The 112,500-nt window shown below is 55.1% G+C and carries 107 protein-coding genes, 4 tRNA genes and 5 pseudogenes (1 of these 116 only partly in view); 51 read left to right on the top strand and 65 right to left on the bottom strand.

Features of this window, described 5'->3' with window-relative positions; genetic code table 11:
• The 3 genes from D9K61_RS02140 to D9K61_RS02130 form a co-directional block, all read left to right on the top strand.
• A protein-coding gene (locus D9K61_RS02140) for a biotin-dependent carboxyltransferase family protein (protein WP_120631616.1) crosses the window boundary here: on the top strand, nt 1-133 show its final stretch. The gene continues 866 nt to the left of window position 1, outside the view; 133 of the gene's 999 nt are visible here — the last part of the coding sequence; its start codon lies beyond the left edge, outside the window; the stop codon is at nt 131-133.
• A gap of 12 nt (nt 134-145) precedes the next feature.
• Nucleotides 146-907, top strand: coding sequence for a LamB/YcsF family protein (locus D9K61_RS02135; protein ID WP_120631615.1), 762 nt, complete (start codon nt 146-148; stop codon nt 905-907).
• 170 nt (nt 908-1,077) lie between these two features.
• A complete protein-coding gene (locus D9K61_RS02130; RefSeq protein ID WP_120631796.1) occupies nt 1,078-2,325 on the top strand; it encodes a hypothetical protein in 1,248 nt (415 codons plus the stop codon).
• Between the two features lie 149 nt (nt 2,326-2,474).
• On the opposite strand, the gene D9K61_RS02125 is transcribed toward D9K61_RS02130, so the two are convergent.
• Both D9K61_RS02125 and D9K61_RS02120 read right to left on the bottom strand, forming a co-directional pair.
• On the bottom strand, nt 2,475-3,869 hold the full coding sequence (locus tag D9K61_RS02125; protein WP_120631614.1) for a D-alanyl-D-alanine carboxypeptidase family protein: 1,395 nt from the start codon (nt 3,867-3,869) through the stop codon (nt 2,475-2,477).
• 279 nt (nt 3,870-4,148) lie between these two features.
• Entirely contained in the window at nt 4,149-4,850 is a 702-nt protein-coding gene (locus D9K61_RS02120) for an HAD family hydrolase (RefSeq protein WP_120631613.1), read from the bottom strand.
• A 93-nt stretch (nt 4,851-4,943) separates the two neighbouring features.
• Here D9K61_RS02120 and clpS point away from each other — a divergent pair, with 93 nt between their 5' ends.
• The 4 genes from clpS to hemF are packed head-to-tail and all read left to right on the top strand — an operon-like array spanning nt 4,944 to nt 8,028.
• The gene (clpS, locus tag D9K61_RS02115) at nt 4,944-5,285 is read left to right on the top strand and encodes an ATP-dependent Clp protease adapter ClpS (RefSeq protein ID WP_120631612.1); all 342 of its coding nucleotides are present in this window, start codon (nt 4,944-4,946) and stop codon (nt 5,283-5,285) included.
• 49 nt (nt 5,286-5,334) lie between these two features.
• Nucleotides 5,335-6,300, top strand: a complete 966-nt coding sequence (locus D9K61_RS02110) for a class I SAM-dependent methyltransferase (RefSeq protein WP_120631611.1) — start codon at nt 5,335-5,337, stop codon at nt 6,298-6,300.
• 37 nt (nt 6,301-6,337) lie between these two features.
• Nucleotides 6,338-7,138, top strand: a complete 801-nt coding sequence (locus D9K61_RS02105) for an SDR family NAD(P)-dependent oxidoreductase (RefSeq protein ID WP_120631610.1) — start codon at nt 6,338-6,340, stop codon at nt 7,136-7,138.
• Nucleotides 7,139-7,143: 5 nt separating this feature from the next.
• The gene (gene hemF / locus D9K61_RS02100) at nt 7,144-8,028 is read left to right on the top strand and encodes an oxygen-dependent coproporphyrinogen oxidase (protein WP_120631609.1); all 885 of its coding nucleotides are present in this window, start codon (nt 7,144-7,146) and stop codon (nt 8,026-8,028) included.
• A gap of 3 nt (nt 8,029-8,031) precedes the next feature.
• Here the strand turns inward: hemF and D9K61_RS02095 are convergent, their stop codons facing one another.
• The 4 genes from D9K61_RS02095 to modA form a co-directional block, all read right to left on the bottom strand.
• Nucleotides 8,032-8,439, bottom strand: coding sequence for a hypothetical protein (locus D9K61_RS02095; protein WP_120631608.1), 408 nt, complete (start codon nt 8,437-8,439; stop codon nt 8,032-8,034).
• A 110-nt stretch (nt 8,440-8,549) separates the two neighbouring features.
• Entirely contained in the window at nt 8,550-9,650 is a 1,101-nt protein-coding gene (gene modC, locus D9K61_RS02090; RefSeq protein WP_120631607.1) for a molybdenum ABC transporter ATP-binding protein, read from the bottom strand.
• The gene (gene modB / locus D9K61_RS02085) at nt 9,647-10,339 is read right to left on the bottom strand and encodes a molybdate ABC transporter permease subunit (protein WP_120631795.1); all 693 of its coding nucleotides are present in this window, start codon (nt 10,337-10,339) and stop codon (nt 9,647-9,649) included. The genes modC and modB overlap by 4 nt, the downstream gene beginning before the upstream one ends.
• A gap of 5 nt (nt 10,340-10,344) precedes the next feature.
• Nucleotides 10,345-11,124: a molybdate ABC transporter substrate-binding protein gene (gene modA / locus D9K61_RS02080; protein WP_120631606.1), complete on the bottom strand. Its 780-nt coding sequence runs from the start codon at nt 11,122-11,124 to the stop codon at nt 10,345-10,347.
• 253 nt (nt 11,125-11,377) lie between these two features.
• On the opposite strand from modA, the gene D9K61_RS02075 reads away from it, so the two are divergent.
• From D9K61_RS02075 to D9K61_RS02065, 3 genes are all read left to right on the top strand, one after another.
• Nucleotides 11,378-12,631, top strand: a complete 1,254-nt coding sequence (locus D9K61_RS02075) for an aminotransferase class V-fold PLP-dependent enzyme (protein WP_120631605.1) — start codon at nt 11,378-11,380, stop codon at nt 12,629-12,631.
• Nucleotides 12,632-12,713: 82 nt separating this feature from the next.
• Nucleotides 12,714-12,789 (top strand) — tRNA-Val (locus D9K61_RS02070).
• Between the two features lie 148 nt (nt 12,790-12,937).
• Complete coding sequence (locus D9K61_RS02065; protein WP_120631604.1) at nt 12,938-13,936, top strand: LacI family DNA-binding transcriptional regulator; 999 nt, start codon at nt 12,938-12,940, stop codon at nt 13,934-13,936.
• Here D9K61_RS02065 and D9K61_RS02060 read toward each other — a convergent pair whose 3' ends face one another.
• Nucleotides 13,937-15,070, bottom strand: coding sequence for a Gfo/Idh/MocA family protein (locus tag D9K61_RS02060; protein ID WP_120631603.1), 1,134 nt, complete (start codon nt 15,068-15,070; stop codon nt 13,937-13,939).
• A gap of 38 nt (nt 15,071-15,108) precedes the next feature.
• Nucleotides 15,109-16,212, bottom strand: a complete 1,104-nt coding sequence (locus tag D9K61_RS02055) for a Gfo/Idh/MocA family protein (protein ID WP_120631794.1) — start codon at nt 16,210-16,212, stop codon at nt 15,109-15,111.
• 114 nt (nt 16,213-16,326) lie between these two features.
• Here D9K61_RS02055 and iolC point away from each other — a divergent pair, with 114 nt between their 5' ends.
• The 3 genes from iolC to D9K61_RS02040 are packed head-to-tail and all read left to right on the top strand — an operon-like array spanning nt 16,327 to nt 18,989.
• Nucleotides 16,327-17,307: a 5-dehydro-2-deoxygluconokinase gene (iolC, locus tag D9K61_RS02050; RefSeq protein ID WP_120631793.1), complete on the top strand. Its 981-nt coding sequence runs from the start codon at nt 16,327-16,329 to the stop codon at nt 17,305-17,307.
• Between the two features lie 9 nt (nt 17,308-17,316).
• The gene (locus D9K61_RS02045; RefSeq protein ID WP_120631602.1) at nt 17,317-18,153 is read left to right on the top strand and encodes a 5-deoxy-glucuronate isomerase; all 837 of its coding nucleotides are present in this window, start codon (nt 17,317-17,319) and stop codon (nt 18,151-18,153) included.
• On the top strand, nt 18,150-18,989 hold the full coding sequence (locus tag D9K61_RS02040) for a class II fructose-bisphosphate aldolase (RefSeq protein ID WP_120631601.1): 840 nt from the start codon (nt 18,150-18,152) through the stop codon (nt 18,987-18,989). Before D9K61_RS02045 ends, D9K61_RS02040 begins: the two co-directional genes overlap by 4 nt.
• Nucleotides 18,990-19,007: 18 nt before the next feature.
• Here the strand turns inward: D9K61_RS02040 and D9K61_RS02035 are convergent, their stop codons facing one another.
• From D9K61_RS02035 to D9K61_RS26785, 10 genes are all read right to left on the bottom strand, one after another.
• Complete coding sequence (locus D9K61_RS02035) at nt 19,008-19,766, bottom strand: SDR family NAD(P)-dependent oxidoreductase (protein ID WP_305794193.1); 759 nt, start codon at nt 19,764-19,766, stop codon at nt 19,008-19,010.
• Complete coding sequence (gene iolB, locus D9K61_RS02030; protein WP_120631599.1) at nt 19,763-20,569, bottom strand: 5-deoxy-glucuronate isomerase; 807 nt, start codon at nt 20,567-20,569, stop codon at nt 19,763-19,765. Before iolB ends, D9K61_RS02035 begins: the two co-directional genes overlap by 4 nt.
• A 48-nt stretch (nt 20,570-20,617) precedes the next feature.
• Nucleotides 20,618-21,799, bottom strand: a complete 1,182-nt coding sequence (locus D9K61_RS02025) for a phytanoyl-CoA dioxygenase family protein (protein WP_120631598.1) — start codon at nt 21,797-21,799, stop codon at nt 20,618-20,620.
• 48 nt (nt 21,800-21,847) lie between these two features.
• Entirely contained in the window at nt 21,848-22,747 is a 900-nt protein-coding gene (iolE, locus tag D9K61_RS02020) for a myo-inosose-2 dehydratase (protein WP_120631597.1), read from the bottom strand.
• Complete coding sequence (gene iolD, locus D9K61_RS02015; protein WP_120631596.1) at nt 22,744-24,576, bottom strand: 3D-(3,5/4)-trihydroxycyclohexane-1,2-dione acylhydrolase (decyclizing); 1,833 nt, start codon at nt 24,574-24,576, stop codon at nt 22,744-22,746. Before iolD ends, iolE begins: the two co-directional genes overlap by 4 nt.
• Nucleotides 24,577-24,736: 160 nt before the next feature.
• Nucleotides 24,737-25,558: an ATP-binding cassette domain-containing protein gene (locus D9K61_RS02010; RefSeq protein WP_120631595.1), complete on the bottom strand. Its 822-nt coding sequence runs from the start codon at nt 25,556-25,558 to the stop codon at nt 24,737-24,739.
• A gap of 1 nt (nt 25,559) precedes the next feature.
• Nucleotides 25,560-26,666, bottom strand: coding sequence for an ABC transporter permease (locus D9K61_RS02005; protein ID WP_120631594.1), 1,107 nt, complete (start codon nt 26,664-26,666; stop codon nt 25,560-25,562).
• A 67-nt stretch (nt 26,667-26,733) separates the two neighbouring features.
• A complete protein-coding gene (locus tag D9K61_RS02000) occupies nt 26,734-27,654 on the bottom strand; it encodes a sugar ABC transporter substrate-binding protein (protein ID WP_120631593.1) in 921 nt (306 codons plus the stop codon).
• A gap of 122 nt (nt 27,655-27,776) precedes the next feature.
• Entirely contained in the window at nt 27,777-28,790 is a 1,014-nt protein-coding gene (iolG, locus tag D9K61_RS01995; RefSeq protein ID WP_120631592.1) for an inositol 2-dehydrogenase, read from the bottom strand.
• Nucleotides 28,791-29,219: 429 nt separating this feature from the next.
• Nucleotides 29,220-29,293 (bottom strand) — tRNA-Arg (locus D9K61_RS26785).
• A 1,259-nt stretch (nt 29,294-30,552) separates the two neighbouring features.
• On the opposite strand from D9K61_RS26785, the gene D9K61_RS01990 reads away from it, so the two are divergent.
• The 3 genes from D9K61_RS01990 (at nt 30,553) to D9K61_RS01980 (ending at nt 35,379) form a co-directional block, all read left to right on the top strand.
• Nucleotides 30,553-31,377 carry a site-specific integrase gene (locus D9K61_RS01990; RefSeq protein WP_162946708.1) on the top strand — a complete coding sequence of 275 codons (825 nt, stop codon included), beginning with the start codon at nt 30,553-30,555 and terminating at the stop codon, nt 31,375-31,377.
• A 41-nt stretch (nt 31,378-31,418) separates the two neighbouring features.
• Complete coding sequence (locus D9K61_RS01985; protein ID WP_120631590.1) at nt 31,419-34,355, top strand: VPA1269 family protein; 2,937 nt, start codon at nt 31,419-31,421, stop codon at nt 34,353-34,355.
• Between the two features lie 241 nt (nt 34,356-34,596).
• Nucleotides 34,597-35,379, top strand: a complete 783-nt coding sequence (locus D9K61_RS01980; protein WP_120631589.1) for a hypothetical protein — start codon at nt 34,597-34,599, stop codon at nt 35,377-35,379.
• A gap of 177 nt (nt 35,380-35,556) precedes the next feature.
• Here the strand turns inward: D9K61_RS01980 and D9K61_RS01975 are convergent, their stop codons facing one another.
• A complete protein-coding gene (locus D9K61_RS01975) occupies nt 35,557-39,855 on the bottom strand; it encodes a hypothetical protein (RefSeq protein ID WP_120631588.1) in 4,299 nt (1,432 codons plus the stop codon).
• 508 nt (nt 39,856-40,363) lie between these two features.
• On the opposite strand from D9K61_RS01975, the gene D9K61_RS01970 reads away from it, so the two are divergent.
• The 3 genes from D9K61_RS01970 (at nt 40,364) to D9K61_RS01960 (ending at nt 42,679) form a co-directional block, all read left to right on the top strand.
• Nucleotides 40,364-40,744 (top strand): transposase, encoded by a 381-nt coding sequence (locus D9K61_RS01970; RefSeq protein WP_120631587.1) that lies wholly within the window; start codon nt 40,364-40,366, stop codon nt 40,742-40,744.
• A complete protein-coding gene (gene tnpB / locus D9K61_RS01965; protein WP_120631586.1) occupies nt 40,741-41,088 on the top strand; it encodes an IS66 family insertion sequence element accessory protein TnpB in 348 nt (115 codons plus the stop codon). Before D9K61_RS01970 ends, tnpB begins: the two co-directional genes overlap by 4 nt.
• A 70-nt stretch (nt 41,089-41,158) precedes the next feature.
• Complete coding sequence (locus D9K61_RS01960) at nt 41,159-42,679, top strand: IS66 family transposase (RefSeq protein WP_120631585.1); 1,521 nt, start codon at nt 41,159-41,161, stop codon at nt 42,677-42,679.
• Between the two features lie 235 nt (nt 42,680-42,914).
• Here D9K61_RS01960 and D9K61_RS01955 read toward each other — a convergent pair whose 3' ends face one another.
• Nucleotides 42,915-43,676 (bottom strand): P-loop ATPase, Sll1717 family, encoded by a 762-nt coding sequence (locus D9K61_RS01955; protein WP_120631584.1) that lies wholly within the window; start codon nt 43,674-43,676, stop codon nt 42,915-42,917.
• 62 nt (nt 43,677-43,738) lie between these two features.
• Complete coding sequence (locus D9K61_RS01950; RefSeq protein WP_120631583.1) at nt 43,739-44,671, bottom strand: IS5 family transposase; 933 nt, start codon at nt 44,669-44,671, stop codon at nt 43,739-43,741.
• A gap of 85 nt (nt 44,672-44,756) precedes the next feature.
• Between D9K61_RS01950 and D9K61_RS01945 the strand changes: the two genes are divergently transcribed.
• Nucleotides 44,757-45,629, top strand: coding sequence for a class I SAM-dependent methyltransferase (locus D9K61_RS01945; RefSeq protein WP_216825737.1), 873 nt, complete (start codon nt 44,757-44,759; stop codon nt 45,627-45,629).
• A gap of 111 nt (nt 45,630-45,740) precedes the next feature.
• On the opposite strand, the gene D9K61_RS27670 is transcribed toward D9K61_RS01945, so the two are convergent.
• Nucleotides 45,741-46,613, bottom strand: coding sequence for a LysR family transcriptional regulator (locus D9K61_RS27670; protein ID WP_120631581.1), 873 nt, complete (start codon nt 46,611-46,613; stop codon nt 45,741-45,743).
• An 89-nt stretch (nt 46,614-46,702) separates the two neighbouring features.
• Between D9K61_RS27670 and D9K61_RS01935 the strand changes: the two genes are divergently transcribed.
• The 8 genes from D9K61_RS01935 (at nt 46,703) to D9K61_RS01905 (ending at nt 51,609) form a co-directional block, all read left to right on the top strand.
• Entirely contained in the window at nt 46,703-47,008 is a 306-nt protein-coding gene (locus tag D9K61_RS01935) for a YciI family protein (RefSeq protein WP_120631580.1), read from the top strand.
• A gap of 617 nt (nt 47,009-47,625) precedes the next feature.
• Nucleotides 47,626-47,856 carry a DUF1192 family protein gene (locus tag D9K61_RS01930; RefSeq protein WP_120631579.1) on the top strand — a complete coding sequence of 77 codons (231 nt, stop codon included), beginning with the start codon at nt 47,626-47,628 and terminating at the stop codon, nt 47,854-47,856.
• Nucleotides 47,857-48,066: 210 nt separating this feature from the next.
• Nucleotides 48,067-48,582 carry a hypothetical protein gene (locus D9K61_RS26780; RefSeq protein WP_162946705.1) on the top strand — a complete coding sequence of 172 codons (516 nt, stop codon included), beginning with the start codon at nt 48,067-48,069 and terminating at the stop codon, nt 48,580-48,582.
• A gap of 389 nt (nt 48,583-48,971) precedes the next feature.
• Nucleotides 48,972-49,065, top strand: a tRNA-Ile gene (locus tag D9K61_RS26775).
• Nucleotides 49,066-49,082: 17 nt separating this feature from the next.
• Nucleotides 49,083-49,505 (top strand): hypothetical protein, encoded by a 423-nt coding sequence (locus D9K61_RS01920; protein WP_120631577.1) that lies wholly within the window; start codon nt 49,083-49,085, stop codon nt 49,503-49,505.
• The gene (locus D9K61_RS01915; RefSeq protein WP_120631576.1) at nt 49,498-49,995 is read left to right on the top strand and encodes a hypothetical protein; all 498 of its coding nucleotides are present in this window, start codon (nt 49,498-49,500) and stop codon (nt 49,993-49,995) included. Before D9K61_RS01920 ends, D9K61_RS01915 begins: the two co-directional genes overlap by 8 nt.
• Nucleotides 49,996-49,999: 4 nt before the next feature.
• Nucleotides 50,000-51,289 carry an AAA family ATPase gene (locus D9K61_RS01910; RefSeq protein ID WP_162946704.1) on the top strand — a complete coding sequence of 430 codons (1,290 nt, stop codon included), beginning with the start codon at nt 50,000-50,002 and terminating at the stop codon, nt 51,287-51,289.
• A 53-nt stretch (nt 51,290-51,342) separates the two neighbouring features.
• Nucleotides 51,343-51,609, top strand: coding sequence for a hypothetical protein (locus tag D9K61_RS01905; protein WP_162946703.1), 267 nt, complete (start codon nt 51,343-51,345; stop codon nt 51,607-51,609).
• 160 nt (nt 51,610-51,769) lie between these two features.
• On the opposite strand, the gene D9K61_RS01900 is transcribed toward D9K61_RS01905, so the two are convergent.
• The gene (locus tag D9K61_RS01900; protein ID WP_120631573.1) at nt 51,770-52,018 is read right to left on the bottom strand and encodes a helix-turn-helix domain-containing protein; all 249 of its coding nucleotides are present in this window, start codon (nt 52,016-52,018) and stop codon (nt 51,770-51,772) included.
• Nucleotides 52,019-52,137: 119 nt separating this feature from the next.
• Between D9K61_RS01900 and D9K61_RS26770 the strand changes: the two genes are divergently transcribed.
• Nucleotides 52,138-52,437 carry a hypothetical protein gene (locus D9K61_RS26770; RefSeq protein WP_162946702.1) on the top strand — a complete coding sequence of 100 codons (300 nt, stop codon included), beginning with the start codon at nt 52,138-52,140 and terminating at the stop codon, nt 52,435-52,437.
• A 129-nt stretch (nt 52,438-52,566) separates the two neighbouring features.
• Here D9K61_RS26770 and D9K61_RS01895 read toward each other — a convergent pair.
• From D9K61_RS01895 to D9K61_RS01885, 3 genes are all read right to left on the bottom strand, one after another.
• Nucleotides 52,567-52,643, bottom strand: a tRNA-Arg gene (locus tag D9K61_RS01895).
• Nucleotides 52,644-52,819: 176 nt separating this feature from the next.
• Complete coding sequence (locus tag D9K61_RS01890; RefSeq protein ID WP_120631572.1) at nt 52,820-53,296, bottom strand: GNAT family N-acetyltransferase; 477 nt, start codon at nt 53,294-53,296, stop codon at nt 52,820-52,822.
• A complete protein-coding gene (locus D9K61_RS01885; RefSeq protein WP_120631571.1) occupies nt 53,297-53,608 on the bottom strand; it encodes an ETC complex I subunit in 312 nt (103 codons plus the stop codon).
• A 143-nt stretch (nt 53,609-53,751) separates the two neighbouring features.
• Here D9K61_RS01885 and D9K61_RS01880 point away from each other — a divergent pair, with 143 nt between their 5' ends.
• The 4 genes from D9K61_RS01880 to D9K61_RS01865 all read left to right on the top strand — a co-directional run bounded on the left by D9K61_RS01880 (nt 53,752) and on the right by D9K61_RS01865 (nt 58,055).
• Nucleotides 53,752-54,708: a thermonuclease family protein gene (locus D9K61_RS01880; protein ID WP_120631570.1), complete on the top strand. Its 957-nt coding sequence runs from the start codon at nt 53,752-53,754 to the stop codon at nt 54,706-54,708.
• Between the two features lie 151 nt (nt 54,709-54,859).
• On the top strand, nt 54,860-55,120 hold the full coding sequence (locus D9K61_RS01875; protein WP_120631569.1) for a hypothetical protein: 261 nt from the start codon (nt 54,860-54,862) through the stop codon (nt 55,118-55,120).
• A gap of 14 nt (nt 55,121-55,134) precedes the next feature.
• Complete coding sequence (uvrB, locus tag D9K61_RS01870) at nt 55,135-57,321, top strand: excinuclease ABC subunit UvrB (protein ID WP_120631568.1); 2,187 nt, start codon at nt 55,135-55,137, stop codon at nt 57,319-57,321.
• A 56-nt stretch (nt 57,322-57,377) separates the two neighbouring features.
• Nucleotides 57,378-58,055, top strand: coding sequence for a hypothetical protein (locus tag D9K61_RS01865; protein ID WP_120631567.1), 678 nt, complete (start codon nt 57,378-57,380; stop codon nt 58,053-58,055).
• 163 nt (nt 58,056-58,218) lie between these two features.
• Here D9K61_RS01865 and D9K61_RS01860 read toward each other — a convergent pair whose 3' ends face one another.
• Nucleotides 58,219-59,151: an IS5 family transposase gene (locus tag D9K61_RS01860; protein ID WP_120631566.1), complete on the bottom strand. Its 933-nt coding sequence runs from the start codon at nt 59,149-59,151 to the stop codon at nt 58,219-58,221.
• A gap of 68 nt (nt 59,152-59,219) precedes the next feature.
• Here D9K61_RS01860 and D9K61_RS01855 point away from each other — a divergent pair.
• A pseudogene (locus D9K61_RS01855) lies at nt 59,220-59,531 on the top strand (DDE-type integrase/transposase/recombinase); the annotation flags it as partial.
• Nucleotides 59,532-59,714: 183 nt separating this feature from the next.
• Here D9K61_RS01855 and D9K61_RS01850 read toward each other — a convergent pair.
• The 3 genes from D9K61_RS01850 to D9K61_RS01835 all read right to left on the bottom strand — a co-directional run bounded on the left by D9K61_RS01850 (nt 59,715) and on the right by D9K61_RS01835 (nt 63,392).
• Nucleotides 59,715-60,089 carry a hypothetical protein gene (locus tag D9K61_RS01850; protein ID WP_254055649.1) on the bottom strand — a complete coding sequence of 125 codons (375 nt, stop codon included), beginning with the start codon at nt 60,087-60,089 and terminating at the stop codon, nt 59,715-59,717.
• Between the two features lie 445 nt (nt 60,090-60,534).
• Nucleotides 60,535-62,691: a Hint domain-containing protein gene (locus tag D9K61_RS27665; protein WP_120631563.1), complete on the bottom strand. Its 2,157-nt coding sequence runs from the start codon at nt 62,689-62,691 to the stop codon at nt 60,535-60,537.
• 110 nt (nt 62,692-62,801) lie between these two features.
• Entirely contained in the window at nt 62,802-63,392 is a 591-nt protein-coding gene (locus D9K61_RS01835) for a hypothetical protein (RefSeq protein ID WP_120631562.1), read from the bottom strand.
• Nucleotides 63,393-63,522: 130 nt separating this feature from the next.
• Between D9K61_RS01835 and D9K61_RS01830 the strand changes: the two genes are divergently transcribed.
• Both D9K61_RS01830 and D9K61_RS01825 read left to right on the top strand, forming a co-directional pair.
• Nucleotides 63,523-64,485, top strand: a complete 963-nt coding sequence (locus D9K61_RS01830; RefSeq protein ID WP_254055648.1) for a LysR family transcriptional regulator — start codon at nt 63,523-63,525, stop codon at nt 64,483-64,485.
• Between the two features lie 245 nt (nt 64,486-64,730).
• Nucleotides 64,731-64,979: pseudogene (locus tag D9K61_RS01825) on the top strand (IS6 family transposase); the annotation flags it as partial.
• 52 nt (nt 64,980-65,031) lie between these two features.
• Here D9K61_RS01825 and D9K61_RS01820 read toward each other — a convergent pair.
• The 3 genes from D9K61_RS01820 to D9K61_RS01810 form a co-directional block, all read right to left on the bottom strand.
• Nucleotides 65,032-65,742: an IS6 family transposase gene (locus D9K61_RS01820; RefSeq protein WP_120631561.1), complete on the bottom strand. Its 711-nt coding sequence runs from the start codon at nt 65,740-65,742 to the stop codon at nt 65,032-65,034.
• A gap of 111 nt (nt 65,743-65,853) precedes the next feature.
• A complete protein-coding gene (locus D9K61_RS01815; RefSeq protein WP_120631560.1) occupies nt 65,854-67,074 on the bottom strand; it encodes a pyridoxal phosphate-dependent aminotransferase in 1,221 nt (406 codons plus the stop codon).
• 25 nt (nt 67,075-67,099) lie between these two features.
• Nucleotides 67,100-68,062, bottom strand: a complete 963-nt coding sequence (locus D9K61_RS01810) for a glyoxylate/hydroxypyruvate reductase A (protein WP_120631559.1) — start codon at nt 68,060-68,062, stop codon at nt 67,100-67,102.
• A 95-nt stretch (nt 68,063-68,157) separates the two neighbouring features.
• Between D9K61_RS01810 and D9K61_RS01805 the strand changes: the two genes are divergently transcribed.
• Nucleotides 68,158-68,982, top strand: a complete 825-nt coding sequence (locus tag D9K61_RS01805; RefSeq protein ID WP_162946700.1) for a LysR family transcriptional regulator — start codon at nt 68,158-68,160, stop codon at nt 68,980-68,982.
• A 153-nt stretch (nt 68,983-69,135) separates the two neighbouring features.
• Nucleotides 69,136-69,306 (top strand): annotated as a pseudogene (locus tag D9K61_RS01800) (helix-turn-helix domain-containing protein); the annotation flags it as partial.
• On the opposite strand, the pseudogene D9K61_RS27395 reads toward D9K61_RS01800, so the two are convergent.
• From D9K61_RS27395 to D9K61_RS01780, 4 genes and pseudogenes are all read right to left on the bottom strand, one after another.
• Nucleotides 69,302-69,430 (bottom strand): annotated as a pseudogene (locus D9K61_RS27395) (IS91 family transposase); the annotation flags it as partial. The pseudogenes D9K61_RS01800 and D9K61_RS27395 overlap by 5 nt on opposite strands.
• Before the next feature lie 12 nt (nt 69,431-69,442).
• Entirely contained in the window at nt 69,443-70,330 is an 888-nt protein-coding gene (locus D9K61_RS01790) for a tyrosine-type recombinase/integrase (protein ID WP_120631557.1), read from the bottom strand.
• Between the two features lie 209 nt (nt 70,331-70,539).
• Nucleotides 70,540-70,986 (bottom strand): transposase, encoded by a 447-nt coding sequence (locus tag D9K61_RS27790; protein WP_120631556.1) that lies wholly within the window; start codon nt 70,984-70,986, stop codon nt 70,540-70,542.
• Between the two features lie 96 nt (nt 70,987-71,082).
• A complete protein-coding gene (locus D9K61_RS01780; protein ID WP_120631555.1) occupies nt 71,083-72,192 on the bottom strand; it encodes a Fic family protein in 1,110 nt (369 codons plus the stop codon).
• A 289-nt stretch (nt 72,193-72,481) separates the two neighbouring features.
• Between D9K61_RS01780 and D9K61_RS01775 the strand changes: the two genes are divergently transcribed.
• Nucleotides 72,482-73,177, top strand: coding sequence for an IS6 family transposase (locus D9K61_RS01775; protein WP_120631554.1), 696 nt, complete (start codon nt 72,482-72,484; stop codon nt 73,175-73,177).
• 195 nt (nt 73,178-73,372) lie between these two features.
• Here the strand turns inward: D9K61_RS01775 and D9K61_RS01770 are convergent, their stop codons facing one another.
• The 6 genes from D9K61_RS01770 to D9K61_RS27785 all read right to left on the bottom strand — a co-directional run bounded on the left by D9K61_RS01770 (nt 73,373) and on the right by D9K61_RS27785 (nt 78,946).
• Nucleotides 73,373-74,410 carry a sulfotransferase gene (locus D9K61_RS01770; RefSeq protein ID WP_216825736.1) on the bottom strand — a complete coding sequence of 346 codons (1,038 nt, stop codon included), beginning with the start codon at nt 74,408-74,410 and terminating at the stop codon, nt 73,373-73,375.
• Nucleotides 74,389-75,654 (bottom strand): CoF synthetase, encoded by a 1,266-nt coding sequence (locus D9K61_RS01765; RefSeq protein ID WP_120631552.1) that lies wholly within the window; start codon nt 75,652-75,654, stop codon nt 74,389-74,391. Before D9K61_RS01765 ends, D9K61_RS01770 begins: the two co-directional genes overlap by 22 nt.
• Complete coding sequence (locus D9K61_RS01760; protein ID WP_120631551.1) at nt 75,647-76,468, bottom strand: MBL fold metallo-hydrolase; 822 nt, start codon at nt 76,466-76,468, stop codon at nt 75,647-75,649. Before D9K61_RS01760 ends, D9K61_RS01765 begins: the two co-directional genes overlap by 8 nt.
• Complete coding sequence (locus D9K61_RS01755; protein ID WP_120631790.1) at nt 76,465-77,439, bottom strand: NAD(P)-dependent oxidoreductase; 975 nt, start codon at nt 77,437-77,439, stop codon at nt 76,465-76,467. Before D9K61_RS01755 ends, D9K61_RS01760 begins: the two co-directional genes overlap by 4 nt.
• A 5-nt stretch (nt 77,440-77,444) precedes the next feature.
• Entirely contained in the window at nt 77,445-78,446 is a 1,002-nt protein-coding gene (locus D9K61_RS01750) for a 3-oxoacyl-ACP synthase III family protein (RefSeq protein ID WP_216825735.1), read from the bottom strand.
• Between the two features lie 212 nt (nt 78,447-78,658).
• Complete coding sequence (locus tag D9K61_RS27785; RefSeq protein WP_174235070.1) at nt 78,659-78,946, bottom strand: hypothetical protein; 288 nt, start codon at nt 78,944-78,946, stop codon at nt 78,659-78,661.
• A gap of 78 nt (nt 78,947-79,024) precedes the next feature.
• Here D9K61_RS27785 and D9K61_RS01740 point away from each other — a divergent pair, with 78 nt between their 5' ends.
• Nucleotides 79,025-79,513, top strand: coding sequence for a hypothetical protein (locus tag D9K61_RS01740; protein WP_120631549.1), 489 nt, complete (start codon nt 79,025-79,027; stop codon nt 79,511-79,513).
• Nucleotides 79,514-79,888: 375 nt separating this feature from the next.
• On the opposite strand, the gene D9K61_RS01730 is transcribed toward D9K61_RS01740, so the two are convergent.
• Nucleotides 79,889-80,848, bottom strand: a complete 960-nt coding sequence (locus D9K61_RS01730; protein ID WP_120631547.1) for an IS5 family transposase — start codon at nt 80,846-80,848, stop codon at nt 79,889-79,891.
• A 214-nt stretch (nt 80,849-81,062) separates the two neighbouring features.
• Here D9K61_RS01730 and D9K61_RS01725 point away from each other — a divergent pair, with 214 nt between their 5' ends.
• Genes D9K61_RS01725 through D9K61_RS01720 form a run of 3 tightly spaced genes read left to right on the top strand, consistent with a single transcriptional unit; the run spans nt 81,063 to nt 82,925 of the window.
• Complete coding sequence (locus D9K61_RS01725) at nt 81,063-81,290, top strand: DUF6429 family protein (RefSeq protein WP_120631546.1); 228 nt, start codon at nt 81,063-81,065, stop codon at nt 81,288-81,290.
• Between the two features lie 52 nt (nt 81,291-81,342).
• Entirely contained in the window at nt 81,343-81,534 is a 192-nt protein-coding gene (locus tag D9K61_RS27205) for a hypothetical protein (RefSeq protein ID WP_216825734.1), read from the top strand.
• The gene (locus D9K61_RS01720; protein ID WP_120631545.1) at nt 81,513-82,925 is read left to right on the top strand and encodes a DUF6880 family protein; all 1,413 of its coding nucleotides are present in this window, start codon (nt 81,513-81,515) and stop codon (nt 82,923-82,925) included. Before D9K61_RS27205 ends, D9K61_RS01720 begins: the two co-directional genes overlap by 22 nt.
• Nucleotides 82,926-83,113: 188 nt before the next feature.
• Here D9K61_RS01720 and D9K61_RS01715 read toward each other — a convergent pair whose 3' ends face one another.
• The gene (locus D9K61_RS01715; RefSeq protein ID WP_162946699.1) at nt 83,114-83,614 is read right to left on the bottom strand and encodes an isoprenylcysteine carboxylmethyltransferase family protein; all 501 of its coding nucleotides are present in this window, start codon (nt 83,612-83,614) and stop codon (nt 83,114-83,116) included.
• A gap of 252 nt (nt 83,615-83,866) precedes the next feature.
• Between D9K61_RS01715 and D9K61_RS01710 the strand changes: the two genes are divergently transcribed.
• Complete coding sequence (locus tag D9K61_RS01710; RefSeq protein ID WP_254055647.1) at nt 83,867-84,118, top strand: SH3 domain-containing protein; 252 nt, start codon at nt 83,867-83,869, stop codon at nt 84,116-84,118.
• A 235-nt stretch (nt 84,119-84,353) separates the two neighbouring features.
• Nucleotides 84,354-85,739, top strand: a pseudogene (locus D9K61_RS01705) (IS1182 family transposase).
• 308 nt (nt 85,740-86,047) lie between these two features.
• Here D9K61_RS01705 and D9K61_RS01700 read toward each other — a convergent pair.
• On the bottom strand, nt 86,048-87,736 hold the full coding sequence (locus D9K61_RS01700; protein ID WP_162946698.1) for a winged helix-turn-helix domain-containing protein: 1,689 nt from the start codon (nt 87,734-87,736) through the stop codon (nt 86,048-86,050).
• Between the two features lie 93 nt (nt 87,737-87,829).
• Between D9K61_RS01700 and D9K61_RS01695 the strand changes: the two genes are divergently transcribed.
• The gene (locus D9K61_RS01695) at nt 87,830-88,303 is read left to right on the top strand and encodes an SRPBCC family protein (RefSeq protein WP_120631541.1); all 474 of its coding nucleotides are present in this window, start codon (nt 87,830-87,832) and stop codon (nt 88,301-88,303) included.
• A 350-nt stretch (nt 88,304-88,653) separates the two neighbouring features.
• On the opposite strand, the gene D9K61_RS01690 is transcribed toward D9K61_RS01695, so the two are convergent.
• The 13 genes from D9K61_RS01690 to D9K61_RS01630 all read right to left on the bottom strand — a co-directional run bounded on the left by D9K61_RS01690 (nt 88,654) and on the right by D9K61_RS01630 (nt 102,841).
• Nucleotides 88,654-89,502, bottom strand: coding sequence for a DMT family transporter (locus tag D9K61_RS01690; RefSeq protein WP_120631540.1), 849 nt, complete (start codon nt 89,500-89,502; stop codon nt 88,654-88,656).
• 411 nt (nt 89,503-89,913) lie between these two features.
• Nucleotides 89,914-90,930 carry a proline racemase family protein gene (locus D9K61_RS01685; protein ID WP_120631539.1) on the bottom strand — a complete coding sequence of 339 codons (1,017 nt, stop codon included), beginning with the start codon at nt 90,928-90,930 and terminating at the stop codon, nt 89,914-89,916.
• A 12-nt stretch (nt 90,931-90,942) separates the two neighbouring features.
• Nucleotides 90,943-91,698: an SDR family NAD(P)-dependent oxidoreductase gene (locus D9K61_RS01680; protein ID WP_120631538.1), complete on the bottom strand. Its 756-nt coding sequence runs from the start codon at nt 91,696-91,698 to the stop codon at nt 90,943-90,945.
• A gap of 3 nt (nt 91,699-91,701) precedes the next feature.
• A complete protein-coding gene (locus D9K61_RS01675; RefSeq protein WP_120631537.1) occupies nt 91,702-92,457 on the bottom strand; it encodes an SDR family NAD(P)-dependent oxidoreductase in 756 nt (251 codons plus the stop codon).
• 3 nt (nt 92,458-92,460) lie between these two features.
• Nucleotides 92,461-93,939 carry an aldehyde dehydrogenase family protein gene (locus D9K61_RS01670; RefSeq protein WP_120631536.1) on the bottom strand — a complete coding sequence of 493 codons (1,479 nt, stop codon included), beginning with the start codon at nt 93,937-93,939 and terminating at the stop codon, nt 92,461-92,463.
• Nucleotides 93,940-93,996: 57 nt separating this feature from the next.
• Complete coding sequence (locus D9K61_RS01665) at nt 93,997-95,250, bottom strand: FAD-binding oxidoreductase (protein WP_120631535.1); 1,254 nt, start codon at nt 95,248-95,250, stop codon at nt 93,997-93,999.
• Nucleotides 95,251-95,317: 67 nt separating this feature from the next.
• Nucleotides 95,318-96,208 (bottom strand): 4-hydroxy-tetrahydrodipicolinate synthase, encoded by an 891-nt coding sequence (gene dapA / locus D9K61_RS01660; RefSeq protein WP_216825733.1) that lies wholly within the window; start codon nt 96,206-96,208, stop codon nt 95,318-95,320.
• Nucleotides 96,205-97,749, bottom strand: a complete 1,545-nt coding sequence (betC, locus tag D9K61_RS01655; RefSeq protein ID WP_120631534.1) for a choline-sulfatase — start codon at nt 97,747-97,749, stop codon at nt 96,205-96,207. Before betC ends, dapA begins: the two co-directional genes overlap by 4 nt.
• Nucleotides 97,746-98,699 carry an aminotransferase class IV gene (locus D9K61_RS01650; RefSeq protein ID WP_120631533.1) on the bottom strand — a complete coding sequence of 318 codons (954 nt, stop codon included), beginning with the start codon at nt 98,697-98,699 and terminating at the stop codon, nt 97,746-97,748. The genes betC and D9K61_RS01650 overlap by 4 nt, the downstream gene beginning before the upstream one ends.
• A 26-nt stretch (nt 98,700-98,725) precedes the next feature.
• Nucleotides 98,726-99,466, bottom strand: a complete 741-nt coding sequence (locus D9K61_RS01645; RefSeq protein WP_371688443.1) for an amino acid ABC transporter ATP-binding protein — start codon at nt 99,464-99,466, stop codon at nt 98,726-98,728.
• Between the two features lie 12 nt (nt 99,467-99,478).
• The gene (locus D9K61_RS01640; RefSeq protein WP_120631531.1) at nt 99,479-100,552 is read right to left on the bottom strand and encodes an amino acid ABC transporter permease; all 1,074 of its coding nucleotides are present in this window, start codon (nt 100,550-100,552) and stop codon (nt 99,479-99,481) included.
• A gap of 3 nt (nt 100,553-100,555) precedes the next feature.
• Complete coding sequence (locus tag D9K61_RS01635; protein ID WP_120631530.1) at nt 100,556-101,722, bottom strand: amino acid ABC transporter permease; 1,167 nt, start codon at nt 101,720-101,722, stop codon at nt 100,556-100,558.
• Between the two features lie 75 nt (nt 101,723-101,797).
• Complete coding sequence (locus tag D9K61_RS01630; RefSeq protein ID WP_120631529.1) at nt 101,798-102,841, bottom strand: transporter substrate-binding domain-containing protein; 1,044 nt, start codon at nt 102,839-102,841, stop codon at nt 101,798-101,800.
• A gap of 123 nt (nt 102,842-102,964) precedes the next feature.
• Between D9K61_RS01630 and D9K61_RS01625 the strand changes: the two genes are divergently transcribed.
• Nucleotides 102,965-103,714: a GntR family transcriptional regulator gene (locus D9K61_RS01625; RefSeq protein WP_120631528.1), complete on the top strand. Its 750-nt coding sequence runs from the start codon at nt 102,965-102,967 to the stop codon at nt 103,712-103,714.
• Between the two features lie 172 nt (nt 103,715-103,886).
• On the opposite strand, the gene D9K61_RS01620 is transcribed toward D9K61_RS01625, so the two are convergent.
• The 4 genes from D9K61_RS01620 to D9K61_RS01605 form a co-directional block, all read right to left on the bottom strand.
• Nucleotides 103,887-104,111 carry a DUF2520 domain-containing protein gene (locus D9K61_RS01620; protein WP_216825732.1) on the bottom strand — a complete coding sequence of 75 codons (225 nt, stop codon included), beginning with the start codon at nt 104,109-104,111 and terminating at the stop codon, nt 103,887-103,889.
• 152 nt (nt 104,112-104,263) lie between these two features.
• The gene (istB, locus tag D9K61_RS01615) at nt 104,264-105,016 is read right to left on the bottom strand and encodes an IS21-like element helper ATPase IstB (RefSeq protein ID WP_120631526.1); all 753 of its coding nucleotides are present in this window, start codon (nt 105,014-105,016) and stop codon (nt 104,264-104,266) included.
• On the bottom strand, nt 105,013-106,512 hold the full coding sequence (istA, locus tag D9K61_RS01610; RefSeq protein ID WP_120631525.1) for an IS21 family transposase: 1,500 nt from the start codon (nt 106,510-106,512) through the stop codon (nt 105,013-105,015). Before istA ends, istB begins: the two co-directional genes overlap by 4 nt.
• Before the next feature lie 113 nt (nt 106,513-106,625).
• Nucleotides 106,626-107,261, bottom strand: a complete 636-nt coding sequence (locus D9K61_RS01605) for a hypothetical protein (protein ID WP_120631524.1) — start codon at nt 107,259-107,261, stop codon at nt 106,626-106,628.
• Nucleotides 107,262-107,480: 219 nt separating this feature from the next.
• Between D9K61_RS01605 and D9K61_RS01600 the strand changes: the two genes are divergently transcribed.
• A complete protein-coding gene (locus D9K61_RS01600; RefSeq protein WP_120631523.1) occupies nt 107,481-107,798 on the top strand; it encodes an H-NS family nucleoid-associated regulatory protein in 318 nt (105 codons plus the stop codon).
• 122 nt (nt 107,799-107,920) lie between these two features.
• On the opposite strand, the gene D9K61_RS01595 is transcribed toward D9K61_RS01600, so the two are convergent.
• Nucleotides 107,921-108,028, bottom strand: coding sequence for a transposase (locus tag D9K61_RS01595; protein WP_216825740.1), 108 nt, complete (start codon nt 108,026-108,028; stop codon nt 107,921-107,923).
• Between the two features lie 607 nt (nt 108,029-108,635).
• Between D9K61_RS01595 and D9K61_RS01585 the strand changes: the two genes are divergently transcribed.
• From D9K61_RS01585 to D9K61_RS01575, 3 genes are all read left to right on the top strand, one after another.
• Entirely contained in the window at nt 108,636-109,568 is a 933-nt protein-coding gene (locus tag D9K61_RS01585; protein WP_120631521.1) for an IS5 family transposase, read from the top strand.
• 58 nt (nt 109,569-109,626) lie between these two features.
• Entirely contained in the window at nt 109,627-110,679 is a 1,053-nt protein-coding gene (locus D9K61_RS01580) for a tyrosine-type recombinase/integrase (protein WP_120631520.1), read from the top strand.
• 644 nt (nt 110,680-111,323) lie between these two features.
• Nucleotides 111,324-112,127: a hypothetical protein gene (locus D9K61_RS01575; RefSeq protein WP_162946696.1), complete on the top strand. Its 804-nt coding sequence runs from the start codon at nt 111,324-111,326 to the stop codon at nt 112,125-112,127.
• Nucleotides 112,128-112,254: 127 nt separating this feature from the next.
• Here D9K61_RS01575 and D9K61_RS01570 read toward each other — a convergent pair.
• Nucleotides 112,255-112,500 (bottom strand): ATP-binding protein (locus D9K61_RS01570; RefSeq protein ID WP_162946695.1); only part of this gene is annotated, 246 nt, incomplete at its 5' end.

Here is a 112,500-nt window from a genome sequence, read left to right as displayed (position 1 = left end):
GCTTCAATCCGCCTTCGACGCTGAGCTCGCGCGGCTACCCGGTAAGGTCGAACCGCTGTTGCGCGACCCGCATGACATCCCGGACCTGTTGTCTTACCAATTGATCGGCGGAGTGATCTCTGCCACCGACTAAGGAGAGTTGCCGATGCCCCGCGTCGATCTGAATGCCGATATGGGCGAAAGCTTTGGTCCGTGGACCATGGGTGATGATGACAGCCTGCTGAAGATCATAACCTCGGCCAATATCGCCTGCGGCTTTCATGCCGGAGATTGGGATGTGATGGCTAAAACGATGGCACTGGCCGCCGAAAACGATGTGGGTATTGGCGCGCATCCCGGCTTTCCGGATCTGCAGGGATTTGGCCGCCGCAACATGAAAGTGCCACATGATAGCCTGCGCAACCTGGTGCGCTATCAGTTGGGCGCGGCACAAGGAATGGCGACTGCTATCGGCATTAAGGTGCGGCACCTAAAATTGCACGGCGCATTGGCCAACATGTGTTCCGTCGATATCGAGATGGCACGCGCATGTTATCGGGGCGCATTGGATGTGAATCCCGACATCATCATCATGGTGCTGGCCGCCACCAAACAAGAAGACGCGGTGCGAGAGCTGGGGTGCAAATGGGTCGGCGAGATCTTCGCTGATCGCGCCTATAACGACGATGGAACTCTGGTTGATCGCAGCCTGCACGGCGCCGTTATTCATGATCCCACGATTGCCGGACCCCGCATCCTGAACATGGTCAGTGAAGGCGCAATCATCACCGAAAGCGGTAAACGGCTGGAAACGTCTATCGATACGATCTGCCTGCACGGCGACGGGCCAACTGCGGTTCAAATCGCCCGCTCGGTCCGCGAAAACCTGATCGAAGGCGGCGTCGATGTGACGAAATTCACCCGATAGCCATCTGTCCGCCTTCAACCCTGACCATTTTCTTTCTGTTGCCCGGACGGAGTTCAGCCCCTAGCATACCTGCAAGTGCATGTTCTCAATACCGTAATTTTAGCAACCCAGCGTGTGGACAGATGGCGCGGCCATCTCAATCCCAGCCAGTTTTGCGCAAGGAGACAAATATGTCTTTCAATCTGATGTCCTACGAACCGCGAGGCGACAAGAAGAACTCGGACTTCTTCGGTGAGTACCTCCCGAAAATTTACGAAAGGCGCAACAGTTCGGGCATTGCAGAACTGGTTGGTCCAATGCGGGCAATTGTCATGCAGGTTGAATCCAGTGCGCTGTTCGACACCATGGTCGAGCTTTATGTCATGACGCCCTATCGCCATTCAGCCAGCTATCTGGGGCAGACGCACAAGTTTTCGGTGATGCACTCGCACGCCGACTACCCGGCGTTGATCCTAATGGCGCCTCTCAGCGATACGTTCGAAGACTTCATTCCCCGTATCAATCGCATGTACCCGCTGGCGCGCAAGACGCCACAGACCAGATATGTAGGCGAGATCTTTGCCGCAACCGATTTGAACACTCTCAGCAAAACGCTCGAGGATCAGAACATCCGGTTTGAATACAGCGGCGATACCGAAAACCCGTTCTACACTCTGGATGGCTTCCGCTTTACGACGCCTTCTGATTTCACCTGCAACCGGGTTGGGTATTCGACGCTTGATTTCAATGACACCGACAGTTTGGGGCTGGGCGACCGGGTTTTGCTGAGCAATACAGAACAAGCGCGATTGGATCAGGCTGCTGCCTTCAGTACTGACAGCAAGATCGCCCCGCTGATGCTGGGCATCGACCACCTCGCCACACGGGTTCTGGCCGGAGAGCGTGAAGATGCGATCCTCGAATTTCTTACAATGGTGCCGTATTACTTTTGGGGGGCTTACAACATATTTGACATGAACTCGTCGACCAATGTGAACCGCAACCCCAATGTGGATGATGACAAGAAATCCCCTGCCAAGGTGTTCACGGCCAATAATACACCGTCCTTTGTGAATTCATTCGCAAAACTGCCGATGCCAACCGAGGATTTCGTGCGCAATTTCGGACGCCGCCTGCATCACATGGCGGTCGAGATTCTGGATGGCGATCACGGAACTGGCGAAAAGAACGTCGATTTCGTGGTCAATACGCTCAAAGACGAAGGGGTGCCGTTCCTGGCTCATGTGGTTGGTGAATGCAAAGACGATCCGAACCTGAAACAGATCTTCTCAAAGCACTCAAAAAACACATTACTGATCACCGAGTATATTGAACGCTGCCACAAGTATGACGGGTTCTTCACCAAGGACAATGTCGCTGCTCTGACGGCCGCTGCGGGTCAGGATGAGCAATATCAGCATGGCCACGTGTTCGACTGAGGCAACAAGCGAAACTAGCAGGTCAACCGTAACAAGCTATGCGGAGTGTGCTCTTTGAAGGGTGCAAGCGTCCTTCGGGGTTCTCACGCAAAAAAATGGCTGCGAAATCGCTTCCGCAGCCCAGATCCAGTCAGGAGAGTCGTCGGGCCTTATGATGGCCCGATCATGAAACACGTGACATTTCGAGCGCTCAGGCGGCGGCAAGCCAGATCAGCCTGTTCGCGTGTCATGCCCTGAAAAGTTGCATCAAACCCGCGCGAGCTTTGGTTCACTTTCCGCAGTGTGCCTTCCAGCGTCGTCATTTCCGACAGCGCTGTTTTCAACAAAACCTTTTCGGCCTCATACCGCGTGGTGTAGCGACCAACATTGACGCCCCAAAGATGCCCGCCCGAGGATGACAACCGGGTGACAACTTCCTGCTCGGGCGCGGGCTGCTTAGCTGTTTCAACCGCGGCCAAAACCAGATTTTCGGGCCGCAAAGCCGGACGTGTGTCCGAGTTTTCGACCGGAGGTGCGGTTGGTGCAGTATCGGCTTCTGCCATCGCGGCCGCGATACCGCTTTGGATCCGGTCGCGATCTTGGTCCGCCGTGTCGACAACCGCGCTTGCAACCTGGGTCGCGGCGCTGGGACGGACAAGCGGACGTAAGCTCTTCTTAGGCGCACCGATCAGACCCGCAACCTGCGTTGTTCCGCCCAAGCCGGTGTTTCCGGCATAAACCGGACGCGCGGGTTTACGGATGGGCGCGCGGGACGGTGCCCGGCGAAAACCCAGATCCAACAGCTCTGCCACTTTGGCGTTACGAGACGCACCCGACTTGCCGCCAAACACAGTCGCAATGATACGTTCATTCTTACGCTTGGCAGACGCCACAAGGTTGAACCCGGCAGCGCGTGTATAGCCGGTTTTGATTCCGTCTGCGCCCCTGTACGCTGCCAACAAACGGCGGTTGGTATTGGGAACCGTCTTGATCCCTGCATGGGTCGATTGGCGTGAAAACAGGTTGTAATACTGCGGATAATCATAAAGCAGATGACGTCCCAGCGTTGTCATATCGCGTGCCGTCGACAGATGTCCTGACTCGGTAAGACCATGCGCGTTTTTGAAGGTTGTTCGGCTCATCCCCATTGCTTTGGCAGTGCGCGTCATGCGGCGCGCAAAGGCAGCCTCGGACCCGCTGATCGCGATACCGATAGCGGTGGCCGCATCATTGGCTGACTTCACTGCAGCCGCGCGAATCAAGTAACGAAACGCAATTGTCTGACCAGACCGCAGGCCCAGTTTCGATGGCGGCTCTGCCGCTGCTTTCTTGGTAATGCGTACCTGCGTGTCCAACGCGACTTCACCGTTTCGCACCGCCTCGAATGCGATGTACAGCGTCATCATCTTGGTCAAGGATGCGGGATGCAGCCGCGTGTCCGCATTGCGAGAATGAAGCACCTCGCCTGTCCTCGCGTCGATCACAACCGCCGCATACGGTGCTGCAAAGCCTTTGAGTGGCACAAAAAATAGCAGCCACAACAATGCTATAAGGAATAAGCCCATTCGGGCCGGAACTGTCCGCCGAACCTGCACGATATTTGCCTCTGTCTGCCTCGCGCCGCCGGGTTTTCCCGGTCAGCAAATTTTATTTTATTGCTGGTAAGGCTAACACACAGACCCAATGAAATAAACCGAAAGCTAGGGTTTTTGCAGTTTCATCGAACTGCTTTTCGCACACTATATCTGGACGATATCCGCCCGCCCAACACCAAATGGGCTATGTTCGCGGTAGTGAGGCTTTTTCGAGAATGGAATTTTTGGAACTGCGGCGGAATAGCCACATCATTCTAGCGCGCAAACAAGACCCGCCAATTCGCCCAAATCCTGCAACGCTCGGAATCGCGGATTGTCCTCTGGTGCTTCGGCATGCTCAACCTCCCAAACCAGGCCATGTGGCACATAAACACCCCAGCACCCCGCCTGAATTGGTGCCACGACGTCCGAGCGCATTGAATTGCCAACCATCATCGATGCCGTGGGCCCATCACCGTGCTGGTCAAAGATCGTCCGGTAGACGTCCGGTGTTTTCTCGGACACGATCTCGACCCCGTCGAACAGATCGCCCAATCCCGATTGCGCCAGCTTGCGTTCCTGATCAATCAGGTCACCCTTGGTGATCAGAACGACGCGATGAGAGTTTGAAACGCCTTCGATTGCTTCACGCGCACAGGGCAACAGTTCGATCGGATGGGCCAGCATGTCCTGCCCTGCATCGATCAATTGACGAATGACCGAAGCCGGCACACGACCTTCCGTGACCTCAATCGCGGTTTCAATCATCGACAGCGTGAACCCTTTGATCCCGTATCCGTAGTGCTGGATGTTGCGTTTTTCTGCCGCCAGAAGACGTTCCATCAGATGGTCCCGTTCGGCATGGTCGGCGAGCAATTCGGCAAAATAGGCCTGAGTCAGCTTGAAGAACCTTTCATTGTGCCAAAGGGTATCATCGGCGTCGAACCCGATTGTTGTCAGCTTAGTGGTCATTCCGATTTCGTCCGCTTGCTCTTTTCACTGGCCACGCCCACGTTATATAAGCGCACAGATATTCCCAATGCCTGAATCGGACAGTTGCAGAAGATGCTGGAAAACCAATGGATGATGTCTGACAAACCAGACGGCGAGGATGACGCCTCCGTTCTGGTACAGACGCGCCCCAAGACCAAACGTCCGCCGCTGTATAAGGTGTTGTTGCTGAACGATGATTACACACCGATGGAATTTGTGGTCCACGTGCTGGAACGGTTCTTTGGCATGACCCACGCCGAAGCGTTCGAGATCATGTTGACCGTTCACAAAAAGGGTGTGGCCGTTGTAGGCGTCTTCAGTCATGAGATTGCAGAAACCAAGGTGGGTCAGGTGATGGACTTTGCCCGCAGGCACCAGCACCCTTTGCAATGCACAATGGAACGCGAAGAATAAGGCGTTTCGGGGCATTTTCGCCCATGCTCACCCTTTGCTGGAATTGCCTATGTCCCCACGCCTAGATCTTGCCTTGCAAAGCGGCCTGACGCTGTCGCACCCGCTGACAGTGATTGGCCCGACGCCGGAGCACGACCTCTCGGCACTGCCGCGCGAGACGCAGGTGGTGCAGCCGTTTAAACCGTTTCATGATCATTTTGCGGCTTTGGGGTTTGATGCAACTTCCACGGCCGATGATCGCTGTCAGGACGCAATCGTGTTCCTTCCCCGCGCAAAAGCGCTGGCACGCGCGTTGATCCAACAGGCCTGCAGTCGCACTAGTGGTGTGATTGTCGTTGATGGTGCCAAGACCAACGGCGTCGACAGCATTATGAAAGACATCCGCAAACGGATGCCTATCGAGGGTCCAATCGCCAAAGCTCATGGCAAGATCTTCTGGTTCCAGTCTGATCCTCAAACCTTCAAGGATTGGACCGCGCCTGATATTCAAACCGTGGACGGATTTCAGACCGCCCCGGGCGTGTTTTCGGCAGATGGAATCGATCCGGCTTCATCCCTGCTTTTACAAATGCTGCCGACAAAACTCGGGCCCCGCGTGGCCGATTTGGGCGCGGGCTGGGGGTATCTGAGTGCAAAGTTGCAAGATAGCGAAAGCATCAAGGCATTGCATCTTGTCGAAGCGGATCATGCCGCGCTTGCATGCGCTCGGGCTAATGTGGCGGACCTTCGGGCGCAGTTTCATTGGGCCGATGCAGTAACCTGGAACAGCCCCGAGCCCATCGACACAGTGGTGATGAACCCGCCGTTTCATACGACGCGCAGCGCTGATCCCGCCTTGGGCCAGGGCTTTATCACGGCAGCCGCCCGTAATCTGACCCGCAACGGCGATCTGTGGATGGTCGCCAACCGTCACCTGCCCTATGAGGCCACCTTGAATGATGTATTCGCACAAGTGGCAGAAGTTGCCGGTGACAATCGCTTCAAGGTGTTTCACACCTCTCGCCCTCGGCGTTAAGGCCCGCTAACCTGCCCCTCAACTCAGGAGGATTCGGATGTCCTTTTCCATCACAGGCAAAACAGCAATCGTGACCGGCGGGGCCAATGGTATCGGTTTGGCCATCGGGCGTCATTTCGCGGATGCCGGGGCAAACGTCATGTTTGCAGACATGGACGAAAAACGTCTGGTCAACGAATTGGGAGAGCAGGCGGACGATAGCAATATCCGCTATTTTGCGGGCGACCTGCGGGAAAAGCTGACCATAGCCAACTTGCTTTCAGCCACCTTGGACGCATTCGATCAGGTGGACATCCTCATCAATGGCTCGCGGCAAGTGATCCCTTCCGATCCGCTGGACACCGACGACGACTCGGTGCGCACGTTGTTGAACCAAAACCTGATGCCCGCTTTAAGGCTTAGCCAGTTGGTCGCCAAACGCATGATCAAACAGTCTGATGAAGAAGACGAAGGCCCGGCGGGGTCGATCATCAACCTGTCCTCGATTGCCGCCAGACGGACGCATCCTGACCTCATGGCATATTCGGTTTCGACCGCCGCGCTGGATCAGATGACCCGATCCCTGGCGGTGGCATTTGCGCCAAGCCGCATCCGGGTGAACTCGATCGCGTTGGGATCGGTCATGAGCGCATCCTTGCAGTCCACACTGAAAGAGAACCGCGATTTTCGTGACGACATCGAAAAGCACACGCCGCTGGCCCGCATCGCATCCCCAAACGAATTGACCGAAACGGCTCAATTCCTGGCCTCAGACGCCGCCGGGTTTATCACCGGTCAAATCCTGACAATCGACGGCGGCCGCACCCTGCTGGACCCTGTCGCAGCCCCCGCACATTGAGCCCTATGTTCGACACTGAAAAATCCGCCGCTTCCGCCTGGTTTCGTCAACTGCGTGATGACATCGTCGCAGCTTTTGAAGCCTTGGAAGACAGCCATGACACCGGCCCGTTCGCGGATGCCGAACCCGGCCGTTTCGAGGTTAAGGAAACCAAACGCCAATCCGAGGACGGATCTGATGCGGGCGGTGGCCTTATGTCCGTCATGCGTGGCGGGCGCGTCTTTGAAAAGGTCGGCGTCAACATCTCAACCGTATATGGCACGCTGGGTGAACGGGCCCAGCACGCCATGGCCGCGCGTAAGGGCATTCCCGGCATGACCGAAGATCCTCGGTTCTGGGCTTCGGGCATCAGCCTTGTTGCCCATATGCAAAACCCCCATGTGCCAGCCGTTCACATGAACACACGCATGTTCTGGACCCCGCACGCCTGGTGGTTCGGTGGCGGATCAGACCTGAACCCCTGCATCGAATACGATGACGACACGGCGCATTTCCACGCCACGCAAAAGGCACATCTGGATCCGCATGGGCCGGGACATTATCCGCGCCTGAAAGATTGGGCTGACGAGTACTTCTATATCCCGCACCGCAAACGCGCCCGTGGCGTGGGCGGCATCTTCATGGACGACTACTGTACCGGGGATTGGCAGCGCGATTTTTCTCTGACACAGGATATTGGCCGGGCATTCCTGCCAGCCTACCTGCCATTGGTGGAGAAGCGCCGGGTGCACGCGTTCTCTGACGCTGACAAGACCACCCAACTGGTACATCGCGGCCTTTATGCCGAGTACAACCTTGTCTACGACCGGGGTACTAAATTTGGCCTGGAAACCGGCCATGATCCGGATGCCGTCTTGATGAGCCTTCCGCCGATGGCCAAATGGATCTGAGCCTCAGAAGTCAAAATCCATAAAGTTGTCATAGCAATAGTTTTGCGCCGAGATTGCCGACATGTTTTCACCTACCCGTTTGACGGTGATGGAATAGCCGGGGTTGGTGTCGGCGCCCTGTGGCGGGGTCAGTGAGAACTGAACTGTCCTGACCCCAGGCTCGTAGGCTCTCGAGATATAGATGCGCTGAGAATTCGGAACGCGCAGCGTGCGGATCGCATAATCCCCAATCCCGCACCAATAGTTGACCGCCGCAGACGACCCCACAGCTTTGACTTCATAAATTCCGTTTTGCAGTGGCGTAATTTCGGTTTTGAACTGTGGCCTAACACTCAGACCAAAACCCACAGCCTGTGCCAAACCGGGCGCTGTCAACAAAGCGGACAGGGCAACAATCTTGAAAAATCGCATCGCTAAAAATCCCAAAAAATACTCTCCAACCCCTTACAACATAGGCGTTACGAGGTCTGAGTAAAGCCGCTTACCCGGCCGATGTACCAGACCAGAAGAACAATGGGCGTTCACGCGTTGGTTGTTATCCGGCCACCTACATCTTGCGGCGCAAGCGCGACAGTCTTGATGACCGCATGGCACGTGGCCCCTGCCTCAAGGCCCAAAGCATTGACGGATCGGCGCGTCACACGCGCCAGGACAATTCCCGCAGGTGTTTTTAGGGACACAATGGCGCCCGGACCGTCGCCAGATCGGATGGAGTCGACAGTGCCACTCAGAACATTAAGCGCTGACAAACCCTCGGGCGGTTTCTTGGACAGGATCACCTCCTGAGCAGGAATACGAATGCGCAGATCCTCCCCCACCTCATGCGAGATCTGCGGAAGGAACAGCCGCGCGCCATTCGCGTCCAACTCGGTCAACCCATCGTCATGGTGCGTCAGCACCCGGACTTTCAACACCGCGCCAATTGCGCGCACTCCGGCAGGTGCAACCGATGGATCTGCCAGCACGTCAGAGGCTGGGCCCTGTCGCACAACCTTGCCGTCCTGCAATGCCACGACCGATGTCGCCAACCGCGCCACCTCGGCCGCCGAATGGGTAACGTACAGAATTGGCACCGACACCTCGTCCCGCAGACGCTCGAAATACGGGAGGATCTCGGCCTTTCGGGCGTCATCCAATGCGGCCAGCGGCTCATCGGCAAGGATCAGGCGCGGGCTTGCCAGAAGGGCGCGGCCAATGGCAACGCGCTGTTTTTCGCCCCCCGAAAGGCGCGCTGGACGGCGATCCAGCAAATGACCAATCCCCAGCATCTCGATCACCTTGTCCGGGTTTTCACGGCGTGCGTTCTTCGGAGCGAACCAGCGCCCATAAGCGAGGTTCTGGCGGACGTTAAGGTGCGGGAACAACCGCCCTTCCTGAAAAATGTAGCCCAACCGACGTTTATGTGACGGCAGCCAGTGGCGTTGCTCTGTATCAAACAGAACCCATTCATTCACCGCAACACGCCCAGCCTCGGGTCGGAGCAATCCCGCAACAGCGTTGACGATGGTGGTCTTGCCCGAACCGGACCTGCCAAACAGAACTGTCACACCCGGCGGCGCATCGAAACTGATATCCAGATCGATCCCTGGCAGGCGGTGTTGCAATCGAACGGACAGGCTCATGTTCCGGCCACCCGTTCTGCAGCCCGACGTCCGACATATTCCGACAGAAGCAATGCGCCCATGGCGATGATAATCGAGATGATGACCAGCCGCGTGGCCGCGGACTCGCCCCCCGGCACTTGTAGAAACGCATAGACCGCCGATGGCAGGGTCTGTGTCTGGCCGGGAATGTTTGACACAAAGGTAATCGTGGCCCCAAACTCTCCCATCGCTTTGGCAAAGGCCAGAATAGCACCGGCAATCACGCCCGGCAGGATCATCGGCAAGGTTACGGTCGCAAAGACCATGGCGCGCGACGCGCCAAGCGTGGCACCCGCCTGTTCCAGTTTTGGGTCGACCGCCTCGATCGACAGGCGGATCGCCCGGACCATCAGCGGAAAAGCCATGATCCCAGCGGCAAGCGCTGCGCCCGTCCAGCGAAAGGCCACCACAATTCCGATCTCGGCCAATAGACGACCCACCGGCCCCTGAATGCCAAATGTCAGCAACAGCAGATAGCCGGTCACCACCGGAGGCAGGATCAGGGGCAAATGCACCAGACCATTCAACACGTGCCGGCCCGGAAACCGCCAGCGGGCCAACGCATAGGCGACGAAAATCCCGAATGGCAGTGTCGCCAGCGTGGCCCAGAACGACACCCGCAGGGACAGTTTGAGCGCCTCTAGCTCGGCTGGACCCAACCAATCCATCCCCATCACCCGCCCGGCAGGGCAAAGCCCTGCGCAAGGAAGACAGACGTGGCGGCCTCAGTCTGCAAATAATCCAGAAAGGACTTTGTATTCTCGCCACCGGACAAGGTGATAGCCGCCGGGTAAATAATCGGCGGATGCATATCTGCCGGGATCGAGCCAACAACACTGACCCGAGTCTCGGCGGTTGCATCTGATCGATAAACGATGCCAAGCGGTGCCGCCCCAGTTGCCACAAGGGCCAACGCGGCGCGGACGTTGTCGGACTGCGCAACTTGATCCTGCACCGCGTTCCACACTCCCAACCCCTGCAATGCCGCCTTGCCATACTGACCAGCAGGAACAGCATCGACCAACGCCATGGCCAAATACCCCCCGTCCAGCGCGGAGATCAGATCATAACCCGGCTTGATCTGACCAACCGAGGACCGATCTGCGGCACCAATCAGGACCAGCCCATTTCCAAGCAGATCCACCCGCGACAAAGTATTGATCAATTCTGCATCCTGAAGCACATCCATCCAATCAGGGTTGGCAGAAATGAACAGATCTGCTGGCGCGCCTAGCTGTATTTGTCGCGCCAGAACCGAGGATGCCGCATAGGACACTGTGATATCCTCACCCGTCTGAAGTTCATAATCCACCACAATCTGATCCAACGCCGTCTTCAGGCTGGCGGCCGCAAAAATCAAAACCCCCTCGGCCCCGGCCCGGATCGGGGCCAGCGTTGTTGCGCCAAGAACCAGTGCCGCGATCAGAAACCGGCGGGCGGTGGATAGGGTCATGTGCACTCCCGGCGGGAAAGTTGCAGTCTCACTCGGAATATCGGAGGCCAAAGGTGGCACGCAAGCACCTTTAAATGTTCATATCAGCGAAGAAATCGAAAATCACAGCAAATACAATGAAATCACGTGCGCGGCACCATTTCCGTCACACCGATTGCCAAGGGTGTCGCAATCGGTATTGATCACCCAGAATGCCCCGGACAAAGCTTAAGCAAAGCGTCACGCGTCAGCCACAGGAAACAGGACACCGAATATGCTGCAGGAAACACCCGGTTTGATTGACGCCATACGGGCCCGTTTTGCCCATGTCGAAAGCTGCCCGTTTCAAGGCAAACGCATCTTTTTCGAGAATGCTGGCGGGGCATTGACGCTGAACTCTGTCGTCGAAACCTCCGCTAAATTTGCCGCAATCCCGGACAATCAGGGGCGTGATAATACCGCCAGCCAGGCGTTGGTCGACATCATCGACAAGGCCAAATCAGATCTGTCGGTGTTCATGAATGCCTCGTCGGGGCAGTTCTTTGTGGGGGAAAGCGGAACCGAGCTGCTGTTTCGCATGATCCGAACCGCCTGTGTCAACGCGCCCAAGGGCAGCAAAGTCATTGGCAGCTCCATTGAACACCCTGCCAGCCGCAGCGCTGCGCGCCGCTGGGCGGAAGTTGCTGATCTGAACTATGTCAGCGTTCCACATTGTGACGCGACCGGTCTGGTGACCGCCGAAGATTATGGCGCGCTGATGACGCCGGATGTCTCGGTGGCAACAATCTTACATGGATCGCCTGTGACCGGGATGGGTATGGATGTCGCTGCAATTTCCCGCGCCATCCGCGATGTTGCGCCCGACTGTTTCATCATTGTGGACGGCATTCAACATGCAGCCCACGGCCAATTGGACATAGACAGCTACAATGTCGATGGCTACGTTATTTCACCCTACAAAGTGTTTTCGCGACATGGGTATGGCATCGCGTGGATTTCGGACCGGTTGACCGCCCAGCCCCACGACCAGTTGATCGACGCCCCTGCCGACGGCTGGGAATTTGGCACCCGAGACACGGGCGCATATGCGACGATGTCCGATGTGGTCACCTATTTTGACTGGCTGGGCAGCCAATTGTCCGATACCACCGACCGCCGCGCCCGGATTAAGGCAGCAGGCCACGCGATTCACGCCTATGAAACCCATCTGACGAGCGCAATGATCAAGGGAACTGGAAACCTGCCCGGTCTGCGCGATATGGACCACATCAGCATACTGGCAGGGCCGGACAACCCAGCCCGAGAGGGTCTGATCTCGATCACAGTGCGCGATCTCCCATCGGCCGAAGTGGTGACCCGGCTAAACGAACAGGGCATAAGGACCCACACACGCAAAGCTGATCACTACAGTGGCAATGTGCTGACCCCATTGGGTCTAAGCAATTGCATCCGGATTTCGCTGTGTCACTACAACACGGAGCATGAGGTCGCCCAACTGCTGGCCGCTTTGAACGATATGGCGAACTGACCCGACAATCGCCAATTGAGCGCAAGAAATTGTTCCAGACCCTCTTGCGTCCGCGCGCAGGCTTGGCTACATGCACCGTCACGGGTGATTAGCTCAGTTGGTAGAGCGCTTCGTTTACACCGAAGATGTCGGGAGTTCGAGTCTCTCATCACCCACCATCCCCTTATGGATACAAGTATCTGCGCCGGGGCAGAGCTCAGCAGCCCAAGTTGCAACCGGTTGCAACCACAGGGCTATGGTGCATAATGTTCCTGCCATGAAAATACCAACAGTCAAACTGCCCCTCAAACCAACCGTGCAACGCCCATGAGTGTCACCCTAAAAGACGTTGCAGCCCTTGCTGGGGTATCGCGATCAGCGGTTTCGCGCACCTTCACCGAAGGCGCATCGGTGTCGGCCAAAACCCGCAGCAAGGTTGAAAAGGCTGCGCACGAGCTGGGATACAGCCCGAATGCATTGGCTTCATCGCTGACGACGGGACGGACGAAGCTGATCGGGTTGATTTCCAACAACTTTCACAACCCTATTTTCCTTGAGGTCTTCGATCAGTTCACACGCGCCTTGCAAGAACGAGGCTTGCGCCCTCTGATCGTAAATCTGACCGACGAAACCGAACCGGCAAATTCGGTTCGGATGTTACGGCAGTATTCGGTCGACGCCGCAATCGTTGCATCTTCGACGTTGCCGCCAAGCTTTGCAAAGGCCTTCCACGATGCGGGCGTGCCTGTGGTTCACACGTTCGGGCGTTCGGCCACGTCGCCCGAAGTGCATGTGGTGGGGATCGACAACGTGGAATGCGGCCGTATGGCAGCGCGCGAATTGCTCGCCCGAGGATACAAGTGCGTGGGATATCTGGGCGGACCAAAGGATGCGACTTCGGCCCTCGACCGGTATCGTGGTTTCATGGAAGAATTAGCGAACCATCCTGAAATCGACGTCACCCACTGCTTTGCCGATGCCTATTCCTTTGAAGCCGGGCGCGCGGAGATGCTGCGGTTTCTTGAGGATACACCGGCCCAGGCCTACTTCTGCGGCGATGATATCCTGTCTGTTGGCGCGCTGTCAGCGCTCAAGGATCACGGGCTGAAACCGGGGCAAGAGATCGGAATCATCGGCCTGAACGATATGGAAATGTCCCGTTGGGAAAGCGTCGATCTGACGACGATCCATCAGCCGATCAAGCAGATCATCACCTCATCCGTGGATTTGATCGAGGAAATGCTGAAAGAGCCTCAGCGCTATCCCGAAGCTCGCATTTTTCCTTGTCGTGTGATCGAACGGGGCACATTACGGCCCCGCCCCTGATCAACGAAACATCGGCGGGCGTGCATCTTTCCATGCCCCATCTTCTTTGCCCGACGCTACTGCCGCATGAACTGCCGCGATTGACCGGACGCCGTCCGATGCGCCGGGCAATCCGTCGCGGGTTTCGCCCCGGATCGCATCAGCCAAATCGCAGTAGATATTGGCAACTGCCAGCGGAAACCCTTCGGGATGTGCAATAGCAACGCGGGACAGACGCTGAGTTTCATCATGCAGGCCGCCTTCGCCCTTTTCGATGACCTGCGTCCGCCCTCCGACCGGAGTGTAGATCAACTGGTTGGGCTGCTCGGATGCCCAGCGCAGTCCGCCGGTTTCACCAAAGACCTGAATGTCAAAGCCATGTTGACGCCCGATGGCCACGGATGACGTCCAGAGCCGCCCGACCGTGCCGCCCTCCATGCGGAAATTGACCATCGCATCATCTTCCAGTTCACGGCTGGAAATGGTCGAGGCCATATCGGCTGACAGCGACTTGACCTCGTCATCGCAGATGAAGCTGGCCATGTGCAGCGCGTGAATCCCGCAGTCCGCAAACTGGCCGGATACACCGGCCATTGCCGGATCATATCGCCAGCGAACGCGTGGGTTGTCAGCATCCGTGGCGTCACCGTGGTGACCATGGCTGAAGTTCGTCACCACCAGACGCACCTTGCCGATCTCACCTGCACGCACCATTGCCCGCGCTTGACGGATCATGGGATAAGCCGAATAGCAGTAGTTAACAGCACAGATTTTTCCCGAGGCTTCGGCTACGCGGACAATCTCCTCGCCCTCTTCCACGGTCATCGTCATCGGCTTTTCGCACAATACGTTAAAGCCAGCTTCAAGAAATGCCTTCGCAATCTCGAAATGGGTTGAGTTCGGTGTGGCTATGGTAACCAGATCAATCCGGTCCGGGCGGTTCTGTTCGCCTGCCAGCATCTCTTGCCAATTGCCATATGCGCGATCTTCGGCAACGCCCAGTCGCTGGGCGTATTCCCGACCGACGCCGGGGCGATGGTCCAGCGCACCTGCGGCGAGCTCGAACATCCCGTCAGCAAGGGCACCCAAGCGATGTGCAGGTCCGATCTGACTGCCTTCCCCACCCCCGATCATGCCCCATTTCAGCTTTGCCATGGTCTTCGTCTCTCTTCAGAATTTCATTAGTACCGCGATTAGAAATCGCTGATCTCTTTCCACTGTCGCTGTTCTGACGAGGCCAGTGCGGCCGCCAAAACGCGGTTCACCTCATGCCCATCGCGGAATGTCGGCCAAATCGCTTCGCCTGAGTAGATGGCCTGCAGGAAATCCTTTGCCTCGATGATGATCTGGTCCTGATACCCAGTGCCGTGCCCGGGTCCTTGGCAAAACGGCTCATAGTCAGGATGCGCAGGACCGGTCAGGATTTTGGTAAACCCACGCGACGCCTCTGGCCCCTCACGCCGATACAGCCAAAGGGCGTTCTGATCTTCCTGATCAAAGCGAATGCCCCCCTTGGTGCCCGAGATTTCATAAGCATAACCCATCTTGCGCCCGGTCGCGACGCGGCTGAAATACAGATTGCCCATAACACCATTTTCAAAGCGGCACATCATCTGGGCATGGTCATCATTTGTCACGTCTCCGCCGGGCCGGGTCCGGTGCACGGTTTCAACATCGGCCATGACCTGTGCAATCGGGCCGATCAGCGCCAGCGCGCCATTGACCATATGTGGGGCAAGATCGCCGATTGTGCCATTTGCCATTCCAGTCGTGCGCCAGGTCGCAGGCGCCTGGGGATCAGCAAAGAAATCTTCGGTATGTTCGCCCCGGAACCAGGTGACATCGCCAATCTCGCCCGTGGCAATCAGCTGACGCGCGTATTGGCTAGCCGGAGTGCGTATGTAGTTGAACCCAACCATGTTGATCGCGCCTGCCGCCTCGGCCGCAGCCGTCATCGCAAAGCTGTCATCCAGCGAAGCACCCAAGGGTTTTTCGCATAGCACGGGCTTGCCGCAAGCAAATGCCGCCTCGGCAATCTGTCGATGCGTTGATTGGGGAGAGGCGATCACGATGGCTTGGACCCCGGGGTCATCTACTAGCACACGCCAGTCGTCTGTCGCGCGCGCAAACCCATAAGCTGCCCGGTACCGCTCGGCGCTTTCGGGGGATGAGGCGCAGATCATCTCCAATCTGGGGCGCAGCGCCGTGTTGAACACCGCGCCGACCGCCGACATGGCAACGGAATGAGCCTTGCCCATATAGCCGCCACCTACAATTCCAATTCCGATTTCAGGCATCTTTAGCGGCTCCGAACATATCATTTGCAACCGGTTGCAAAATCAGTATCGTGTGAATCGATCAAACGCAAGGTCCAACCGACTTTGCCGACCCCATTTGCCGGAGGATATGAGTTGAGCGCTTTGATAGACGGTATCAAAGGAAACCGCTTCGCCGTTTTGGGGCGCGCTGGCATGGACCTTTTTGCCGATCCCATTGGCACCAAAAGCGAAGATGCCGATACGTTCCGCGCTGATCTGGGCGGCTCATCGGCCAATATCTGTGCAGGTCTGGCCAAACTGGGCAGTCAGGCCGCGCTGATCACCTCGGTTTCAGATGATGCAATCGGGCGGTTTTGCTTGAACAAGCTGAAACACTACGGGGTGGACACGTCATGCATCCGCGTCGTGGGTGGCGAATATCGTATGTCTCTGGCTGTCTACGAAAGCCGGATCGAAGACTTTCAGAACGTCATCTACCGAAACGGCGCGGTCGATTTTCAGGTGACCGAGGAAGACATGGACAAGGTCGACTATGGCGCTTTTTCAGCAGTTATCTCGGCAGGAACGGTCTTTGCCGCCGAACCATCGCGCAGCGCCACGTTCCGGGCCTTTGAAAACGCGCGCAATGCAGGGCTGCCGATCATTTTCGACATCGACTACCGCCCGTACAGCTGGCCGTCACCCGAGGTCGCCGCTGATGTCCTGTCCCGCGCGGGCGAGGCCAGCGACCTGATCGTCGGCAATGATGAAGAGTTCGGGTTTATGGCAGGTGGCATCGAAAAGGGTTTTGCCAAAGCAACAGAACTGGCGGGAAAGCCCGGCCGTATCGTTATCTACAAAATGGGTGAAAAAGGGGCCGTCACATTCGTCGATGGCCAAGAGATTCATACCGGCATCTATCCGGTCGACGCCGTCAAACCCAATGGTGCGGGCGACAGTTTCATGGCCGGTTTGCTGGCGTCAATCGCAACGGGGCATTCACTGGAAGACGCGGTCATGCGCGGGTCGGCCTGCGCATCGATTGTCGTGTCGCAACCCGGCTGCGCACCCGCCATGCCCACGACACCTGAGCTGGACGCGTTTCTCGCCTCTCACCCCGGTCCGACCCGATAGGAGTATCCCATGCATATCGCGCCCTACGACAATCAGAACAAAGCCATCGTAGATGCTGACGATCCCACGGTGCCGCTGAACTATTTCAACATCGTCAAACTAAAAAAGGACGAGGTGTTCGAATATCAGGTCCCCGGCTACGAAACCTGCATCGCACCTGCAACCGGCAGCGTCGATGTCGACGTGGAAGGCGTACAGTTCCCCCGCCTGGGCAATCGCGGCGAGGATGTTTGGGACGGTGAGCCCGAAGGAGTTTACGTACCAGTCGGGGCCAAGGTTCGGTTGGTTTGTGTCTCAGACCACACCGAAGTTTTCATCGCTGGCGCCAGATATGACAAAGTGCTCGATCCGTTTGACGTGCGCGAACATGATCTGGTTCAATATGGCAGCGACGACACCAAAACCCATCGCAAAATCAAACACATCCTAGGTCAGAAACAGCACGATAAGGTCGGGCGCCTTTTGGTCAGCGAGTTGTTCACCGTCGGTCAGGGTGGATGGTCTGGCTTTCCCAGCCACAAGCATGACACCAATCGTTTGCCGGATGAGACCCGCCATGACGAAACATACAATTTCCGGTTCAAACCCAACTGGGGCACCGGTCTGCAGATGCTGCAGCGTGAAGATAACGAACCGGGGGATGCCTATCACATCGTCGATGGGTCTACGATCTGCATCGACAAGGGCTATCACCCTTGCTGCGTGCTTCCAGGATACGAGATGTATTACTTCACGATCCTCGGTGGTCTGAGCCAGCGGTCCCTGGTGCAGTACTTCCAGCCCACACATGCCTATCAGATCGAAACGATCCCGGGCATCAAAGACATGATTGCTAAGTTCAAATGACCCTTGCCACACTCAAAGACGTTCTGACGCCCGCTTACACTCTAGGCTATGCGGTTGGTGGCCTCGTGACCCTCGGATGGGAGGATATGCGCGCCTATGTGGCCGCCGCCGAGGCCGAAAATGCGCCAGTGATATTGCAGGCAGGCCCCAGCTGCCGGGAACACACGCCACTGCCAGTGCTTGGCAAAATGTTCCGGCATCTGGCCGACAGTGCTACAGTCCCGGTGGTTGCCCATTTGGATCACGGCTACACATTCGAGGATTGCCAAATCGCCCTCGACAGCGGCTTCACATCCCTGATGTTCGACGGGTCGCGTAAAGCTCTGCAGCAAAATATCGACGAAACCGCCGCAATCGCCGAGATGGCCCATGCGGCGGGCATTTCATGTGAGGGCGAAATCGGGTTTGTTGGCTATTCCGGTGGAGAAGGATCCAATGGCACCGACCCCGCCGAGGCCGCACAGTTTGCGAAGGAAAGCGGCGTTGATGCGATGGCTATTTCGGTTGGAAACGTCCATCTTCAGGAAAACAAAGAGGGCGGGTTGGACGAAGACCGTATCCGCCAGATCGACGCCATGACAGATGTGCCATTGGTCATCCATGGCGGCTCGGGAGTGCCGGTCGAACAACGCACCCGGCTGGCCCGCGAAACGTCCATCTGCAAATTCAACATCGGGACCGAACTGCGCATGGCCTTTGGCAACGCCCTGCGCGACGCCGTTACCCGCGACCCGAGCCGGTTCGATCGCGTCACCATCCTGAAAGAAACCCATGACCCGGTTGAGGCCGCCGCACGTGCTGTCATCCGCGCATTTGGTGCACCACCACAGGGATAAAAGGCGCGTGGCCGGGTCTTAGATGGACCCGCCTTCGACCATGAAATTGCCCGCGCTGCACATAGCGGCATCATCCGAGGCCAGAAACAGCACCATCCGCGCGACGTAAATCGGGTCAATCGGGTCCGGCAGGCACTGCCGATCCACCTGTTTGGCCAAGGATTCCGGAGTGACCCAAAGGTCTTTCTGACGGTCGGTCATGATCCAGCCCGGCACAACGGTATTCACACGGATACGGTGATCGCCCAGCTCACGTGCCATGGTGCGGGTCAGGCCGTGGACGGCCGATTTGGCCGTAGCATAGGCCGGGAATCCTGCGCCCGCCTCCCACCACGAATTTGAACCGAGATTGACGATCGACCCGCCGCCGTTTTCAATCATCCCCGGCGCCACGGATTGGATAGCAAAGAACATATGGCGGATATTGGTCGCCATGCGCTCGTCCCAATAGTCCGGGCTGACCTCGCGCCAATCATGACGATCATCATGGGCGGCGTTGTTCACCAGCACCTGAGCGCACCCCAACTCCTCGGTTATCTGGGTGATTGCATTTCGCAACGCGTCGATGTCCCGCAAATCACACGGGGCAAAGACATGCTCACCGTCAAGATCAGCCAGCAGCGCATGCCCCGCATCCGCGTCGATGTCCAGAAACCCGACCTTTGCACCCTGCGCGGCAAAGCCCTGCACGGTGTCCGCTCCGATACCGCCGGCACCACCGGTGACAATGACAGTCTTGCCGCGAAGGCTTGGGTATGTCGCAAAGTCTTTGGTCAATTGTCTCGCTCCATGATCCATTCGACCTCGGGGGCCGGAACAAAACGCCATTTCCGCAGGGGCCCGGCCATGACGTTCAGATAGTACATCTCAAACCCATAGGGTGCTCCGCAAGGGTGATGTCCGCGTGGTACTGTCACAACATCGCCATCAGCTACGGCCATCGTCTCATCCAGCTGCCCATCGTCAGTATAGACCCGCTGAATGCCAAAGCCATTGGCCGGATTCAGGCGGTGATAATACGTCTCTTCCAGATAGGTAATGCGGGGAAAGTCATCTTCGTCGTGACGGTGGCTTGGGTAAGACGACCAGTGTCCGTTGGGCGTAAAGACTTCGGTCACCAACAGACTGTCGGCGTAGTCTTCGTTCTCCATCGCGATGTTGTTGATATACCTTGTGTTCACACCCTTGCCGCGCTCCGTCAGGGTGATGCCATCGGGTCCGATCCGACGCGCCTCGTGACCTCCTATTCCGGGAGCCGAACACACGGCGATAACGCAATCGGTTTCGGCCACCGCCTCCCAGCTCGTCCCATTCGGTAGGTACAAACAATGCGGAGGCGTCTTTTCAAAGACGTTCATCCGGTCACCCAGCAAACCCCAATCCTGTCCTGCACCAATTATCTGCGCCTTGCCCTCGACCATGACCAAAATGACTTCGTTGTCTCGGGTTACCTCAGTAGCGCGGTCCCCAGCTTTCAAGTGGAACAACCCAAACCCAACATACTGCCATCCAGCGCTGGCAGGGGTGATGTCATGCACCTTACCACGCGTTCCAAAGGGTTTCTTGAGCAGATCTGGCATTGGGGGTCTCCTTGATGGGCGGGCGCAATGGCCCGCCCGTTTCTTGCTTTAGGCTGCCTGCCGTGATCGCAGGGTCGAGAATGCCTCGGCCAGTTGCTCCTTGGTCCACCCCTCTGACACCGCGCAGCGCAGGATGTCGGCCTGACTTTCCGGTGCGTTACCACCTATCGGCGGATCTGTGTCCAGATTGGTGGGAAAGGAGTAACCCTCTGCAGTTGCCGCAATGGCTGCGCCCAGCTCTGTCGCACTCAAATCATCGTGCTGTTTCAAGGCAACAAGCGATGGGAAGATGGCCTCGGACATAGCGCAGCGATCCACCGCCTCCATCGCGCGACCAAAAGCCGACGAGATTTGCAGCAGGTTCGCCATTCTGTGGATATCCGAACTGCTGTTTTCGCCAGCAGCATGAAACAGCGCCGGGTTGAAGAAAACCGCATCACCCTTTGCCAATGACAATTGGATATAGCTGTCTTCGAAATGGGCCCGATGCCCGGCATCATGAAACGCCAGATACCCCGGTGGATAGAGCTGTGAAAACGGCAACAGTTTGGTCGGCCCGCTTTCCACCGGCATGTCACAATGGGCAATGGCCCCCTGCAACGTCAGCGAAGCCGTCACCAAATGCGCATGGGCCGGATATCGGGCGGCGCTGTCGGCGCTTTGGAACCCCAGATGGTAGTCCCGATGCGCCTGCTGCGCCTTGCCACCCGGACGCACCTGATTGATCTGCGCCGTGACCTGATAGTTCGGACCCAGCCAAGCCTCACACGCTGCCGCAATTGCGGTGTTGCCGAAATAGAGCGCGAAGCCTTCAGGGTCGCGCAGGCATTGCTTCTGCAGCGCATTCCAAATCCGGTCATTGGCCCCGGAGGCGGCGAAATGATCGCCCTCGCCTGCCCCACTTTTGCGTTCGTCTTCGATGATCTGGCGGAACACGTCCGTGGCCCGGTCGATCACGGATGTATCCGCATATGCCCCTTTCAGAACAATCACGCCCGAGGATTTGTCCAACACCCTGCCCCATTCCGCCAGCAACGCACGGCGCTGTTCAGCGTGCTCCAGCGCAGGGCGCAGTGCATGCATGTCGTAGATCGGCACGTTCTTTTCAATCGACGCAGCATGCGGCACGGTACCGGCCGTGAGATTCTGTGAGGTCAACACCTTGAATTCATCCAGATCACAGGATTCCCGGTCAAAATATCCGACATATCCAAGGTCTTGATTTACCATGATTATACTCCTTCTTCATGGCCAAGGTGATACCCTAAAAGGGCGGTGTTACGCTTTGATCTCCAATCCTGCCTGTCCGCAGACATCGACAATGTGGTCGTAGCCCAGTTTTGAGTATTCATAAGGTGGCGCTTTGGCCGGGTCTTGCTCGGCCTCGACCACGATCCAACCGTCATAGCCCATCGCCTTGAGTGCATTGGCGACGGCCTGAAAATCGATGCAGCCATCGCCAGGTACCGTGAAGGCACCCGCGATCACGGCGTCCAGAAAGCTACGGTTGTTTTCGCGCGTGTCCTGCACCACCGCCGGGCGGATATCCTTGAAATGCACGTGCTGAACACGATCGCCCCAACGGTTCAGCGTCGCCATGACATCACCACCGCCAAACAACAGATGGCCCGCGTCAAAGCACAGGTTCACATCGGGGCCAGACCCCTCCATCAGCCAGTTCACGTCATCTTCGCTTTCGATGATCGTGCCCATGTGATGATGATAGGCCATCGGCATACCCTGATCACCCATCCATTTGGCCAGTTCGGTGATCCTTGCGGCGTAGGCCAGCACCTCGTCTTTGGACAGTTTTGGACGATCGTTGACCGGCGTTCCGGCCTGCGTCTGAATAGTGTTCGAACACTCTGCGTAAACGATGCAGGGGCTGTTCAGCGCAACAAACTGTTCTACCTGCTCGCGCACGGCATCGCGCTCGGTCGTGAAATCATTGACCAGCGACGCGCCTGAACACCAACCACCGCAGAGGGCGATATCATTGCCCTCAAGGTAGGCGCGCAGACCTGCGGTATCGCCGGGCATCCGCTGGCCGCGCTCCACGCCTGTATACCCAATCTCGCGCGCCTCTTTTAGTGCCTGCTCCATGGTATAGGCCGCCGTCAGATCCGGCAGATCGTCATTTTGCCAGGCGATCGGCGAGATCCCGATTTTCACGCTCATTTCGTGTTTCTTTCCTTGATGGCGACTTCATATGCCGCTCGTTTTTCGTTCACTGCGGGGCGGGTGCTGACCTCGGGCACCGCCACTTCCCACCATGTACCGCCATATTCAGTCGACGGGTACGGGTCGGTGTCGATGACCACCACATACGGGCCTTTGACCTCGGAACGTTTGGTCAATGCCTCCTCCAACTCCGCAATCGAGGTGACTTTGACCGAGGTCGCGCCCATCGCCGCCGCATGGGCGGTAAAGTCGATGGCCGACGGCGTGTCATGCACGGTGTGGTCCAACAGGTTGTTAAACTCGGCCCCGCCAGTTCCCATCTGCAGGCGGTTGATGCAGCCGAAGCCACGGTTGTCGGTGATGACCACTGTGAATGACACACCCATCATCGCTGCCGACGCCATTTCCGAGTTCGCCATCATATATGTGCCGTCGCCGGTAAAGCAGATCACGTCACGCTCGGGCTGGGCCATCTTGATGCCCATGGCACCGGCGATCTCATACCCCATGCAGCTGAACCCATACTCCATGTGATAGGCCCCCGGACGCGGTGCTTTCCACAACTTGTGCAACTCGCCGGGCATGGTACCCGCAGCACACATCACAACTGTATCGTCATTTGATGCCCGCTGAACCGCGCCCACCACCTGCATATCGGTCGGCAAAGCGTTGCCCTCGCCCGGCGCATCGGTCAGCGCATCAACCTTGCCGAACCAATCTGATTTGAGCGTATCGGCCACCGGGTCGGCGCGATAACCCTGCAGCCCTTGCCCCAGTTCGTTCAGACCAACCTGCGCGTCGGACTGCAGCGGCATCGCGCCGTGCTTTTCGGCATCATAGGCGGCAGTGTTCAGACAGATCATCTCGCGTTGGGGGTTCGAGAACAGCCCCCACGAACCTGTCGTAAAATCCTGCAACCGCGTGCCAACGCCCAATACCAGATCAGCCTCGGCGCAGACTGCATTGGACGGCTCACCACCTGTCACGCCTACGGGACCAAGGTTTAACGGATGATCCCAGGCCAGGGCGGATTTGCCCGCCTGTGTTTCGGCCACAGGGATGTTGTGCGTCTCGGCAAAGCTTTGCAGCGCATCGGTGGCACCCGAATAATGCACCCCACCCCCGGCGACGATGATCGGTCGCTTGGCTGCCTTGATGGCGGCGACTGCGCGGGCCAATTCCGCCTCATCCGGACGAATACGGCGCTGATACCAAACGCGCGATTCAAAGAAACTTTCGGGATAGTCATAAGCTTCCGCCTGAACGTCCTGACAGAAGGCCAGCGTAGCGGGCCCGCAATCGGCCGGGTCCGTCATCGTCCGGAAGGCACGTGGCAGGGCAGTCAGCAGATGCTCCGGGCGGGAAATTCGGTCGAAATACCGACTGACAGGCTTGAAACAGTCATTGGCGCTGACGGTCCCGTCGCCAAAGCTTTCGATTTGCTGCAAGACCGGATCTGGGCCACGGGTCGCGAAGACATCCCCGGGCAACAGCAAAACCGGCAAGCGGTTCACATGTGCCAGCGCAGCCGCCGTGACCATGTTGGTTGCCCCCGGACCAATTGATGACGTGACCGCCATCGCGCGCGTCCGACGCATCTGCTTGGCGTAGGCAATCGCACAATGCGCCATGGTCTGTTCATTGTGCCCACGATAGGTGGGCAAACTGTCTTTCACGCCATGCAGCGCCTCGCCCAGCCCCGCCACGTTGCCATGGCCGAAAATGGCCCAAACACCTGCGATAAAAGGCTCTCCGGCCTCGTTCGTCTGCGCGCCTAAATAGCGCACCAGAGCCTGCGCTGCGGTCAGTCGGATTGTCTTGGTCATGATAATCCCTTTCAACAGGAGCCCGAAATGGGCCGTCCGTCGTGTCTCATGTTTTCAAAGGTTTCAAATCTGGTGACATGCAGTTTTGCGTATAGCAGTTCTGCGCCACTGTTTTAGAATGCTCCGCCTCATCCGGCAGAGCATCCTGAGTTTAATCGGTTCAGACGGTGCCGCCCAACGACCCTTCCAGCTGTGCCATTTCCTGCCCACCGGCCATCAGGTCCTGCAGCTCTTCCGGGGTAATCTCACCGCGTTTTGCCGTGCCGAGGGTTTTGCCCCGGTTCAGAACGGTAAAGCGGTCACCAACAGCCAGCGCATGGCGGACGTTGTGGCTGATGAAAACCACGCCGATGCCGTGGGTGCGCACCTTGTCGATGGTCGCCAGAACATTAGATGTCTGCCGTACACCAAGGGCCGAAGTCGGCTCATCCAGGATCAAGATCTTGGCGCCAAAATGCACAGCGCGGGCAATGGCAACCGTTTGACGCTCGCCGCCTGACAAGGTTCCTACCGCCTGATCTGGTCCACGAAGGTTAATGCCCATCTTGCGCATCTCTTCCATGCAGACATCATTCGCGTGATCGACATCGAACCGCTTCAGCAGCCCTTTGCCCTTGGTGGGTTCACGTCCCATGAAGAAATTCCGCGTCACGCTCATCAGCGGGATCATCGCCAGATCCTGAAACACGGTTGCAATACCGGCTTCCATCGCATCCCGAGGGGTATCGAAATGCAGCGGCTGACCCTCAAAATAGATCTCACCCTTGGTGGGTTTATGCACCCCGGACATGGTCTTGATAAAGGTCGACTTGCCCGCACCGTTGTCGCCCAGCAGGCAGTGGCATTCACCAGGCTTGACGTTAAAGCTGACGCCCGCCAATGCAATGATATTGCCAAAGTGCTTTTCGATATCTTTCATTTGCACAATGGGGGCCACGTCGCCAACCGCATCGCCGTGATGAAATTTGGTATCTTCAGTCATATCAACGCTCCCCCGTTACGCGTTTGCGGATCGCGTTGTTGAACAGAACAGCGATCAGCAGCATGGCACCCAGGAACACCTGGAACCAGTCCTGATCGAAATCTGTATAGGTCAGACCAATCACCACCATCCCGAAGATGATCGAGCCGAAGAACGCGCCAATCGCCGAGCCATATCCACCTGTCAGCAGACAACCACCGATCACAGCCGCGATGATCGCTTCGAATTCCTTCTGGAACCCGCGCCGCGCATCGGTTGAGCCCGCATCCATCACAGTGATGATTGCGACCAATGCGGCACAGCAGGCGGTCAGCATGAACAGCGATACCTTGACCCGATCGACGGGCACGCCCGAATTCGATGCCGCAACCTTGTCGCCGCCGGATGCAAAAATCCAGTTCCCGGCAGGGGTCCGCAGCAACACATAAGTCGCTGCTAGCGTAATCACGATGAACCACAGGATTTCAACCGGAATACCGGGAACTTTGGGGGCGCCGTTTTTGAACGTATCGATTATCCCAGTCTCGGCCATCCACGCGAACAAACTTCCGAATGCCTCACCGGAAAACACCGGAGCAAGCCAGTCGCTTTCAACCTGATCGCGCACACCGCGCAGCTGTGTGGACCCGCCCGTTGCCATTTTCAGGCCGACCAGAGACAGGCCCCGGAGAATGAAAAGAAACGCCAGTGTCACGATAAACGAGGGCAGACCGGATCGGATCACGATATTGCCGTTGATCGCGCCTACGATGGCCGCGAACACGAACGTCATTGGAATTGAGAGAATCAGAGGCAACTGCCAAGTCACCACGCAGACCCCAAAGAACAGGCCCGAGAAGGCAACCATCGAGCCGATAGACAGGTCAAACTCTCCTCCGATCATCAACAGCGCCGCACCGATTGCCAGAATACCCAGCTGTGCCGCAGGCGTCATAAAGTTCATGACCCCGGCAAGTGTGAACATCGCCTCGTCTGCGGTGATCGCAAAGAAGATGAAAACCAGAATGGCGCCTGCAATTGCGCCAAGTTCGGGGCGCTTCATGAGCTTGGTTAGGAAAGGTTCCTTCTTGACCCTTTCGTCGCCGGCGACCTGAGCTGACTCACTCATTGTTTCCTCCCAATTCAGTTGGAACGGCGCGAGTGCGCCGTCCCTTGTGTTTTGCTGCCCTTCCGGATCAGCGGATACCTTGCGACGACAGCTCGATCACCTGCGCCGCCTTGTCGGCTGTGATCAGGTTCGGACCCGAAGGTACATTACCGCCCGGCATCAGGCCGTACTTGGCGTGCAGGCCCATGAAGTTCACCGCTAGGTAACCCTGCAAGTACTGCTGCTGGTCGATGGCAAACGCCGCATCGCCATCTGCGATGGACTGAAGGAAGTTGGCTGACAGGTCGAATGACGCGACATTGATATCGCGGCCCGATCCTTTGACGGCAGCAACCGAAGGTTCACCGGCCGAGCTTGCACCCAGTGCCATGACGGTGTCGACGCTTTCATCAGATGCAATCGCCGCCGCCACTTTCGATTCGATCTCTGACGGATCGTTCGAAGTCGGCAGCACGGTCACGTTACCGCCAAAGCCTTCTGCGAAGCCCTCACAACGCAGGTCAAGCGCAACGTTGCCTACTTCGTGGTTCACACAGATCGCATTTGATCCGCCCATCGACGCCAGTTCTTCACCGGCAGCTTTACCTGCGTCGAACTCATCCTGACCGACGTGCAGCAAAGCGCCAAGCCCTTTAGATACACCCGATCCCGAGTTGATCGAGATGACAGGGATACCCGCAGCCACGGCGCGCTCGATTGACGGGCCAAGCGCATCCGCATCCGGGATCGAGACGATCAGACCGTCAGGCTCCTGATTCACGGCAGCGTCGATCAGCTGCGACATGGCAACCATGTCAAAAGTTTCGGGTGCGCGGTATTCGACGTTCACTCCAACGTCCTTACCGGCTTGTTCAACGCCGTTTTTGACGACGTTCCAGAACGCATCATTAGCCTGGCCATGTGATACGACCACGATTTCCTGTGCGAACGCTGGTGTCGCCAAGGCCAAGGCCCCTGCGGCCAATGCGCCCTTTACGAACTTATTCATTTGAGTTCCTCCCATTAGAACAGTCTGTTTTGTGTCGGGGTATCAGCCCCAATCATTCGGCAGCGCCGAATCTGTGTGGCTGCGACCAAAGGCCGAGCTGTGTTCAGTTTGAAGAAATCCGATCATTTTGCAACCGGTTTCAAAATTTCATCCATTCGCACCGATCCGCCAGACCAGGCTGAGCGCGTCGCTGCCTCGGCCATCGCCAGCGCTGCAACGCCATCTTCCAGCGTCACGGGCACGTCCGAGCCGGACAGGGTTGCCTCGACAAAAGCGGCCCATTCGGCCTGATAAGCGGGCATATAGCGTTCGAGGAAAAAGTAGGTCGGCTTCGCCCCGACAACGCCATCGGCCGTCGATTTGACCACAGTGTTTTCCAGCACGTTCTGCGCCTGCAGCAACCCTTTGGACCCCAACATCTCGATCCGCTGATCGTAGCCATATGCAGCCCGACGCGAATTTTTGATGACCGCGATCCGGCCATCTGCATAAGTCATTGTGACAACTGCAGTATCAACATCTCCGGCATCACCGATTTCCGGATCGACAATCGAAGATCCAACCGCAGTGATGACCGTTGGCACATCGCCCATCAGGTAATTCGCCATATCAAAATCATGGATCATCATGTCCCGAAACAAGCCGCCTGACACCTTGATATAGCTTACCGGTGGCGGTGCCGGATCAAAGGAGGTGATCGACAGCATCTCGATTTTGCCGATTTCTCCTGCATTCGCAGCAGCCTTCATTGCCGAAAAGCTGGGGTCAAATCGGCGGTTAAATCCGATCATGACCGGCTGCCCCTGACCCGCCACGTTGGCCTGACACGCCATGGCCCGCTGCAGGTCCAGATCAACAGGCTTTTCGCACAAGACCGCCTTCCCCGCCCGAGTCGCGGCTTCAATCAAATCAGAATGCGTATCCGTCGGCGTCGCGATCAGAATCGCATCAATATCGGGGTCCGCGATGATCTCATCCGAACTGCGCGCTACGGAATCATGCGCATCGGCAAGGTTAGCGGCTGCTTCGGGTAACGCGTCAGAGATCGCGCAAAGCCTGCTTTGCGGATGAGCCGAAATCGCCTGCGCATGAACGCGTCCGATGCGACCAGCACCAAGCAGTCCGACCTTGAGCATGCAATTCTCCCGAATCCCTGTTTGCCCTAACAATGAGTATCTTTGCAACCGGTTGCAAGAAATATTTCATAGAACACTCACGTTAACGTCAAAAACAACTTCAAACCCGCTGTTCGGGTCCTTTGATGCTCCGCAACCCATCGCCCCCCACGCGGGCAGGTGAAGCGGTTGCGGCCCCTAACAGCGCCCCATGAAACGGTGGCTTGAGGCACATAATTTCAGCAACTACGGGAAACCCCCAATTTATTGAATCGTTAACGTGGGCTAAATTGGGCTTACTGGAACACACTACCACTCAACGACCCCCTCATGAGGGGCTGGCCTGACCCCCTCACCCAGCCCCTCAGATCCCCCAAAACACAACAAGCCAAGCGCGCTTAAGCAATATGCCCGCGCTTGCTGCATGTACGTTGGGTCTTAATTTTGAAATGGCGATCCCTGAAGGACTCGAACCCTCAACCTGCTGATTAGAAGTCAGCTGCTCAAATTACCCCCTAAACGAAGTCACCACTTCCCACCATTACTCTGATTTTTCCTATTCCGAGCCAGAATTTTCCCGATTATTATTTTTAATCCACCCCCTCTACCAAATCACCAATTTCAGAACTTCTTTTCGAAATCATAGAACTGATGAAGCAACATTCGATTGTAGGCCTGCTGAGCGGAGCCCCGCGTAGCTCAAGCGAAGCAGGCCGGATGCGACCTGCGTGCAAAGTGAGCCTCCTCGCATTTTGCCCAGTGCGCCCAAATCTAGTTTCTTCTCTGAATACTTAGGTACGCACTTGAAAATTCGTCTTCGTAAACGACTCAAAAGGAACAGCATCGCAAGGCAATGGGGAAACCGACGGAGTCTCTTCAAACGAATCACCAACTTCATCGACCCAATTTCTTACTTGGCGGGTAGTCGCAGACACAAGGATAGTCCTTCTATCTATTCTTGGAAAACCGCAAATCGACAATATTTCCCCAAATCTATTCTTTATTATTCTTTAAAAACAATTGGTTGACAGAAATTCACGCCTATGCTCGGCTAATAGGAGAAATCCTATCGAGCTGAAAGTCAAACTGGCAGGGTAAGTGAATTGAAAAACATTGATCAGATCTCAGGCAGACACCACGCGGTGCTGATCCACAAACCAGAGAACAAATCTCACCCAATCACGCCCGTTCTTTGGCTTTTTGATGAGACAAACCCAAGAGTGTTCCGACCGCTATTAGATTACTTTGCAGACAACCAGAACAAGAGCCTCGGATGGAAGCGCCGATCTGCAAGAGCAATCGGTCTCTTCTTCGACTTTTGCTCTGTCTATGAGTTCAACGGTAGTAGTAGCGTCCGAAACGTCCACTCAGCTGCGTGCAAGCATTCATTCGGGCGGTCCAGAGAGGGACAATCCAACACGACGGTGTCGACAAGACAGGATTATTTTGGGCGCCGATGTCACCCAAGGTCGTTTGTGAACTAGCTCGGCACTTGGATCATTTTGTCGACGCAATCCTAGACAATTTACGCGACCCAGGGGATGCCCACCCCCTCAATCAATTAGCACGGTCATTTTCTTCCAAGCCTCGGAATGACGGCGAGTTGGTGCGATTTTTAGTTGGTGCTAGAAGGCGGCACGAAAAGTGCTTTTTGAGACACCTAAAAAACGATGACAAGGAGGCAGAGAAACTACGCAGATCATCACGGGAGTCATTGGGGATCGATAAACTTGCTTCTGGGCAAAGAACTGTAAAACGAATGGACTCCCAGCTAATCGCCAGAATGCTGGAAGTTGGATTTGTAAAGAACGAGTCTGCCGAAAACCTCTTCGACCGCGAAGACGTTACGGCAAAAATGATCTTTCTACTACTAATGGGTGCAGGCCTAAGGTTGTCCGAACCATTGCAACTCTGGTTCAACGACGTGGTTTATCTTACCTTTGGTGAAGAAGAGCGCTGCGTTCCTATGCTGCGCCATCCTGATCAAGCAGAAACCTTCCTTGTTGGTGAGACAGGAACTAGGCGCCAGTTCCTCGATAGGTTGGGATTACCACCGCGAAAAGAAGCTGCTGAGAAATCACTGCGAGCATATTGGAAAAATTTGGACTTGGATCCAAGCACGAACCAGACTGAAGCATTCTTTTTCCATACCTCGCTCGAAGAACTGTTTTCTTCCTATTACAACGCCTACTTGGACTATCGGCGCAGACTTGTTGCTATACGGTTTGCTAGAGGTGAATGTCAGCACCCATTTCTGTTTGTCGCCAAAGGAGAAGATCACTCTTCGGGACAGTCGTGTATTGGAAATCCCTATTCATACTCAGCTTTCGAACGAGCTTGGGAGCGTGCCCTAAGACGTATTGAAGCAAGATTTGGGGAACCCATTCCACGAGGGAAAAAATTTGGCACGACTCCCCACGCACTACGACATGCATATGCTCAAACGCTTGAGAACGCCGGTATTGTTCCACAGGCGATCAAGAAGGCAATGCACCACCGTCATATCGAAAGCCAGCGAGTTTACACCGAGCCCGAATGGGAAATGGTGAATGCAGCTCTAAGCAAAGCCAAAACTGAGTTTCAAGCACTTAGCCCAAGCCCAAATTGAAACGGCCACTAGTCAATTGCAAATTGAAGGAGCATCGGTAGATGGCGGTAATCGAAGTCAATGGATGTCTTATCAACGATTCCATCAGCAATTTTCATTGCTTGCAACATGGGAAACTCGATGGCGCTACTGTTGGCAAGATTGTCGCACTGACAAAACAATTCGAAACTACCGCTGACCCATCCCTGGTTGTAGAAATACTAAGTATCGCCGGCAATGGTAGCATCTTATTTCCTCTCAGATTTGCCTTTGACGTTGCACGTAAAAACGCACGAGCATCTAAGATTTTCGCGGATACCGTCGATGTATTTCCGGCAGACTTTGATAGAGTTAAATCCTATTTACACCAAACTGACCTTCCGAGAACTACTCACCCGTACGTACGTCGTATTTTGCATTCTCTGTTTTTCTCCACCACGCTTTCTTCCATTTCTGGCATCTCAGAAGAGTTTTGGACAAATTTTGTTCTTCAATTCAAAAACCCCGACACCCAGTGGAAGTCTACTCTCAATTTCAATGAGCAGCACAAGCGAGGGTTCTCTAAGTTAGCCGAATACCTAAACGCCAACTTTCCGACGAGCTGCGGCTACGACAAGCCTGTAAAGGTGAAACGCCGCGCGGCGGTCGGGCGCAAAACTGGAAAATCAATTGAATCAATAACTAACCCTCCGCCGAACTTAGTAAAATGGGTGGAGATTCTGACTGAATATCGTTCGGGCCCAAGACTGGCCAAGACCACTAAGTACAGTAACAACGCGTTTTTGAACTTTGCTTCTTGGTTGGATTTCTACCCTGACGAAGCGCGAAGCGATCCAGAAGTATTTTTGTCTTCCCCTCGCACCTCGCCCAGTTGGGTCGATCATGTAGTCAAATGTGGCGGTGGAACCCTTATGGGCAAAATGGTTCCAATAGTTAACTACATGACAGACATGGTGGACTGGTTCATCGAAGAAAATATGGTCGTTGTCGAAGGAGAAGATCGGATAAGTTACGGCCATGCCTTGTTGACGAACTTAGAAAAAAAGCAATTTGAAAACAGGGCGAAGGCAGTTTCTGCTGGCAAACCCACACAGACTACATCTGCTTTCCTACCCAGGCGGCTCGTCAAAATAGTTCAACAGATACTTACTGAAGACAATTGGGCGTGGCCAAAATTACAGCAAGCAGACTACGTCACAATCAACGTGAACGGCAACGCTAAGCAGGTTTGGAATCCCGTCGTCGCATACCTAATCTATACTTTGACTGAACTGCCCTGGAGAAAGATACAAGTAAAGTGCCTGGATTCCGGCGAAGGTGATGCGCTTCGTTACAACGTCAAGTCCGATACTTGGGTGAAAAACCGCTCAGCCGGCGCAAGCTACTGGGAAAACGAAATTACGGCGAAGCGGAAAGCCCGCGGGATTCTCAATTCGGAGCACAATGATTTCTGCTTCTACGTTTCAACGAACAAAACTTCAGATAGGCAGCATGGCTTTGGCGAAATGTCGGGATACTACGTCCCATGGAAATACACGCCGATGATTAAAATATTCGATGAGCTTCGGCGTTGGCAGGAAAAACACAATCCACTGCCCGTCCCAACACCCTACTCCGATGTTATGTCTTCTATGGGGGCGGATGCTCCGCCGCAAAAGGTCGTCGAACAAATTCCGGATCGGTTTTACTTGTTTCGTGACATGAATGGGGCCGAAAATCGTGTTTCCCCGCCTACCGACAACCGTATTTATAGCTTCTGGCGCCTTCTAATGGACGAGTTAGAGAAGCGTCTAAGAGATCGGGGTGACGAAACGATTATTATTAAATCCCGAAATACTTCGGGAGGGCCGGCGACTACATTTTACCCTGTACACGGGTTGAGGGTTTCTGGGCTTACCGCTTTCGCAGAAGCTGGTGTGCCTATTGAAATTCTCTCGAAGCTGGTCGCAGGTCACGCCTCGATACTGATGACGATATACTACCTGAAGTACACGAGCTCTCACGTAACTGATTTGCTGGACGAAGCACGTTTAAGAATTGAAGCCAATGCTTCTAAGGAATTTGTTCGACACCTACGGGAGATGAACTTTCAGCAGGCCAGCAAATTGGCAGTAGCGAACGAAAGTTACACTTTAGAAAAGGTGGCAGAAGGAAAAATACAGACCGAATTGTTTCATGACACAGGTCTTGGCATCTGCCCGTTTGCCGGGTCAAGGTGTGGCGATGGGATTGATTTGGGAAACGGCAGAACTGAAGCCGTTCCAGGTGGTGCAAAAAACTGTCTAAGGTGCCGACACTTCATAACTGGAGAACCATGGCTTGTACCACTTGTCCTTCACCAGCAGAAGTTATCGGCCGATTCCCAATCTTTGAGCCAAAAACACAATGACGACTCTGAGCATCTAGATTCTTTGGAAACCGAGCGTGCCAGAATTTGTAAGTCAAAAGGAATAGCCGCTGTACCTTTGGAGCTGAACAGAGCCATTTCACAGCTTGAATCTACTGTGGAAAGGGATGCAGAAAACCTGGATTTCATGCTCAATACTATGCATGCGGCTGACAGGCTAATTGAAGGCATCAAGAAGCTTCAGTCTTCAACAGACGATCAAGACCTTCCAATACTCGTGTCAGAAACTCCATTCAGGTTTGGTGAATACAGGGAGGGGACCAGGTTCGAACTCATCGACTCTGTTCTGCAAGGTAGCAGAATTTACCCAATCCTTAGAGATGAAGGTTTCGAGCTTGAAAGGGAAAGGTACATAGACGCGATATTGTATCACAACTCCCTAACTCCTTTGTCGATGATGACATTGACGAAGGAACAAAAGAAGCGCGCGGCAGATGCCGCGAGCGAGTGGCTACTGCGCAAAGTAGGAGCCTGCGAAACAGAACTTCTGATCAGCGGGGCGCAAACTCTCCAAGAACTTGGATTTGAGCACCGAGATATTCAAGTCGAAATCAAGAAGGCCACCTTAAGCATCGAGGACCATTCAGACTGAATGAGGGACGGAAAACATCAAACATCACGTGTCCAGCTCAATACCCAAGTGCGAAATTGTAGTGCCCGTGTCCCTTGATGCCTGCCTATGGCATCCGCACTAGCAAGGTCAAAATCATGAACCTTGGAAGGTCGCTCTTTGTAACGCAGCAACCGCAAGAGAAAAATCAACCAGTAAAGCCAGGTTATTCTATGCGCATTTTTTTAACAGGCGCGTCGCCTGCCTCACTCCGGAGGAAAAAATGGGAAGGCAATTGAAAAATCAAATGCTAATGCAAGCTCAGAAATTCACTGAGGCGCTTGCTAAAGACGCCCGTGCAGACCTCGCTGACAGACTTTATCTAATAGACAAGGCGTGCAATTCTTTGTTGGAAGCTGGTGGTGTCGTCACTGTAAAAAGCGTCAGAAGTTGGCTTGCTACGAATTCGGGGCTAGCAATTTCAGCGGCTAGTTTCTCAAATTCTGAGATTGATGCAACGACTGGCAAAAGAACATATCGACCTCAGCGTCGAATTGTCGAGAAATACGCTGAGGTTCAAAGGATCATAGAAGATTCTTCAGGACGAAAATCAGTTCAACCTAATGTGAGGCATCCGCCCAGCACGAGTGTGGCATTTCTGAGCGATGATGAGCTCGGGGCAATCAACGACAATCAGGTTCGATATAAGGTTCAGTTGCTCCAGCGTCGAGTGAAAAACTTGCTGAACCAAAACAACAACTTCCGCAAGATATCCAATCTGCCGTTGCTATCTGCGTCCATGTTCGGCGAACAGTTTAAACCCGCAGAGAGCCATTGTACTACCAACCTGATTGGAAAACTTAGCGATGTTTTGGTGGAAAACGAATTGAATGTCCTCATAGACTTTTTGGAGAATGGGTCTTTAAAAAGTCGGCAACTACGCTTTGATGATGTAGGCACGTTAAGGGTTACACTTCCAGCCATTTCCAGAAGAAAAGAAGTGCGTATTTCCAAACCCGGGCTGGAAGAGGTACTTAGAAAGTTGATCCGCGCCCTTTCTGGGTAGGCTGCTGCATACCACGTAGGCTACAGATCGCAGCCCAAAGCGGACATAGATTTTGTGGGCGGTTATAGCGGCTTGTCCCGCAGAGCGGGTGGAAAGTGCCCATTGGCTGCGACGACGCACGGCCTGGAACCCAACATGTAAGACGGGTCTTCGAGCTTGTCAGCTTGTTAACAAGAACTAAGAGTAATCGATGCCTTTTATCGAAAGGTGTAATTCCGGGTGTTGCGACATCAATTCATTAGCCTGTGTTTGAAGATGAATGACAACTTCTTGTAGTCCCCACATCGGTCCACCTTCAGGGTTTCGCCACTGCTTTTGGACTCGCTGGCAAATAAGGAGGCATCCTACCTTACATCTTTCGTGTTGAAGATATTGACCGACAAGCTGATCGTGAAGGGCGGTTTCAAACTCAGAAATACTCCAAGTCTCGCGCTTTAGCTCCACCGTTGCATATTCTTGCAGGGATTTTGGATGGAGCCTTAAGTCCGTACGATTTTCATCCGCGACCACTGCCTCTTGCGTAAAGTCAAACACACCCCGGTCTCGCCCTCGAAGCCAATTTGAAATGAACGAGCGCAAATCTGTTTCTTGGTCCAACAAGCGTAGCGCTTCAATCGGACGATCCTCCGCATGCAGGATGTCGTGTTCAAATGCATCGAGCCGCCCCATCATTGCTGTAAACAATGATCTGTTGTCGTAGGGAATAAATGCGTTCTCACGGTCTAGTGCTTGAAACGCAGGCAGCGGATAAGGTGTGTCATCGCAGATTTGTGCAGCGATCTCATAGGACATTTGGCGAAGACGATCAGGCATATGGGAGAATTCTGGCCTGTCGGCGAGTTCATGAAGTACCGATAGGACAGCTGGGTTTCTTACTTCGAGCAAGGTATCAAACAAGAAGGATCGCGCATCTTGAGCGTTATCGCGTATCCCAGGCGAAAAGACACCATCGTGGCTTACGTCCTCGTCGCGGCGAACGGCTTGGTATGCGCGCAATATGAGGTCACGAAGCAACGGCACCCGGCGTTCGGCAGGAACAGAGTTCAGATTTGGTATTTTCCGATCATGCCTGTCACCAAACACGGATGCAAAAATTGCCACAGCTTCGGAACGCTGAGAGCTGTCGTCTAGATCGCATGTTTCATCCAAAATTGCCTGACACCCAATTTCAGGATTCAAGGTTGCAAGTAGGGAAATCTTGAAGCCACTTGGCCAGTCTTCGTCACCGGGCAATTCGGACTGCAACGCATTCGTTACGACCTGCTTTTCTTCGTCCGAGCCATGCGTAGAAACAATACGGACAGCGTAGTCTAAGGCGTCGCGTACGCCCGAAATGTCATCCAGCGGTGTAGTGTCCAGCTGTGGAGCAACATAAGCTGCAAAGGCAGATTTCATGTTGTCCGTTCCGTGATAGTAAATGTCATGAAACATGCTCGCGCGACCTGTTTCATTCAACTGACTCAGTTGCGCCAGACACTCTTCGACGATGACTTGTGCCATCGCATCTGGATGTGTTCTGTCGAGTTCAACATAATAGCTACCAAATCCGTTGAGTTCCAAGCAAGCAATGCGCGAAGCTTGGATAGCCTCCTCGTGTGTAAGCCGGGATTCCCAACCTGAAATTTCTGCCTCTGCCTTCACAGCTGCCAGAGCTAGGAGGTATTTGTTATAAATGGTATTGCGCTCGCTGGCATCGCGTTCACTCGGCAACAAGACTTCGGTTTCGCGCCAGAACTTGGACAACTCCGCACGGTAACGTTCAAGGAACTGTTCGCTAAAGGTGTTGGCAATGAATTGGTCATCCCACAGACCCCAGTGACTGTCACGCTCGACACCCTGACTGATCACTTTATGGGCATCATAAAGAATGCCAAGCCGCCGGTCTCCACCCATCAGGAAGTCAGGATCAGCAAGGACTTCGTTCCTCCAAGCTACCCAATCATCTATACGCTTTGCTTCATGCTTCTTGCGTTCGTCAGCTCGAGCTTGCCACTCAAGGTCGTATTCATCTGGCTCGCGTGGCGGTGGGTTCAAAATATGATGCAAGGTTTCAAGCCATGAGGGCTTATCTTGAATTCTCTGCGAAACTGATTGCGCTAAATCCGCATTTGTTCTCAGATCAAAAAAGTACTTAACTGCTTCAAATGCTACGCCTCGCTGGTTTTCGGGCGCATCGTTTTCGATAGCTGGAAGAAGCCATTCTGAGTCGCTGGCATCCAATCGAATTGATCTTCTGCTTTCCGAGACTGATCGAATGAATCTCGGCCAGTCATCCTCGTGCCCCTCAAGTTCGTCCGACATTTCGAGGCATGCCCAAAATAAGCTCTCGCGAAGTTCGGGTTTCTCACCCAGAGCACCCCAGACTGCCTTTGTCTCCTCTTTTGCGATGATGCTCTCCCGTCGTTCACCGAAGTGCATTGCTATTGCAACCGCACGCGCCCAGATTTGGGAATTCTCGCCTGTAGTAGGTATTGATGCAGCGCACGTAGCAATGAGACCATCGTGATAGTGATCTTTTTCCGAATGGGCCTGATACATTCTGCAATCGGCGCGGCGTGTTTGCCAAATGGCATCGGCTAAGTGGCTACGCAATGAAATCTGATCCGAACGTGAAACCTCTGCGTTCTTTGAAATTTGATAAATCGTATAATTCAATCCATGAACTGAATTTGGTATCTCCACCATGCCCTCAATATGAGCAAAGGCTTCATCTATGCTGATTTGCTGCGGGACCAATCGTGGTAGTATGTTCCTTGTAACCCGCTCTGACAAATGGCCTTGCAGCAAAGCATTAGCTAGCACCTGCTTTTGTTCGTCCGTACCGCCATCCAGAACGCCCCAAGCTCCGTAGGTTTGGTGAACGGGCCCGATTTCTGAATCCAAAGCGGCCTCAAGTGCGAGAGCGGCGCAACCCGAAATCGGAGCCGCATAAATTAAATCCAGCAAAATCTCTCGGCTGTCGTGCCCGGTGTAGCCCTCCACCCAAAGCTCCCGCACCACCGGAGCTAGATTGCTATCTGCAATTCGTCGCAGGTTTTCTGCATCAACACCTGTGCGGCACCAGTCCTTGTTCGAATACTGTTTGACGTATGCCCTTAGAATCTCAGCCTTCAAACCAAGTGGCAAAGCACTGGGTAACCCTTGTCGAAAAAGAAGGGTTGGCTCGAGGCCCAACACCTGTTGACGAACATCGGGAAGCCACAGTGATAGCCAAGCCGTTATCGGCGCTATACTAGGCTTAACAACCTGCTCCACGCCGATGTTGCTGAATAGTAGCTCAAAAAACTCTCGGATTGGCAGGCCTTGCTCACGTAGGTAGAGCAACCTTCTGGCGGCTAAGTACTCTTGGGATGACCTATGGTGAAAGCGAACTGCCCCTACGCCGCTTGGGTCAAACAATGCCTTCCCAATCAGTTCCTCCTGCTCGTGGGGTTGCCAATCAGTGAGAACGTCGTTTACGTCCAAGGTCTCAGGATCATTGTTTTTCTCAGTCTTAAGGCTGCGACGTTTGAGGAGGAACAATGCAAGTGCGATCCGCTCGGCTCCTGCTACGGCTTTGTCTAAACTTAAGGATCGACGCTTATTTTCTTCTATCTCCCCAAGCTTTTCTTGAATGCCGAACCGAACTTGTTCTTCTAGCTGTCCCAGCGGCTGGCCCGCCTGTAACTGATCAAGAGTGTCCATAATCTCTGCTGGCAGACGGTGAAGATGCCAAAGATCATTGGTTTCAAGGTGATTGCAAAATTCCTCCGCACATTTTGGAGAGTAGAGCTTTGCAAAATCACGTACTTCGTTCTTGCTCAGCGGTAAAATGGAAACGATTTTGACTTGACTTCGATCCACACCACCGAATTCCGGTTCCGCTGGGTCTTTCTCTTCAGCATCTGCTTCCTCTCTTGAAACAACGGCAAGAAAAGCTGCTTCTGGATCTGCAATGACTTCTGGGCGGCTTTCATTCCTTGAGACGCAGAAGGCTTTTAAGGAATGTTGATCTACTGTGGTTTTCCAATCAGCGGGGCGACAAGATAAGATAACATTGACACGCCCAAAATGAGGTTCAACAGCATCCTGTAGCTTCCTGAGGGCTTTGCGTAGAGTGCCTTCACGAAGTTTCAACTCGTCCAGAGCGTCCAGAAAAAAATACCCTATGGAACTTGCCGAGCTTTTCCATGCATTGAAAAGTTCGACATCCTTCGGCTCTAGTGCTTCATCCAAGTTCTCATCATGTAAGCGCTCTAACGGCACAAAAAACGCGAACTGATCCTGCGATTTCAGTTGCTCAACTTGCGACACGAACTCGAAGGTCTTCCCTATACGTCCTTCGCCCAGCACAACGACGGGGCTCGTCATTAACAAGTCTGACCATTTTTTGACGCCGTGAGGCAGATCGCCGAAATACGAAAGATAGTCTGGGTCACTGAGCTGCTTTTCTTCTGTCGGGGCAAATCGACGTTCAATATCAATTTTGTTGGTCATTGCGGCTGCTCATACTCGGAAGAATACCTTTCAAAAATCCGCAATTCTATATGCGGCAACTTTTTTCGCGACACTAAGAGAGGTCATTGCAAGAGTAAATCTTTGGTGCACAGCACAAAACAAATTTCTGCTCAACTGAAATTGCGCTTCATCTTCAAGCGCGATGATAAAGGCCGGGTCTGGGTCACGCTCGCTATGAACTACAGGTAGACCTTGCGGATTTGCAGCGTCTGCTTGCTGCGCTAACCCGACATACACAACTCGTCACTAAACTTCTGCTATGCGGGACACAAAGCTCCAATTCGCCACCAAGCAGTATGCCGGCACTAGAACGTCAGAGATGCTCAGTAAGAGGACTTTGCAAAGTTGGGCGGCCGACACAAAGTGGTCAATTCTTCATGAGTAATAATGCAGCTCTCATGGTGTCCGTCCGGTGAAGCCGACCTAACGGGTTCGGTATAGGGGGTCTAAGTGTCCACCATTGATAGTGGACACCATGAGGCACTCTATGAGCGGGCGAAAGAAGCGGTATTGGTCGGATGAGGAGAAGCGCGAGATTTGCGGGCAGGCGTCGATGCCGGGTGTTTCTGTAGCTCAGGTTGCCCGGCGCTACGCTGTGAATGCCAATCTGATTTTCAAATGGCTTAAGGATTCTCGGTTTGCGCCGGATGTGATCGACGTCGCGGCGGAGCCTGTATTCTTGCCGGTCGAGCTTGGTTCCGAGATGCCGGGGGAGTTTGACCTGACGCCTGCCACTATAGAGCCGACGCCTGCGGCAACTCCTTCCGGCCGGATCGAGATTGAACTGTCCGGGGGGCATAAGATCAGCGCCGAGGCCGGGTTTGATCCCGAGGTTCTGGCACGGCTTCTCAAAGGGATCATCTCTTGATCCCGGTGCCGAGCAACACACGTGTTTGGTTGTCAGCAGGTGTCACGGACATGCGGCGGGGGTTCAACACGCTGGCAGCACAGGCCGAGAAGGTTCTGATAGAAGACCCTTATTCCGGCCATCTGTTTGTCTTCCGCGGCCGTCGTGGCGATCTGCTGAAGATCATCTGGTGGGATCAGCAAGGAGCGTGTCTGTTCTCCAAGCGTTTGGAGAAAGGCCGGTTCGTGTGGCCCGCTGCAAAGGATGGCAAGATCAGCGTGACGCCTGCGCAGTTGTCGATGTTATTGGAAGGGATCGACTGGCGGATGCCGCAAAAGACTTGGCGTCCACTCAGCACCGGATAAGTCAATAAACACAGGACTTTGATCTCTTTCTGGATTCACCTGGTCCCGCTGATCCTGTATAGGATCGGCGATGCTGAATGACCTCGATATCGGGTCCGATGACCCTGACGAACTGCGCCGTGCGAATGCGCTGCTGGCAGCCGAGGTCAAGTCGCAGGCGTTGCTGATCGAGAAGCTCCAGCACCAACTGGCGGGTCATAACCGGCATCGGTTCGGCTCAACATCGGAGAGCCTCGATCAGCTGAATCTGACCTTCGAAGAAGACGAGCAGATTGGAGCGTCTGCCCAAGCGCAAGCCGGCCCAACGCCTGAACCCGAACAAGACAAACAACCCCGCCAGCACAGCCGCAAACCGTTGCCTGATCACCTGGATCGGCATGAAGAGGTTCTGTCGCCGGGAGAGGAATGCGGGCACTGTGGTGGCGCCCTCAAAACTCTGGGCGAAGATGTGACCGAGGAACTGGAATACGTCCCTGGCCGGTTTGTCGTGAACCGGATCGTCCGGCCCCGTAAAGCCTGTTCAGACTGCGAAGCCATCATCCAATCCCCGCTGCCCTCACGTCCTATCGAGCGCGGGCGGCCGGGACCGGGCCTGCTGGCGCATGTGCTGGTCTCGAAGTATGCGGACCACCTGCCACTCTATCGCCAGTCTCAGATCTACGCCCGTGATGGCGTTGAGCTGGAACGCTCAACCATGGCGGATTGGGTGGGCAGATCCACGGCCCTGCTGGAGCCACTGGCAGTCGCCATCGGACGCATGGTGCGTCAGGGCGAGGCCGTTTTTGCCGATGACACGCCCGTCAAGATGCAGGCACCCGGTCAGAAGAAGACCAAAACCGCAAGGGTCTGGACCTATGTTCGGGATGAACGACCGTGGTCTGGTCAATCTCCACCTTGTTCCTGGTATCAATTTACAATCGACCGGAAGGGTGAGCACCCCACCAACCATCTGTCAGGATACAAGGGCTGGATTCATGCCGATGGCTATTCCGGCTTCAACGGGTTGTTTGGAGAGAGCAAAGCCTGCGAGATGGCCTGCATGGCGCATGTCCGCCGCAAATTCGTTGATGTCTTTTCCGCACAGGGGTCTTCAGTCGCCGAAGAAGCCATCCGCAGGATCGCGAAGCTCTATGCCGTGGAAAAAGAGGCACGGGGTAAACTCCCGGAAGAGCGTGTCGCCTTGCGACAGCACAAAGCCAAGCCCGTCTTCGACGAACTGGAGCAATGGCTGCACGATCAATTGCCCAGGATCTCCGGCAAATCGCCACTGGCGAAAGCAATCCGCTATGCATTGGGTCGCCTGCCGAAAGCACGAGGTTTTCTGGATAGTGGCTGCCTGGAACTCGACAACAACTCAGCCGAGCGCGCCGTCAAACCCGTCGCCATCGGACGCAAGAACTGGATGTTTGCCGGATCAGAAGGCGGCGGCAAAGCCATGGCCATTGCATTCACCCTGATCGAAACCGCAAAACTTAATGGCGTCGATCCGCAAGCCTGGCTGACCTGGGTATTGGCACGCATCGCCGATCACAAGATCAATCGCATCGATGAACTTATGCCCTGGAATTATGCGGCAAGCGCCGCCCAATAGCAGCTGATCGGCTTCACCGGACGGACACCTCTCATGTCCCTCTGACTAGACCTTCGCGGTGTCGGCAAAATGAAAAGCTAGGACCCTGTTGCCAAGACCCAGATCCATCGAAGCTTTAGTTAACCCGATATCCATCTATGGGGAGCATTACTGCTTTGGGCTAAGCAAGTCACAAGTTTTGCAAAGCTAGTACCTAAAGACTTAAATTTTGGAGAGCGTCATGTAAACTCAATGCTCAAATTGGAAGAGCGGCTTGTTGGTCAAACATTTGATCCTTGATTTCGAGAGCCGGAGCGAAGGCCGGGTTTAACACGAAACGAGCATCATCACCCAGGCGTTTTAGGCGGATAAGAATCTGTTTTAGATCGTATCCCACATCAAAAATGTACTGGTCCTTCTCGTCCAGAGAGAGGCCCAGTACCCCGTGATATAGCAGGAAGTCACGAATGGCTTCAAACTTGTCTTGAGGGATACCAGCTTCGAGTACAATTGAAAGTAGTTGGTCTTTGTCTAGCTTGGAATTGCTGTCCAAGAAGTAGTAAAGCAACTCCTTGGCTTCAGGAAACACGTCGCTAAGTTCACGATCCAATTCAACGAGTAGGTCCTGTGAGTATGCCTTAAGGCCTTTGAAATAATCTTCTTGATCGATCTTGTCCTTGCGGAAGTTAACAGCAAACGCCCGCGCATGACTCAGCAACTTCAGTACATTGCGAGGCCGCATCAGCGACCGATCTATCAGGAAGCTGGACGACTCCTCTCCAAAGACATGAGAGATGGAAATCGCAGCCCAAATGTCAGCAAAACTCGCATCTTCAAAATCGTCATCCAGATTAGAAACAAGCCGAAGCCGTAGTAGCTCTCGAAGAAGATCGGGGTCATTCCAGTCCAATGTGGCGCGCATTTCTTTGCCGTAGTCGGGCGAATTGGCCATCAAGTGCTGATAAACGTCATTCCGAACGAAGACTATGCACCGGAATACATGTCCGCGCTTTTGCATGTCTCTTTGGCTTTGTTGCACAAATCGGTTGAAGGGTGGACTTCCCCTTTCCCCGGGCGGACTTATCCTACGGGCTCTGTGACGGGAATGCCAAGAGCGGTGTAGCGGTTGAGCACCGCGATCCGGATCTGAAGCTCAGCGACTTGCCGCTCGAAGTCTCTCGCCATGAGGCCTTGGCCAAGCAGTTTGACGCAGTGCATTTTTGTTTCTGCGCGGCTCCGGCGGTGATATCCGGTCAACTTTCGCCAGAGTGCCCGCCCGAGATATTTGCAAGCTCTCACAGCTTCGTTTCGTGCCACGGCCCCCGCCGTGGTTGGCTTCCAAAGTTGGGCATTTTTACGCGGCGGGATGACGGCTGCGGCACCCCGAGCGGCAATCACATTGTGACATCTTCGAGTATCGTAGGCGCCATCAGCTGTGACGGTGGCAATCTCCTGATCGGACGGGATCTGCTCCAACAGGTCAGGCAGCATTGGGGCATCGCCGACATTGCTTGTGGTGACACCGATCGCACGGATCTCCAGTGTTTCCTCGTCCATACCGAGGTGGAGCTTGCGCCAAAGGCGCTTCTTTGGCCCGCCATGTTTGCGAGCGTTCCACTCTCCTTCACCTTCCGCTTTGATCCCGGTCGCGTCGATCAGCAGATGGAGCGGGCCCGACCCGCCACGGTAAGGGATGGCGACGCTCAACGTCTTCTGACGGCGGCATAGGGTGCTGAAATCCGGAACTTGCCAGTCCAGCCCTGCGAGCCGCAATAGGCTTTCAACGAACCCTGCCGTCTGTCGAAGGGGCATGCCAAAAAGCACCTTCATCGTGAGACAAACCTGGATCGCCGCGTCGCTGAACTCAGGCTGACGCCCGCGCTTGCCCGTCGGAGCCGCATGCCAGGGCATCTCAGGATCAAACCAGATCGACAGGGAACCACGCTGCTTCAACGCCGTGTTGTACGAAGGCCAGTTCCTGGTCTTGTACGTCGTAGGGGACCAACTGCTCATGCACGCCAGCTACCACGCTGGATTCAAACAGTGAATCCCTCAAACCATTTGTGCAACAAAGTCACTTGCAGGTGATTTAGCGTTTTTGAAACAATCAACTCGACGGATAGGTCAACATACAATTTCAAGAATCCAGAACCCGACATTGAAGAAAGGAGTTTTTATGCTGTCCTCAGAAGTAGGAGCCTACTGGGAGAAGAATGCGCCTGCGTGGATTGCGCTCAGTCGAGCCGGATACGATGTCTATCGAGATGCTTTAAACACGCCCGCCTTTCTTCAAATGCTTCCAGATGTGGGAGGCTTGAAGGGTATCGATTTGGGCTGTGGCGAAGGTACGAACACTCGTCAGATTGCAATACGTGGTGCGCGGATGTCGGCTATCGACATCGCACCTTCGTTCATTGAGGCCGCACGTGCCGCTGAAAGGCAAGATCCGCAGGGCGTCGAGTATTTGATCGGTAACGCGGCACATCTAGAATTCCCCGACGAGTGTTTCGATTTTGCCGTCGCGTTCATGTCCTTCATGGACATGCCGGATCAGACTAAGGCCCTGAAAGAAGCGCACCGGGTCCTGGTCAGGGGAGGATTTTTGCAATTTTCTATACTGCATCCTTGTTTTGTACCACCAAAGCGCAGGACCTTGCGCAACTCCGAGGGTGAGGTTTACGCCATCGAAGTTGCCGACTATTTCCATCGAACAAACGGGGACGTTGAAACCTGGAGTTTTGGAGCGGCACCTGAGGAAGAACGGGGCCGCTATGCGCCGTTCGAAGTTCCAAGATTTCACCGTACACTCAGCGATTGGGTGGGCATGATACACGAAGCCGGGTTTCAAATTGAGAGCCTTCATGAACCAGTCGCCGACGAGGAAACAGCAAAGAAGTATCCAGAGGTCGCAGACACACGCGTGACGCCTCTTTTTCTACTGCTCCGCGTCCGAAAGGTAAGCATCACCTAATCGAGTACCATTCGATGAACGGCTGATTGAGCCAAGTGCGAAGATTGGTTTGGAGCAGCCTCAAAAGACCCAATCTGTGCCGCAATTAGATGGCCACCTTCATATCGCATTTTAAACCCAATCCAGACTGGACAACCAAGCTTTGACTGCCTTGATTGATAGTCTTGAGGTCTGGTCAACATGCGACAACAACCAGACTTCCCTGGTTGGGTACTTTGCGTCACCTTCTTGTTCGACTTCTCGAAGTCGCGCGTCGCCAGCTGCAATTGCACGTGGCAAAAGCGCCTTCCCAATCCCTTCTGCCACGGCCTGCATCCCTGTCTCGGCATCCACGACCTTCAGATTGGCGCGCAGTCCGGAAGACTTTGCTGCGCTTTCAAGCCAACGCGCTTGCGGCAGATCCAAATGTGCTTCGTCATAGGTGATCCACCTCAACTCTGCATGTTGATCCGGTGAGATGAAGCTTGCCGCGTAGGCCGCGAATGATAGCTCCCCCAGTTTTTGCGCTTTGGTTCGCAAACCTCCCTCCGACGGACGGGCAAAGCGCACTGCAAGATCCGCCTCCCGTTTGGACAGATCCAAGTTGAATGAAGTCGGAACCAACTCAACAGTGAGGCTTGGATGCAAACGCTCCAAAGCAGCAAGGCCAGGGACAAGAAGACGATTCACAATGATTGGCACTGAGCTTATGCGAACGCTCCCCGAGGCACCATTTGCGCTCTCGCCTGACACTTCTCTAAGTGCCGCGTTACTTGCCTCGATAGTTTCCGCATGAGTTAGGATGTGCAGCGCGGCGTCAGTTGGCTCGTACCGTCCACTGGCACTACGCAAGAACAAAGTGGTTCCTAGCGATTGTTCAAGCGTCTTAATCCTACGGGCGACTGTAGTTTCGCTGACACCGAGAGTCCGGCCTGCTTGTGTGAGCTTTCCCTCGCGGTGAAGCGCCAATAGATATTTGAGATCGTTCCAATCATGGCCCTGCATTTTTGCAGAGTAGATCGCCCAAACTACTAACTCAACCTTCGTATTTGATGTGGCAGTCTTGTTTGCAGGTGACTTTAAGGAGGCGAGACATGAAATTCATTATACTGTTCGAAGACGCGCCAGACGCGGACCCTGACATCCGCAAAACGCATATGGCGAAGCACCTCGATTTCCTCGAGCGAAACGCGGATAAAATTGAGGCTGCTGGCCCACTGTCCGATACAGACCGACAAGGACGCGATGGGTTATGGATCGTTGAAGCAGGTTCCGACGTCGAAGTGGATAAACTGGTGCATGAAGATCCATTTTGGTCGACTGGCCTAAGAAAGTCGTATTCGACCATCAAATGGAAACAGGTCTTTTCGGACGGGGCGAGGCTAATCCACCCTGATTGAGACACCGGATTCTAGGTAGGGCAGAGGGGATTTTGGGGGGCGGATTTGGGAATGCCATTGGCCCTTCGTGCACATCTCAAATAGCAGCATCACCGATGCCGTGGCTCGCAATACGACTGAGCAATAGGATCAAAATTCGCTAGGCCTCTGCAAAACGAACAATAAGAGCATTCCTTGGATGAGGCGGCGATTTAGACTTTCCTTGGAGCGAGTTCTCCCCACTCTTCGGCACTCATGCTTTTGAGTGCCACCTCACGCCCTGAGATGAATCGATCCCGTTTGATACGGAGAAAGGCCGCTGTGATGTCGTCTATCTCGCGGCCAGACTTAGGTTCTTCTGTAGTCTCAATGCGTCCTTTTTCCGACACGTCTGATCCCCACTATCTCTGGAGCTTTCTGGGCTAAAGTTGCTACTAGATACTAGTTCATTGCTGGGAAAAAAGCCAGTTGATGGGCATGCGACTGCGTCTTCGGGAAAAGGTGAAATGGCGATAGCGAAAGGCAACGAAGTCGCGTTCTTTGTTGCTGACCGAACATCGTGCAGGAGTTTCTTCCCGAAGCCATAGCGACGCCAGAAGCTTCAATCTGCTAACCTTTAGCGGCAAGGGGAGATTTCGATGACAAAAACAGAGATTGAACAGTACGAGCATGTCCAGTTCCGTATTCCGAAGGCGAAACTGGATGAGTTCAATGCGTTGGTCTACGAGCGCTATGGCATGAAGCACGGCGGCAAGACCAAAATGTTTCTCGATCTGATTGCGGAACATCAGACAACGCAGAGGATCGCGCTGTTGAAAGCCGAAATAGAACGGTTGGAGCAGCAAAAGCAGGAGAAGCACGCGCTTTAGAAAAAACCTCACCGCCCGGCCGATAGTTCCTGTGGTCATGGGTGACGAGAAGCAGTTGCAATTCCAGCACAAAGAAACGCGACTTTCCTGTAGTAATAGATACTACAACTTGCAGTTGACGCCCAGAATAAGGACCCTTGTCCCGGCAAAGTGCTGTCGGGAGCCTCTCTTGGTTAAGTTACTTCCGGTGCAACTCCAGGAGGGCACGGTATGTCCGAAACCGAAGCGACCATCAATGTGGTCGACTACGACAACATTCAGAAAAGCGTTGAGCTCGAACTGGGTGAGACCCCACTGGGCTGGTTGGGGATCGTGACCGAGCTCTTTGAGCACATCAAAGTACGCAGTGACGAGCTTGGGATCGAATATCCAAAGGTACTCCAAATCAAGGAGAAATTTGGCGAACTCCGGATCTACTTCAGCAAGGTATCTGAGGATGAACGCATCCGCGGCTGGGTCGCAGCTACTATCAATCGAGCAAACCAAAGTTGCGAGCAATGCGGGAACGCAGCACGCCCTCAGAATTTAGGAAGCTGGATCATAACGTTATGCTGTTGGTGCGCGCATGAGGAAGCGGCCAGGCGGTTCAATGAGCACAAACGCCGCTGTTTCCGCCGAACGGACGCACCCGGGCACCTTACCTGTTCGGTTTGCGGTTACGTTGGACAGATTGATCGTTCCGACGACAGGCGGAGATGCCCCTGCTGCGTAAAAAAAGGCTGGTGAGACCCAGGCAGGTTCCACTTAGACCGCGATACTGATAGCCTTGTGTGGAGTGACGTACGAGCTGATAATCTGCGGCTTCGGAAAAGACACGGAAGCTTCAAGCCAGTTCGCGCCGACTAAGAAACCGGACGTTCTAGCGCTCTTTGAGAAACCAGAATCACCCCCCGATTCTCACTTTGAGCAGGAAATCTGTATTCCTGAGACGGTCGGAAGGCAGCTCTACGCACAACCCAGGATAGAAAGTTCCCGGAACTACGCGGTAAATCACGACGTTTTGCACGCTTCATGTTGACACGATGCCCCACGCTGGTTCAGCTTCGCCCCATGTCCAACACACGCATCCACTGCCAGCGAATATCGACCTGATCGATACCCCACGCGAAACACGCGGGAGGCAGCATTGGTATGCGGGCGGGGCTTATACCCCTGTGATAGCTCCAGATTAGAGTGCACGAGTCGGTTCGATTCCGACGCCTCCTACCATCCTTTGGAGGCATTCCATGTCAAAAGACCACAAAACAAATGAATATCTAAAAAGACGCCTGAAGCTCTACGCCAACGACGAGCTTCTATCGGAAGTTAAAACACGCATCGAGACTGGCGAGCTGAAAGAAACGCTTCTGTTCCATGGCGCTACAGGTCGCATGTACTCAGACGATGGGAAAGAAGACCGGCGCCGTCTTCCTCCAGACGCCATTCTGCGGTTGGTATTCCCTTTCCACGAATTCGATCCTGACAGTATCAGTCATCAAAACGTCGCTGAATGCCTGTTCGATTTACCGGACGAACACTTCTCTGCTCTCAAATCGACGGTGGCGGCAGAGACAGAAAAAGGCCTGCATCGTCTTGTTGCTTTGCTGGAGGAAATCGCTTCAGTGCAAGAATCCGAGGCCCCTAGAACCGGGGATCCGACGGATGACTGACACCTTCGACTACGAAGACATCCACGGCTCCGTTGAACGACATCTGGGGAAAGACAATCTGGGCTGGGTTCGGATTGTCACTGAGTGCTTTGAAGCGATCAAGAAGCACTGCGACCGGCGTGAGGAAAGCTATCCCTCGGTCGGCCAGATCAAGCAAAAATTCGGCTCGCTTCGGATCTACCTAGATCGCGCTCAGGAAGACACGTTCATTCAACTGCGGTTGCGGCAAGCTATGCAGGAAGCAGAGATGTCCTGTGAGCGGTGCGGTAACGCCTCCACAGTTCAGGTCATCGCTGCCTGGCATGTCAATTTATGCTGTTGGCACGCGCACGAGGCGGCCATTGAGCGGATGAAGACCTTTCCCACGGTACGTTTGAACACTCGTGCCAAGCGAGATGCGCTTCAATGCCGGAGCTGCGGCTACATCGGCCAAATTGCCTGGGGCGCATCGGGTCATCGCTGTCCTTCCTGTGTCGCGAAAGGTTGGTAGCTCGATGAGTGGAACAACCTGGGAAGAAGATGAGATTTTTGCGCTGGCTGGCTTCTGCCATGACGAGGCAGACATCCTCCGCCCTGTTTTGAGCGCAGCCAACTCCAGTGCGTCTTGGGAAATCGTGAAGCAAATGATTTTGGAAAGAGCCAGTTCTGAAGATCTTATCAAGGTGATCAATCAACGATCTGAAGAAACCGCAAGGTTTAGCGATGAGCCTGACAACTGGCGGCAGACGGAAATCAACCGTTTGAGGGAAATCGATCCGGCTCTGGCGGTCTTTGCCCAGGACACGGTGGAACAGATGACGAGTCTGAAGCGCTGGAAAGAGGTCATGGGCCTCATCTCCGAACGTCATGCTGCCGACATGAACATGGAAGCCTCTCGCGCAAAGAGTGAGAATGCCACTGCCGCACGGTATCTTCTGGACAAGGTGGACTTTGAGTACCTGCCGCGCACCCTCCGAAACGAGATGCCGGAACATATCAAGCAGCTCACAACCTGGAGCAATCAGTTCGCCCGACTGGCCTCACTTGATGCGTTGAACGAGCTTCGTACAGTTTCCCAAAGGTTCCCTCATTGCAACTTCGTCATCGAAGGGATGGTCCACGATATCGAGTGCCGATGGAGCATCGGATCTGACATCCTTCATATCCAACCCACCCTATTGGTTGGTGAGCCTGGCGTCGGCAAAACAGCTTTTGCAAAGGCGGCATGTAAAGCTCTCGGTCTTTATGTGCAGAGCGCGAACGTCGGCGGCAAATCGGAGAACCATTTGTTTGGCCTCTCTGTTGGATGGAGTTCTGCGCATGCAGGGATTGTGACGGAGGCCGTGGCAACGGCACGGGTCCTTAACCCAGTGGTCATCCTAGACGAAATCGACAAGACGCACGCGAGCCGAAACGGGGATATCACTGGCGAACTTTTGGCAATGCTCGAGCCCTCTGAGGCCAAGCGATATCGAGAGAAGTACCTGGCTGCCGACGTGGATGCCTCATATGTGAGTTGGATTCTGTCAGCAAATGATCTGACTGGCGTACCCGCCCCTCTTCTCAGCCGTTGCACAATCTATGAAATCTCGCCTCCGACACCGGAGCAACTGCCTGCAATCATTCAAAGCCTGGTGAGCGAATTTGCTGCTGAGTTTGGGTTGAGGCCCGAGTTCTTTCGGCTGGATCTGGGCGATGTTGAAGCATTGGTGGGCACCTATAGGCGGCACAGATCAGTACGAGTTTTGAGACGGCTGGTGCGGGGCCTCCTGCATCAAAAGACCAAAAACCACTCGTGGAACTAAGGCGGGCCCACGTGGGTCAAGCGTGCAGACACACCAAAATAGGAAAAACGAAAATGCTAAGAGTTGTTGTTTATGTAAACCGTACTCCAATCGCGGAAGCCCGTGCAGGGAACATGTCCGGGCTTGCGGATATCTCTGACTACAAGGTCAGAGTATTCGAAGATGAAGCCCTACATCTCGACATCCCGACCAAGGATGTCACCGGCTGGATCAAGGGTCACACGCGCCGAAGCAGCGTTTGGTTTCTGGTTCGAAAAATCGCAGAGTTGGCTGTTCGGGAAATCGGCAACGCTGGAAACGAGCTGCGGGACGGGAACTAGGTCATATCCAATGACAAGACGGTGTCTGAGTGGGCCCATTTAAATTTGATGCGCTGGTTCAAAGCATCTAGAAATTCATGATGACTCTGATCGTTGACCGCCCAGAAAGACATCAAAACCACTTTGAGTTTGGACTCGCAATGCCCATTCCGAACATCGCTCATTTGTTTGCCGCTTCATCTTCCACCTTCTTAAGAAGGCAGCTGACGCTTAGGTCGAGTGCGTCACTAAGGAGCTTCAGCGATTCTAGAGTTGGCTGATGTCGACTTGTTTCCAGCAATGATATGTACCGCACACTTTTACTGGCCTTTCTGGCGAGCTCTTGTTGGGTCAACTGCCTTGATCGCCTCTCGCGTCGCAATACTTCAGCAAACGCTATCAAGAAGGTGTTTATGCGCGATTGCTCCATAGTAGCGAGAAATCGCGCAAGATGTGCGTTTCGTCCACGAAGTATACTATGAATTTTCTACTTTTTACCATACAAGACCCAATGTTGGCGAAACGGTAGAGGAAAGGTGAGGTCAAACAATGGCGGGTGGCGAGCAATTTTCAAAAGAACAGCTAGATCAAATACTTGACGCTCTAGAAGCCCGATTTAAAGACCGACAGGATAAACGGGACCAGTCAGCACCATCGCCGCAAGTGTTTTTTGATCCGCTAAGACCTAAGGCTAACAATGGGCGGCAACGGTCACCATATACCGGTCAATTGCACTTTAAGGTGTTAGAAGAAGACCAAATTTGGTTTCAACAAACTGCGCGTTCTTGCCGAGTTCAGCAAGGTCAGTTCTTTAGTCATTTGCGCAAGCTGTTTGAAACATACCGTTGAAAAATCGGCTCAGTGTTCAAAATGCAGTCCGGAACACGACAGCAAGTAGATTGGCGTGCGCCCTCCAGTTTTTTACCCACTAACGAAACTGCGTCCACACACAACCGTTAAAACGGAGAATCAGTTAAGTGGCGCCCACGGGAGGACTCGAACCCCCAACAGCCCGATTAGAAGTCGGATATTCTATCCAGTTGAATTACGTGGGCGCAGTTTAACTGTTATTGGACAATGCCATCAGATAAGTCAACTTGGTATTCTCTTGGTGAGCACACCAAAAACTTATCTTTTTTAATCAACGGATTGCACGAATTGGTGAAATTTAGGTGGTTATTGCTGCTCTATCCAGTTGAGCTAAGGGACCGCTGGGCCCTTCTTGCTGCTTTTACGACCGGGGTTCAAGAGCCAAGCGCATGAAGGCGCTGTTCGGATCATGGTCGTATCCATAGATCGGCCCGCAATAGGAATAGCCCAGAGTCTCGTAGAGTTTGCGCGCTGCGTCATATTCCGTCAGATGCGCGGCGCCAGTTTCGAGAACTAGGGCTGAAACGCCCTCGGCCCGGGCCGTGTCGGTCAAGTGGGTCATCATCACGCGCGCCAAACCACGACCGCGCGCGGCTGCAAGAACATGAACCGATTTCACTTCGGCAGTGCCATCCGGCAATGCCTTGAGCGCACCACACCCCAAGGGCTGTCCCGCGTCGTAAAGTGCCCAAAATCGAATACCCGGCTCTCGCAGAGCATCGACGTCCATAGTGTGATTCGATGTTTGTGGTGTCGCGTCCCAGCTATGGGCAAGATGCGCCTGAATGATAGGTCGCAAATCGTTTGCGCCCGGATCAGCCTCGCGGATGTCGATCATTCAGTGTGTCCAGGGACCACGTCGGTCGGTCGCGAAATTTTCACCATAGCCGCGTGTCCGCAAGTTCGGCTTGCGCTTATGGGGTTCGCTGACCTGAACGTCGATCCCGTTGTCTTTGGCGTAATCCAACGCCTCTTCCTTGGTGTCGAACTTCAAACGCACCTGGGTTTGGGTATCGTTGGACGAAGTCCACCCCATCAGCGGATCAACCTCGCGCGAAGAAGACGGGGCATATTCCAGGACCCACTTTCGGGTCTTGGCCATACCCGAGGTCATCGCATTCCTGGCAGGCTGGTAGATCCGTGCGCGCATGTCGCCTCTCCGTACTCACTTGGCTGAGCCTGTTTATGCGTCAGAGTGCACGCCGGGACAAGATTGCAATTGTCACAGTTAACAAACTGTCGTCCCGGCATGGTAGAATGGCCGTGTTCATTTAAACCATTTGGAGGAATCCCATGTCCGGCACATCATTTACAGCCAAAGTGGACCGTGTGGTCGACGGCGACACCGTTCGCGTCTTTCTGGATGAAGGCAACGACAATAGCGAAAGCCTGCGCGTTCTGGCTTTGGACACTGAAGAGGTGTTTGCCGGCAGCAAGCCCGTCACCCCAATGGGCCAGGCCGCATCTGACCGCGCCAAGAAACTGATCACCCCGGGCGACACCATTAAGCTGATCCTGCCCGGAACCGAACCGCGCGAAGAGGCCTTGCAGAAATACCGTGGAAATTTCGGCCGTGTGCTGTGCTATCTGGAACTGGAGGACGGCACCGACTTTCAACAGGTGATGATTCAGGAAGGCTTGTCGCCCTATTTTCAGAAATATGGATATGCCGAATTCGCGCATTTGCACGATCGCTACCGTGACGCCGAACGTCGGGCACAGACTGACAAACTCGGGATCTGGGACCAGATCGCCAATAACGGCTCGGTTATGCGAAACTATGCTCCTCTGACCACATGGTGGGACCTGCGCGCCCGGATCATCGAAGGCTATCGCGATATCAAGCGTCGCAATCCACAGATCAACATGTTCAACACCCGGCTGGACTATGACCGGCTGGTCGAAATCGCCAAGGCCGGGCAGGAAACCACCGTGTTCATTGAGCTGCGCGACTTCACGCCAACCTCGGGCGATCATATTCTGTTCAATACCGGCAGCCTAACCCAGCCCTATCAACTGTTCATCCCGAACGGGAATATGGGTGGCGGTGAGGATATCATGAACCTGATCCTCACCCGCTATCGCGCCGATGGCGAAGATCAACCACGTCGGTCATACGCTTATGTCACCGGCCCGACAAAAATGTTTCCCGATACCGAAACAGGGCGGCCCGAGATTATTGTGACTGACCCGGCCCAGATCACAGACTGGCCAGACGTCGCGCTAGAGCGAGTCGGATTTACAACTTGATCTGCCCAAGCATGCCGGATCTGGGCTGCCACTGGCCCGCACTCTGTATAGTGACAATGCGGGAAATCAGGCGAAATATAGCACGCTCTAATGCCAACTTCTGTCATGAGCGCATGTGAATGTGCTGCGACCAAAGTGCGGGACAGACAACATGATTCACCACAGACGCAGCCTTGAGACCGAGGCCGCACGGGCCGTGCTCGAACAGTTCCAGCAAATCGACGAGGTTGCCTGGCTCATGACATCTGTGGCGGCGCTGACCCGGCATCGGGGCGAACCAGATTGCGGCGGCATCGACCGTGTAATAGCTTGGTGGCTGGATTCGAACCTCTTGATGATCGACGTGACAGTACGAAAGCTGTCGCATCAGATCTTGCAAACGAACAAACTGAGAAAAAACCTTCAGGTCTGACCCGGAGCCTGCCTATGCCCTACGCCCATTCCGACAAGACCCAACTGACCACCGACGACGTGCGCGCCCGCCTGAAACTGGAAGGCGGCAAGCAGTTTGTCATGCACACAGAGTTCTCCCCCGCAGGCGACCAGCCGACCGCGATCAAGGAACTGACCAGCGGTGTCTTCGAAGGCGAACGAGATCAGGTTCTGCTGGGTGCGACTGGCACCGGTAAGACCTTCACCATGGCCAAGGTGATCGAGGAAACCCAGCGCCCCGCTATCATTCTTGCGCCCAACAAGACACTGGCGGCGCAGCTATACGGAGAATTCAAGGGCTTCTTCCCCGAAAACTCGGTCGAGTACTTCGTGTCTTTCTATGACTACTACCAGCCCGAGGCCTATGTCGCGCGATCTGACACCTACATAGAAAAAGAATCCCAGATCAACGAACAGATCGACCGGATGCGCCACTCGGCGACCCGGGCGCTGCTGGAACGCGACGATGTGATCATCGTGGCCTCGGTCTCCTGCATCTACGGTATCGGATCGGTCGAAACCTACGGGGCGATGACGCAGGATCTGAAGGTCGGCGGCGAATACAACCAACGCCAGATCATGGCCGATCTGGTCGCCCAGCAATACCGCCGCAACGATCAGGCGTTTCAGCGCGGGTCCTTCCGTGTGCGCGGTGACAGCCTTGAGGTCTGGCCTGCCCACCTTGAAGACCGGGCCTGGAAGTTCTCGTTCTTCGGCGAGGAACTGGAGCAGATCACTGAATTCGACCCCCTGACCGGCGAGCGCGCGGCGACGATGGAGCAAGTCCGGATCTATGCCAACTCGCACTATGTGACGCCCAAACCGACGATGACACAGGCGATCATCAGCATCAAAAAAGAACTGCGCATCCGGCTGGATCAGCTGGTCGGCGAAGGCAAATTGCTCGAAGCGCAGCGGCTGGAACAGCGCACCAATTTCGATCTGGAAATGCTTGAGGCCACCGGCGTCTGCAACGGAATCGAGAACTACTCGCGCTATCTTACCGGCCGCGCGCCGGGCGAACCGCCCCCGACCCTGTTCGAATTCATCCCCGACAACGCCATTGTCTTCGCCGATGAATCCCACGTCAGCGTTCCGCAGATCGGCGGCATGTACCGGGGCGATTATCGGCGTAAGTTCACGCTGGCCGAGCACGGGTTCCGCCTGCCGTCCTGCATGGACAACCGCCCGCTGAAATTCGAGGAATGGGACGCCATGCGCCCGCAATCCGTCTTTGTCTCGGCCACCCCGGCAAAGTGGGAGATCGAACAAACCGGCGGCGTCTTCACCGAACAGGTGATCCGACCCACGGGCCTGCTGGACCCCGAGGTCGAAATCCGCCCCGTGTCGATGCAGGTCGACGACCTGCTGGACGAGGTGCGCAAGGTCACCGCTGATGGCTATCGCACGCTGGTCACCACGCTGACCAAACGCATGGCCGAGGATCTGACCGAATATATGCACGAACAGGGCATCAAGGTCCGCTATATGCATTCCGACATCGATACGCTGGAACGTATCGAAATCCTGCGCGACCTGCGTCTGGGGGCGTTTGACGTGTTGATCGGCATCAACCTGCTGCGCGAAGGCCTCGACATCCCCGAATGCGGGCTGGTTGCCATTCTGGACGCGGATAAAGAGGGCTTCTTGCGCTCGGAAACGTCACTGGTTCAAACCATCGGCCGCGCCGCGCGCAACGTCGATGGGCGTGTGATCATGTATGCCGACAAGGTGACTGGTTCGATGGAGCGCGCGCTGGAGGAAACCAACCGCCGCCGTGCCAAACAGATCACCTATAACGAGGACCACGGCATCACCCCCGCAACCGTGCAAAAGAACGTCGAGGACGTTCTGGCCGGTCTCTACAAGGGCGATGTGGACATGAACCGCGTCACCGCCACCATCGACAAGCCGATGCACGGCGCGAATTTGGAGGCACATCTGGACGGTCTGCGCGACAAGATGCGCAAAGCCGCCGAGAACCTGGAATTCGAAGAGGCCGCCAATGTCCGGGATGAGATCAAACGTCTGGAAGCGGTCGATCTGGCCATCGCCGACGACCCCATGGCGCGCCAATGGGCGGTCGAGAAAGCCTCGGAAGATGCGGTGAAATCGCGTGGGAGGTCAACGGCTGGCAGGCCGGGGCAGCGGGGTGGGAATGCGAAGCGGAGGAAAAGGTGATTTAGCGGATTCCCCTGTAGCGCATTCCACGATAGACAGACTACAGGAGGGCACTGATGCCGCTTGACGACGCCATTTTAGGAAAAGGTGTTTATACGCCTCGGGAGGCGGCACGTTTGGTTGGAACCAATGTGCAGCAAGTCCTGCGTTGGACTCGCGGCAGCGGACCGCACCTTCCGCTTTGGAATGCGCACTATCAATTCTTGGATGATGAAATTACCGAGATTAGTTTTCTAGACTTGATTGAAGTTCGCGTCGTTGCCGCAATGCGCAACGCAAACGTCTCGCTACAATCTATCAGATTTGCAATTTCGTTTGCCCAAGACAAGTTCAGTATTGAGAGGCCGTTGGCGTCTCAGTCGTTCAAAACTGACGGTTCAGAAATACTGATGGAAGCTATCGAGAACGACGGTGACTACGTGAGTCTTTCTAAGAAAAGGCCCGATCAAAAAGTCTTCAAGGACATCGTGTCACAATCTCTGAACGATCTCGAGTACGAAGGGGAAGTTGTGGCCAGATGGAGACCACGGAACCATGCAGATGTGGTCTTAGACCCAACTCGCCATTTTGGTGACCCAATTCTAGACGAATTCGGAATCTCTACCGGCACGATCTACAAAGAGTTTGCTGAGTTCAACGACACAAACTACCTCTCAAAAATTTATGAAGTTCCCGAAAAACTCATTCGCAAATGCGTTAGGTTTGAGCGCAGCTTAGACGAGGCACATGGTTAAGGTATTTTTTGACCATAACATGCCACCTTGCATTGCTCGGTCTCTTCATGAACTGATCAAAGTCGATAATCATGAGGCCGCTGCACTCCGAGACATTTTTCCGAAAAACGGCTCTGTTGTACAAATCGGGTGCAGGTCGGAGTTCCCCTTTCCCCGGGCGGACTTATCCTACGGCCTCGGTGATGGGTATGCCAATAGCTGTGTAGCGGTTTAGCACGGCAACGCGAATTTGGATTTCCGCGACCTGCCTGTCAAAGTCCCGAGCCATGAGGCTTTGCCCCAGCAGCTTCACGCAATGCATCTTTGTCTCGACACGGCTGCGGCGATGGTATCCGCTCCATCGTCGCCACAGGGCGCGGCCTAGGTATCGCTGAGCATTGACCGCTTCGTTGCGTGCCGTGGCACCGGCGCTCGTGGGCTTCCATGGTTTGGCGTTCTTGCGAGGTGGGATTACCGCGTGGGCATTTCGGGCGGCTATCGCCTCGTGACATTTGCGCGTGTCATACGCCCCGTCTGCTGTGACACTGCCGATGACCTGATCAGGAGGGATTTGGTCCAGAAGTTCCGGCAACACGGGAGCATCCCCGATGTTGCTGCTGGTGACCTCGACAGCCCGCACTTCCAGTGTTTCTTCGTCAATTCCAATGTGTATCTTACGCCAGGTGCGCCGTTTGGACCCGCCGTGCTTGCGGGCATTCCATTCGCCTTCACCTTCCGACTTGATGCCAGTGCTATCGATAAGAAGATTCAACGGGCCAGTACCGCCGCGATACGGCAGGCTCACGTTCAGCGTCTTCTGACGACGGCAAAGAGTGCTGAAATCAGGTGCGGCCCAGTCCAGTCCGACCAACTTTAGCAGGCTTTGTACAAAACCAGTGGTCTGCCGTAATGGCAGTCCGAACAGAACCTTCAAGGTCAGGCAAGCTTGGATCGCAGCGTCACTGAAGCTATGTTGCCGACCGCGCTTGCCACTCGGCGGTGGCACCCAGACCATTTCAGGATCAAACCAGATCGACAGCGATCCACGCTGCTTCAGACTAGCATTGTAAGAAGACCAGTTTGTGGTCTTGTACTTTGTTGGGGTCCAGCTGCTCATACCTACTAGCTATCATGCTGGATTCACGACATGAATCCCTACAACCGATTTGTGCAACAAAGCCCAACAATGGCATCCCGAAGCGGATCACCATTGATAAAAGCAGAAGCAACGCGGCCGGTATCAAAGAGGTCAACAAGATCTTCAAGCGGCTGCGGATACCTGTGAAGATCGACACCGTCAGATCAAAGTATCTCAACAACATGATTGAACAGGATCACCGTTTCATCAAAAGGCTCACGCGACCGATGTTGGGGTTCAAAAGCTTTGCCACAGCTGCAGCGACGCTTGCGGGGATCGAAGTGGCTCACATGATCCGCAGGGGGCAGCTCGGCCAGCTGGAATGTGGCTTTCGTCAGTTTGCGGCGCTCGCGGGATAACTCCGTCTAGACAGATCACTCGCTCTGATCCATGAAAGAATTTGCGACAGAGCCCTTTCCTATCAGGCCATCCGTGCAACAACGCAAATCCATTACATCTTCACCTTCAGAACCGATTGAACCCGACCCTGCCGTTTCGGCGGAGGGGGAGCAGGGCCGGGCAGCCGCAAACTGGAGGTCACGTTAACTCGCTTCTTTGCGGCGGAGTCCTTCGTTCTTACAGATGCTGTCCGCTTCAGGAATTGACATGCTCTCGGGGGCGAGAACCGCCTGATCCCAAACGACGACGCTAGGCGTGTATAGCTGACAGGTCACAACTCCTTTAGATGTCTCGATGTCAACCGGAGCAGTTTCGTAATAAGTTGGATTGTTGCAGCCGGAAAAGGCGAGTGCGCATAGAAGTGCAACGACTGGACTGATAGTTCGGATGGCTGATCCTCCCTTTGTTGAGGTGTTTGGTGCGTGAGTGGTGTGCGGTGAGATATCGGTCGGGTTATCCATTTCAGATACCCCTGCCCGATGGTCGCCATTTAAGCCGGCGAAGGCTTTTGTGTTCATGATACTCTTCTTGCTTGCGGGACGTCGCAGCTCTTTTGGGGCTGACAGTGATCGTCAACAGCCGGAATCTCCAAATCGACACGTAACACACCCAGTTCGGCCGCCACGCCATAAACGCCACTTGGCTTGCTTGCCACGAAAGGGCGGCGCGTATTTGATCTGCTCCCAAGAACAAAAACGTTGTTCAAGCTGTCATGGTACTCAAAGAACCAATTCGGTCGCGTCATCTTTGCGTCTGAACACAGGACGGCTGCCAGCTTGATGGAAGATGACCCAGTAAGCACGTCTGATCTGACGTCCGCAAAGGAAATGAATTTCGAACCGCGACCGTCGGTAGTTTCTATGGTCATGGGAATACCCCGCATTGTTAGCACTGGTCACCGGGGCATGTATCCCCAATCAAATAAAACAGGTGTATGTAGCTTTTGTAGGGCACGGCACATCCTCAATGTGTCATGAACTGGTCGGCAACGGCACCAACCGCCTGATGCCCGCCATCAAACAAGAACTTGCTGTTGCGCGCGCATCGCGCAGCGAGCTTTCGCCCCATCTTCCCCGAGACGAGCTGACGACATGGAGTGCTTTCGTATGTCGCTTCGCGGAGTTCTGGAAATATCTCGAATATCTCGTCCCGGGCTGCGGGTTGCAGGTTTTTGATCGCCTCCGGGCCGGTAAAAAGACTCTCTGCCAAGGCACCGTTGGAAAAGACGATCTCATGCTGATCGAAAAGGATATGCCAGTAGTCGACCAGAGTAACGTCTTCGGCGACATCAATCCCGTCAATCTCCAGCAACTGTTTTGCAGCAACCAGCACTTCGTATTGGCCGAACATTCGCTTGGATATCTTTGAATTGACCAGCACGCGATGTTGAGGTGACACGAGCAGGTCTTTTGACGGCAACCCTTCACCCAAAGCATTGGCACATATCCGGATGGGCATCAGGTTGGGATGACTGATCAGGGTCGCCATCGAAAGCGTGCGGCAGCCGATCCACCGTATTGGTTGGTAGCCATTGTCCAGCGTCAGGACATTGTCGCCAACACTCAGTCTGCTGATAGGCACGTCACCCTGGATCGTTGTAATTACCGTATCCCCCGCAAAACAAACGACGTTGGTGTTGTCGAACGTCAGACTGGTTGCTGGAACCGGTGCGCCACCAGTCTGCAAGGTCAGGGAATTGCCCGCGGTCCAGCCTGCCTCTGCCGCGTTCAGAACGCCATCTTCGGCAAGATCGGCTCTGAGCCATCCAAGGGGATTACTAAATTGGTTGCCAGGGTTATTGGCATTCCATACGGCAAGCGTTGTGGAGTTGTAATAGGCTGAAAGGTCGACGAAGTCATTGTTCGACTGGTTGCCATCATCTATCGCACCGGTATTCCCGGAGTTGAAATCGGTGATGACATCGGCACCGGATGATACGATGAACGTATCGTTCCCCACTCCACCGGTAAGCGTATCAGCGCCTGACCCCCCGTCGATTATGTCATTGCCCGAACCCGCATTGATAGTGTCATTTCCAGCACCACCGTCAACGGTGTCATGTCCGCCATTCGTCGTGAGGACGTTGTCAGCCGACGATCCGGTAATGATGTCGGCACCGTTCCCACTTGTGTAGTTTTCAACATTCAGGATAACTTGTGCAGTCGTCGCAGTTCCCGTGAAGCTTCCTGTACCCGCTTCCAAATCTACGACTTGTTGAAAACTGATTGCCGACGCATCAATGTGATCAATGCCAGCCCCGCCATCCATTGTATCGTTGCCAAACGATGCTTCAATGGTGTCATTTCCTGCACCGGCGTTAATAATGTCAGCTTGATTGTCGAGGTTGCCTGTTCCAATAGGACCTTGTGCCAGATTGCGTATGAGGTCATCACCGTCACCGGCATCAATTGTATCAGCGCCTGACCCCCCGTCGATTATGTCATTGCCCGTGCCGCCGACAATAGTATCGTCCCCCCCCCCCCCGTAGATCGTGTCATCGCCAGCGCCGCCATCCAGTGTGTCATTACCCTGCAACGGTACATCATTGTCTTGGGACAAAAAGGCACTGGTAAATACCAGTTGATCAGCGTCGCTCCCCACCGTGGACACACGAAACTCTATTGTCCCTCCGGCAAGTGCGGGGAATGCCGCTGGATCTATGGTTGTCGATAGTGTTTGAGTTTGACCTGAGGCTGTGAATGTGTGTTCTTCGGTACTCACCACGACGCCATTCACCAGAATCTCAAGGCGCGCTGTTGCACTTCCCCCGAGCACATTTGCAGAGCGCACGTCAACGCTGGCGTTAAAGATATCCCCGGTGAATGTACCATCTGCAGTATTCGTCAGGGATGTCGTCCCACCATTGGAGATAATGGACGCGTAGTCCGCCCCTGGGCCGGTTGCTACATTGATAGTCCCTGGTCCAGAATTGACCCAGCCCGCCGCTGAAGGCGCGCCAAAGCTGCTCGCTGTGAAGTTCGCATTGTCTATCAGATTGTAGTTGTTTTGATCGACTGAATCGCCGTAGATAACGTCGTTACCACCATTCCCATGAATAGTGTCATCAGCTTCGCCACCATTGATAACATCGCCAACGGAAGTTCCGTTAATTGTAGCCATTTAGTCCTCCCAATCTTAATGACGGCTATTGCGTTGCCTGTGTCGAATTCGTCTGAAGCGAAATTAGTTGTTCTTGTTCCTTTGCAGCGCGCATCTGTTGCAACCCCGGCTTAGAGACAACCAGAAGAAGGCAAACCGCGAATGATCGAGTAAGCAGCCGGATTGTCCGATGGATCAATTACATTGTCCTCAAGCTGCGAGACATGGATCAACCTGTATTCTCGCTCTGCGCTCAGCGAGCATGGAAGCGTGAGTGAGACGCGCTCTTGACACCCCCATTCCAGACGCACGATGTGTCCGAACATGGGCAACCCAAGTTCATCCATGAAAACAACTTCTCCGACCGCTTTAAAGGTTCTGGAGTTGCTCGTCAGGCACAGAAAGTATTGACCTTCGAACAGGCCAAATTGAGGTTCGTTGAGTGAGTTCGAGCAAAATCTGAACACGTCATCGAGTACAATATCATCAATGGTTTCCAGAGTGTTCCCTTCCATCACACCGGAGCTGACCGAAACGTCAGAAAGATCAAGCAATTGGCAGCTGCCCACTGCAATTGGATGCGTGGAAACCTCTAGAACAATCTCTTGACAACTTGGGCCGTTGTCAAAACGGCTTTCTTCGAAATCAGGATCATCCCGCCACTCGCGGTGGCATTCTTTTACAGACAAACCGACTTCGACTGCAGCCAAAACAGCCATCATCACTATTCCCCTTCACCAAAACCAACACCAGCGAAAACAACTCGCTAGATGCATTGACGTCGTGACAGTTAAACTTACTAATGAGAGCTTCGGTCACCTTATTGTCGTTAAGGTAGAGTACAGTTCTAGTATGCACTTTAAACTGGCAAAAGGTGTATTCAGAATTCGTTATTTGGATATAATTATGAACTTGGAAAATGTTCGACTTTTTGTTAAAGCGGCTGAGACACTAAACATCAGCAAGGCCGGTCACGATCTTGGTCTGGCACCTGCTGTTGCCAGTGCGAGGCTTGCGAAACTTGAAAAACAACTCGGGTGCGACCTCTTGCGTCGCTCAACACGCAGAGTCAGGCTTTCAATGGCAGGAGCAGAGTTCTTGCCATACGCAAGAGAACTGCTCGTGCAGGAGCAGGCGGCACGGGCGGCTCTCGGAGTGGATACCCCGGAGGCCAGCGGAACGATACGGTTCACAGCACCCAGTGGGTTTTCGAAGATGTACATCGCGCCCCTGTTGGCCGAGTTCCTGGAAGCACACCCCAAGGTCAAACTGGAGATACAGCTCTCTGATCGTGTCTATGAACTGATTGATGGGAGTTTCGATCTGGCGCTGCGTAATTCCACGCTGGCAGATTCCAGCCTCAAGGCACGTAAACTGGCAGATGACTCACGTATTCTCTGTGCTGCCCCCAATTATCTGGACCGCCACGGCGTTCCGCAAGAACCCGTGGATCTTAAGGAACATACACTGATCGGGTTCCAGAGTCATTTAGCACGCAGACTCAAAGCAAAGGATGGCAGAACCGGCCTGTTTGACCCACAGCTCGCAGATTGCCGTCTGATCATTAATGATGGTCAGGCTCAAAAGATTGCGACGGTCTGCGGGGCCGGAATATCCTTTAATTCGCTATGGAGCATACACAGTGAATTACGCGAAGGATCTCTCGTCAGAGTGCTGCCCGAGTTCGAAATCGACGATCAGTCCGTGCTTTGGCTGGTATATCCTAAATCAAACGTGTTAACTGCCAAAGTCCGTGTTTTCATGGACTATTTGATCGAACGCATCGGCAAGGCCCCAGCTTGGGAACAGGCATGAGGCTTGAAAGGCTGCCGGGTTCGTTGCGCTAGGCCGTGTTGACAAAAGGGATTGAACGAACCCGCTGACGCGGGAGGGGAGTAGCTATCGGCGGGAATGGCCCCCTGGTGGGAAGGTTTGGTTGCTGAGACCAACCTTTATCAGGAGACCATCCCATGGCTGATGCCACATCAGCGGTAAGCCCGCTGCGCCACCGTAGGTATTGCCAAGTTGTTCGGGCTGAGTGACTCAGCTATGCCGCGCTAATGAACATCCCAACGATCATGCCACGCCTGAAGGGTTTTCGCTTTCCTCGTGAGATCATTGCTTACGCGGTTTGGGCCTACCATCGCTTTGCGTTGAGCACAGCTGACGTCGAGGATCTTTTAGCTGCGAGGGGCGTGATCGTCAGCCGGGAAGCAGTTCGGCAGTGGGTCAATCGCTTTGGTCGACACTTTGCAGATTGCATCAGGCGCGATCGCCCACTGCCCAACGACAAGTGGCATATGGACGAAGGGTATTGCCAAGTTGTTGACCTGAGCATGTGAGGTACTGGCAAACGCAGGATCAAGCCATCATTTCAGCAGTATATTCATCCCAGAGGTTGAATGCGTCGGAACGAGCGTGGCGGTGTGAGATTGCGGTGAGTTGATATCGGCGGGGACGGAAGATCAGGTTGATTTGGTCATGCGCAGACAGAAATATCTGAGCCTGTATGTGAGACTTGAACTTGCCGAATAGCTTCTCTCTTTTGCGAGTCGGTCGGTGCGAGACTTCGATCGCGTTGTTGAGACCTTTGTGGGCACGATGGTCAGCGTCCGGCGCCAGAATTTTGATCGGTTTGACATAACTGCGCAATTTGTCAGTTATGACCATCCTCGGTTCGCCAAATTTGGCAACCAGCCCTTTGAAGAAGCGCTTTGCAGCTTTGGCGTTTCGGCGAGTCTGCACGAGAATGTCGAGCGTGTCGCCATTTGCGGCGATCGCGCGCCTCAACCAGTGCTTCTTGCCACCGATCATGATCACGACTTCGTCCATGTGCCACTTGTCATTCGGCCGTGGACGATCGCGCCTGATGCAATCTGCAAAGTGTCGACCAAAGCGATTGACCCACTGCCGAACTGCTTCCCGGCTGACGATCACGCCCCTCGCAGCTAAAAGATCCTCGACGTCAGCTGTGCTCAGCGCAAAGCGGTGGTAAGCCCAAACCGCATAAGCAATGATCTCTCGAGGAAAGCGAAAACCCTTCAGGCGCGGCATAATCGTTGGCATGTTCATAAGCGCGACTTAGCTGGATCACTCAGCACGAACAACTTGGCAATACCGTCCAGATAAGCGCCCCATGGCGAACGGCGGGGCGGTAAAGCCCCTGGGGTCGGGGATCCAACGTCATGCCGCGTACCGTTTGGCAAGAGCGACAATCCGACCGGCTGCTGCAACGGCCGCCGCATGATCCTGCGAGAAGTTTAGTCGGATCCGGTCGATGTCCGCGGCGGCGAACTCCGTCCCAGGCGTCACGATGACCGCGGCTTGAAAGCGTAGGAGGTGCGTGAAGGTTCCCAAATCAACCGAGAGCGGAGGCAGTCGGGGATAGAGGTAGCTGCCCGCCTGCGGTGGAGTGGCCTCCCACCCCGCGTCGTGAAACAGCTTAAGCAGGTCATCCCGGATCGCCCGATGATCCTCAATTCGGGCACCCATCCATCCCTCGGGTTCATCAAACCATGTTTGCAGCGCGGCTTGGCTATAGCCAGCCGCCCGGAGCGACACGATGGCCTGGAGCTTCTCCATCCGGTCGATCAGCTCTGGTGACCCGAACGCGGCACCGAGGCGAAAACCGCTGAGCGACTCAGTCTTCGACGGGCCCATCACCGTGATCACGGAGGCCGGCGCCTCCGGTAAGGCGCGCAGATGAGTGAAGGTTTCGCCCGGGTAGAGCATCCGTGCATAAAGTTGATCGACGATCACGGCCACACCGTGATGCGCGGCGAGACTGGCGATCCGGGCCGTGACCTCTGATCCGGTGACAGCCCCGGTTGGGTTATTCGGGGTCGAGTAGATCAGCACCTTTACGCCGTCCGCGAAAGCCGCTTCAAGCGCGTTCAGGTCGGGGCCGTTTTGCTGCCCGGCCTGCTCAGCTGAGGGCCCGTATAGAAAAGGGACTGGCACGACCTCTCCGCCTAGGAACACCGCCATTTTGCGATTGGCAAAGTAGTCTGGTTCTAGAACAGCCACCTTGGTCCCACGCGTGACACAGGCCCCCATGGCGAGAAAAAGCGCGCCCTGCGTGCCCGGTGTCAGGATCAGCCCCTCTCTGCCGTTGACTGGCGCGCCGGTGAATGCAGCAAGACGTCCTGCGAGGACGTTGCGCAGATCAGCGTCGCCGCGATACTCTGTGTAGGCCTGCCGTCCTCCCGCAGAAAAGCCGTTTAACCATGTCTCGCGGGCCCCTGGCGTCGGCGGATGCGCGTCCACGTCTCCATGCGAAAAGTCGACCGGGCTGCCTCGCAGCGTCTCGCCTGTGGCCTCGGGTGGCAAGCCATCGGCTGCGCGAACCTCTTGCCCCGGAGCGGCATCCGTCCGCATCGCCTCGAAAACTGTCTGAATGGTCATAGTATAGGTTGTCCTTTGATTGGTGTCAGTAGCCACGTTTGCGATCGACGAAGTTCGGCATTGCGCCCGTCTCTACGAAAGCGTGGATCGCTGCGGACGCGATGGCGGCCGCGCTGTCGCGCCCGGTTGGTGCCGAGATATGCGGCAACACCGTAATTCCAGAATGCCGCCAGAGCGGATCATCCGGCGGCAATGGCTCGGTCTCGAAGACGTCGAGCACAGCATGAGACAAGCGACCTTCATCAAGCGCAGCCACGAGCGCGTTGGTGTCCAGTACCGGACCGCGCCCGAAATTGATGCCCGCACCGCCGTTGGGCATGTGTCCCAACCGCTCAGCGTTCACTAATCCCTCCGTCTGTGGCGTCAGCGGAAGAAGGATTACGGCAATATCCGTTTGCGCCAGCATGTCGTCGAGGCCCGATGCGCCGTGAAACGTCTCCACGCCCGGGAGGTCCTTGGGGCTGCGCGCCCATCCCATCGTTCGGTAGCCATGGCGTGACAGCAGCGCAGCGCTCGCACGGCCGAGTTCGCCCAGGCCCAGCAGGCCAACACCGACCTCCTTCGGAGCTCGATAATCTCTTTGTTGCCAAAGCCCACGTGTCTGTTGGCGCGCATAGGCGGGCATGTCGCGATGCAAGTAGAGCGTCCAGGCCAGCACCGCTTCCGCCATTGTGCATGCGAGGTTGGGATCGACGAGCCTGGCGATGCCGATGTGTTCCGGCAGGGATCTTAAGAGCCCCTCAACCCCGGCCCAGAGGCTCTGCACCCAGACGAGGTTCGGCAGGGCGGCGACTTCGTCAGGCTCTGGGTTGGCAACAATTGCGAAGCGCGCCGCGCGGCGGTCGTCCGAAGACAGGTCTTCATTCGCCACGATTTTATTGGGATGCAAGTTCGGACCCAGGGCCGCGATCCAGCGCTCGCGCTCTGCTTTGTCTGCGCGCGAGAGGAAGGGGACTACGACAGGATCGGTTGATTGTTGTTGGCGCATCGGCGGTATTCCTTAGATTTTGCAAAAGAACTATCACGAGGAAAACAGATGGAATAACGTGTTCTTCGATATTCAAAGCAAAGGAAAACTTGGTTTTGGAAACACGGTTCGCTGAAAGCCTATTGATGGTTATCGAAGAGGGATCAATCGCCGCGGCCGCACGCCGTCAAGGGTTGACCGCCACAGCGCTTGCGCAGCGCGTGCAGGCCTTGGAGCGGTCGTGGGATGTTGCCTTGGTCGAAAGGGCGGGCCAGACGGTGCGCCCAACCGCGGCGTGTCAGCGCCTTGTTCCGCGCCTGCGCCGCATCGTGGAAGACGCCCGCCTGCTTTCCGCCGACCTCGATGCCGACGGGCTGAGCGGCCCCTACCGGCTCGGCGCAATCTCTACGGCGTTGACGGATCATGCTTCACGCATATTGCAACACCTGGCGTCGCACGCGCCGCGCAGCGCACTGACCATCGTGCCCGGCGGGTCGCGCGACCTCTACTCCTTGCTGAAGGCCGGGGAGCTAGACGCGGCTTTGATGGTGCGTCCGCCCGAAGGGATCCCGAAGGCTCTGAGTGTGAAAGAGATTGAGACGCAGCAATACGTCCTCGTCGGTGCGCATGGGGAAGCGGCCTCAGACAGCATCATCGTCTACGACCGCATGACTTGGGGCGGGCGTTTGGCGTGGGACTACATCCAGCGCAAGATGTCAAAAGCCGAGATCGCGTGCGAGATGGACGACCCCCAGGTGATTGCTATCCTTGCTGCGTCCGGCCTGGGCCGTGCCGTCCTGCCCCGATGGCGAGGTCTTGCGCAGGTGCCGGGCCTAAGCATTGCCGAAATCGACAGTGGACCGGAACGAAGGATCGTTCTGGCCACAAACGGACGGCAAAGCGCACTCGATCAGTTGTTGCTGAAGGTATTGGTGAATTAGCGCGCAAGAATATCGCACGGCCCAACAAAGCTGAGAACGGCGGTGAGAAAGTCGACCACGGTAGCGGCGGGATGAGCCTGCTGCGGGCGGCGTAAAAGTCGTCCATCTTTGCCCTTCTTCTAGTAACGGAGGGGGGGCGGGAGGATCTTTTCCGTGGATTTGTATCGTAAAGTTCGTCTGGCCTGTGCCGAGGGTATGAGTCAGCGAGAAGCGGCCCGGCATTTCGGGATATCTCGTGACAGCGTTCGCAAGATTTTGGCGTTTTCGGTCCCGCCCGGCTACCGGCGGTCAGCACCGATCCGGCGGCCCAAGCTGGATGGGTTCGGCAGGCCTCTATCGCCGACATCACCTTAAGTTGGCCGAGACTGACATGACCTGCATTGGCCCGTCGATATGCGGGACCAAACTTTCGAAAGATATCTGCGATCTCCAGCCGTGGGCGCGACAACCGCCCGAGCCGTTACTCCAATCCCCGCCTGACGGTGTGATCCTGCAGCTTCTCCAGCATCTCGTACGGGCTGACGGTACCGCGAATGGTTTTGGTCGCAACATGCGTGTAGCGCGCTGTCGTGCTGAGTTTGGAATGACCCAAAAGCACTTGGATCACCCGCACGTCGGTTCCAGCCTCAAGCAGATGCGTGGCGAAGCTGTGGCGCAACGTATGCAGCATGGCGGGCCTGTTGATCCCAGCCATATGTTTGGCCGAGGTGAACGCGCGGTTCAGTTGGCGCGGCGACAGAGCCATGATTTTGGGTTTGCCCGGAAACAACCATCCCTCTGGCCGCGCCTCGCGCCAATAATCGCGCAGCAGATCAAGCAAGGCGGGTGACAGCATGGCCTTGCGGTCTTTGTCGTTCTTGCCCTCATCCACATGGATCAGCATCCGGTCGCTGTCGATATCGCTGATCTTGAGATTGCAGACCTCAGATGCGCGTAAGCCAGCGCCATAGCTGATCCCCAAGGCCGCGCGATACTTCAGCCCTGGTCCGGGAACCGCCGCCAATAGGTCGCTCACCTCCTCGACGCTCAAGACAACAGGCAGCTTCTTCGCCTTGCGCCGGAACTGCATGTAACGCTTCATCTCTTCACGCCCGCAGGTCATCCCGAAGAAGAACCGAAGCGACACGATCCTGGCATTGAACACGCCGGTCGAGACGCCGCTATCGGTCATGTGAAGCTGATAAGCCCGCAACTCGTCCGGTGTCGTCGTATCGGGTGAGCGCCCGATGAACTCGACCAAATACCTGACCGCCCTGATTTGGCCTTGCTGGGTCTTCGGTGACATGCCACGAATGCGCATATCTTCCATCATCCGCGCACGCAGCGGGCTCGTCTTCTCCTCTGTCATCGGAACCTCCTGTCATCAGATTGAGAAACCCCAATCGTCAGAAAGGTCAGCAAGATCGCAAAATACGCGCCGTCAGGATCGGCTCATAACGTCAGTCACAAGCGCCATTGCCGCGATAGCGGCTTCGTCCTTCCGCCGATTCGGTTGAAAAACAAAGTGTTGCGAGTGCAGAAAGTGGTTCTTTGAACGGAGCGCAAGCGCCTTTGTGATCAGGCTTTGCGCGTTTGCTGCGGTGCGGGAAAGATCTTCGCCAATTTGCGGAGGTTTTGGGCGGTGGCGGCGAGGAGGAATTCGTCATTTGCGCCGCACGGCCCACATAATCGGAGCCGTCCAAGGCCTAGGATGCGCTTGAGGTGGGCAAAGAGCATCTCAACTTTCTTTCTGAGCTTCATCGCAATCTGGTATTCTTCGGTTTTGTGAAGCCGCCGCTCGGACCGGATGCCAAAGCAATACCCAACCAGCAGCATGCGGATCAGCAGTTCCGGATCGACAGATGGCCGGCCGGTGTGGCTGTAGAAATCCGCCAGATGAGCCCGTACGCTGGCCAGATCAACGTAACGGTCAATCGAACGCAACGGGTGATCTTGCGGGACATGATCCTCAAGCGAGAACTCGTAGAACAGCGCCGCTTGCGCCTCCTGCCTCGGTCCCATCATCGCAAATCCCTCCCTGCAGAAGGAATTGAATCAGCGACTTACGCTTCGATCAAGGGTGAGTTTTTCAACAAAATACGCCCTTCGTGCCCCAGCCCCCTACCCTTCCCGGTCCACCTTTAGCCAATAGCGTGTGTACCGGAGTTCACCCGTTCGGATCAAAGCGCCCTTCTCTACCAGGTCCTGGAGATCCCGTGTCGCCGTGGCACGCGATGTTCCCGTGATCGAAATATAGTTTTCCGCACTCAATCCCCCTTTGAACCCATCCGGCCCAGCCTTGAACAACCGGGCAATTACCTTGCCTTGGCGGGCGTTGAACTGATCGCGATGCCGGTCATAGAAGTGCGTCTTGGATATGAAGAACCCAACCCGCTCAAGAGTCACCTGCTGCGCTGTAAGGACAGTCTCTGCAAACCAGATAAGCCATGGTGTGACGTCCAGCTTTTTTTGATGGCGTTCAAGCTGATCATAATATGCCCTCCGCTCTCGCTCGATCGTGAAAGCAAGTGCAATCAGACTCGGCTGACCAATGTTTTGTGCCAGGGACTTTTCAGCCAGCGCCCTACCCAACCGGCCATTGCCGTCTTCAAAGGGGTGAATGCTCTCGAAATACAGGTGGCTCAATCCGGCCCGCATCAGTGCGCGCAATGGTCCGGGACCATCCGGTGCGGTCCGGTTGAACCAGGTCACGAACTGGTCCATTTCAGCCGGAACCTGATGTGATGGTGGCGCTTCGAAATGCACCGCTGGTCGATCCAGCCTTCCTGAGACGATTTGCATCGCATCCTCATGGCTCCGGTATGATCCAATCTTTTCCAGATGCCTGTCATGGGACAGAAGCATGTCATGCCACCGAAACAGGGTGTCGTGTGACAGAGGTTCCGAATAGTTAGAATAAACATCCACCATCATTTCAGAAACGCCCTGCTCGCGCGGTTTGGATGGATAGCTGTCGGGAGCCAATCCAAGATGTCGGCGTAAGGAAGATTGCACGCTGAGACGATCCAGCATCTCACCCTCGATCGCGCTGGTTTTCATTGCTTCTTCGCTTAGCAGGTCGATACGCAATTGATCTCGATCCGATGTGTTCACATGATGAACCGCCCCAAGAACTTCCCCTGAAGACAACAGGAACTGTTGCTCGTATGGTTCGAGTCTTGCGGCATCGTAACGAAAAGTCGGCCAGTCATGGTTCTGCCAGTTCCACATCGTGAGGTATAAACCTCCTTTCTATAGCTCACTATTTATGAATGTGTGATTTATAGAGGTCAATCCTATTGCTCACCTTTTTCAAACTCTTCGATCCGATCATCGATTGGAGGTGTAAGCTGAAAACGGTAAACCTCATCTTGTTTCCCAAATTTAGGTAGCATTGGAGGGACGCGAGAGCATTGCCTTTGGAGACAAATCGGATGTGTCGCAAACTTCGATGCCCGATTGACGGGCACGCCGGATCTGGCGTTTGTTCCCGCCGAATAGTTTTCGAACAGGTTTAAGCATGATCTCCTTGAAAGGCTGCCACTTCCCCAAAGACGCAGTTTTGTACGCTGTGTGCTTCTACCTGCGATACACAGTGTCCTATCGAGACTTGGAAGAGATCATGGCTGAACGCGGTGTGCGAGTTGACCATGCCACATTGAATAGGTGGGTTGTGAAATACTCGCCGATCGTCGCAGCTCGTGCGCAATCAAAGAACCGCCCAACGTTGAGCTCCTGGCGTATGGACGAGACCTATATTCGTGTTTGCGGCAAATGGATGTACTTCTATCGGGCTGTCGACAAGGCAGGAAATACCCTTGATTTCATGCTGTCTGAGCGCAGGAACCGTCCAGCGGCAGCCGGGTTCTTTTCCAAAGCTCTGTCGTCAAATGGAATCCCGAGTAAGATCGTCATCGACAAAAGCGGAGCCAACGCGGCGGGCATTCGAGAGGTGAACAAAATCCTTAATCGGTTTGGTTGTCTAACCAAAATCGAAACAGTCAGGTCCAAGTATTTAAACAACCTGATCGAACAGGATCATCGGTTTATCAAGCGTCGCGTAGGGCACATGTGCGGGTTCAAATCGTTTAGATCCGCTTCGGCTACTTTAGACGGCATTGAGGTCGCCAACATGATCCGAAAGCAGCAATTCCCCAGCACTGCGACATCTGGCTTTCGGCTATTTGTAGAGATCGCAGGTAGGTGTGTCCGTTAAGACGCTAACTCTGCCCGTCCCAAAAGTTTGCGACACATCCGAAATAGGCCCAGGTCTCTTAGGAAGTAACAGAGCGAGGGAAGAGGTAGCCCTTCGGATGGGACGTCGAAGCAAGGCTGATCATAGAACCGCGTTAAGCAGTTGTTGATGCGAGTTCGATTATTGAACGATGCAGTCGTCCCACTTGCAGTTCATTTAAGCAAGTTGGTCAGACACTGCTCTGGCAGCTGCCGTCAGTGTTTCGAGTTTCCGCTGTTCCTGCACTGGCAACGCCTTGTAGCGCGAGGGGACCATGCGGGGGACGTTTGCACCATATTCAAGCCATTCCTTGTCGTCCGGCAACTCCAAAAAATGTGACAGTCGGGTCAGTTCGACTTTGGGAGCGGCAACTATCGACTCATAGCGCAAAACCAGCCTGCGATGGGCAGGTAATGCCGAGAACTGCGCAATCCCGCTTTGAGTTAGAGCCGACCAGCAAGCCGCAGCATCCTGGATCGAAGGTTTTGCATTCAGAATCCGTTCAATCGGCAAAATCTGCCCAGAAAGCTGTTCGGTCAGCGCTATCCAACGGGCGCTGCCGATTGAAGCATCGGGCTTGAATACGTCGATGCCAAACCGAGACGCCAGCCTCCAGAACCAAATCACAAACCGCGCCGGTTTGTAGCTTTGCATGGACAAGGTAACATCGCGCCCATCGCGAAGGAGGACCGCGAATTTGGCGTTCGGAAACGCCTTGGCAAGCGCAGACGTGGCCATCAGAGTGCCGCCGGAGCGTTCGACCCAGAATGACTGACCCGTTTTCGTACCAAGAAACTCGATCATGGCATGCAGGTGATCTACGCGTGTCTGACGCGAGAACCGGCGCACCTGATGGGCCAACTCGTCAAACTCAGTGTCAGGCGTCGGGAAGAGATGCGGCAGGGTGACCGCAAGGATTGGCGGGCAGTTGAACGGATCGAACCGCCGGTTCTGGACTGTGTGGTACAGGAACTCATCCGGGGCGCTTGCCGGATTTGCCAGATGGCGCATCAAGGCTGTCGGCTTGGCAAGTTGCCGCCAGAACGCCTGCCCGCTGATCTGACCGGGCAGCAAGGCCCGTGTGCCTTGCGTTGCCATCAGCTCGGACAGGCTGAGCACATCCGGGTGCTGGCGCAGGATGGTCGACATCATCGTTGAGCCGCTGCGCGAGGCGTTGACCAGAAACGCCCCTTTCATCGAGTATCTGCCCGCCACTGGTTTTCCACCCGTCGCAGCTTTCGATGAGAGTCGGGGCGCAGCCGGGCGGTGCGGGCCGAAACCGTGATGCCCCAGCAGCGCGTCTGGATCAGACGTTCCAGGACTGCTTTTGATGCTTGCAGTTGCTCAGGTTTGGATCGCTCAGGCAAAACCAGTTCGACCCGGCGCTCGGCCACGCGCAAAATGCGGAAGTCATCAATGCTCCGATCCGCATCCAGCACCGCGTTGCGCAGGACATCCGGCGTGAAATAGATGGGTTTCGTATCCGCGTCGAAAACAAACACGTCATCCATTCGGCCAACAATCTCGCTGACCGCCTGTAGCGGCGACCCGCAGGGGCAAGGCTCGGGCATGAGGCGCAGCAGATCATTCATCCGATAGCGCGCCATGATCTGATATTGACGCTGAAAACACGACACGATGGGGTTCACAAGGCCATCTCCGGCCGGTTCGAATTCAAACTTCGTGGTATCTTCGGTCAGATGGATGTTGCCATGCGAACAGCTGACCCCGAAGAGGCCCTCGGTCGCCATGTAAATCTGTCCAAGCTTCAAGGCAAACCCCGCCTCGATCACCTGACGATCCACAGGATCAAGCGTCTCAGCGCTCGAATAGACGATCCGCGGGGTCAGCCCGATATCCTCTTCCGCCAAAGCCCGCAGAACGCGCGGAGGGCCAACCAGACATGTCGGATCAAACGCCGCAAGCCGATTGGACCATCGCTCCATCCCCTCTTTCAGATCGAAGAAAGCCAGTTCCAGCCGATTGGCCCGCGCTGCGGTGTCATAAAGCGATGAGGATTGCGGCAGGATCACGGCCACACGCTCGGCCTGGAACGGAAACCGGGGGAGTGCCTTGGCCAGAATGGTCCCCAGCCAGCGCAACCGTTCCTGTGGGGTGATCACATAAAGCGCGCGGTTGCCGCTGGTGCCAGTACTGGCACCGACGCTGATATCTCCGATCGTGCCGGAGGTTTCGAAATGCTGCCATCCGACGGGGGCGGAAATGCCACCCAGATTGAACGTTCCAAAATAAGCCATCATCCGGGCCTTGTCGACAATCGGCAGGGTGTCGAGCGTTGGCGCGGCAGTGGCGTAATACCGTACTTTTGGCAAATCCCGCTGCAACCAGCGCCGAACGGCGCGGTCTTGCCATTTCAGGAAATCGGCGCGCGACAGGCTTTTGCGCGTGCGATAACGCGTCGATGCAAAGGCGCGTGCGATATGCCACAGATCAGACATCAGCAGGCTGCTCAAGATCGAACGAGGTCAAGACCGGATCGTGACACAGCACGACTTGTCCGCCCGCATTCCGAAACTCAGCCACTTTCCGGCTGGAACGTACCGCAGCACCCGCGTCATGCGCGGCCATCCGTCCCAACAAAGGAAGCGCTTTGTCCAATGCGGTCTGCATCCACTGCACATCACAAGCGTAAAGCAGAACGGGGTCCAGCCATGGGAAGCAAAGCCCGAAATGCCCTGCTGCATGGCCCGGAAGATCAACTGCAATCACCGTTCCGTCGCCAAGCAGATCGCGGCCCGCACCCAGATCCAGCGGCGCATCCGAGACACGACACTCTGCAACATCCGTGACCCGATGCAGCACATCATCGGGTAGAAGCTCCGGGAAAATTCCATGACGCATATTGGCGAACCCGCTCTGGCCCAGAATGGTCGTAAGTGTTTGGCGATCCGCGATGATCTGGGCCTTTGGGAGGCTGCGCAGCGCCGATACGTGATCGGCGTGAAAATGCGTGACGACGATCTTGCGCACATCTTCAACCGAGTAGCCAAGCCGCCGCAGAACCGCCGCGATCTCGCCCTCCTGCTCAAGCACTGGGTTGAACATGGCGGCATAGGCGCGCAGGCCAAAGCTGCGGGCACCGGTGAAAAGATGGCTGCTGTATCCGGTGTCGATCAGGACCGGGCCAAATCCGGGATGCTCAAGGATGCCGTAGCGCACGCGCAACTGGCGGGTCTGAAACCAGCTGCCGTCTCGGTCGATCAAGCGTTCCGGCGCTTTGATAAAAGCGCTGTTGGCAAAGTGCAGTTTCACGATAGGCCCCCTGCGCCAAACACACTCTCGATCCCTTCATTGAACCGGACTTTTGGATGCCAGTTTAAAACCCTGGCGGCTTTGTCGATATTGAGGCTTTGTTCAAAGGCCAGCAGGGCAAGCGCATATGCCGTGACTTTGGGCTCACCCGCGCCCGGCCAGAGAGTATACACCCGCTCCACCATTCTGGCAGCAGCAAGGGTGGGCCAAAGCGGCAGAGGCCGCCACCTCGGCTGAACATCCGCGCGCTGGCATGCCATTTCAATGATCTGTTTCGTCGGCAACGCTTCGCCCCCGGAGATGTTAAAAATCTCTCCTTCTGCCTCAGCGCCCGCAGTCAGCGCGGCAAACACGGCGCGGCACACATCAGAGATATGCGTCAGATCAATGCTGGCGCGCCCGTTGCGAAACAAGGGCAAAGGATGGGATTGCGCCGCTTTCAGCAGCCGTGGCAGCAATGCGGTATCGCCGGGGCCATAAATCCCACGCGGGCGCAGGCTGAGCGGGCCAATCGAAGAGGCACCCAGTACGATCTGTTCAGCCTCTGCCTTGGTGCGCGCATAATTGTTGAACGGCGTGGGCAGCGGGCAGGTTTCCCTGACATCCAACTGGTCGCGCGGCGCAAAGTAAACTGATGGCGAAGAAATATTCACGAAGCGCCGAACCTGTGCCTGCTGGGCCAGCGCCACAACATGGCGTGTGGCGTCGACATTGGCAGACTGGAAAGCCGGGAGCGCGCCAGAAGGAGCCGACAGCGCGGCCGTATGGACGATGGCATCCAAAGCGCCAAACTGCACAGGGTCCAGCGGGCAGCTAAGATCAGCGCGGTGCACCTCAAACCCCTGATCCCGCAGATCGGCACAGCGCTGTGCCGAACGTCCTGTTGCAACGACGTCCAGCCCCTGATCGCGCAGGAACCCGCAAAGCCCGCCGCCGAGAAAACCAGTGGCCCCTGTCACAAGCACCCGCACAGAGATCACATTTGCATCGCAAGGCCCGAGAATGAAACGCCTGCCGATGTCCCCAACATCAGCAGCCGCGTTCCCGGCCCCGCCTGCCCCCGCCGGCGCGCATGATCCAGCGCTGTCGGCACCGAGGCAGCGATCTGGTTACCGATCTGCGCCACCAGATTGACGATCTTGTCGCCGCCGAAGCCCGTCTGTCGCACCATATGCGTCAGCGCGTGCGGGCTGGCCTGATGCGGGACAACCAGATCAACATCTTCCTTTTTCCAGCCCGCCTGTTCCAATAGTTCATCCACAAACCCGGGAAAGTGCTTCAGCGTCAGCTTGAACAGATCTGCACCATTCATCCGAAACAGAGTGTGCCGGGCAAACTCATCACGGTTCTTATGGTAGTCAAACCGGGTTCCTCCGGCGGCGATCTGGCAGGCCTCGTATTTCGACGGGTAGCTGCGCATCAGACTGGCCCGAATACCGCATCCTGACCTGTCATCGGGGCCAATGATAGCAGCGGCAGCCCCGTCACCAAACAGCGCAGCAACCTCGGGCTGTTCAGACCATGGCAACCCGCGCGAGGCGATTTCGGACGAAACGATCAGCGCATGACAGCAGGCCCCGGATGCGACCTGCCGGCTGGCAATCTCAAGCGCGCTGATGAAACTGGTACAGGTGCTGTTAACGTCAAAGGCCGCAGCGTTGCCGTCCCCCATACCAAGTTCCCGCATCACCAGCGGAGCGGTCGACGGCAAGGTCTGGAACGGGACGCCGTTGGCAGAAATAACCAGATCGATGTCGTCAGCGTCCAACCCGGCCTGATCCAGCGCACGCTGGGCTGCCGTCACGGCCATATCAATCTGGCTGATACCTTCGGCAAAGTGACGGGATTTGACGCCGGTCTCTTGCTCAAGGTGCCCGCGTTTCAAGCCTGCTCTTGTATCAAGAGCTTCGGACGCGACAGGATGGCCTGGCAAAAAGTGGCCCGTGCCGCGCATGGCAACCTGGATGGATTTGCTCAAGTGCTTACTCCGTCCCGTAAGATGCAGTCCGAAATAGGTAGGCGAAAACCTGCTGGCAAGTTGGGGATTCCTTACCTTTTTGTCGTCGGAACACTTATTATTTGATTTCGTTATGTTTTACGAGCTATCCAGCAGGCGGGTGTTGTCACGATAACCTTCGTTCGGTTACCCATGATATGATTTGGACGTAAGTGACATTAACGAAGTCATCGTCAGTCAGCTACAAGCGCCACCGGTTTCCTCCTCAGATCATCGCGCACGCGGTGTGGCTGTACGTTCGCTTCAACCTGATTCTGCGCGAAGTTAAAGAGATGCTTCTGCAGCGTGGGATCGATGCGTCTTACGAAACCGTCCGGCGTTGGGTCATCAAATTTGGGCCGGCGGTAGCTCGAAACCTGCGGCAGAGACAGAAACATCCAGGTGATGTCTGGCATCTGGATGAGGTTGCCGCGAGAATCTCGGATCGCAAGTATTGGCTCTGGCGCGCGGTCGATCAGCATGGCGTCGGGGACTGTTCCGAAGTTGGGGGGTTACGTTTAGGTCAGGAGAATGTGTGAATCTATTTTGGGGCAACAGTTATGGGTTGGCGGGTTTGTTTGTGTGATGATGGTGTCGAACCGGGGGACGACATAATCGACGTTTACAATTTTGGTGAAGTGTCTACTCCAGAGTTGATTGGTGATGTGGGGTTGGACCTGACGACGACCCGCGATCTTTTGGGAAATTTGCAATCTGCGATTGTTGCACTGCAAGAGGATTGTTTGCGTGCAGGGGCGCTTGCGCAAGCACGCAGTTTGCCGGGCGTTGAACTGAAAGATTATCGTCAACGGAAAATCCAGACTCTCTTCGGAGAAGTGGCCTTCTCTATTCCTCGCCTTCGGACCCGGGACGGTTCAATACTCTTCGTCGACTGGCCAAAGCATGCCCGTGCGCATCCAGAATTGGACTATATCAGAGCCCAGTTCTGTGCCTGGATGAGTTTCGGCAAAGCACAGAAGATGTTGGACCGCATGTTCCCGGTGAATGTGGGAATATCCGGCGTGACGCTCCTGTCACTGTACCCTTAATTACTGGACGCAGACACATTGCCGGACATTTTGCCCGGTTTTGTGCCCTTAATTCTCGGATATCCACAGGCTAGTGGCGACTTTTTTCGAGGGTGCGATCCGCGCATCGGAGCAACTCCGCACGGTCCGCATTCACACCGAGTTGTTCGATTGCTATTTTCGCCGCTGTCAGAAAGTCGGGTTTAGTTGTGTTGTCGGATTTCCGTGCCGGGAACCAGGCCTTCTGAATTTTGCGATCATCTGGTTCGTGACTCGACGGACTGCGTGAAAGGTGAACGAGTTGATCCAATAAATTGCGTTGACCAGGGAATGTCATGCGCAGCGACTGTGTTGCACGGATCAGAATTGGGGCGAATATCCCCCTTACCCAACCCTTCAGACGACGCGCTCATAGACCGCACGACCGAGAGATGTCATGCGGTTGAGCGCCTTTGATGCGATTTGTGCTTCGGCAATCTGATTGTCGAAATCACGTGCTTGCAGGCGATCGCCGATAACCTGTTTCCATCTGCCAATCTGGGCTTCAACCTGTGATCTCTGATTGTATCCAGTCTCAGCTTGCCAGCTTATTCTGCCATTTTGAGCGATGGCGTCGATGTGGTGGTTGCGTTGTGCATTCTCGCCATGAACCGCGTTCTTCGGAGGTAGGATAACGATCTCTATTTCAGACCCGAACTTGTCCACCAGACAGTCTACCACCCCCTGGCCGTCATAGGCACCATCCGCCAGGAACATACTCACATCAGCATCAACATCGGTGAGCAAATCTGGCAGCGCCGTTTCATCACCCACATGCTCTGTGGTCAGCTTCGACGCTACAATATCGCCAGTTTCCGTATCGAGCCCAATATGCAGCTTGCGCCATGTTTTGCGAGCTTTCCGGGTGCCGTGCTGTTCTTCATGCCAGCCGTCGCCGCCACGTATTTTCAGACCCGTGCTGTCCACTATGAGGGTAATTGGCTTACTTGCGGCTCGCCGATCTTGGGCGATCACCAGCCCTTTGCCACGTCGCGATAGCGTCGAGTAATCCGGCACTGCGAGGTTCAACCCCATCAGCTGGGCAATCGACCGCATGAAGCCCTGAGTCCGCCTGAGCGGAAGCCGAAACACGACCCGAAGAGTGAGGCAAATCTCGATTGCCAAATCGGAGTAACGCGCTTGGCCACCGCGTGTCTTGCGACGTGGCGGCGCCCAGTTCTGCACCACATCATCAGAAACCCAGATCGTCACATCACCTCGACGCCGGAGGCTTTCGTTGTAGTCCGAACAGTTCGTGACCCGGTACTTAGCTTTGGCAAACTTGTCGCGACGGGCATCATTAAATTTGTGGGGCATCGACCGTCGCTCACGTCACAGAAAACGCTGGCAATACCTTGAGCGAACGATCCGTGCAACACAGTCGCGTCAAGCAACAATTCCAAGGCAACGACGACTGCGCCGCAGAAAGTCTGTTGAAAATTCCGCACCCAAATTCTTCGCTCGCAAACCTTGTGCGGACCTTCGCGGTGACATCAAAATGATCGCAGCTCTGTCTACACGGGTGAAACCTATGGAATTGGACAACGACAAACTGGATGCGGTAGCACTGGCCATTCTGAGCCTGACGCTACATGACGGTCGGCGGGTCTGGAAAGGGATCGACTGGGCGATCACCGACCGGCTCTATGAAAAGGGCCTGATCGAGAATCCCGCCGGTCGGGCGAAGTCTCTGGTTCTGACCGATGAAGGGCTCGCGGAGGCGGAAGCAGTGCTGGCCGGGATGTTCGGCAAAACCTGAACTGCCTGCCGCACAGGGGGTGGCCGTTGAATGGCGCATCCGTCTCTGCGTCATGGACGACCTGGCCCTGACTTTGACCCGTCAGTCGCATGCGGCATCGCTGTTATCAAATTGCGGCCATTGGGTCTTCCTGCGGCATTTCATGGGCCGGACAGCTAATCCTTGCCCTCCCGATCCGGTCGAGGCACTTATTGAGGCAACAGTTAAAACCGAGACCTGCCCATGGCCCGCAAACCTGCCCTGACCACTGACAAGCTGAAAGACCTCGGTGCCGACAAGCTCGCGCAGCTGGTGCTGGAAGAAGCCGAGCGCAATGCGGGGTTCCGGCGCCAGGTCAAGGCGGCGCTCGCCGGGAAATCCGGCCCCGAGGCCATAGCAAAGCTGATCGACCGGAGGCTGTCCGGGCTGGCGCGGGCAAAGAGTTTCATCGAGTGGGACAAGGCCCGCGCCTTTGCCGACGATCTGCGCAGTCTAACCAATACCCTCACCTCCGAGCTTGGTGCCGCCGCGCCCGGACTCGCCATAGACCGGCTGTTGCGCTTCATCGCCACCCATGAACAGGTGTTCGAACGTGTCGACGATTCTTCGGGTCGCATTCAGGACGTTTATTATCAGGCAATCACCGCGACAGGTGATCTGGCGCAGAGCCTGGCTACACCCGAAGCGGATCTGCTACCCGACAAGATCATGACCGCCCTTGGCGAAAGCACTCACGGCTATCTGGTCGAGGTAACCGAGGTCGTGGCGCCGCACCTGCCGCAAAGCGGCCTGGCTCGCTGGAATGCCGATCTGAAAGATGCCATCACTGAGCGACGGGCCGAAGAAGCGGTGGGCAATCCGGATGGCTGGTTCTATTCCATGACCTCACAATGGGCAGCGATGCGCCAGACCATTGCCAAGGCGCGGGGGGATCTCGATCTGCTCATCGCGCTGGAGACGAAAAAGCAGCCGCGTATGCAGGACACGCTGGGGATCGCCGCGCAGCTTCTGGAGGCAGGCCGCAGCGCCGAGGCGCTGGATTGGGTGCGCAAACCGGGGCAGCGCGCGTTTGGCGAGACCGATAGTGACCTTTCGCCGGCACGGGTTAGCCTGGAGGCGAGTATCCTGGAAGCCACGGGCGACAAGCCTGCCGCGCAGGCCCTGCGCTGGCGTTGCTTCGAGGCGAAGCTGTCCGCCGTTATTCTCGGGGATTACCTCAGGCAGCTGTCGGATTTCGAGGATGTCGAAGCTGAAGACCGCGCCCATGCCTTCGCGTTGGAAAAGGCTGAGCCCGAGTTGGCACTGCAATTCCTCCTCGACTGGCCGCGACTCGATCTGGCAGCAAATCTGATCGCCATGCATCCGTACCGCTGGAACGGTGGTGACTGGCACATCTTGCCGAAAGTCGCGGCCCTTCTGGAGCACGATTATCCGCTGGCAGCAACGATACTCTACCGGGCACTTCTGGACGACATGCTGGATCGCGCGCGCTCCAAGGCTTATGGGCACGGCGCGAAATACCTCGAGAAACTGGCTTTGCTGGCCGAAGAGACGGATCCCACTTGCTCCGGCAAATTGGTCGACCACACAACTTATCTTGCCAGGCTTAAGAAAGCGCACCCCCGCAAATCAGGGTTCTGGACCCGGGTCGATTAGGAGCAATCTGAGTCGCCACGAGCCAGCAGGTTCCGTCTCCCTGTTTGGGTCAGAGGTGATGGGTGCGGACTTGAGTGGTCACACGATCGAGTGCCGAGATGCCACGGAGCAACGCGTCATTGCGGTCCTTCGCGAAAGCCGCAATCTGATCATGAGCGAACTCACACGTCGCGGGAAAAACCGGTAATTCAACTGCCGTTGTCACCTGCGGGCTCATACGGCCGCAACATGGCAACCCATCGTGGGACCGCCGCCTTGTACTTTCGGTAGTCTTCGCCAAAACGTCGCTCCAGCCCCGGCTCCTCTATGAATATGAAATAAAGTGTGTTGAGGAGAAAAAACACTAACGCCCAGCCGAGCAGGAGCGGGCTGTTCAACGCCACTGCTTCAGCCAATATCATTAAAATGACCGATGAAAGCATGGGATTGCGCACAAAGCGATAAGGTCCACTGACCACAAATCGTTGAGGTGGATCCCACGGTGCAGGAGTTCCATGCCCATCACGAACAAACAGCTTCATAGTGTAGGCGGCCAAAACAAGCGCTGGAACAGCCAACATCACCGCCACAGCCAGTTGGAGACGCGTGCCAACACTTGCGCCAAATGGCCAACGTTCGCTGAACCATTGGATCAAAATCGGGATGTAAATCAGCGCTGTTCCTGGAAGGATAAGCACTGTTTTAGTCATTCGCCAAAACATGGAGTAGACTTACCATATCTTGTCTATCGTCGGGAGCGCGCCGAACTTCATTTTCATTTGCGGATATCACCTGACGCGACAATCATCGCCTTGAAGCTTTGGTATTTCTCCTATTTCTGTCTTGAAGTTGTTCATATTGGTGACCTGAGTTGCTACGATTTTAGTTGAGGCAACAAGCAGGACATCGCGATGCGCAATGCAATCTTCTTACCCCTGGCGGCAATGTTCCTAGGGACCATAATGAACGTTGAAACGGCAGCCGCCGCCTCGCTCGGACGATACGAGGTATTTGGCGTCGAAGACGGTGACATGCTGAAAATGCGTGGTGGGCCTGGAACAGGCTACGTTGTGATTGTTGGTCTGCCAAATGGAACCGCCTTACGAGTTCACAGTTGCGAGCAAACCGGTGGCACCCGGTGGTGCCGCGTTTCCTTGGAGCGCGCACGTGGGCTCAAGGGGTATGTCTCTTGGGCATACTTGCGAAAAATTTGAAACAACGGTGATCAGCGTTACCAACTGAACAGCATCCATGAAGTGTCGACAGAAGAGGCCCTCTCTGTCCAACTGGCACTGCTTAACATGAACTTAGAACTGACTTGCGAGCCACAAAGGAGGCGGCCCTTCAACTGAATCTGTGAAGTCACTTGCGGCTTATTTTGTTGAAAAACTCACCCTTGATCGAAGCGTAAGTCGCTGATTCAATTCCTTCTGCAGGGAGGGATTTGCGATGATGGGACCGAGGCAGGAGGCGCAAGCGGCGCTGTTCTACGAGTTCTCGCTTGAGGATCATGTCCCGCAAGATCACCTGTTGCGTTCGATTGACCGTTTCGTTGATCTGACCAGCGTGCGGGCTCATCTGGCGGATTTCTACAGCCACACCGGCCGGCCATCTGTCGATCCGGAACTGCTGATCCGCATGCTGCTGGTTGGGTATTGCTTTGGCATCCGGTCCGAGCGGCGGCTTTGTGAAGAGGTGCATCTGAACCTGGCATATCGATGGTTCTGCCGCCTCGATCTGAATGAGCGTATCCCGGATCACTCGACGTTTTCCAAGAACCGGCATGGACGCTTCCGCGAGAGCGAACTGCTGCGCCACCTGTTCGAGACGACTGTTGCGCGGTGTATCGAAGAAGGTCTCGTCAGCGGCCAGCGCTTGGCAATCGATGCCAGCTTGATCGAAGCCGATGCAAACAAACAGAATTCAACGCCAAAAGAAGAATGGGATGCATCAACCATCGATCCTGAAGATGCGCCTCGCGCGGTCCGCGAGTATCTCAACACTCTGGATGAGGCGGCTTTCGGAGCTGCGAGCGAGGTGCAACCCAAGTTCACCTCGCATTCTGACCCTGCGAGCCAATGGACGGCAGCGCGTAAAGGGCCTGCTTTCTTCAGCTATTCTGACAACTACCTGATCGACACCGACCATGGCGTCATCGTTGATGTCGAGGCCACACGGTCCATCCGACAAGCTGAGGTGGGATCGACGTAGACCATGCTGACACGGGTGAAAGACAAGTTCGACCTCGTCCCCGACTGGATGATCGCCGATACCGCCTACGGCTCCGGCCCGATGCTCGGCTGGCTCGTGGATCGCAAGATCGATCCTTACATCCCGGTAATCGACAAGGCCGGACGCCCCGAGGGCACCTGGACACGCACAGACTTCGAATGGGACGCTGAGAATGATCAATATATCTGCCCAGAGGGTCACGCGCTTAAACAGTTCCGCAGGAACTACTCAGACCCGAACCGGGGGCCGACGGGCAAGGGCACAGCCCGCTATCGCGCCTTGAAAGAAGTCTGCCAGGTATGTCCATCCAAGCCCAAGTGCTGCCCGAATGCCGATGCACGGAAGATCACCCGCGAAGAGCACGAAGATGCGCGCCAGGTCGCCAGAGATCTGGCCAAAACCGAAGAATACCAGATTGCGATGAAGCTCAGAAAGAAAGTTGAGATGCTCTTTGCCCACCTCAAACGCATCCTCGGTCTGGGACGGCTCCGATTACGCGGACCATGTGGTGCCAATGATGAATTCCTCCTCGCCGCCACCGCCCAAAACCTCCGCAAATTGGCGAAGATCTTTCCCGCACCGCAGCAAACACAAAAAGCCTGACCAGAAAGGCGCTTGCGCTCCGTTCAGAGCACCACTTTCTGCACCCGCAACGCGTTGTTTTTCCACAAAATCGACCCATAAGAGACATTCGCCACCTAGCCTCGATGCTGTGGTCGCAGCCCGCATTCCGGCCGTTCGCTGCGTATGCAAGATTGGACCAAGTCGCCTGCACGAAGGTATGGCGAAAGTTTCGTTGCTCTGTTCTTAGTGATGGAAAAAGGAAGCAACCTCAGCAGGCCAAATCACAGCCCCTGAAGGCGTCACTTTTAGCGGCCTTCATGACAGCATGGTTCCAGCACCGGCGCTTTCTATTCTGGCAAACCGGCTCCACGCAGGTCGTTAAGAACGCGTTCCAAATCTGAGGCTAAGACATACTTTCCTTCATAGTTGTGAAGAACGTCCTGCAGGGAATACGTAGGGTCGAAATTGATAAGTTGCGCAACCGCTTTTTGCGCCTCACTCCTATCACCCCTGCACATCTGGATGATCGCCAGCACCCGATACGCCATCGGAGGTATTTCGGACATGCCGTTCATGGTCTCAAGCGCATCGTCACAGTTCCGCGTGTGCCATTGTACCCAAGCAAAGTTCCATTTAATCCAGTCTTGGTGGAGTGGGTCCAGACGGACGACGCGTAGCATCAGTTCTTCGGCCTCTTCTGCGCGCCCGCCATAGGTCAATGCCTCGGCCAGCGCGGCCATGGCGCTCGTATCGTTGGGGTTGAGTTCCAGCGCCTTTTGAAAGCGCGCTACCGACTTTTCAAGCTCGCCTTCCTGAATGTGCATGTACGCCATGGCCGTATGCGCATCATAGTACCCCGGCGCGACCTGGACGGCCTTGCGCGCATAGGTCCGTGCGGCATTCAACTCGACGGCCGGATCTTCGTCCGTCCATCCCCAGCGATACCTGTTGATATGAACAAACGTCAGCCCGACATATCCATAGGGTTGCGTCGGGTCCGCCTCGATAGCGGCCAAGTTGGCCAGACGGGCCTTTTCGTTGCCTTCCGGGGTGAAGGAAAATAGATGCTGACGCGCTTTCCAATTCAGAAGCAGGGCGGTCAATTTCGCCTCGTCGGACTTAATCGCTTTTTGGCCTTCGAAATTTATGACTCTTTGGGCGACCGTCGCGACGGTTCTCTGCACGATTTCATCCTGCATTGCAAAGACATCGCCGAGATCGCTGTTATAGACGTGTGACCAAAGGCTCTGACCTTCAACGGCATCAATTAGCTGAACGGTAACGCGCAACTGATCGCCGCTCTTTTGTTGACTGCCCTCCAGCAGGTAACGAACGCCAAGCGCGCGGGAGATTTTGCCGACTTCAGTTGTGCTATCTCGAAAACTGAAACTCGAGTTTCGCGCAATGACAAAGAGTTCAGAATATCGGGACAAATCGACGATTATGCCCTCAGCGATGGCATCGCTAAGGTAGCCGGCATCAGGACCAACGCTCAGGTCTTCGAATGCAAGGACCGCAATCGATGGCTTGGAGGGCAAAGGCAGCTCATCCGACGAGGCGAACTTGTCCTGACCCACCCACCAGATTGAACCAAGGGTCACAACGACCAACGCGATCAGGGTGACGGCAGCCAACCTTTTCCGGCCGATCCGCGCGACCTCGGATGGTGCGGCCGTTGGTTGAACCTCACCTGAAGAATTAGCGGTCGGAACCAGTCTATATCCCTTCTTGGGAAGTGTCTGGATGATCCTGTGATCGGCGTCGTTCAGCGTCCTGCGGATGTCAGCGATGCACTGGGAAAGGCTGTCGTCAGTGACAGCCGTCTTGGCCCAGACGTTCTCGAACAAATCGTCCTTTGAAACGGTCTCGCCAATCCGATCCACGAGATAGTCTAGTACTTCGGAACTTTGATGACGCAGATGAACCGGGTGCCCAAACCCATCCAGCAATTCACCTGTCTCCACAGAAAACTCAAAGTCGCCCAACCGCACTTTGCCTGATGAATTCAGATCTTTTTCAGGTCTTTCTCCGGACATTTCAACCGTCTCCATGCCCCACTGAGCCTGCGAAGACTCGCACCCAGAGGCAAGGAAATTCTCCTGCTTCTCAACCTTTCGAAAGGAAACATCATGACATCTATTGCGAAATTTTCAATCATCGCCGCCGGTTTACTTTGCGCTACAGCTGCTTGGCCAGCGGATTTTCAGGTCAAACGGTCACTTGAACTCCCGTCTTCAACGCCACAGGTTTGGCAACAGATCGGCGACTTCTGTGACATTGACGATTGGCACCCCAAGGTATCTTCGTGTGCGCTAAAAGTCATGGATGGGTCACTGGTCCGTGTGTTGACAACGGACACCGGGGAAGAAGTGACCCAAAAACGTATCGCCCGAGAGGAAGGACTATCTTACACGTACAAGACCGTCAGTTCCTCATTGCCCATTGAGAAATTCACAGCAACGTTGTCAGTGCAGCCTGGGGAAAACCTGCTCATCGAGTGGATTGCAAACTTCTCCTCTGATGATCCTGACATGGAAAGTGCTGTGGTCGGCGACATTGAGGCCGGATTGTCAGCAATAGAAGGTATCCTTGCATCACGATGACAACGGACAGGCAGCATCCAAAAAGTCAGGCGGAATGAACCCATTTTTAGCGCCTGACATTGCTACCTGGATTCTGTTCGATTGGGTGGCAACTGTGATCTGTTTCAAGCAATGGTGGGAAGATATTCCACAGTTTGAACGCGCGTTCGCTCGCAGCAGGAACTCGCAGAGCCATCTATAGCTGGCCGCTTGCTGACGGCCCATACCGGTCACTCAACAGCGCATTGCGATGCTGCGGTCGCACCCGATTAGCCGCCATTCGCTGCGATAACAAAATCTCGAAGACTGCGAATGGAGAAAGCTCGGGACGAAGGGACCGTCTGCTCACGCGAAACCAATGTCTGTTATTGTTAAACTCGTTGCTTTTCTTGTCGGTAGTCTATCGCCGCGTGCCACAAAACCGCAGACATGATCACTGTCCCGCCAATGACCGCAGCAATAGGYGGAAGCTCACTCAAAATAACCCATGCAAGCAGAGTTGCGCAGGGAATCTCGACGGTACCCAGAAGGGCCGATTGTGCGGAAGGGATTAGTCGTGTTCCCTCTGTCCAAAGTATCACCGCACCAGCGAAAGCAACACCGAACAGGATTAACAGCGCCGCGTCTTGAGATGAGACATCAAGTGGCGTCCCAATCAGCGCACCAACAACGAAGTGCTGCAAAGCCGATGCGCCACCAGCCCAGACCACCGGCACATCTGCAAACTTGCGTATCAGAACGATATAGGCGGCGTTTCCCAAGGTCATAGCAACTGCCAGAAGGTCGCCCAACAGCTTGCCGGTTCCCAAACCACCAGACACGATGATCACGACGCCAAGCAATGACAAAGCACCTGCAACCAAGGTGCGGCCCTTGGCGTTTTCACGCATGACCAGCCATGCGATCCCAGCCGCAAAAAATGGGGCTGTGGCATAGATCACGGCGACGTTCGCGACGTATGTCAGTTTGAACGCATAGATAAACGCGATACTTGCAAAGCTGCCGACACTCGCCAGTATCCAGCCTCGCAGACCCAATCGAAACGCGAGACTTCGTGGCGTACCGCCTCTGCGATATTCGACATATGCAATGACAGCTAATCCGCCTATTAGCCCGCGCCAGCAAGCAATAGTCCAACCATCCGCCTCGATTATCTTTGTCAGGACGCCAGAGACACTAAATAAAATCGCTGAAAGCGCTACGAGGACGATCCCCGTCATATGTTGTGAACGCTGCACTCTCTCAACTTTCGACTATTGTCGTTGGCTTATACCAAGACACTGTTGCCAACTACGTGTCAGCAGTCTTTGTTGGGATATTCCAATAACGGCTTTTCATCGTATCCGGAGCATTCGACGATGTGGGTTCGGCGCTGCCGCTATATCAGTCGCAGCATCCTTTCCAATCGGCCCGGATCGCGGCGTCACGGACGGCCCAAAGGAGACATTCACCGCCGTTAGCGCCGCCGCAATGCAGCTTCCCCGAAGCGGACATTGGTCGCTATCGCGGCATATTTGTCGACGCAGTGAACGGATCGCCGACATAAATCAACTTTGCAAGACCGCCTGATAGAAGCCCCTACCTTACTAGGCCGCAGCTAGACTAAGCTTGTTTACCTTGATCTACAGCGATTATCCTCCCCACGTATCGGACAGTGAAAACCCCAAAGGGAATGGGTCTGTGGGGTCTAAGCCAATTTGGCTTATGCCGTAAATCCAACACTGCCCAGAAATTTTGTTTTTTGTGGCTACGTGATCTCCAATTCTGGTTTCGGAGACAAACACAGTTGTGAATTCACTGCCAATAATCGATCTGGAAACGAGCAAATCACCAGGCTTCGCATTTCCGCTGGCATGCCAAACCGCCATGTTGGCATTCGAACCTGTGCCACAGGGCGACCGATCAACACGACCAGGCCGCAGTGTCGTGCAGGTTCGAACAGCCCCGTCTTCGTCGAAACTGCGAAACATGACATATGCCAGCCCATCAAGCGCCGAAGTTGTAGGGTGCTTGATCAGGCATTGAGATGCGATCATTTCCCGCAAAGCGACACCATCCATAGCCAATGAACGCGCGTTTTCAGGGGATATTGCAAGACCCAACTGTTCGACATCGACCAACGCATAGAAAACGCCGCCAAAGCAGATATCAAATGTTATCTGACCCCAATTCGGCGTGTCGATGACGGCGTCCTTGACCAAAACGAAAGAGGGCGGCATATCCAGTACTACCTTGGTAACCTTTCCGTTTTCGCACTGGGCCACAGCACGCACCAATCCGGCTGCGGTGTCCAAAGCGACTTCGGTCTCGGGCTCGACCATCTCCTTCATCCCTGTTTCTAGGATGGCCGTCACGGCACACATGGCATTGGACCCTGACATCGCATGTGCCTGATCGGGTTGCAGCACGATGAAACCCGTATCGGCCTCTGGAGTGGTGGATGGAACCAGAAGAACAACGGAACCCGCCGGACCGGAACGCGGTTCAGAACACAACAGGCGTCGCAGGCTGTCGTCCACTTTGTTGATATGTTCGAGCTTGTCCGCCATCGTTTCGCCAGGGATGTCCAGCACTCCACCGGTTACGACGCGGCCGATCTCACCGGCGCAATGCACATCGACCAGTTGCAACGTTCTTGTCCAACGCATCAGAACCTCCCGCTAGGCGACCGCTTGGGCGCCAGTGATCTCGACGACGGTTCCACAGAGATAACCGGCCTCGTCTGAAGCCAGAAAAGCGACAAGCGCAGCAATCTCCTCGGGTTCACCAATTCGGCCGTATGGGACCAGGGCATTGAGGTCGTCTATGCTTCGTCCACTTCGGGCAAGGTTGCTTTCCAGCATTGGGGTACGCACTTCTCCCGGCGCGATCCCATTTACCCGGATGTTGTCAGGAGCATAATCACGCCCAAGATTTTCAGTAAACGCAACAACTGCTGCCTTTGAGGTGTTATAGGCAATATGTCCTGGCGCCGGGTGGAGCCCCCATTGCGATGCCGTGTTGATGATCACGCCACCGCCCTGCGCTTGCATGACCGGAATAACGACGCGGCACATATGGAACAATGCATCGACATTGACCTTGAAGGAAAGGCTCCAGTCTTCCGGGCTTAGTTCCAGCAAGGGTCCGCGCCGCATGAGGCCGGCATTGTTGCACAGAACATCAATTTGGCCTCCGTCTTCGGTCAGGCTGGTTACGAAGCTTCCAATAGCCTTGGCATCTGTCAGGTTCACGTTTCGAAAATCTGCATTGCCACCTTCAGCGCGAATTGCGGCGGATAACTCCTCGGCAGCTTCGACGTTGGTGTCAACGACCCAGACCTTCGCCCCCTCTGCCGCAAATCGCCGACAGATTGCGGCCCCAATGTCGCCCGCCCCTCCCGTCACAACAACGGTTTTGTTTTCGAAACGATTCATGTGTTACCTCATTTGGCTGGCGCCATTAACGTCCAGGACGGCTCCGGATAGGGATGCTTGGGAAGAGCGCAAAACAAACGAAACAAGCTCGGCAATTTCGGAGGGTTCTGCCATTTGTCCGACCGGGATACCTTGCAAGGCAGCCGTTTCGCCATGTTCGGCTATATATGCATCGGACATTTCGGTCCGAACCCAACCAGGTGCCAGGGCAGTTGCAGTGACATTGTCCCGCCCGAAACCGCCTGCGATACTCTGTGTCAGATTGATCAGAGCAGCTTTGGTCGCTCCATAAGACATTGCTTCTGGTCGATAGCCACCCTGACCCGCACGCGACGCTATGTTTATTATCTTACCACCGTCATGTAGGCGAAAATGGCGGATGGTAGCCCGGCAAAGGTCCGCTGCGGCCAACAGGTTCACCTGAACGTCCGTGCTCCATGTTTCTTGCCACGCATCCAGCGGATCTTCGACGGATGAGGGCGAAAGAATGCCCGCGTTGTTTATCAACCCATGAATGCGGCCTGCGGCAGATTGCACCTCCGACCAGAGATTTGTTGGCCCTGCCATAGCAGCCAGATCAGCCTGGAAACACATCGCTCCATTGCCGATTTCTGCAGTCAATTCCTCGGCTTTTTTCCTGTTGGTCCCGTACTGCAGCACGACACGTGCCCCTTCACCCGCCAGTTCACGAGCGATCGCCGATCCAATTGATCCTGTCGCCCCCGTTAGCAAGACAGTTTGCCCACTGAGATGTGCCATACGTTAACCTTTCAGGTACCAGCCCCATGGTTTGGAGCCATCATAGGTCGTGATCTGTTTGGTCTCGAGATAATTGTTCAGCCCCCACTCGCCCAACTCACGACCGATACCAGATTGCTTGTATCCGCCCCAAGGCGCCTCGGTGAATGTCGGTTGCGAGCAATTCACCCAGACGATCCCGGCCCTAAAGGCGCGCGCAACCCGGTTGGCCCGCTCGGTATCGGTAGACATGACCGCAGCACCAAGACCAAATCGCGATGCGTTGGCAAGCGCAATGCCTTCTTCCTCGGTTTTGAACGGGCGAATGCAAACGACGGGGCCAAAAATTTCCTCGTTCCAGACCCAGCTGTCCAGCGGCGCATCAGCCAAAATAGTGGGCTGGACGTAGCAACCGTGCTCGAGCCCATTCGGGACGCCACCACCCGTTACAACCCTCGCACCTTCGGCCTTGCCACGTTCGATGGCGGCAAGGACCTTTTCGTGTTGTGACGGGCTGACCAAAGGGCCCAGCAACACGCCATCCTCCAGTCCGTGACCAATTTTGATCTTTTTTGCTTCTTCCTTCAAACGCGCCATCAGCGGTTCATAGATTTCCTCCTCGATCAGGACGCGCGACGTGGCCGAACAAACCTCGCCCTGGTTCCAGAAGATGCCGAACATGATCCATTCAACGGCCTCTTCGATGGGTGTGTCTGCAAAGACCACCATTGGGGATTTTCCACCGAGTTCTAGGGATATCGTTTTGATGTCCTTGGCAGCTGTTGCCATGATACGGCTGCCAGTCGGGATCGAGCCGGTGAAGGCCAGTTTGTCCACATCAGGATGTTCAGTCAGGGGTTGTCCGGCTTCGGGTCCAAAACCGGTAACGATATTCAGGACACCTGCAGGCAAACCGGCAGCCTCCGCAATCGACCCATATTCCAGCGCCGTTAGGGGAGTCAGTTCGGATGGCTTCAGAACCATGGTACATCCTGCGGCAAGCGCTGGTGCCACTTTCCATGCACCCATCAACATCGGGAAGTTCCAAGGAATAATCGCCCCTGCAACGCCAATGGGTTCTTTCACGGCTTTGGATGCAAACTCAGGCATTCCCAAGGCGATCTCTTGTTCCGCGCTATTGTCTAAACGCTCCGCTAAATCCGCATAAAAATGGAAGCACCCTGCCGTGTCCTCGATATCCCAAACAGCTTCTGGAAGTGGCTTTCCGTTGTCACGGACTTCCAAACGAGCCAGTTCGTCCACGCGCCGCGTGATTTTGTCGCCCATCCGGCGGAGAACCTCGGCGCGTTCCACCCCGCTCATCCTGGGCCAGGGTCCGGTGTCAAAGGCATCACGCGCGGCCCTGACAGCGGCGTCGATGTCCTGCTGCCCGCCGCGGGCAACCTGATGAAACACTTCTCGATTTGACGGATCAACAACGCCGAAAGCCTCGCCCGAGACTGCATCGGTCCATTGACCGTTTATGAAGAGTTGGTTTTTCATGAAAGCACCTCGGGCATTAATTTTCTGTAGTGGGTCTGTGGATCGGCAAGCCTGTCATCAAAAACGGCCGATACTGTAAGGGGTCATGTCTATGGGCGGCTTTTCACCACAGATAAGATCAGCCATCAGTTGGGCGTTGGTTGCCGCGTAAGTCAGACCAAGATGGCCATGGCCTGTGGAGTAATACACTCCGGGCATCTTGCCCGATGCAGACATTACCGGGATCGTGTCCGGTAAAGCCGGGCGGTGCCCCATCCATTCGGAGGTTTCTTCCAGTTTCAGGTCGGGCAATGCCTCGAGCGCGCGCTTGACGGTTACTCTGGCGCGACGATAATCAGGTGCTGCGTCCAACCCCGCCATTTCAACGGTCCCGCCCACCCGAATTCCGCTGGCGGTAGGGCTGACCATGAACGCTTTGGCTGGCCAGATGATTGAGTGGTTGATCTTAATCCCCGGCTCCATGATTTGTGTGTGGTAACCGCGCTCGGTTTCAAGAGGTATATGTTCGCCCAACATTTTGACCAAGCAGGCGGAAAAGGCCCCGGCACAGATGAGGAGTTGTTTCGCAATTATGTGCGAACCGTCGTTTAGATACACAGTTTTTTTGTCGCCGATGACCTCAAATCCGGTGACTTCCCCACGAACAATCTGTCCGTCCCGGGCAGCGATAATTTCTGTCAGCCGGGTCACGATATCAACTGGGTTTCGAACAGTTCGGTTATCCGGTAACAGAACGGCTTTATTAATGACCGGTGCGATTTCCGGCTCCAGTTCACGCAGACGATTGCCGCCGATCACTTCGTAGTCAAAACCATGCCGGTCGAGCATATCCAACCGCTCACGATCCGCCTCGAACTCGTCCTCATTGGCGTATAGGGACAAGCAACCTGTTTCACTGACATCGTCGGACAATCCGATCCCGGCCATCAAGGCCTGCATATCCGGTAGGGCGCGTTTGCACAGAGCGGCGCCTTCCGCTTCCAACAGCCGTAGTTTCGAAGGCATGCCTGCCTTGAAGAAGCGAAGAAACCACGGAACAAGCTGAGGAACATAGCCGGGGGCGACGCGAATTGGTCCTTCTGGATCCAACAGCCAGCGAGGTGTTTGCAGCCAAACGGACGGGCGCGATACCGGCATGAATTCGGTCACAGCAATTGAGGCCATGTTGCCGAAAGATGCGCCGCTGCCGGGTGCGTCCTGATCAATAAGGGCAACCTTGTGCCCGCGGTTTTGTAGTTCATGGCCGAGCGCGGCGCCAATAATACCGGCACCGACAATGGCTGTGTCAAACAGTTGGACGGTCTGAGGCATCGGGAGTCTCAAGTTCGATGGACGTCAAAGTGCAGAAAGCGAGATGCTCACCGCACCAGAGAAAAAACTACCAGTTCAGGATTGGCTCCATCGCCTCTTGCATGGCCGCTTTTTCTTCAGCCGTCAGTGGCCCCATCGGCGCGCGGCATTCTCCCATCGGTAGGCCCAGCAATTCGCAACCATACTTGATCTTCTGAACGAACTTGCCGGATTCTAAAATGTTCATGGCCCGATAAAGCTTCATCATCATCTCACGCGCTCTGTCCAATTCGCCTGCCCTATAGGCGCGATCCAGATCACAGCAGGCCTGCGCCATACAGTTTGAAGGCCCACAAATCCAGCTGTCTGCGCCCCAGAACATGAAGTCGAGCGCGATGTCATCCGAACCGGAAATCAGCTGGATCTTTCCTTCATAACGGCTGGAAATTTCGATGGCCCGTTGTAACACGCCCGAACTCTCCTTGATGCCGATAACACGCGGATTGTCCGCAAAATGATCCATAAGCTCAAAGCTGATATCTGCACCATCTTTCGCCGGATAGCTGTAGAGCACCAGATTCACGTCCACCTCTGCCAGCACGGTTTCGTAGTGCCTGATTAGTTCATCCTGTGTTGGACGGGTGTAGACCGGCGGCGCAAGCAAAACAGTGTCATAGCCTATTTCCCTGGCCATCGCTGTTTGCTCAATTACCTCACGCGTAGCCAATGCGTTTGTTCCTGCGATCAGGATTTCGTCGTCGTTGGCAAAATCTTTGACAAATTGCAGAACGGAACGGCGTTCTTCGGTGCTTTGCGAAAAATACTCGCCGGTCGAGCCATTTGGGACCCAACCTGTCACACCTGCTTCACGAAAATGCGTCAGCAGTTTTTCGAAGGCGTCAAAGTCGATTTTGTCATTGGCATCGAATGGCGTCACTAATGCCGGCATGATGCCCGACAGTTTCACGTTGTAGCTCATAATTCAGAGTCCTGCGATTTGTTGTAATGGAGGTATCCGCGCCGTTCGACGGTCGGAAACGCGTCACCCCGGCGGACATAGTTTGTGTTTTGGGTGAGAGGTCGGGGCGTGAAATCCCAGATTTCCTCGCGTCCCGTGGAAAGCGCTTTGTCGATCAGTTTACGCGCCACCTGGCTGGCGATGACATCGTCCAGCAATGTATCCAGCGGCCAGATCTCTTCGGCCAATTGGGTCAGGCGGGCCTCATCGGGATCGCCCTGTCCTGCTATGCTATTCTGTTCCAACGGGTCCTTGGCGAGGTCGAAGAATTGCGGCGGATAGGCACGGGAAATTACCAGCTTCTTGTCGCCGTCACGAACGCACACCCGTGGCGCAGACGTTCCGCCGTCAATATGCTCTGAGAATATTGGACCCTTCTGAGGTGCGCCTCGCACCGCTGGCAACAGGCTACGTCCGTCAATTGGTGTCTTGATTGTTTCTGCGCTCAACCCGCCAATGTCGAGAAGTGTTGGGAAGATATCAAGCAATGACGCCGGGGCAGACACGCGACACGCGTCGTGCTCTGGATGGGCAATGATCAGCGGCACCTGAATGGCGGGGTTAAACAGGGTCTTTTTGAACCACATTCCCCGCTCTCCGATCATGTCTCCATGATCCGAGGCGAACATGACAACCGTGTTCTCTGAATATCCGCTGTCCTCCAGCGCCTGCATCAGACGCCCGAACAAATCGTCAACATATGAGATCATGCCGTAATAGCCGCGCCGCGCATTTCGGTAGTCGGCATCACTAAGTTCGCACTTGTCCTGACCATAGTGGTAATACAGCGATTGGCTGTGCGCGTCGCGTTGATCGACCGGAATGTGCGGCACGCGCGGAGCCTCAATCTCTGCTTCATCGTGCATGTCCCAATACTCACGGGTAATCACATAGGGATCGTGCGGGTGTGTCAGTGAGACCGTCATCATGAAGGGACGGTCATCATCACAGCGCGCGCGCGTATAAAGCTCGCGCACAGCGTGGTGAATGACGTCTTCATCGTAATCAATCTGCATCGAACGGGCGACGGGCCCTGCATCCCGTACAGTATCGATGGTTGAGACTCCAAACGTGTAAGCCCGTTCTTCGTCCTTGTTGTAGTCCCGGAAATCGGCATCCGGCGTCCAGGACATGTCTGCTGGGTAGATCTCGGTGGTCAGTCGCTCCTCGAACCCGTGGTATTGGTCTGGCCCCACAAAATGCATTTTTCCGGAAATGCAGGTGTAGTAACCGTTCGCACGCAGATAGTGGGCGAAGGTCGGCGTCGAAGCTGTGAACTCAGCTCCGTTGTCATAGGCCCCGATGCGCGAGGGCAGACGCCCGGCCATCATGCCGAAACGTGACGGCGCGCAAAGTGGATAGGGGCAATAGGCGTTCTCGAAAACCGTACCCCGGGCGGCAAGCGCATCGATGTTTGGAGTTTTGCAAACCGTTCCCCCATAGGCGTTCAACACGAATGAGGTCAGCTGGTCGACCATGAACAGAATGATGTTGGGTTTCATGACTTTTTCCCACGCTGGAATTGCTGGTTTGCCACGTTCTGGGCGACAAGATCTTTGTAGAGCGATCGGATGCTGCGGGTTATCGGGCCGGCGCCCCCCTGTTCGCCAATGGATTTACCGTCGATCGAGGCGACAGGCGTTTGGGCTCCGAATGTACCAGTCAGAAACGCTTCATCCGCGCCGTAGGCTTCGTAGAGCGAAAAATTCTTCTCGAAGACCGGAATGTCATTCAGGCGGCAAAGCTCAATGACTTTGGCCCGCGTAACGCCGTTCATGCAGTAGTCTCCGGTAGAGGTCCAAACCTCACCACGCCGGACAATGAAGAAGTTGCAAGCGTTAGTCGTGTTCACAAAACCATGCGGGTCCAGCATCAAACCCTCATCCGCCCCAGCTTGTTCTGCTTGCAAGCAAGCGACTACGCAATTCAGTTTGGAATGACTATTGAACTTCGGATCTTGACTGGTTGGCAGGCCGCGAACCTGCGGAACAGTCGCCAGTCGAATGCCGCGCGATTGTAAATCAACCGCAGGCTTGGAATGTTCAATGATCGCAACAATCGTGGGACCGAACTTGCTGAGGCCCGGATGTTGAAACGGTTTCGCTTTTCGACCGCGCGTGATCATAAGACGGCAATGGGCATCCGAAACTACACCATTAGCAGCAGCGGTCCGGTCAAGGAGGCCTCTCACTTCGTCAGGCCCCATTCCGATATTGATCGAGACCGACTTGAGCGAATTGAACAGGCGGTCCATATGTTCGTCAAAAAACGCCCATTCCCCATCGTACAAGCGAAGGCCTTCCCACATGCCATCGCCCAACATGAAACCACTATCATAGACCGATACCTTGGCCTCAGCCTTGGGCACTAGCTCACCATTCACGTAAATCAGCAACGCGTCATTTCGAGCGTCTGCTTCTGCATCGTGGGTTGATATGTCGTGGGAATCCATTGGCATTTTTGGCTCTTGTTCTCTGATCAATGGCCCAGGACCTGGCCCAGGAATGTCTTAGTGCGTTCGCTTTTTGGGTTGTCGAAAAACTCGCCAGGCGGCGCTTCTTCAATGATTTCGCCCTCTGCCATGAAGATCACTCGATCTGCGACCTGACGCGCGAAACCCATCTCATGTGTCACGCAGACCATGGTCATGCCTTCCTCGGCCAAGCCAACCATCACATCCAGCACCTCGGATATCATTTCGGGGTCCAAAGCCGAGGTCGGCTCGTCGAACAACATGATTTCGGGCGCCATACATAAAGCACGAGCGATAGCCACACGCTGCTGCTGCCCCCCGGAGAGTTCACCGGGGTATTTGTGCGCCTGTTCAGGGATTTTTACCCTTTCAAGGTAAGACATGGCGGCTTCCTCGGCCTCTTTCCGGGATTGCTTGCGTACAAGCGTGGGCGCCAGTGTGCAGTTCTCAAGAATTGTCATGTGCGGGAACAGGTTGAAGTTCTGAAATACCATCCCCGCCTCGCGGCGGATTTCGTCGATGTTGTCGACATTGTCGTCTAGCGGAATGCCGTTAACTTCTATGGTCCCTGCTTGGTGCTCCTCCAGCCGATTGATACAGCGGATCAGCGTCGACTTACCTGAACCTGATGGACCGCAGATCACGACTTTCTCACCACGACCCACGTCAAGATCAATGTTCTTCAGCGCGTGGAACTCGCCGTAAAACTTGTTCATGGATCGGACCGAAATGGCTTGTTCTGACATGTGCATTTCTCCTTATCGGCTGTTTAGGCTCATGCGGCGTTCCAGGTAGGCACCGTAGCGGGACAGCGAAAAAACAAAGACAAAGAAGAGGAGGCCAACAAACACGTACATTTCGATTGTCGCGAAACTCCAATCGGCTGTACCGGCTGCAGCGCGGCCCGAGGCGAGAATGTCAAAGAAACCGATGATGGTGACCAGCGAGGTTTCTTTGAACGTAATGACGAACTGGTTGATCGTGGGCGGCAACGCGTTGCGGAACGCTTGCGGCAAAACAATGTACCCAATCCGGTGCCAATACCCCATGCCAAGCGCCTTGGCGGCTTCTTCTTGACCAGAGGGTATGGCTTGAATGCCGCCGCGGATGATCTCGGCCTGATAGCAAGCAAAGAAGATCGCATAGCCGACGATCACACGATACAGCTTGTCGCCTATTGCCCAACCCGGCAGCACAAAAGGCAGGACGATGGCAAATGTGAACATGATTGCGAGCAACGGCAAAGACCGGATCACGTCGATCACCAGCGCCATAGTTCTGGCAATCCATGGTAGCTCTGATCTGCGGAGCAACGCAAAGATGATCGAGAGAGGCATGCCCAGCAAGCAGACAGAGGCAAAGATGAAAACCGTCAGGGACAACCCACCCCAGTCGCGCTCGACAACTGGTGTCAAACCAAAGACGCCGCCGCGCATCAGGATGTAAAATGTGGCGAACCCGACCATCCAGAGGACAGGCAAACGCTTTGCATTCCAAAACACAGGAACACAGGACAGGATGGCAACGATCAGCATGACGATGCATGCCAGCGCAGATCGCCACTGTTCTTCAAAGGGATAGAGGCCAAACAGAACGATACGCCAGCGCGTTGCTACAAAGGACCAGCAGGCCCCGTGTTCGTGTGCTCGGCATTCTTCATTCTTGCCGTATCCCCAGATCGCTTCGAGAAACGCCCAGTTGAAAAAGCCCCACAAGATCCAGGCTGTGAATGCTGCAAGCAGAACAGTGATCGCACTGTTCAGTGGGGTCGCGAAGTAATGCCTTTTGATATTGGAGAACGCGGATGTGTGCTGAATTGGCAGATCAGTCATGGCTCAGATCCTCAGCTGCGTGCCCTTGAGCTTGATCGCGTCATTCACGCGATTCAGCACCCAGGCCATTGAATAGTTGATGATCAGGAAGCCACCCATCAGGATCGCAATCAATTCCAGCGTTTGACCTGACTGGTTGATCGCCGTGCTGACCACCATGAAGAAGTCGGTGAAGCTGATGGCGATGCCAATAGTTGTGGCTTTGAATAGCCACACATACTGATTGATCAGGGTCGGCATCACGATGCGAATGGCCAGCGGCAGTCGAATGCGGCTGAAGATGTACCAGGGAGACAGCCCAAGGGCGCGACCGGCCTCGGATTGGCCCTTTGGAATGGCGATGAAACCCGCCCGCACAATCTCGGCGATATAAGCTGCACCGTAGATCGCGATGGCGATCAAGCAGGCCATCAATTCCGGTGAAATTCGGATGCCGCCCCGATAATTCAGCCCGGCCGGTTCCGGAATGCTCACCAACGGTGTCTCTGGAATGCGGCCAATCCACAAAACGATGATGGATATCAGCAATGCCAGCGACCAAAGCAGTTTTCGTTCTTTGCTGGCTTGCCGCAAATGCAGATCAGGCCAGCGTTTGACTCCCATCCACAAGGCGAGTGCAAACGCCACAACTATGATCAAGACAGCGACAAACACAGATGCCCCGGTCACATTCAGGCCAGGAATATAAATCCCGCGCCCTGTCAGGGCGATTCCGCCCAGAATGGGTTCCGCATCTCGAGGGCTGGGGAAACCCAACAGCAGCGTATACCAGAACAGAAGCTGCAAGATCAGCGGCGCGTTTCGAAACAGCTCGACAAATGTGGTGCCGACCAGTTCGGCCATACCGTTGCCCGAAGTGCGCATGACACCCACCGCTACGCCGATGACGGTCGCAATTGGCAGCGCAATGGCACCAAGAAACAGGGAATTTAGAATACCGACAAGGATTGCCCGCGCATAAGTAGAATTGGTGCTGTAATCAATCAAGGAAAAGCTGATGCGCCAACCTGTGGCACGCTCAAGGAAGCTGAAACCCGATGTCAAACCCTGCGCTTCCAAATTGGCGCGCCCCACCAGAACCATGGCCACCAGCATAGCCACAAATCCGCCGACGAAAGCGGCTTGCAGCCCCGCGTCCCTGACTCTTCTGCTCTTTATCAAAGATTGCATCGGCCCCTCCCCAGAGCAGCGATCTGACCTGAACCGGGTGCACTCGAAAGAACACACCCGGCACGCATCGACGGTTTAGTCGATGATCATCGGATAGAAGACGCCGCCAGCGTTATAGAGATTGTTGATCCCACGCGGCAGATTGTAGGGAGAGCCTGATCCGATGTTGCGATCATAGATTTCAGCAAAATTACCGACTTCTTTGATCATGTTGTACGCCCAATCGTCCGGCAGACCGAGACGCGCGCCATAACCCGGGTTTACGCCCAGAAAGGTTCCGACCGTTGCCGATGGCGGGTTGGCGCGCACGTCGTCCACGTTCTCCGAGGTAATCCCTTCCATTTCGGCAAACCAAAGAGACGACAGCATCCAGTTCTGTACATCCAGCCAGTCCGGGTCACCTTCCGGAACAATTATGCCTTCCGCTTCCAGAGCGATAACGTCAGGCAGGATAACATGCGCGTCGGCACCGTCCGGTGCATCAATACGCCCCGCCGCCAGACTTGGCGCCCATTCCACAAGACCGTCACAACGGCCTTCGTAATATGAGTTGCGAAGCTCATCACCGTTTTCAAAGGTCAGCATTTCGGCGTCGATCTGGTGGGTATCAAGATAGGTTGCGGTGGCGCGCTCGGTCGAGGTGCCTGCTCCAACACAGATTGTGCCGCCTGCAAGATCTGCCATCGACTTGGCCCCAAGATCCACACTCGTCATGGTTTGGAATGCCCCGATGAAGTATGGGCGGCTATAGGCCAGATTCAGCTCGGTGTCCCGGCTTTGAGTCCAGCCGGACACTTTGATAACAACATCGATGTCACCGGATTGCAAAGACGGCCAACGCTGGGCCCAGCTGATGGGAACGATTTCCAGGTTTCCTTCGGCGCTGCCGAAAAGACCCGCAGCAAGAGCCTTGCACAGATCGATGTCCACACCTTGCCAATTGCCTTGATCGTCCACTTCGGCAAATCCCAGGAACGAGCCATTGTGACCGCTGCACAAAAGTGAGCCGCGTTCGAGGACTGTGTTCAGGCGGCTGTCATCGGCGACTTGCGCATTGGCCACCTGAGAAGCCGCGACCAGTGCCACCGTAGATGATGTGATTGCTTTGGCAAATTTCATTATTTCCTCCCTGTGTCGACATTTTGTCTGCAAGTTTTTTGTCGACACTCTGGCGACATGTCAATAAAAACTTAGGTACAGCCAAGCTAAGAGCGTTGAGCGGCGCGTTAGGGACCCAAGAAAATGATTGATTCACAGCGACTTCCTCAACGGCACGCAAAAGGTCGTGGATCGAAGTTTGTTTATGGCGAACTCAAGCGAGAGATTCTGACTCTCGAACTCAAACCGGGATCACCGCTAGACGAGACCAGCCTGTCAGAGCGATTCGCAATGTCACGTTCGCCTGTACGCGAAGCGCTGGTCCGACTGTCTGCAGAAGGTCTTGTGGTGATGCTGTCCAACCGCTCAACGCTTGTGGCACCAATCGATTTTGCTGGATTTCCTCGATATGTCGAAGCTTTGGACTTTCTGCAGCGGATCAATACCCGTTTGGCAGCGAGAAACCGAAAAGAACATGAAGTCCAGGAGATGGCTGTAATGGCCGAAGCCTTTGACCGTGCGTGCAGTGAAAACAATTATCTTGAGATGTCGGCAACCAACTATGACTTTCATATGATGATTGCAGTTGCAGGCCGAAATCCCTACCTCGAGCGCGCTTATGGTCAGCTTCTCGCCGAGGGCCGGCGTATTTTGCATATGCATTTTGACTATCTTGCGGAATCTGCGACTGAACACCTTCTAAGCCCAGATCACTACGAAATGATCGAAGCCATTCGCGAGAAAGACGTAGCAAAAGCAGACGCTTTGGCGCACGATCATACACGGCATTTCCACGATCGGTTTGTGATGTTCATGAGTGCCAACTATAGCGAGGACTTTGATTTTGAGCTGTCAACGCGCGAGGGATCAATACATCAGACGATTGAGCGGTAAAGCTGAACGCATACAGTAAGATTATTAATAGGGCCGCAAATGTCGGCCCTTACCGGACTCATGAGCCTACATTAAGATGCCGTAGTGTCGCCCGCCGAACCAGCCGTTCGCCGCAGCCGCGAGATCAAAGGTTCCAAGAATTCGCACAGCCTCAGTTGAATTTTAGGTCAAGCTACGCTTCGGGACCCAACCAATCCTGTGTCTTACCGTCGGCCTTCAATTTCTGAGCGAGTAAGCTCAGCTCTTTGTAGATAATTCCTGCAGCGGGGTGCCAAGCGGCTACATCTTTCCCTTGTTGCGAGACGACAAAGGTGTCGCCTCGCGATGCGGGTCCCGTAAGCGCTCCCAATGGCCCATGGGCGGCAACATTCTCACAGGTGGCTTGAAGCAGTGTCAATCCCGGCGCAAAAAGGGTCAGTTTCCCGGTGTAAAATTGGTCAGTTTGTTTGGGAGTTAGCTGCGCCTTGGTGCGTGTGCTTGTCATATAGCTGACGCGTGCCAGGGCGCGCTGGCCGCAGGCCAGCCCTTCAGCCTTTGCGGGTTGGTGTTTCAGCTTCGGGCTTTGCGGCTCTGTCGCAGCCGGAAGCTTTCGCCGTTCATTTCCAGGATATGCACGTGGTGGGTCAGACGGTCCAGAATGGCACCTGTGAGGCGTTCTGATCCGAAGACCTCGGTCCATTCGTCGAATGGCAGGTTGGAGGTGATGATTATGGAGCCGCGCTCGTAGCGCTGGGAGATGACCTCGAAGAGCAACTCGGCGCCTGTTTTGCTGAGGGGCACGAAGCCAAGCTCGTCAATGATTAGCAGGTCCTGGCTGACCAGCTGCTTTTGCAGGCGTTGCAGACGCCGCTCGTCGACAGCCTCAATCAGGTCATGAACCAGAGCGGCGGCGGTCATGAAGCGGACCTTGAGGCCTTTCTGGCAGGCGGCCAGCCCAAGCCCCAATGCAACATGGGTTTTGCCGGTTCCACTTGGTCCCAGTGCGATGACATTCTGGCGGTGGCCGACGAACTCGCAGCGGGCCAACTGCATGGTCAGAACTTTGTTCAGCGACGGGATAACCTTGTAGTCGAAACTGTCCAGGCTTTTGGTCGCCGGGAACTTCGCGGCCTTGATCCGACGTTCGATCATCCGGCGTTCACGCTCGATCAGCTCCAGTTCACAGAGCCGCAACAGATACTGGATGTGATCCTTGTTCTCGGTCGCACACTGCCGGGCCAGCTTGCAGTATTCGCTGTGGAACGTCGGCAGGCGGAGTTTTTTGAGATGATGCTGCAGCAGCACTTGTGGGGTGCCGCTCATGTCGCCGTTCCTGACATCAGCACCCTGTAGCTGGCCGGGTTTGTCGTTTCGACCAGCGCCTTGGGCAAGTAGGGGTAGATGTCGAGGTTCAACCGCGGCGGACGCTTCTCGATCCGGCAAAGGACCAGATGTTTGACTGCATCATAACCAATGGCGCCGAGGCTGAGGGCCTGTTTGACGGAGCCATGGACGTGGCCGATTTCGAAGGTCTCCAGCAGACGCAGGATTTGGACGTATTCCCTTTTGCCTTTCTTGCCCATCCGCGCTTCCAGCAGCCGGTGCAGGGTGGCAAACTCGTCTGGCAAGTCCCAGTCTTTGAGCGGCGCAGCTTGATCCAGGGCCCCGGCCTTTTGCTCCAACAGCGGCAAAAAGTGCATCGGATCAAACACCATATCGGCCTTCTCGTAGGACCGCCGGTGCCGCGCGATCACTTCGGCACCACAGCCGATCACGACCTCGTGGACATAGCCCCGAACCTGAACCTCGTGATGGGCATAAGCGACGGGCACCGAGTAATCGTTGTTGCGATAGCGGACCATGGAGATCGACGTCGCGCGCGTGCTGACCTTCTCGCAGGCATCGTAGGGCGTGGGCGGCATCACCATCAGTGCATCCAGGTCGCGCATCAGGCGGTCGCCGATGGGCTCGGCATGGCCACGCAGGGTGTCGTCCTGACGCTTCAGGCATTGCTCTTCGAGCAAGAGGTTCAGGGCATCGAAGCTGTCGAGCCGGGGCGCGGGAACAAGAAAGTTACGGCGCCCGTAGCCGATCACACCTTCAACGGTTCCTTTGTCATTCCCCTTTCCTGGTCGGCCAAACTTGTCATCAAACAGGTAATGCGACTGCAACTCGGCAAAGGTTCTGGTCCGTTCCCGCTTTCCGCCGCCGCAAATTTTCGCAACGGCGATTGTGGTGTTGTCATAGAGGATCGACAGGGGCACGCCGCCAAAGAATGCAAACGCGGAATTGTGCCCGTCGCAAAAAGCCTCGGTCGTCTCAGCCGGATACGCTTTGATGAAGAATGCGTCTGAGTGCGGCAGGGCCATCGCAAAATAATGCAGTTTGCATTCAACGCCGCCGATCACGCCAAGTGTCTCGCCAAAGTCCACCTGGGCATGGCCCGGCGCATGTGACAGCGGCACAAACACCTCTCGGGTCCGACGCTTCTTCTCCCGCACATAATCCGTGACAATGGTGATCCCGCCCGTGAAACCATGTTCATCCCGCAGGCGCTCATGGATACGCTTCGCCGTGTGACGCTGCTTCTTGATCCGGCTCATATCGTCCGCGAGGATCTGGTCGATGATTGCGATGAACGGATCAAGCTTGGGGCGAACTGGCGGCCCTTCACGCCGGTAACCCGGCGGAACCGAGTGCTTCAGAATCTTCGCAACGGTCTTGCGATCAATGCCAAATAGCCGCGCAGCAGCGCTATTACTCATCCCGTCAACATGGCACGCACGCCGCACCCGGTTATAAAGTTCCACTGAATACATCTCCTCACCCTCAGCTCGTTCGCCTCAGGTGTCAGACTGCGGAATTTTGCTCCGCGACGGTCAGATCATCCAACCGATTCAGTGGCCATTTTGTCTCCGGGATTCACATGACATCATGAGTGACCGGTTTTGTTGGCATCCGCATTTGGATTTACACCCAGTTGATCAATATATCGTTGGGCTGCTTCTATTGTTCGGAAGCTGCTGCGTCCAAATATGAACTGTCCGTTCTCCAGGGCGATGCGTTTGCCTTTGTATTCGAACGCCTCATCGGAAGGCTGGGGCACCGCTTGATCTTTTGCAGCTGGGGGCTTCTGCGGAGACCTCTCAGAGGTATGCGAAGACTGAGTTGAGCCAAAACCAACTGCGCTTTCGTGAGTGGCTTCACTGCCTTGTGCTTTTGTAAGTCCGGCAAACCCCTGATCGACGGTGCGTCCCTGGCTGAGGGCCTGTTTGGAAATCTCAAGGTGATCACGTGCGACTTTCAGGTTTTGCTGGGTGTACTCCGCTGTGTCCACGCCTGCACGTCCAATCTGGACCATCACGAGGCAGAAAAGCCCTCCAAACATGATCATGAAACCGGGGATCAGGGCGGTTATACCGGCCATGGGTGGGCCACCGAAATTACGGCTCATCTGTCCGACGGCGGAAACCCTGATAATTGCAATCAGGGCTCCGATGGCAATGACACCCCAACAGATAAATTCGAGCAAACTGAAATAGGTCCTGGCGGCCTGATAAGATCTCATAACAATTCCTTTTCAAAATAATGATCAAAGGCTGCAATCTCGGGGCGAGTTCTGTCAACTGAAATTATGGTGTTACGCAATTCCGAAACATGATCTGAAACGGGTTCTTGTGCCTCAATTCTGTGCACTCATTTAAAACCATTTGCGTATTCCGGGAGTTTCTTTAGGTAGCGTTGGACAAACAGGTTTTCCTGCACCACACCGAACTCGGAGTAAACTATGAAAAGCAAAGATCTGGACAAGATGTCTGTGGCTCAATTGCGCGATTTGCAAACGGATATTTCCAAGGCACTGAAGGCGGCAGAAACGCGTGATCGCAAGGCTGCCCTTGACGCTGCGCGGGCCGTCGCGCTGGAAAAGGGATTTACCCTGGAAGAGCTAATGGGCGGCGCTGCCAAGCCCCGCAAAGCACCTGCTGCCGCCAAATACCGCCATCCGGAAAACCCATCTCTGACCTGGTCCGGGCGGGGGCGGCAGCCTGCCTGGTTCAAGGAAGCGGTCCTGGGTGGGGCCAACCCGGATGATCTTGTGATCTAAGAGTGCCAGCACTACGGAAAACAGTGAAACCGCTCCGGAGATAGGAGCGGCTTCAGATCCCTGACAAACCCCGTCATATGTTGGCGGAGTTTTGCTTTGGGCGGATGATTTGGCAGTTGGTTTTAGGTGTCTGGACGTGGCCCAAGGAACCATCGATAGGTCACGTTCACCTTGATCTCGCGCATCAACCGGCGTTCAGATCGAGTGGCAAAGACATAATCAATAAACAGGACTTGAACAAAACCTCATCCGAAGGTTTCGGTGGGAGATTGAGCCAGCTCAGACGATAGCAATGTCCGCATTGCAGACGTCGTCGCTCCTTACTTTGAAGTGCCTAAAAGAACAGGTCACCTACTGGAATAGGTGCCCCGACTACCGCAAACAGGCATTCTGCCTAGTGAAGACACTGCGATTCTCAGCGATATAGCGAGGCGCGTCAAGCATGTTCCCGCTCCTTTTTGCGGTGACCATTCATCACCGCGCACAGTAGATCATTTAGCTCAAAGTTTGCATTGGAGAGGGCTTCGGCTGGGGTGCAACGGGTAACATTTCGGAAATCTAGCTCCAAGGGGCTGGGCAAATTGCACACAATCGGGGCCTCGAAACGCTTAAACTGATACGCTGTGAGGTCCAACACTATATCATCCACCTCAACCCAGAAATGCACTTCCTCCTTTTCATTAGACCCGCAAGCGATTTGAACTACAGAATTCGAAAATTCTTCAGCCAAGACAGAGGCCAGGTGTATTGAAGTAACCTCGCAGGCATTACTAGGGCTTTGTTGCACAAATGGGGCGAGGGATTCCCTGTTTGAATCCAGTGGGGTAGCAACGGTGCATGAGCAGTTGGTCCCCTACGAAGTACAAGACCAGGAACTGGCCTTCGTACAACACAGCGTTGAAGCAGCGCGGTTCGCTATCGATCTGGCTTGATCCTGAGATGGAATGGTACGCTTCGTCGACCGGCAAGCGCGGTCGTCAGCGCGAGTTTAGCGACGCGGCAATCCAGGTTTGCCTCACGATGAAGGTGCTATTCGGCATGCCCCTTCGCCAGACGACCGGGTTCGTCGAAAGTTTGTTGCGGCTGGCAGGCCTTGACTGGAAAGTGCCAGACTTCAGCACTCTTTGCCGCCGCCAGAAGACGATGAGCGTCGCTATCCCCTATCGCGGAGGGACGGGTCCTTTGCACCTGCTGATCGACGCGACCGGGATCAAAGCGGAGGGTGAAGGAGAGTGGAACGCCCGTAAGCATGGCGGACCAAAGAAGCGCCTTTGGCGCAAGCTGCATCTCGGTATGGACGAGGAAACACTGGAGATCCGCGCAGTTGGCGTCACGACAAGCAATGTCGGCGATGCTCCTATGTTGCCCGACCTGCTGGACCAAATCCCGCCCGACCAAGAGATTGCCACGGTCACCGCTGATGGGGCCTACGACACGCGCAGCTGCCACAATGTGATTGCCGCTCGCGGAGCCGCCGCCATCATCCCGCCACGCAAGAATGCCCAACTTTGGAAGCCAACCACGGCAGGAGCTATCGCCCGAAACGAAGCTGTCAGGGCGTCCAAATATCTTGGACGGGCACTCTGGCGAAAGTTGACCGGCTATCACCGCCGAAGTCGCGCAGAGACGAAGATGCACTGCCTCAAACTCCTGGGCCAAGGCCTCATGGCCCGAGACTTCGACCGGCAGGTCGCTGAGCTACAGATCCGGATCGCGGTGCTCAACCGCTACACCGCTCTTGGCATACCCATCACAGAGCCCGTAGGATGAGTCTGTCCGCGGAAAGGGGAAGTGCGTTCAGACCCCGATTTGTGCAACAAAGCCTCGTTTGGGGAAAGAGCGCCTGCTATCACATGGACAATATCCGGAGGTTTCCTTGGCCGAGGCGCGAAAGCTGCGCGATGCCGCCAAGAAAACTCTGAGTGCTGGCGGTGACCCGTCAGTACAAAAGCGACTCGAACGGATCGAAGCCGAGACGCAGGCCCGGAACACCTTTTTATTGGTCGCCGAGGAATACTTGCAAATGGCGTATGATCGCGAACTCGCCGATGCAACGATGAGAAAGAAGGTCTGGCACGTCTACACATTGGCAGCGGAGCTTCACCACCGGCCAATCCGAGAAATCACAGCGGCCGAGGTGCTCCATGTTTTGAAACGCATAGAACACAGCGGACGGCGCGAGACGGCCAAAAAGCTACGTGGCACCATCTCAGCGATTTTCCGGCATGCAGTCGTGACTCTCCGCGCCGACAATGACCCTACTCAAGTCATCAAAGGCTCCTTGTTGCCCGTGAAGGTTACCAACAGAGCCGCCATCACAGATGAAATGCAGTTTGGGCAGTTCCTTCGCGATCTCGACGATTATTCGGGTGCAGGAGTGATCAAAGATGCAATCTTGTTTCAGATTCTAACGATGACACGCCCAGGTGAAGTACGAGGTGCCAGGCAACAAGAATTTGATCTAGAAGAGCGAAAATGGACGATCCCGGCTGAACGTATGAAGATGAGGCGCGACCACATTGTCCCACTGTCTGACCAAGCCTTGGCTATAGTGCAGCGCGACTGGATTGACGTAAAGGGTGTGTATCTTATCTTCCCGTCGCTCAACTCTAACCGGAAACAGCTTTCCGAGAACGCTTTCAATTCCGCCTTGCGACGGATGGGTTATTCCAAAGATGAAGTGACGGCACATGGATTCAGATCAACCGCAAGCACAATCCTCAATAACCGAGGATATGATCCGGATGTGATTGAAGCGGCTCTGGCTCACCAAGACAAGAACGCCATTCGGCGCACCTATAACCGAGCTACCTATTGGGATCAGCGTCTAGAATTGATGCAGGCTTGGGGCAAAATTTGTGATGGGGCCAAGGCCACTTAGTCGGCGCTTCCTGTCTACAGGAGGCAGGGGCCGTGAGCTCGAATCACGCCACTCCAACCAACTAAAACAAACAGCTAATGTTCACCGCATATATTTTTTGTCTCGTTTCTGTTTCTGCCCACTGGGCAAAATCGTCTAGCTAGGTCCGTTAGAGCAAAAAGTAATATTTGGGCACCACATCACTGAGTAGTTACCTTTGCACCAGGGAGGACACTCACCAAAATAAATTACTCAACGCTATTTGATCCACGTGGCACACAATTCTTACAGTCCCGCTGAAGTGTTCTAGCCATCGAAACACTGGCAGCCGCCTTCTTTGCTCGAATAACCACGATGCCTGGAAGCACTTGCGCAAGTAGTGAAATCATTGCAAAGATTGACAATCTTAGTGTTTGACCCATGGGCAAGGCCTCAGTTCGCGGTAACAAGTTCGCAGTTTCGGTTGTTACATGCATCCTGTCGGTCTCTGCTCTCTACATATTAAGTCAGAGGGTGGAAGTCACTGTACGCAGGTTGAGAAGGATGCGCCAAATTTCGAACGTCTATATATTGAGGATTTCGAGCGTTTCGTCGCAATATGTGCTTGCGAGACGCTGCTCACTTTGTCACACTCAAGAAAACGCCCGCGCAAGAGGCATGAGCAGATGATCGAGGTGACTTTCCTAATCGTGTCCATTCTGGCGCTGCTAATGTTCGTAGCGCTGATCTACCTTGTTCGTCTCCAACGCGAGACGGCTCGGGCCCGCGACAGCGTTCGGGGTCACGAGCGACAAGACAGTCAAGGAAGAATGAACTTTGTGCTGGGTGGGCTCGAGCGGGTTTTCAAGCGACGCACCGGTCTCAGCACGGCTTTGATAGATGGCCTGAGTGGCGACTTCTCGGATGTCAATTATCGTGAGGAATCGACCAAGTTTCTCGAATTCATAGCGAACGAGCTGGCGGCAGTTCTGACATTGCTTTCTCGCGATAAATGCTGCGTGTCAATCAAGCTTTTGGTGCCAGGCGGGAATGCTGAAGATGAAACCCCATTCGTTCAAACCTTTTTTCGAGACCAGATTAGCTATGCAGAGAGAGATGGGCTCTACTCAGACTTAGAACCTTTTCCGATGTACAGAAACACAATGATGCACAATTTGTTAAAGAACGCAGATAGTCACTGGTGCATTATTGAAAATAATTTGAGGGAAAATGCTGGTTATGAAAACCCCCGAAGAGATTATCATAGATTCTTCAACTCATCTGCCGTTCAGCTAATTGGGGATCCTAATACAAAGGGCGTAGAGTCAGTGCTTGGCTTCTTGTGCGTCGACAATAGAACGCGTGGCTTCGACGTTGAATCAACGCGCTCAATTCTTTCAATTTTCTCATCTACAATTTACTATTGTCTGCTCGCTTCAGCGGCTCTTGAACAGCGTGAAGTACAGACAGAGGTGTCAACGGCGGAGTAAAATTCTGCCACGGGGCGGAGCAAAAGTCGTCCATTGCTTGGGTGGCCGACGCCTTGGCAAACGCGCTCCCAAATAGCTGGCGGTTGCCAAGGCGTCTTGGTCCGTCAGGACCAATCTTTTCCGCGTATTAGGAGTTCTGCCGAGCCCTGCTCTGTGCCAGACGATAGCTTTCTCCGTTCATCTCCAGGATGCTGACATGGTGGGTCAGCCGGTCGAGCAAGGCACCGGTGAGGCGCTCTGATCCGAACGTTTCCGTCCACTCATCGAAGGGCAGGTTTGAGGTGATCATGATGGAGCCGCGTTCGTACCTTTGGGAGATCAGTTCGAACAGCAGCTCAGCGCCGGTTTTGCTGAGGGGCACGAAGCCCAGCTC

Source organism: Ruegeria sp. EL01 (genome assembly GCF_900313035.1).
In the GTDB taxonomy this organism is placed as follows: Bacteria; Pseudomonadota; Alphaproteobacteria; order Rhodobacterales; family Rhodobacteraceae; genus Ruegeria.
The sequence above is the reverse complement of the archived record's forward strand: the minus strand, read 5'-3'. Positions and strand labels throughout refer to the sequence as shown.

Coding starts and splice junctions, on each gene's coding strand:
- D9K61_RS02135 (WP_120631615.1), top strand. CDS start 146: ATGCCCCGCGTCGATCTGAATGCCGATATGGGCGAAAGCTTTGGTCCG.
- D9K61_RS02130 (WP_120631796.1), top strand. CDS start 1,078: ATGTCTTTCAATCTGATGTCCTACGAACCGCGAGGCGACAAGAAGAAC.
- D9K61_RS02125 (WP_120631614.1), bottom strand. CDS start 3,869: ATGGGCTTATTCCTTATAGCATTGTTGTGGCTGCTATTTTTTGTGCCA.
- D9K61_RS02120 (WP_120631613.1), bottom strand. CDS start 4,850: ATGACCACTAAGCTGACAACAATCGGGTTCGACGCCGATGATACCCTT.
- clpS (WP_120631612.1), top strand. CDS start 4,944: ATGCTGGAAAACCAATGGATGATGTCTGACAAACCAGACGGCGAGGAT.
- D9K61_RS02110 (WP_120631611.1), top strand. CDS start 5,335: ATGTCCCCACGCCTAGATCTTGCCTTGCAAAGCGGCCTGACGCTGTCG.
- D9K61_RS02105 (WP_120631610.1), top strand. CDS start 6,338: ATGTCCTTTTCCATCACAGGCAAAACAGCAATCGTGACCGGCGGGGCC.
- hemF (WP_120631609.1), top strand. CDS start 7,144: ATGTTCGACACTGAAAAATCCGCCGCTTCCGCCTGGTTTCGTCAACTG.
- D9K61_RS02095 (WP_120631608.1), bottom strand. CDS start 8,439: ATGCGATTTTTCAAGATTGTTGCCCTGTCCGCTTTGTTGACAGCGCCC.
- modC (WP_120631607.1), bottom strand. CDS start 9,650: ATGAGCCTGTCCGTTCGATTGCAACACCGCCTGCCAGGGATCGATCTG.
- modB (WP_120631795.1), bottom strand. CDS start 10,339: ATGGATTGGTTGGGTCCAGCCGAGCTAGAGGCGCTCAAACTGTCCCTG.
- modA (WP_120631606.1), bottom strand. CDS start 11,124: ATGACCCTATCCACCGCCCGCCGGTTTCTGATCGCGGCACTGGTTCTT.
- D9K61_RS02075 (WP_120631605.1), top strand. CDS start 11,378: ATGCTGCAGGAAACACCCGGTTTGATTGACGCCATACGGGCCCGTTTT.
- D9K61_RS02065 (WP_120631604.1), top strand. CDS start 12,938: ATGAGTGTCACCCTAAAAGACGTTGCAGCCCTTGCTGGGGTATCGCGA.
- D9K61_RS02060 (WP_120631603.1), bottom strand. CDS start 15,070: ATGGCAAAGCTGAAATGGGGCATGATCGGGGGTGGGGAAGGCAGTCAG.
- D9K61_RS02055 (WP_120631794.1), bottom strand. CDS start 16,212: ATGCCTGAAATCGGAATTGGAATTGTAGGTGGCGGCTATATGGGCAAG.
- D9K61_RS02045 (WP_120631602.1), top strand. CDS start 17,317: ATGCATATCGCGCCCTACGACAATCAGAACAAAGCCATCGTAGATGCT.
- D9K61_RS02040 (WP_120631601.1), top strand. CDS start 18,150: ATGACCCTTGCCACACTCAAAGACGTTCTGACGCCCGCTTACACTCTA.
- iolB (WP_120631599.1), bottom strand. CDS start 20,569: ATGCCAGATCTGCTCAAGAAACCCTTTGGAACGCGTGGTAAGGTGCAT.
- D9K61_RS02025 (WP_120631598.1), bottom strand. CDS start 21,799: ATGGTAAATCAAGACCTTGGATATGTCGGATATTTTGACCGGGAATCC.
- iolE (WP_120631597.1), bottom strand. CDS start 22,747: ATGAGCGTGAAAATCGGGATCTCGCCGATCGCCTGGCAAAATGACGAT.
- iolD (WP_120631596.1), bottom strand. CDS start 24,576: ATGACCAAGACAATCCGACTGACCGCAGCGCAGGCTCTGGTGCGCTAT.
- D9K61_RS02010 (WP_120631595.1), bottom strand. CDS start 25,558: ATGACTGAAGATACCAAATTTCATCACGGCGATGCGGTTGGCGACGTG.
- D9K61_RS02005 (WP_120631594.1), bottom strand. CDS start 26,666: ATGAGTGAGTCAGCTCAGGTCGCCGGCGACGAAAGGGTCAAGAAGGAA.
- D9K61_RS02000 (WP_120631593.1), bottom strand. CDS start 27,654: ATGAATAAGTTCGTAAAGGGCGCATTGGCCGCAGGGGCCTTGGCCTTG.
- iolG (WP_120631592.1), bottom strand. CDS start 28,790: ATGCTCAAGGTCGGACTGCTTGGTGCTGGTCGCATCGGACGCGTTCAT.
- D9K61_RS01990 (WP_162946708.1), top strand. CDS start 30,553: ATGCTGGAAGTTGGATTTGTAAAGAACGAGTCTGCCGAAAACCTCTTC.
- D9K61_RS01985 (WP_120631590.1), top strand. CDS start 31,419: ATGGCGGTAATCGAAGTCAATGGATGTCTTATCAACGATTCCATCAGC.
- D9K61_RS01980 (WP_120631589.1), top strand. CDS start 34,597: ATGGGAAGGCAATTGAAAAATCAAATGCTAATGCAAGCTCAGAAATTC.
- D9K61_RS01975 (WP_120631588.1), bottom strand. CDS start 39,855: ATGACCAACAAAATTGATATTGAACGTCGATTTGCCCCGACAGAAGAA.
- D9K61_RS01970 (WP_120631587.1), top strand. CDS start 40,364: ATGAGCGGGCGAAAGAAGCGGTATTGGTCGGATGAGGAGAAGCGCGAG.
- D9K61_RS01960 (WP_120631585.1), top strand. CDS start 41,159: ATGCTGAATGACCTCGATATCGGGTCCGATGACCCTGACGAACTGCGC.
- D9K61_RS01955 (WP_120631584.1), bottom strand. CDS start 43,676: ATGCAAAAGCGCGGACATGTATTCCGGTGCATAGTCTTCGTTCGGAAT.
- D9K61_RS01950 (WP_120631583.1), bottom strand. CDS start 44,671: ATGAGCAGTTGGTCCCCTACGACGTACAAGACCAGGAACTGGCCTTCG.
- D9K61_RS27670 (WP_120631581.1), bottom strand. CDS start 46,613: ATGCAGGGCCATGATTGGAACGATCTCAAATATCTATTGGCGCTTCAC.
- D9K61_RS01935 (WP_120631580.1), top strand. CDS start 46,703: ATGAAATTCATTATACTGTTCGAAGACGCGCCAGACGCGGACCCTGAC.
- D9K61_RS01930 (WP_120631579.1), top strand. CDS start 47,626: ATGACAAAAACAGAGATTGAACAGTACGAGCATGTCCAGTTCCGTATT.
- D9K61_RS26780 (WP_162946705.1), top strand. CDS start 48,067: ATGTCCGAAACCGAAGCGACCATCAATGTGGTCGACTACGACAACATT.
- D9K61_RS01920 (WP_120631577.1), top strand. CDS start 49,083: ATGTCAAAAGACCACAAAACAAATGAATATCTAAAAAGACGCCTGAAG.
- D9K61_RS01915 (WP_120631576.1), top strand. CDS start 49,498: ATGACTGACACCTTCGACTACGAAGACATCCACGGCTCCGTTGAACGA.
- D9K61_RS01910 (WP_162946704.1), top strand. CDS start 50,000: ATGAGTGGAACAACCTGGGAAGAAGATGAGATTTTTGCGCTGGCTGGC.
- D9K61_RS01905 (WP_162946703.1), top strand. CDS start 51,343: ATGCTAAGAGTTGTTGTTTATGTAAACCGTACTCCAATCGCGGAAGCC.
- D9K61_RS01900 (WP_120631573.1), bottom strand. CDS start 52,018: ATGGAGCAATCGCGCATAAACACCTTCTTGATAGCGTTTGCTGAAGTA.
- D9K61_RS26770 (WP_162946702.1), top strand. CDS start 52,138: ATGGCGGGTGGCGAGCAATTTTCAAAAGAACAGCTAGATCAAATACTT.
- D9K61_RS01890 (WP_120631572.1), bottom strand. CDS start 53,296: ATGATCGACATCCGCGAGGCTGATCCGGGCGCAAACGATTTGCGACCT.
- D9K61_RS01885 (WP_120631571.1), bottom strand. CDS start 53,608: ATGCGCGCACGGATCTACCAGCCTGCCAGGAATGCGATGACCTCGGGT.
- D9K61_RS01880 (WP_120631570.1), top strand. CDS start 53,752: ATGTCCGGCACATCATTTACAGCCAAAGTGGACCGTGTGGTCGACGGC.
- D9K61_RS01875 (WP_120631569.1), top strand. CDS start 54,860: ATGATTCACCACAGACGCAGCCTTGAGACCGAGGCCGCACGGGCCGTG.
- uvrB (WP_120631568.1), top strand. CDS start 55,135: ATGCCCTACGCCCATTCCGACAAGACCCAACTGACCACCGACGACGTG.
- D9K61_RS01865 (WP_120631567.1), top strand. CDS start 57,378: ATGCCGCTTGACGACGCCATTTTAGGAAAAGGTGTTTATACGCCTCGG.
- D9K61_RS01860 (WP_120631566.1), bottom strand. CDS start 59,151: ATGAGCAGCTGGACCCCAACAAAGTACAAGACCACAAACTGGTCTTCT.
- D9K61_RS01850 (WP_254055649.1), bottom strand. CDS start 60,089: ATGAACACAAAAGCCTTCGCCGGCTTAAATGGCGACCATCGGGCAGGG.
- D9K61_RS27665 (WP_120631563.1), bottom strand. CDS start 62,691: ATGGCTACAATTAACGGAACTTCCGTTGGCGATGTTATCAATGGTGGC.
- D9K61_RS01835 (WP_120631562.1), bottom strand. CDS start 63,392: ATGATGGCTGTTTTGGCTGCAGTCGAAGTCGGTTTGTCTGTAAAAGAA.
- D9K61_RS01830 (WP_254055648.1), top strand. CDS start 63,523: ATGCACTTTAAACTGGCAAAAGGTGTATTCAGAATTCGTTATTTGGAT.
- D9K61_RS01820 (WP_120631561.1), bottom strand. CDS start 65,742: ATGAACATGCCAACGATTATGCCGCGCCTGAAGGGTTTTCGCTTTCCT.
- D9K61_RS01815 (WP_120631560.1), bottom strand. CDS start 67,074: ATGACCATTCAGACAGTTTTCGAGGCGATGCGGACGGATGCCGCTCCG.
- D9K61_RS01810 (WP_120631559.1), bottom strand. CDS start 68,062: ATGCGCCAACAACAATCAACCGATCCTGTCGTAGTCCCCTTCCTCTCG.
- D9K61_RS01790 (WP_120631557.1), bottom strand. CDS start 70,330: ATGACAGAGGAGAAGACGAGCCCGCTGCGTGCGCGGATGATGGAAGAT.
- D9K61_RS27790 (WP_120631556.1), bottom strand. CDS start 70,986: ATGATGGGACCGAGGCAGGAGGCGCAAGCGGCGCTGTTCTACGAGTTC.
- D9K61_RS01780 (WP_120631555.1), bottom strand. CDS start 72,192: ATGTGGAACTGGCAGAACCATGACTGGCCGACTTTTCGTTACGATGCC.
- D9K61_RS01775 (WP_120631554.1), top strand. CDS start 72,482: ATGATCTCCTTGAAAGGCTGCCACTTCCCCAAAGACGCAGTTTTGTAC.
- D9K61_RS01765 (WP_120631552.1), bottom strand. CDS start 75,654: ATGTCTGATCTGTGGCATATCGCACGCGCCTTTGCATCGACGCGTTAT.
- D9K61_RS27785 (WP_174235070.1), bottom strand. CDS start 78,946: ATGCTGATCGACCGCGCGCCAGAGCCAATACTTGCGATCCGAGATTCT.
- D9K61_RS01740 (WP_120631549.1), top strand. CDS start 79,025: ATGGGTTGGCGGGTTTGTTTGTGTGATGATGGTGTCGAACCGGGGGAC.
- D9K61_RS01730 (WP_120631547.1), bottom strand. CDS start 80,848: ATGCCCCACAAATTTAATGATGCCCGTCGCGACAAGTTTGCCAAAGCT.
- D9K61_RS01725 (WP_120631546.1), top strand. CDS start 81,063: ATGGAATTGGACAACGACAAACTGGATGCGGTAGCACTGGCCATTCTG.
- D9K61_RS27205 (WP_216825734.1), top strand. CDS start 81,343: ATGGACGACCTGGCCCTGACTTTGACCCGTCAGTCGCATGCGGCATCG.
- D9K61_RS01720 (WP_120631545.1), top strand. CDS start 81,513: ATGGCCCGCAAACCTGCCCTGACCACTGACAAGCTGAAAGACCTCGGT.
- D9K61_RS01715 (WP_162946699.1), bottom strand. CDS start 83,614: ATGACTAAAACAGTGCTTATCCTTCCAGGAACAGCGCTGATTTACATC.
- D9K61_RS01710 (WP_254055647.1), top strand. CDS start 83,867: ATGAACGTTGAAACGGCAGCCGCCGCCTCGCTCGGACGATACGAGGTA.
- D9K61_RS01700 (WP_162946698.1), bottom strand. CDS start 87,736: ATGTCCGGAGAAAGACCTGAAAAAGATCTGAATTCATCAGGCAAAGTG.
- D9K61_RS01695 (WP_120631541.1), top strand. CDS start 87,830: ATGACATCTATTGCGAAATTTTCAATCATCGCCGCCGGTTTACTTTGC.
- D9K61_RS01685 (WP_120631539.1), bottom strand. CDS start 90,930: ATGCGTTGGACAAGAACGTTGCAACTGGTCGATGTGCATTGCGCCGGT.
- D9K61_RS01680 (WP_120631538.1), bottom strand. CDS start 91,698: ATGAATCGTTTCGAAAACAAAACCGTTGTTGTGACGGGAGGGGCGGGC.
- D9K61_RS01675 (WP_120631537.1), bottom strand. CDS start 92,457: ATGGCACATCTCAGTGGGCAAACTGTCTTGCTAACGGGGGCGACAGGA.
- D9K61_RS01670 (WP_120631536.1), bottom strand. CDS start 93,939: ATGAAAAACCAACTCTTCATAAACGGTCAATGGACCGATGCAGTCTCG.
- D9K61_RS01665 (WP_120631535.1), bottom strand. CDS start 95,250: ATGCCTCAGACCGTCCAACTGTTTGACACAGCCATTGTCGGTGCCGGT.
- dapA (WP_216825733.1), bottom strand. CDS start 96,208: ATGAGCTACAACGTGAAACTGTCGGGCATCATGCCGGCATTAGTGACG.
- betC (WP_120631534.1), bottom strand. CDS start 97,749: ATGAAACCCAACATCATTCTGTTCATGGTCGACCAGCTGACCTCATTC.
- D9K61_RS01650 (WP_120631533.1), bottom strand. CDS start 98,699: ATGGATTCCCACGACATATCAACCCACGATGCAGAAGCAGACGCTCGA.
- D9K61_RS01645 (WP_371688443.1), bottom strand. CDS start 99,466: ATGTCAGAACAAGCCATTTCGGTCCGATCCATGAACAAGTTTTACGGC.
- D9K61_RS01640 (WP_120631531.1), bottom strand. CDS start 100,552: ATGACTGATCTGCCAATTCAGCACACATCCGCGTTCTCCAATATCAAA.
- D9K61_RS01635 (WP_120631530.1), bottom strand. CDS start 101,722: ATGCAATCTTTGATAAAGAGCAGAAGAGTCAGGGACGCGGGGCTGCAA.
- D9K61_RS01630 (WP_120631529.1), bottom strand. CDS start 102,841: ATGAAATTTGCCAAAGCAATCACATCATCTACGGTGGCACTGGTCGCG.
- D9K61_RS01625 (WP_120631528.1), top strand. CDS start 102,965: ATGATTGATTCACAGCGACTTCCTCAACGGCACGCAAAAGGTCGTGGA.
- istB (WP_120631526.1), bottom strand. CDS start 105,016: ATGAGCGGCACCCCACAAGTGCTGCTGCAGCATCATCTCAAAAAACTC.
- istA (WP_120631525.1), bottom strand. CDS start 106,512: ATGTATTCAGTGGAACTTTATAACCGGGTGCGGCGTGCGTGCCATGTT.
- D9K61_RS01605 (WP_120631524.1), bottom strand. CDS start 107,261: ATGAGATCTTATCAGGCCGCCAGGACCTATTTCAGTTTGCTCGAATTT.
- D9K61_RS01600 (WP_120631523.1), top strand. CDS start 107,481: ATGAAAAGCAAAGATCTGGACAAGATGTCTGTGGCTCAATTGCGCGAT.
- D9K61_RS01585 (WP_120631521.1), top strand. CDS start 108,636: ATGAGCAGTTGGTCCCCTACGAAGTACAAGACCAGGAACTGGCCTTCG.
- D9K61_RS01575 (WP_162946696.1), top strand. CDS start 111,324: ATGATCGAGGTGACTTTCCTAATCGTGTCCATTCTGGCGCTGCTAATG.